The 87,324-nt window shown below is 57.9% G+C and carries 84 protein-coding genes and 5 pseudogenes (1 of these 89 cut by a window edge); 57 read left to right on the top strand and 32 right to left on the bottom strand.

What is annotated here, in order from left to right; translation table 11 throughout:
* Positions 1-144: 144 nt before the first annotated feature.
* The 4 genes from FQ185_RS24805 to plsB form a co-directional block, all read right to left on the bottom strand.
* On the bottom strand, positions 145-522 hold the full coding sequence (locus tag FQ185_RS24805; RefSeq protein ID WP_149419721.1) for a DUF6124 family protein: 378 nt from the start codon (positions 520-522) through the stop codon (positions 145-147).
* 459 nt (positions 523-981) lie between these two features.
* On the bottom strand, positions 982-1,671 hold the full coding sequence (locus FQ185_RS24800; RefSeq protein WP_149419720.1) for a DUF4197 domain-containing protein: 690 nt from the start codon (positions 1,669-1,671) through the stop codon (positions 982-984).
* Positions 1,672-1,698: 27 nt separating this feature from the next.
* Positions 1,699-2,097, bottom strand: coding sequence for a YbaY family lipoprotein (locus FQ185_RS24795; RefSeq protein WP_149419719.1), 399 nt, complete (start codon positions 2,095-2,097; stop codon positions 1,699-1,701).
* Between the two features lie 116 nt (positions 2,098-2,213).
* Entirely contained in the window at positions 2,214-4,715 is a 2,502-nt protein-coding gene (gene plsB, locus FQ185_RS24790; protein WP_149419718.1) for a glycerol-3-phosphate 1-O-acyltransferase PlsB, read from the bottom strand.
* 164 nt (positions 4,716-4,879) lie between these two features.
* Here plsB and FQ185_RS24785 point away from each other — a divergent pair, with 164 nt between their 5' ends.
* Complete coding sequence (locus FQ185_RS24785; RefSeq protein ID WP_149419717.1) at positions 4,880-5,089, top strand: cold-shock protein; 210 nt, start codon at positions 4,880-4,882, stop codon at positions 5,087-5,089.
* Between the two features lie 135 nt (positions 5,090-5,224).
* Here FQ185_RS24785 and FQ185_RS24780 read toward each other — a convergent pair whose 3' ends face one another.
* The 4 genes from FQ185_RS24780 to FQ185_RS24765 form a co-directional block, all read right to left on the bottom strand.
* Positions 5,225-5,602, bottom strand: coding sequence for a hypothetical protein (locus FQ185_RS24780; RefSeq protein WP_149419716.1), 378 nt, complete (start codon positions 5,600-5,602; stop codon positions 5,225-5,227).
* Between the two features lie 83 nt (positions 5,603-5,685).
* Entirely contained in the window at positions 5,686-6,495 is an 810-nt protein-coding gene (locus FQ185_RS24775; protein WP_149419715.1) for a putative RNA methyltransferase, read from the bottom strand.
* Positions 6,495-7,646 carry a succinyl-diaminopimelate desuccinylase gene (gene dapE, locus FQ185_RS24770; RefSeq protein ID WP_149419714.1) on the bottom strand — a complete coding sequence of 384 codons (1,152 nt, stop codon included), beginning with the start codon at positions 7,644-7,646 and terminating at the stop codon, positions 6,495-6,497. Before dapE ends, FQ185_RS24775 begins: the two co-directional genes overlap by 1 nt.
* Positions 7,647-7,869: 223 nt before the next feature.
* Entirely contained in the window at positions 7,870-10,461 is a 2,592-nt protein-coding gene (locus FQ185_RS24765; RefSeq protein ID WP_149419713.1) for a glycosyltransferase, read from the bottom strand.
* 222 nt (positions 10,462-10,683) lie between these two features.
* Here FQ185_RS24765 and tcdA point away from each other — a divergent pair, with 222 nt between their 5' ends.
* Positions 10,684-11,499 (top strand): tRNA cyclic N6-threonylcarbamoyladenosine(37) synthase TcdA, encoded by an 816-nt coding sequence (tcdA, locus tag FQ185_RS24760; protein WP_149419712.1) that lies wholly within the window; start codon positions 10,684-10,686, stop codon positions 11,497-11,499.
* 33 nt (positions 11,500-11,532) lie between these two features.
* Here tcdA and FQ185_RS24755 read toward each other — a convergent pair whose 3' ends face one another.
* The 4 genes from FQ185_RS24755 to FQ185_RS24740 form a co-directional block, all read right to left on the bottom strand.
* Complete coding sequence (locus tag FQ185_RS24755) at positions 11,533-11,937, bottom strand: SufE family protein (RefSeq protein WP_149419711.1); 405 nt, start codon at positions 11,935-11,937, stop codon at positions 11,533-11,535.
* On the bottom strand, positions 11,934-13,139 hold the full coding sequence (locus tag FQ185_RS24750; RefSeq protein WP_149419710.1) for an aminotransferase class V-fold PLP-dependent enzyme: 1,206 nt from the start codon (positions 13,137-13,139) through the stop codon (positions 11,934-11,936). Before FQ185_RS24750 ends, FQ185_RS24755 begins: the two co-directional genes overlap by 4 nt.
* Positions 13,140-13,275: 136 nt before the next feature.
* Positions 13,276-14,310: a 2,3,4,5-tetrahydropyridine-2,6-dicarboxylate N-succinyltransferase gene (gene dapD / locus FQ185_RS24745; protein WP_149419709.1), complete on the bottom strand. Its 1,035-nt coding sequence runs from the start codon at positions 14,308-14,310 to the stop codon at positions 13,276-13,278.
* Positions 14,311-14,342: 32 nt separating this feature from the next.
* Positions 14,343-14,705, bottom strand: coding sequence for an ArsC family reductase (locus tag FQ185_RS24740; RefSeq protein WP_149419708.1), 363 nt, complete (start codon positions 14,703-14,705; stop codon positions 14,343-14,345).
* A gap of 206 nt (positions 14,706-14,911) precedes the next feature.
* Here FQ185_RS24740 and FQ185_RS24735 point away from each other — a divergent pair, with 206 nt between their 5' ends.
* Entirely contained in the window at positions 14,912-16,543 is a 1,632-nt protein-coding gene (locus FQ185_RS24735; protein WP_149419707.1) for a Na+/H+ antiporter, read from the top strand.
* A 30-nt stretch (positions 16,544-16,573) separates the two neighbouring features.
* On the opposite strand, the gene FQ185_RS24730 is transcribed toward FQ185_RS24735, so the two are convergent.
* A complete protein-coding gene (locus FQ185_RS24730; protein WP_149419706.1) occupies positions 16,574-17,302 on the bottom strand; it encodes a M12 family metallopeptidase in 729 nt (242 codons plus the stop codon).
* A gap of 106 nt (positions 17,303-17,408) precedes the next feature.
* Between FQ185_RS24730 and FQ185_RS24725 the strand changes: the two are divergent.
* Positions 17,409-17,696: pseudogene (locus tag FQ185_RS24725) on the top strand (Na+/H+ antiporter); the annotation flags it as partial.
* A gap of 174 nt (positions 17,697-17,870) precedes the next feature.
* On the opposite strand, the gene FQ185_RS24720 reads toward FQ185_RS24725, so the two are convergent.
* The 4 genes from FQ185_RS24720 to map all read right to left on the bottom strand — a co-directional run bounded on the left by FQ185_RS24720 (position 17,871) and on the right by map (position 23,689).
* On the bottom strand, positions 17,871-18,626 hold the full coding sequence (locus tag FQ185_RS24720; RefSeq protein ID WP_149419705.1) for a M12 family metallopeptidase: 756 nt from the start codon (positions 18,624-18,626) through the stop codon (positions 17,871-17,873).
* 177 nt (positions 18,627-18,803) lie between these two features.
* Entirely contained in the window at positions 18,804-20,006 is a 1,203-nt protein-coding gene (gene dapC / locus FQ185_RS24715) for a succinyldiaminopimelate transaminase (protein ID WP_149419704.1), read from the bottom strand.
* 152 nt (positions 20,007-20,158) lie between these two features.
* A complete protein-coding gene (locus FQ185_RS24710; RefSeq protein WP_149419703.1) occupies positions 20,159-22,861 on the bottom strand; it encodes a [protein-PII] uridylyltransferase in 2,703 nt (900 codons plus the stop codon).
* Positions 22,862-22,906: 45 nt separating this feature from the next.
* The gene (map, locus tag FQ185_RS24705) at positions 22,907-23,689 is read right to left on the bottom strand and encodes a type I methionyl aminopeptidase (RefSeq protein WP_059407800.1); all 783 of its coding nucleotides are present in this window, start codon (positions 23,687-23,689) and stop codon (positions 22,907-22,909) included.
* A gap of 375 nt (positions 23,690-24,064) precedes the next feature.
* Between map and rpsB the strand changes: the two genes are divergently transcribed.
* From rpsB to ispD, 23 genes are all read left to right on the top strand, one after another.
* Positions 24,065-24,802 carry a 30S ribosomal protein S2 gene (rpsB, locus tag FQ185_RS24700; protein ID WP_003219330.1) on the top strand — a complete coding sequence of 246 codons (738 nt, stop codon included), beginning with the start codon at positions 24,065-24,067 and terminating at the stop codon, positions 24,800-24,802.
* A 190-nt stretch (positions 24,803-24,992) separates the two neighbouring features.
* Complete coding sequence (tsf, locus tag FQ185_RS24695) at positions 24,993-25,856, top strand: translation elongation factor Ts (RefSeq protein WP_149419702.1); 864 nt, start codon at positions 24,993-24,995, stop codon at positions 25,854-25,856.
* Between the two features lie 209 nt (positions 25,857-26,065).
* Complete coding sequence (gene pyrH, locus FQ185_RS24690) at positions 26,066-26,809, top strand: UMP kinase (protein ID WP_003189161.1); 744 nt, start codon at positions 26,066-26,068, stop codon at positions 26,807-26,809.
* Positions 26,806-27,363 (top strand): ribosome recycling factor, encoded by a 558-nt coding sequence (frr, locus tag FQ185_RS24685; protein WP_149419701.1) that lies wholly within the window; start codon positions 26,806-26,808, stop codon positions 27,361-27,363. Before pyrH ends, frr begins: the two co-directional genes overlap by 4 nt.
* Before the next feature lie 13 nt (positions 27,364-27,376).
* Complete coding sequence (gene uppS, locus FQ185_RS24680; protein ID WP_149419700.1) at positions 27,377-28,132, top strand: polyprenyl diphosphate synthase; 756 nt, start codon at positions 27,377-27,379, stop codon at positions 28,130-28,132.
* Positions 28,132-28,938, top strand: a complete 807-nt coding sequence (locus FQ185_RS24675) for a phosphatidate cytidylyltransferase (protein ID WP_149419699.1) — start codon at positions 28,132-28,134, stop codon at positions 28,936-28,938. Before uppS ends, FQ185_RS24675 begins: the two co-directional genes overlap by 1 nt.
* A complete protein-coding gene (ispC, locus tag FQ185_RS24670; protein ID WP_149419698.1) occupies positions 28,935-30,125 on the top strand; it encodes a 1-deoxy-D-xylulose-5-phosphate reductoisomerase in 1,191 nt (396 codons plus the stop codon). Before FQ185_RS24675 ends, ispC begins: the two co-directional genes overlap by 4 nt.
* A gap of 53 nt (positions 30,126-30,178) precedes the next feature.
* On the top strand, positions 30,179-31,531 hold the full coding sequence (gene rseP, locus FQ185_RS24665) for a sigma E protease regulator RseP (protein WP_149419697.1): 1,353 nt from the start codon (positions 30,179-30,181) through the stop codon (positions 31,529-31,531).
* A gap of 74 nt (positions 31,532-31,605) precedes the next feature.
* On the top strand, positions 31,606-33,981 hold the full coding sequence (gene bamA / locus FQ185_RS24660) for an outer membrane protein assembly factor BamA (protein ID WP_149419696.1): 2,376 nt from the start codon (positions 31,606-31,608) through the stop codon (positions 33,979-33,981).
* A gap of 45 nt (positions 33,982-34,026) precedes the next feature.
* Positions 34,027-34,530 carry an OmpH family outer membrane protein gene (locus tag FQ185_RS24655; RefSeq protein WP_010462812.1) on the top strand — a complete coding sequence of 168 codons (504 nt, stop codon included), beginning with the start codon at positions 34,027-34,029 and terminating at the stop codon, positions 34,528-34,530.
* 3 nt (positions 34,531-34,533) lie between these two features.
* Positions 34,534-35,589 (top strand): UDP-3-O-(3-hydroxymyristoyl)glucosamine N-acyltransferase, encoded by a 1,056-nt coding sequence (gene lpxD, locus FQ185_RS24650; RefSeq protein ID WP_149419695.1) that lies wholly within the window; start codon positions 34,534-34,536, stop codon positions 35,587-35,589.
* 108 nt (positions 35,590-35,697) lie between these two features.
* Positions 35,698-36,138 (top strand): 3-hydroxyacyl-ACP dehydratase FabZ, encoded by a 441-nt coding sequence (gene fabZ / locus FQ185_RS24645; protein WP_017336708.1) that lies wholly within the window; start codon positions 35,698-35,700, stop codon positions 36,136-36,138.
* Entirely contained in the window at positions 36,135-36,911 is a 777-nt protein-coding gene (lpxA, locus tag FQ185_RS24640) for an acyl-ACP--UDP-N-acetylglucosamine O-acyltransferase (protein ID WP_149419694.1), read from the top strand. Before fabZ ends, lpxA begins: the two co-directional genes overlap by 4 nt.
* A 2-nt stretch (positions 36,912-36,913) precedes the next feature.
* On the top strand, positions 36,914-38,044 hold the full coding sequence (lpxB, locus tag FQ185_RS24635; protein ID WP_149419693.1) for a lipid-A-disaccharide synthase: 1,131 nt from the start codon (positions 36,914-36,916) through the stop codon (positions 38,042-38,044).
* A gap of 11 nt (positions 38,045-38,055) precedes the next feature.
* On the top strand, positions 38,056-38,682 hold the full coding sequence (gene rnhB, locus FQ185_RS24630; protein ID WP_149419725.1) for a ribonuclease HII: 627 nt from the start codon (positions 38,056-38,058) through the stop codon (positions 38,680-38,682).
* Positions 38,683-38,758: 76 nt separating this feature from the next.
* Entirely contained in the window at positions 38,759-42,280 is a 3,522-nt protein-coding gene (dnaE, locus tag FQ185_RS24625; RefSeq protein ID WP_149419692.1) for a DNA polymerase III subunit alpha, read from the top strand.
* Between the two features lie 140 nt (positions 42,281-42,420).
* Positions 42,421-43,368 (top strand): acetyl-CoA carboxylase carboxyltransferase subunit alpha, encoded by a 948-nt coding sequence (locus FQ185_RS24620; protein WP_149419691.1) that lies wholly within the window; start codon positions 42,421-42,423, stop codon positions 43,366-43,368.
* A 135-nt stretch (positions 43,369-43,503) separates the two neighbouring features.
* Entirely contained in the window at positions 43,504-44,832 is a 1,329-nt protein-coding gene (gene tilS, locus FQ185_RS24615) for a tRNA lysidine(34) synthetase TilS (protein WP_149419690.1), read from the top strand.
* Between the two features lie 274 nt (positions 44,833-45,106).
* Positions 45,107-46,738 (top strand): CTP synthase, encoded by a 1,632-nt coding sequence (locus FQ185_RS24610; RefSeq protein WP_149419689.1) that lies wholly within the window; start codon positions 45,107-45,109, stop codon positions 46,736-46,738.
* Between the two features lie 5 nt (positions 46,739-46,743).
* Positions 46,744-47,589 carry a 3-deoxy-8-phosphooctulonate synthase gene (gene kdsA / locus FQ185_RS24605; RefSeq protein WP_046054578.1) on the top strand — a complete coding sequence of 282 codons (846 nt, stop codon included), beginning with the start codon at positions 46,744-46,746 and terminating at the stop codon, positions 47,587-47,589.
* Between the two features lie 156 nt (positions 47,590-47,745).
* A complete protein-coding gene (gene eno, locus FQ185_RS24600; RefSeq protein ID WP_033059918.1) occupies positions 47,746-49,035 on the top strand; it encodes a phosphopyruvate hydratase in 1,290 nt (429 codons plus the stop codon).
* Between the two features lie 171 nt (positions 49,036-49,206).
* Entirely contained in the window at positions 49,207-49,485 is a 279-nt protein-coding gene (ftsB, locus tag FQ185_RS24595; protein WP_149419688.1) for a cell division protein FtsB, read from the top strand.
* Entirely contained in the window at positions 49,482-50,189 is a 708-nt protein-coding gene (gene ispD, locus FQ185_RS24590; RefSeq protein ID WP_149419687.1) for a 2-C-methyl-D-erythritol 4-phosphate cytidylyltransferase, read from the top strand. The genes ftsB and ispD overlap by 4 nt, the downstream gene beginning before the upstream one ends.
* A 110-nt stretch (positions 50,190-50,299) precedes the next feature.
* Here ispD and FQ185_RS24585 read toward each other — a convergent pair whose 3' ends face one another.
* Positions 50,300-51,196 (bottom strand): LysR substrate-binding domain-containing protein, encoded by an 897-nt coding sequence (locus tag FQ185_RS24585; RefSeq protein WP_149419686.1) that lies wholly within the window; start codon positions 51,194-51,196, stop codon positions 50,300-50,302.
* A 107-nt stretch (positions 51,197-51,303) separates the two neighbouring features.
* Here FQ185_RS24585 and FQ185_RS24580 point away from each other — a divergent pair, with 107 nt between their 5' ends.
* The 9 genes and pseudogenes from FQ185_RS24580 to FQ185_RS24540 all read left to right on the top strand — a co-directional run bounded on the left by FQ185_RS24580 (position 51,304) and on the right by FQ185_RS24540 (position 59,755).
* Complete coding sequence (locus FQ185_RS24580) at positions 51,304-52,416, top strand: S-(hydroxymethyl)glutathione dehydrogenase/class III alcohol dehydrogenase (protein WP_149419685.1); 1,113 nt, start codon at positions 51,304-51,306, stop codon at positions 52,414-52,416.
* A gap of 8 nt (positions 52,417-52,424) precedes the next feature.
* Positions 52,425-53,270: an S-formylglutathione hydrolase gene (fghA, locus tag FQ185_RS24575; protein WP_149419684.1), complete on the top strand. Its 846-nt coding sequence runs from the start codon at positions 52,425-52,427 to the stop codon at positions 53,268-53,270.
* A 43-nt stretch (positions 53,271-53,313) separates the two neighbouring features.
* Entirely contained in the window at positions 53,314-53,787 is a 474-nt protein-coding gene (gene ispF, locus FQ185_RS24570) for a 2-C-methyl-D-erythritol 2,4-cyclodiphosphate synthase (protein ID WP_010462780.1), read from the top strand.
* A complete protein-coding gene (gene truD, locus FQ185_RS24565) occupies positions 53,784-54,842 on the top strand; it encodes a tRNA pseudouridine(13) synthase TruD (protein WP_149419683.1) in 1,059 nt (352 codons plus the stop codon). Before ispF ends, truD begins: the two co-directional genes overlap by 4 nt.
* Positions 54,830-55,579, top strand: coding sequence for a 5'/3'-nucleotidase SurE (surE, locus tag FQ185_RS24560; RefSeq protein WP_149419682.1), 750 nt, complete (start codon positions 54,830-54,832; stop codon positions 55,577-55,579). Before truD ends, surE begins: the two co-directional genes overlap by 13 nt.
* Positions 55,580-55,620: 41 nt before the next feature.
* Positions 55,621-56,256: a protein-L-isoaspartate(D-aspartate) O-methyltransferase gene (locus tag FQ185_RS24555; protein ID WP_178113594.1), complete on the top strand. Its 636-nt coding sequence runs from the start codon at positions 55,621-55,623 to the stop codon at positions 56,254-56,256.
* A gap of 212 nt (positions 56,257-56,468) precedes the next feature.
* On the top strand, positions 56,469-57,326 hold the full coding sequence (locus FQ185_RS24550; protein ID WP_149419680.1) for a peptidoglycan DD-metalloendopeptidase family protein: 858 nt from the start codon (positions 56,469-56,471) through the stop codon (positions 57,324-57,326).
* A gap of 105 nt (positions 57,327-57,431) precedes the next feature.
* A complete protein-coding gene (gene rpoS, locus FQ185_RS24545) occupies positions 57,432-58,439 on the top strand; it encodes an RNA polymerase sigma factor RpoS (protein ID WP_054047143.1) in 1,008 nt (335 codons plus the stop codon).
* 124 nt (positions 58,440-58,563) lie between these two features.
* Positions 58,564-59,755, top strand: a pseudogene (locus tag FQ185_RS24540) (IS4 family transposase).
* A 451-nt stretch (positions 59,756-60,206) separates the two neighbouring features.
* On the opposite strand, the gene fdxA reads toward FQ185_RS24540, so the two are convergent.
* Positions 60,207-60,530: a ferredoxin FdxA gene (gene fdxA / locus FQ185_RS24535; protein WP_008154011.1), complete on the bottom strand. Its 324-nt coding sequence runs from the start codon at positions 60,528-60,530 to the stop codon at positions 60,207-60,209.
* Positions 60,531-60,672: 142 nt separating this feature from the next.
* Positions 60,673-63,237 carry a DNA mismatch repair protein MutS gene (gene mutS / locus FQ185_RS24530; protein ID WP_178113593.1) on the bottom strand — a complete coding sequence of 855 codons (2,565 nt, stop codon included), beginning with the start codon at positions 63,235-63,237 and terminating at the stop codon, positions 60,673-60,675.
* Positions 63,238-63,440: 203 nt separating this feature from the next.
* On the opposite strand from mutS, the gene FQ185_RS24525 reads away from it, so the two are divergent.
* Together FQ185_RS24525 and FQ185_RS30255 are read left to right on the top strand one after the other, a co-directional pair.
* The gene (locus tag FQ185_RS24525) at positions 63,441-64,145 is read left to right on the top strand and encodes a zeta toxin family protein (protein ID WP_149419679.1); all 705 of its coding nucleotides are present in this window, start codon (positions 63,441-63,443) and stop codon (positions 64,143-64,145) included.
* Positions 64,142-64,282 (top strand): hypothetical protein, encoded by a 141-nt coding sequence (locus tag FQ185_RS30255; protein ID WP_178113591.1) that lies wholly within the window; start codon positions 64,142-64,144, stop codon positions 64,280-64,282. Before FQ185_RS24525 ends, FQ185_RS30255 begins: the two co-directional genes overlap by 4 nt.
* A 60-nt stretch (positions 64,283-64,342) precedes the next feature.
* Here FQ185_RS30255 and FQ185_RS24520 read toward each other — a convergent pair whose 3' ends face one another.
* The 7 genes and pseudogenes from FQ185_RS24520 to FQ185_RS24485 all read right to left on the bottom strand — a co-directional run.
* Entirely contained in the window at positions 64,343-65,320 is a 978-nt protein-coding gene (locus FQ185_RS24520) for a tyrosine-type recombinase/integrase (RefSeq protein ID WP_149419678.1), read from the bottom strand.
* 12 nt (positions 65,321-65,332) lie between these two features.
* On the bottom strand, positions 65,333-65,527 hold the full coding sequence (locus FQ185_RS24515; RefSeq protein ID WP_149419677.1) for a DUF4224 domain-containing protein: 195 nt from the start codon (positions 65,525-65,527) through the stop codon (positions 65,333-65,335).
* 36 nt (positions 65,528-65,563) lie between these two features.
* Positions 65,564-65,869: a hypothetical protein gene (locus tag FQ185_RS24510; RefSeq protein WP_149419676.1), complete on the bottom strand. Its 306-nt coding sequence runs from the start codon at positions 65,867-65,869 to the stop codon at positions 65,564-65,566.
* 414 nt (positions 65,870-66,283) lie between these two features.
* Positions 66,284-66,868: a hypothetical protein gene (locus FQ185_RS24505; protein WP_149419675.1), complete on the bottom strand. Its 585-nt coding sequence runs from the start codon at positions 66,866-66,868 to the stop codon at positions 66,284-66,286.
* A gap of 329 nt (positions 66,869-67,197) precedes the next feature.
* Entirely contained in the window at positions 67,198-67,485 is a 288-nt protein-coding gene (locus tag FQ185_RS24495; protein ID WP_149419673.1) for a hypothetical protein, read from the bottom strand.
* On the bottom strand, positions 67,485-67,982 hold the full coding sequence (locus tag FQ185_RS24490; RefSeq protein WP_256730490.1) for a DUF4406 domain-containing protein: 498 nt from the start codon (positions 67,980-67,982) through the stop codon (positions 67,485-67,487). The genes FQ185_RS24495 and FQ185_RS24490 overlap by 1 nt, the downstream gene beginning before the upstream one ends.
* A 41-nt stretch (positions 67,983-68,023) precedes the next feature.
* Positions 68,024-68,824, bottom strand: a pseudogene (locus FQ185_RS24485) (DNA cytosine methyltransferase); the annotation flags it as partial.
* Positions 68,825-68,850: 26 nt separating this feature from the next.
* On the opposite strand from FQ185_RS24485, the gene FQ185_RS24480 reads away from it, so the two are divergent.
* From FQ185_RS24480 to FQ185_RS24440, 9 genes are read left to right on the top strand one after another with little or no spacing between them, the layout of a single operon-like run.
* Positions 68,851-70,290, top strand: coding sequence for a phage tail tape measure protein (locus FQ185_RS24480; protein ID WP_256730489.1), 1,440 nt, complete (start codon positions 68,851-68,853; stop codon positions 70,288-70,290).
* The gene (locus FQ185_RS24475; RefSeq protein ID WP_149419671.1) at positions 70,287-71,567 is read left to right on the top strand and encodes a DNA circularization protein; all 1,281 of its coding nucleotides are present in this window, start codon (positions 70,287-70,289) and stop codon (positions 71,565-71,567) included. The genes FQ185_RS24480 and FQ185_RS24475 overlap by 4 nt, the downstream gene beginning before the upstream one ends.
* 2 nt (positions 71,568-71,569) lie before the next feature.
* Positions 71,570-72,685 carry a phage baseplate assembly protein gene (locus FQ185_RS24470; RefSeq protein ID WP_149419670.1) on the top strand — a complete coding sequence of 372 codons (1,116 nt, stop codon included), beginning with the start codon at positions 71,570-71,572 and terminating at the stop codon, positions 72,683-72,685.
* Positions 72,682-73,188, top strand: coding sequence for a phage baseplate assembly protein V (locus FQ185_RS24465; protein ID WP_149419669.1), 507 nt, complete (start codon positions 72,682-72,684; stop codon positions 73,186-73,188). Before FQ185_RS24470 ends, FQ185_RS24465 begins: the two co-directional genes overlap by 4 nt.
* Positions 73,188-73,586, top strand: coding sequence for a phage GP46 family protein (locus FQ185_RS24460; RefSeq protein ID WP_149419668.1), 399 nt, complete (start codon positions 73,188-73,190; stop codon positions 73,584-73,586). Before FQ185_RS24465 ends, FQ185_RS24460 begins: the two co-directional genes overlap by 1 nt.
* Positions 73,576-74,613 carry a baseplate J/gp47 family protein gene (locus FQ185_RS24455; protein WP_149419667.1) on the top strand — a complete coding sequence of 346 codons (1,038 nt, stop codon included), beginning with the start codon at positions 73,576-73,578 and terminating at the stop codon, positions 74,611-74,613. The genes FQ185_RS24460 and FQ185_RS24455 overlap by 11 nt, the downstream gene beginning before the upstream one ends.
* A complete protein-coding gene (locus FQ185_RS24450; RefSeq protein WP_149419666.1) occupies positions 74,604-75,203 on the top strand; it encodes a YmfQ family protein in 600 nt (199 codons plus the stop codon). The genes FQ185_RS24455 and FQ185_RS24450 overlap by 10 nt, the downstream gene beginning before the upstream one ends.
* A gap of 11 nt (positions 75,204-75,214) precedes the next feature.
* The gene (locus tag FQ185_RS24445) at positions 75,215-76,099 is read left to right on the top strand and encodes a hypothetical protein (RefSeq protein WP_149419665.1); all 885 of its coding nucleotides are present in this window, start codon (positions 75,215-75,217) and stop codon (positions 76,097-76,099) included.
* Between the two features lie 11 nt (positions 76,100-76,110).
* Entirely contained in the window at positions 76,111-76,503 is a 393-nt protein-coding gene (locus FQ185_RS24440) for a tail fiber assembly protein (protein ID WP_178113590.1), read from the top strand.
* Here FQ185_RS24440 and FQ185_RS24435 read toward each other — a convergent pair.
* Positions 76,500-78,539 (bottom strand): acyltransferase family protein, encoded by a 2,040-nt coding sequence (locus FQ185_RS24435; RefSeq protein ID WP_178113589.1) that lies wholly within the window; start codon positions 78,537-78,539, stop codon positions 76,500-76,502. The two genes, FQ185_RS24440 and FQ185_RS24435, sit on opposite strands and share 4 nt — an antisense overlap.
* Before the next feature lie 135 nt (positions 78,540-78,674).
* Here FQ185_RS24435 and FQ185_RS24430 point away from each other — a divergent pair, with 135 nt between their 5' ends.
* The 3 genes and pseudogenes from FQ185_RS24430 to FQ185_RS24420 form a co-directional block, all read left to right on the top strand.
* Positions 78,675-79,100 (top strand): cell wall hydrolase, encoded by a 426-nt coding sequence (locus tag FQ185_RS24430; RefSeq protein WP_149419662.1) that lies wholly within the window; start codon positions 78,675-78,677, stop codon positions 79,098-79,100.
* An 81-nt stretch (positions 79,101-79,181) separates the two neighbouring features.
* Entirely contained in the window at positions 79,182-79,481 is a 300-nt protein-coding gene (locus tag FQ185_RS24425) for a hypothetical protein (protein ID WP_149419661.1), read from the top strand.
* A gap of 414 nt (positions 79,482-79,895) precedes the next feature.
* A pseudogene (locus tag FQ185_RS24420) lies at positions 79,896-80,024 on the top strand (helix-turn-helix domain-containing protein); the annotation flags it as partial.
* Positions 80,025-80,274: 250 nt separating this feature from the next.
* On the opposite strand, the pseudogene FQ185_RS24415 reads toward FQ185_RS24420, so the two are convergent.
* Positions 80,275-80,424 (bottom strand): annotated as a pseudogene (locus FQ185_RS24415) (IS4 family transposase); the annotation flags it as partial.
* Between the two features lie 105 nt (positions 80,425-80,529).
* Here FQ185_RS24415 and FQ185_RS24410 point away from each other — a divergent pair.
* The 3 genes from FQ185_RS24410 (at position 80,530) to recX (ending at position 82,642) form a co-directional block, all read left to right on the top strand.
* Positions 80,530-81,030, top strand: coding sequence for a CinA family protein (locus tag FQ185_RS24410; protein ID WP_149419660.1), 501 nt, complete (start codon positions 80,530-80,532; stop codon positions 81,028-81,030).
* A gap of 83 nt (positions 81,031-81,113) precedes the next feature.
* Complete coding sequence (gene recA, locus FQ185_RS24405) at positions 81,114-82,166, top strand: recombinase RecA (RefSeq protein ID WP_149419659.1); 1,053 nt, start codon at positions 81,114-81,116, stop codon at positions 82,164-82,166.
* Between the two features lie 8 nt (positions 82,167-82,174).
* Positions 82,175-82,642, top strand: coding sequence for a recombination regulator RecX (recX, locus tag FQ185_RS24400; protein ID WP_149419658.1), 468 nt, complete (start codon positions 82,175-82,177; stop codon positions 82,640-82,642).
* A gap of 38 nt (positions 82,643-82,680) precedes the next feature.
* Here recX and FQ185_RS24395 read toward each other — a convergent pair whose 3' ends face one another.
* Positions 82,681-83,799, bottom strand: coding sequence for a TIGR00730 family Rossman fold protein (locus FQ185_RS24395; protein WP_149419657.1), 1,119 nt, complete (start codon positions 83,797-83,799; stop codon positions 82,681-82,683).
* A gap of 486 nt (positions 83,800-84,285) precedes the next feature.
* Between FQ185_RS24395 and FQ185_RS24390 the strand changes: the two genes are divergently transcribed.
* Positions 84,286-84,486 carry a hypothetical protein gene (locus FQ185_RS24390; protein WP_149419656.1) on the top strand — a complete coding sequence of 67 codons (201 nt, stop codon included), beginning with the start codon at positions 84,286-84,288 and terminating at the stop codon, positions 84,484-84,486.
* Here FQ185_RS24390 and FQ185_RS24385 read toward each other — a convergent pair whose 3' ends face one another.
* Positions 84,487-84,912 (bottom strand): PA3611 family quorum-sensing-regulated virulence factor, encoded by a 426-nt coding sequence (locus FQ185_RS24385; RefSeq protein WP_149419655.1) that lies wholly within the window; start codon positions 84,910-84,912, stop codon positions 84,487-84,489. It abuts the gene before it with no gap.
* A gap of 189 nt (positions 84,913-85,101) precedes the next feature.
* Here FQ185_RS24385 and FQ185_RS24380 point away from each other — a divergent pair, with 189 nt between their 5' ends.
* The 3 genes from FQ185_RS24380 (at position 85,102) to FQ185_RS24370 (ending at position 87,158) form a co-directional block, all read left to right on the top strand.
* Complete coding sequence (locus tag FQ185_RS24380) at positions 85,102-85,860, top strand: tRNA-uridine aminocarboxypropyltransferase (RefSeq protein WP_149419654.1); 759 nt, start codon at positions 85,102-85,104, stop codon at positions 85,858-85,860.
* A 209-nt stretch (positions 85,861-86,069) separates the two neighbouring features.
* The gene (gene erdR, locus FQ185_RS24375) at positions 86,070-86,720 is read left to right on the top strand and encodes a response regulator transcription factor ErdR (protein WP_149419653.1); all 651 of its coding nucleotides are present in this window, start codon (positions 86,070-86,072) and stop codon (positions 86,718-86,720) included.
* Positions 86,721-86,795: 75 nt separating this feature from the next.
* A complete protein-coding gene (locus FQ185_RS24370) occupies positions 86,796-87,158 on the top strand; it encodes a diacylglycerol kinase (protein ID WP_008060649.1) in 363 nt (120 codons plus the stop codon).
* Here the strand turns inward: FQ185_RS24370 and FQ185_RS24365 are convergent.
* Positions 87,155-87,324 carry the final stretch of a LysR family transcriptional regulator gene (locus FQ185_RS24365; RefSeq protein WP_149419652.1) on the bottom strand. It continues 757 nt past the right edge of the window, so only the last 170 of its 927 coding nucleotides appear in the window; its start codon lies beyond the right edge, outside the window; the stop codon is at positions 87,155-87,157. The two genes, FQ185_RS24370 and FQ185_RS24365, sit on opposite strands and share 4 nt — an antisense overlap.

Below are 87,324 nucleotides of genomic sequence, written 5' to 3'. Positions count from 1 at the left end.
TCAATCACCATGCTGGCTGCACGATGTTTGAACTCGCGGGAAAAGACTCTTCTTTCTTTCATGGAACCTCCAAATTGGCGAAATCATATCGCCCTTAAGAGGTGTCCGGAATTATTAGGCCAGTTCAAGCTCGCTCCCACAGGATCAGCGGTGTGGCGAAGGTTTTAGCACGTCGATGTTATCCAGCACCCGGTTCGCGGTGATCTCCGCCACCATGATGCTGTTTGAAATGCCCAACAGGGCATAGCGCGACCCACCCTCTAGATGATCCACCAACTGATGGACCATCACATCGACCGAGGCCAGGGTCTCGACCAAAAAAACCACCAAGGTTTCGGTAGTCGCCTCTGGGTCCACGGAAAACAGGGAGCTGGGCGTGCGCGGTGCGGCTTTGATGTCGGCAATCGACGGGAAGTGGAAGTCGAGGGCACGTTCGGCGGCTTCGTTGAGTTTTTTTGAATCGACGGATTCGTAGGGGGAAACGTCGTCGGTTTCGGGGGGATTCGGGGTTTCTTTGAACATGGTGAAGCTCCAAGTAAGTATTGGAGCCGCCACTGATCGCCGCGATGCGATGGAGGGTGGCAGCTGTACGCAGGTTCGCGGACCGAGCTACTTGGAAACCCGGCATACCCGAAGGTATCCCGCGCACAGCCACCATATGACCAAACGACAAACACTGAAGGATGGTCGGTTGAGGCGGGTGATTATGCACCAAGTAAGCTAATTCAGGCCGCGACGCCCGGTCGCTGATTTTCAGCGACACCCAAAGCCTATCCTCCCGACTTCCAACACGACAACCGATAGAACCTGTCGGAATCCTCCTCCAGAACAGCAACCACTGTAGGACGTTCACAGTATTTCTCAGACCAACCCGGCAAAATGTGGGAACTGGCTGCCCCGGGCGGCGTTCCGACGAAACGAAAAAGCCCGCTGAACCTATAAAGGTCAGCGGGCTTTTTGTGGTTTTCAGTCACTCAAAAATTACAACGTACCAAACACCTTCTTCGCCAGACTGGTCGCTGCCGCCGCAGGATTCTGGCGGATGGTTTCTTCCTGCTTGCCAATCATCTCGAACAAACCATTCAGCGCCTGCTCGGTGACGTAGCTCTCAATGCTGGCATTCTTCCCATCCACCACACCCATCGTCGCGGCTTGCCCGGCGAACGAGTTGTACTGCTTGGCCAAGCCCACCTGGTCGGTGGCTTGCTTGACGATTGGCAGGAACTTGACGCGGATCTGTTCGCGGCTGGTTTTGCTCAGGTACTGAGTGGCCGAGTCCTTGCCGCCGCTGAGAATTCCCTTGGCATCTTCCACGCTCATGTTCTTCACCGCATCAACGAGGATCGGCTGGGCCTGCGTCACAGCAGTTTCAGCCGCTTTGTTCATGCTGGTTTCCAATTGATCAACCTGGCTACCCATGCCGAAGGCTTTCATTTTGCTGGCGACTTTGCCCAGTTTGCCCGGCAGTTCGATTTTCACGTCCGGGTTATTGCTGAAGCCACCCGGCGTGCCGAGTTGTTTCACAGCCAGTTGCGCGCCTTGGGTCAGGGCATCCTTGAGCCCGCCGGTGGCGTCCTTTTGTGACAGGTCACTGAGGGACAGGGCCGTGGCGCTGGCAGAGATCATCAAGCCTGCGAACAGGCCGGCGAAGCGAAGGGTAGGGCGGAGCATGGCTGCTTCCTTGTTCGAAAGAGGAAATTAGCGGACGGCGTCGACGCGGATTTTCAGTGGCTGCGGATCGCTGCCATCCAGCCGCACGGCGTGATGTTCGGTGGTGATGAACATCAGTTCGCCATTCACTTCGATTCGTGCACTGACCGAATAACGATGGCCCGGTTTGACCTGCGTTGGATCGTAACTCAGATGAAAGGGTAGCGGCACCTGACCTTTGACCGGGCCTTTGTGTTCGTCAAGGATCACGGCGGGCGCGTCGGCGAGGGACACGTCCTGCAGGCTGACGCTCAATGTGGCGCTCGGCGGCAGGGCGATGCGTTGCAGGTAGAAGACTTCGCCGTCGAGGGAGGTTTTAGCGGCGGGTTGCATCGACTGACAGGCGCCCAGCAGGGTGGTCATGGCCAATAAAGAGAGTTTTTTCATCGCAGATCTCCAATTGATGTGGGAGTGAGCGTGCTCGCGAAAGCGGTGTGCCAGGCAACTGAAATGTTGAATGTTAAACCGCATTCGCGAGCAGGCTCACTCCCACAGGGATGTCATCAGGCCTCGGGCTGTTTGACGACCTGATCGTCCGCATCTTCACTGCGATGCAACGCCACCTGACGAATCGACAAACGAATCTCCGCCGGCAATACCCGTTTCGCCGCGCCTTCGGCCAATTCGCCAAGCAGTTCGTGGTAGCTCAGCTTGCCGGCTTCGTCGCGCTTGAGCACGTCCAGATCCAGCATGGTCTGGATGAAGTGGCGGAACAGGCTCTTGTCGAAGAATTCCGGGGCGTTCAGGCCATGCAAGATCGACAGGCGTTGGGCCATGACCGTGCAGAGGTCTTCTAGCTCTTCGGCGCTGATGCTGTTCTGGCCGCTGTTGAGCAACAGGGACACAGTCATGTAGAAGCGTTGCAGGGTCTGGGCGATGCTTTTCGACAGCAGCGTCAGCAGCACGAAATGCCGCGAGCTCGGTGCCGGACGCAGGTAAACATCGCTCTCGAAACGCAGCAGACCTTGCTCGACGAACGCTTCCAGCCACTGATCGATCACGGCATCCAGTTCGTCCATCGACCAACGAATGAACAACTCCGATTGCAAGTACGGATAGAGCGCGCGGGTGTAGCGCAGTATCTGCTCACGGCTCATGCGTGACGCGCTCTGGAAGAAACTCGCCAGCAACGCTGGCAGCGCGAAGATGTGCAGCACGTTGTTGCGGTAGTAGGTCATCAGGACGGCGTTCTGCTCGTCCAGATACAGAATCTTGCCCAAGGCGTCGCTTTGTTCGGACAGCAGGTCCATGTCCTTCACATGCTCGATCAACGCCCGCCCGTCACCTTCCGGCAGGGTGGTGTGCGGCGAATACGGGACCTTGCGCAACAGCGCCAGATACAGATCGAGCACGCGTGCCATCGCACGATCATCCAGCGCGAGACGGCTGGTGGACAGCAGTGCCAGTGCCACGAGGTTGACCGGGTTGATCGCCGCCGCTTCGTTCAGATGCTGCGCGACTTTTTCGCCGAGGCGGTTGGTGGTTTCGTTGAGCCAGGCCGGTTTGAACTGCGGGCCGAGTTCCTGTTGACGCCAGTCTGGCTGCTCGCTGTCGAGGAACTCCGCCAGTTTGATCGGCTCGCCGAAGTTCACCGCCACTTGGCCGAAGCGCTGCTTGAGGGCGCCGATGACCTTGAAAATATCGAAGATCGATTCTTTCTTCTTGGTCGCGCCACGCAGTTCGCCGAGGTAGGTCCGGCCTTCCAGCACGCGTTCATAACCGATGTAGACCGGGATGAAGACGATCGGCATCCGCGACGAGCGCAGGAAGCTGCGCAGGGTGATCGCCAGCATGCCGGTTTTCGGTTGCAGCATGCGCCCGGTGCGCGAACGGCCACCCTCGACGAAGTACTCCACCGGGAAGCCTTTGGTAAACAGGGTGTGCAGGTATTCGTTGAACACCGAGGTGTAGAGCGGGTTGCCCTTGAAGGTGCGGCGCATGAAGAACGCGCCGCCACGGCGCAGCAGGCTGCCGATGACCGGCATGTTGAGGTTGATCCCTGCGGCGATGTGCGGCGGGGTCAGGCCATTGCGAAACAGCAAATAGGACAGCAGCAGGTAGTCGATGTGGCTGCGATGGCACGGCACGTAAATCACTTCGTGACCCTGAGCGACCTTCTGCACGCCTTCGATGTGGTTGACCTTGATCCCGTCGTAGATCTTGTTCCAGAACCAGCTCAGCACCACTTCCAGAAAACGGATCGCGGTGTAGGTGTAGTCGGAGGCGATCTCGTTGCCATAGCGCAGGGCCTGGGCTTTGGCTTTCTCTGGAGAGATGTTCTCGCGCTCGGCTTCGTCGAGGATCGCTTGCTTGACCAGCGGCTGATTCAGCAGGCCTTTGACCAGGTTGCGACGGTGGGAAATGTCCGGACCGATCACCGCCGCTTTCAGGTTGCGAAAGTGCACCCGCAAAATTCGTTGGGCCATGCGCACGGTGCGCTCGTGGCCCTTGTTGTGGTCGATCAGTTCGCGCAAATGGATCGGCGCGGAGAACTGAACGCGGGTTTTGCGTCCCAGCACAATGATGCTCAGCAACCGGCGCAAGCGCCCGGTGACCGCCCAGCTGTCGGCGAAGAGCAGTTTCCACGGGCTCGATTCGCTGTCCGGTGACTGACCCCAGAACACGCTGACCGGAATGATCTGTGCGTCTTCGGCTGCGCTCTGGCTCAGGGCACTGACCAGGCGAGTCAAGGTCGGCGGTGCACCACGCTTATCCTGACGGCCGAGCCAATCGGGCTCCGGCGTCAGATAAAAGAACGCGGCGGGCTCCACCAGCGTACCTACCGATACTGGCAACACCGGGCGCGGCAGGCCAGCCTTGCTGCATTCGGTATCGACCACGGCGAGGTCGGTCAGCGAAGGATTTTGCAGGACGTAGAACACCGGACGACTGCGGTCGAGGTTGAGGGTGAACGACGACTGGTTGATCGTCTCCGAGCGAACCCAGAGGTAGAGCAGTCGGCGCAGGGTGCCAAACACAAGACGGCGGAACGGGGAACGGGTCATACGGCTTCTGCATGAGTGAACAAAACCAAGCAATCGCTTGGGCGGCCGATAGTGTGCCGTATTCGCCGAAAATCGGCAAAAAAGCAGCTAAGTAAAGTTGAGTTGAGAGTTTTGACGACTGTCATATACTCGGCCGTTCAAAATAAAAACAAGGGGGTACTGACATGGCTACGCGCGAAACCGGCAGTGTGAAGTGGTTCAACGATGCCAAGGGTTATGGCTTTATTCAGCGCGAGGACGGGATGGACGTGTTCGTGCACTACCGCGCGATTCGCGGCGAGGGGCATCGTTCCCTGGCTGAGGGGCAGCAGGTGGAATACGGCGTGGTGACCGGCGAGAAGGGTTTGCAGGCTGAAGACGTAGTCGGTTTGTAAATCCGCTCTTCAGATCACCCAAAACCACTGTGGGAGCGAGCTTGCTCGCGATAGCTGACTGACATTCAACATTCATGTTGACTGAAAGGGCCTCATCGCGAGCAAGCTCGCTCCCACAGGTTTTGTGTACAGTTTTTAGACAGTTTTCCAGGTGATTTCTTCTTCACCGTCCGCGCTGATGCGCATCCAGCGATCCGCCGTTTCTTCACCTTCTTCCTCGACCCAGCTACCCGGTGCACAACGCACTTCAACGTTCAGCGCGGTAAACGCTGCGCGGGCGCAGGCGATGTCGTCGTCCCACGGGGTCTGGTCGCTGTCCAGGAACAGGCTGTTCCATTTGCCCACGGCTTTCGGCAACCAGGTGACCGACACGTTGCCGGCCTTGCACTTGTAGGTCTGGCCTTTCTGGACCCAGTCGGTGCACGGGCCCAAAGCAGTGCCGAGCCAGGCCGCGACGGCCTTGTAGTCGACGTCGGCGTCTTTCAGGTAAATCTCGATATCGGGTTGGCGCATGGATGTCCTCACTGCGGGTCTGAAAAATCCATTCGCGGATTTAGCCGGCCTCAAGCCGTTGCTCAAGGCCAAAAATTTATAGTTTATTGAAGTACGAAGTAATCGTAGCGCATTGAAACAGTGACCCCGAACGGCTCGACCTGTTCGATGACTGCCGCCCGGCGTTCGGCACTGGCGCGCCAGCCGTGGGGTGTCATGGCCAATAGGTTCGCCCGGTCCTGACCCTTTTCCAGCGTCAGTTTGAATTCCAGGGTTTCGCTGTGCTGCAGCGTCATGCCTTCAGGCATCAAGGCCAGATGCTTGTCGTCGGTGTATTCACGCACTTCGTCGTACAGACGCTCGCGCAATTCCATCAGATGGCCGCTGGTCGGTCCGACTTTCATCAGGCCGCCACCGCGGCTGAGCAGACGTTTGGCTTCTTCCCAGTCCAGTGGACTGAAGACGCTGGCGAGAAACTGGCAGCTGCCCGAGGCCAACGGCACCCGTGCCATGCTGGCGATCAACCAGGTCAGTTGCGGGTTGCGTTTGCAGGCGCGTTTAACGGCTTCCCGGGAAATATCCAGCGCGTAACCGTCGGCGTTCGGCAAGGCCTCGGCGATTTGCGCGGTGTAGTAACCCTCGCCACAACCGATGTCCAGCCAGCGCTGCGGCGCGTATTGCGCGGCCAGTTCCGCCAGACGCTTGGCCACTGGCGCGTAATGGCCGGCGTTCAAAAAGTCGCGGCGGGCCTCGACCATCGCCAGGTTATCCCCAGGGTCGCGGCTGTTCTTGTGCTGCACCGGCAACAGGTTCAGGTAACCCTGACGCGCACGGTCGAAACGGTGCCCGGCGGGGCAGGCTACGCCGTTGTCCACTGCGTTCAGCGGTTCACTGCAGATCGGGCAGGCCAGCATCAGGCGAGCAACTTGATCAGGGTCTGGTAGTAGATTTCGGTCAGCACATCGAGGTCGCTGGCCAGCACGCGCTCGTTGACCTGATGGATCGTTGCGTTGACCGGGCCCAGTTCCACGACCTGAGTGCCCATGGTCGCGATGAAGCGCCCATCGGACGTGCCGCCGCTGGTGGATGCTTTCGTTTCGCGACCGGTGATGTCTTTGATGCTCGCAGATACCGCGTCGAGCAGAGCGCCCGGCTCGGTGAGAAACGGCAGGCCGGACAGCGCCCAGTCGATATGCCAGTCCAGGCCATGCTTGTCGAGGATATCAGCGACGCGTTTCTGCAGGCCTTCGACGGTGGATTCGGTGGAGAAGCGGAAGTTGAACACCGCCACCAAATCACCCGGGATCACGTTGGTCGCGCCGGTGCCGGAGTTCACGTTGGAGATCTGGAAACTGGTCGGCGGGAAGAAATCGTTGCCATGGTCCCAATGCTCGGCGGCCAGTTCGGCCAATGCCGGGGCGGCAAGGTGGATCGGGTTTTTAGCCAGGTGCGGATACGCCACATGACCCTGTACCCCGCGCACGGTCAGTTTGGCGCCGAGGGAGCCGCGACGGCCGTTTTTGACCACGTCGCCCACCAGAGTGGTGCTCGACGGTTCGCCGACGATGCACCAGTCCAGACGTTCCTTGCGAGCGGCGAGGCGTTCGATCACAGCCTTGGTGCCATGATGCGCCGGGCCTTCTTCGTCGCTGGTGATCAGGAAGGCTACCGAACCCTTGTGATCCGGGTAGTCGGCGACAAAACGCTCGGCTGCCACGGTCATCGCTGCCAGGCTGCCTTTCATGTCTGCCGCGCCACGGCCGCACAGCATGCCGTGTTCGTCGATCACAGCGTCGAACGGATCGATCTGCCAGGCTGTTACCGGACCGGTCGGCACCACGTCGGTGTGACCGGCAAAGCACAGCACCGGGCCTTCGTGTTTACCGTGGGTGGCCCAGAAGTTATCCACATCTTCGATGCGCATTGGCTCAAGCGCAAAACCGGCATCGCCCAGGCGCTGCATCATCTGCTTCTGGCAATCGGCGTCGACCGGGGTCACGGACGGACGACGGATCAGGTCGATGGCGAGTTGAAGGGTCGGCGAAAGGTCGGCGTGGGCCGTCATGGAATACTCCGGAAAACTTGAATATGGGCGCGGACTAACTAAATGTGGGAGCCAGCCTGCTGGCGATGGCGGTGTGGCAGTCAACATAAACTGTGATTGATACATTGCCATCGCGAGCAGGCTCGCTCCCACAGGGATGGATTCACGCCAAGCCCTGCAAAATGGCGGTTATCTTAAAGCAAAACGGCGGCCGTTGGCCGCCGTTTAGTGCATCTGGAACGTTTTAGACCGCCGGTGCCGGTTCGACCTTGACGGAAGGTTTGGGCAGCGAAGACAAGAACGCCATGATCAGCGCCGCCAGGTACGGCAGCGACTGCACCAGCAACATCGTCACCCAGAAGCGCATGTCGTTGCTCGGCATGCCGTTCACCAGGAAGATCCCCAGCGCCGCACCCCACAACAGCAGCATGATGAACACCTCTTCGCGAGCCTCCGAAATCGCCACCCAGAAGCCGTGGTTATCGGCGTTTTTCGGAGTGCGGAAGAACGGAATGCTGCTGGTGAAGAAACCGTACAGCACCGCTTTGGCGATGGTGTGCGACAACGCCAACCCGGCCAGTGCTGCGCAGAATGCATCCTTGAGGTTGACCCCGACTGCGCGACGGTAGAGGAAGATGATCTTGCCCACCTTGAACACGAACAGCGCCAATGGCGGGATCGCGAAAATCAGCAACGGCGGATCGACCCGTTGCGGCACGATGATCATCGCCGCCGACCACAACAGCGCGCCGACGGTAAAGAAGATGTTCATGCCGTCCGCGACCCACGGCAACCAGCCCGCGAGGAAGTGGTAACGCTGGCCACGGGTCAGCTCGGTGCCCTTGCCGCGCAACAGGCTGGTGGTGTGACGCTTGATGATCTGAATCGCGCCATAGGCCCAGCGGAAACGCTGTTTCTTGAAGTCGATAAAGGTATCGGGCATCAGGCCTTTGCCGTAACTCGTGTGGTAGTACGCCGCCGACAGGCCTTTTTCAAATACCCGCAGACCCAGCTCGGCGTCTTCACAGATGCACCAGTCAGCCCAGCCCAGTTCCTCGAGCACCGAGCGCCGGGTCATGGTCATGGTGCCATGCTGGATGATCGCGTCACGGTCATTGCGGGTGACCATGCCGATGTGGAAGAAGCCTTTGTATTCCGCGTAGCAGAGCTTCTTGAAGGTGCTTTCGTTCTGGTCGCGGTAATCCTGCGGTGACTGCACCACAGCGATTTTCGGGTCGGCGAAGTGCGGCACCATGTGCTTGAGCCAGTTCGGGTCGACGCAGTAGTCCGAGTCGATCACCGCAATCACTTCGGCATCTTTGGCAGTGTGCGGAATCAGATAATTCAGCGCGCCGCCCTTGAAGCCGGCCAATGGCGCGACGTGGAAGAACTTGAAGCGCGGGCCCAGGGTTTCGCAATAGGCCTGCACCGGTTCCCAAACGGCCGGGTCTTTGGTGTTGTTGTCGATGATCAGGACTTCGAAGTCCGGATAGTCGAGGTTGGCCAAGGCGTTGAGGGTCTGTTTGACCATCTCCGGTGGCTCGTTGTAGCAAGGTACGTGAATCGAGACTTTCGGTCGGTAGTCCGAATCGCCCACCACTGGCAGGAATTCGCGCCGACGCTTGTGAGTCCAGACCGCTTCGGCCAGTTCGTGGGCCTCGGTCAGCAAAACAATAAAGACGCCGAGTGCACCGAGGGCAAGCAAGAAGCCCACTGTCAGGCTGAACCAGGTGCTGTATTGCAGGCTGTAGTCGTAACCGATCCACACCAGCACCGAGCCGCAGAGGAATGCGATGAAGGTCAGGAAGGTACGACCGCGTTGACGCAGCGCCGAGCCGTCGATCATCAGCAGAGTCAGCGACAGCAGGGCCAACACTACCGAACCGACAGCCAGCACGCGCCATTGCGGAATGGCGACGACCGGCCCTTCGAAGTTGAATTTCTGCTGGCGAGCGGCGTTGAACACGCCCCAGTAAGCGCCCACGGAACCTTCGTCACTGGCCTTCCACGGCTGGTCAAACGCTTCGATCACGAAGTAGTTGAAACCCTGGCGATTGAGCTTGTTGACCAGTGTACGCAGGTAAATCGCCTGGTCTGCCGGTGACGCGTCGGCGCCACCGCGCATGCGACCGTTGCTCGGCCAGCCGACTTCCGACAGCAGCAGCGGCTTTTTCGGGAACATTTTTTTCAGGTCGCGGGCGCGGTCGAGTACGAACTGTCCGGACTGCTCCATCGGCACATGTTCCCAGTACGGCAGCACGTGAGCGGCGATCAGGTCGACGTGCTTGGCCAGGCTCGGGTTTTCTTCCCAGACGTGCCATTGCTCGGAGGTGGTCACCGGCACTTTGACGGCCGCGCGGACGCGATCAAGGATCACGCTCAATTGTTCGGCGTTGATTTCCTTGCGGAAGATCGCCTCGTTACCCACCACCACGCGAACCACACTGCGGGAGGAGTTGGCCAGGTCGATGGCGCGCAGGATTTCACGCTCGTTGCGCTCAAGGTCCGGGCTGATCCAGATACCCAGTGTCACGCGCAAACCGAACTCTTCGGCGAGCTTGGGAATATCGCCCAAGGTGCCGTCGACCGAGTAAGTACGGATGTTGTCCGTCAGCTTGCTCATGATCTCCAGATCGCGACGCATTTCATCGTCGGTCGGGTATTGCTCTTTTTGCGGGTACTGCCCTTGCTGGAACGGCGAGTACGAAAAGCCGGAGATCTGTTCAGGCCAGTTGGGGGCGGTGACCGGGCGATTGATCAGCGCCCAGAAGCCGGTAAACAAGGCTGCGATGGCGAGCACCACGACCAGGTTGAGTCCAAATTTACGCGATGACATAGCTTTTTCGGGTTCCAAAGGCTGTGGAACGAAGGAACGGTTTGCGGCTGGCTGCCAGGGGGCAGGGGCGCGCATCCTACACTGGAGGTTCTCTGACCGTACAGCGAACAGGGAAATGCCCGACATTGGGCACTCTGGTTTCACATAAGTTCTTTCACTTGTCGCTGGAAGGTTAAAAGTTCTCGCACTGTGGCCCTATAATGCGCGCCGGTTTTTGGGGTAATGGTCATGAGTACAGAAGATCCGCGGTTTGCAGGCATCGCCCGTTTGTATGGCATCGACGGCCTGGAGCGTTTGCGCGCGGCCCACGTGGTGATCGTCGGCGTCGGTGGCGTCGGTTCCTGGGCGGCAGAAGCCGTCGCCCGTTGTGGCGTGGGCGAGATTTCGCTGTTCGACCTGGACGACGTTTGCGTCAGCAACGCCAACCGTCAGTTGCACGCGCTGGACAGCACCGTCGGCAAACCCAAGGTAGACGTGATGGCCGAGCGCCTGCGCGGGATCAACCCGGACTGCACCGTGCACGCGGTGGCGGATTTCGTCACCCGCGAGACCATGGCCGAGTACATCACGCCAAATATCGACTGCGTGATTGACTGCATCGACAGCGTCAACGCGAAAGCGGCGCTGATCGCCTGGTGCAAACGCCGCAAGATCCAGATCATTACCACCGGCGGGGCGGGCGGGCAGATCGACCCGACGCTGATTCAGGTTTGCGATTTGAACCGGACCTTCAATGATCCATTAGCCTCGAAAGTGCGCTCCACATTGCGCCGCGATTACAACTTCTCCCGCACCGTGACCCGCCATTACAGCGTGCCTTGCGTGTTTTCCACCGAGCAGCTGCGTTACCCGAAACCGGATGGCAGCATTTGCTTGCAGAAGAGTTTTGTCGGTGATGGTGTGAAGCTCGACTGCGCGGGGGGATTTGGCGCGGTGATGATGGTGACGGCGACGTTTGGCATGGTCGCGGCGACCAAGGCTGTGGATAAGATTGTGGCCGGGGTACGGCGACCAGCCGACAAGATCAAGCCTGCCTGACGCTGATCGTTCCCACGCAGAGCGCGGGAACGATCAGTCAGCTAACTCACGCATCCGCTGTAACACGGCGTTGAGGCCGTTGCTGCGCGACTGGGAGAGCTGACGGCTCAGTCCAAGCTGATTGAACCACTCCGGTAAATCCACCCGTTGCAACTCAGCCGCCGACAACCCGTTAACCCGCGCCAGCAACAACGCCACCAACCCGCGAATCAACCGCGCATCGCTGCTTGCGGCAAACTGCCAGTGCCCGTCGTGCAATTCGCCCACCAGCCACACCTGGCTTTCACAGCCATGTACCCGGTTGGCGTCGAGCTTATCCACATCGCTCAACACGGGCAGACGGTCGCCCCACTGCATCAACAGACGTGCCCGTTGCTCCCAGCCAGGCGCATTCTGAAAGGCTTCCAGTGCCGTGATGGCATCCGCGGGCAAGCTCATCGCAATAACTCCAATGCCTGATCCAACGCGTCAAAGAACCGCTCCAGGTCTTCGGAATCGTTGTACAGCGCCAGCGAAACCCGAATCGCCCCGGCCAGTTCGAAGCTTTTGAGCAACGGCATGGCACAGTGATGACCGGCGCGCACCGCGATTCCCTGTTCCGTCAGCAAATGGGCCAGATCAGAGTTATGCACACCCTCGACGACAAAACTGGCCAACGCCAGTTGCGGTTTGCCCAGCAGACGGATGCCGTTACGTGCCTCCAGGCCCTTGAGCAGATAGTCATGCAGCGCCGCTTCGTGGGCAGACACGGCGTCCTGATCCAGTCCCGCAAGATAATCCAGAGTCGCCCCCAAGCCGATCACACTGGCAATCGGCGGTGTTCCCGCCTCGAAACCCAATGGAGCGGGGCGAAAGCGTGCGTCGTGGTAGTTGGCGTCCAGCACCATTTCACCGCCGAACTGCCACGGACGCAGTTGCTTGAGCGCTTCATTGCGCCCGAACAGCACGCCCAAGCCATCGGGACCGTAGAGCTTGTGGCTGGAAAATATATAAAAGTCGCAACCCAGGGCCTGCACGTCATGCCGGCCATGAACCACGCCTTGGGCGCCATCAACCACCGTCAGCGCGTTATGCGCCCTGGCCATCTCCAACAGCGCAGACACCGGTTGCCAGGCACCGAGCACGTTGGACAACTGACTGACCGCCAAAAGGCGGGTACGTGGACCGATCAGTTGCGCGGCCACTTCAAGGTCAATCAAACCGTCAGCGTCCAGCGGCAGGATCACCAGTTTCAGCTCGCGACGGTGAGCCAGTTGCTGCCATGGCAACAGGTTGGCGTGATGCTCCAGGGCGCTGATGACAATCTCATCGCCCGGATTGAAAAGATGTTCCAGGCCATAAGCCAGGAGGTTCAGCGCAGACGTTGCACCATGGGTAAAGATGATCTGCCCGCATTCGCCGGCGTTGAGCCATTGCGCGACTTTGCTGCGACTGTCCTCGAACGCCTGGGTGGCATGGGCGCCGGGCAAGTGTTGCGCCCGATGCACGTTGGCCGCGCCATTGGCGTAGTAATGCGCCAGGGCATCCAGCAGGGCTTGAGGTTTTTGTGTGGTGGCGGCGTTGTCCAGATACGTCTGGTCTTGCCGTTGCAGTGCGGCGATGGCCGGGAAGTCGGCGCGCCAGGGTGAAGGAATCATCATGTTGTTCGGCCCTGGTGACATGGGCGGGTGTACGCCTGACCTTGTAGGAGCGAGGCTTGCCCGCGAAGCTTTTGGCGGCCTCAAGAGCCCTTCGCGAGCAAGCTCTGCTCCTACAGGTGATCGTTTGACGCTCTGCTTAGTTGTGAGCGTGCAGCGCTTCGTTCAGTTCGATGGCCGATTTGTGGGTTTTGCATTCCACGGCACCGGTTTCCGAATTGCGGCGGAACAGCAGGTCTGGTTGGCCGGCCAGTTCCCGGGCCTTGACGACTTTGACCAGCTTGTTGTGCTCATCCAGCAGCGCCACTTTGGTGCCAGCGGTCACGTACAGACCCGATTCAACCGTGTTGCGGTCGCCCAACGGGATACCGATCCCGGCGTTGGCGCCGATAAGGCAGCCTTCTCCGACCTTAATCACGATGTTGCCGCCGCCCGACAGGGTGCCCATGGTCGAGCAACCGCCGCCCAGATCCGAACCCTTGCCGACGAACACGCCAGCCGACACACGACCTTCAATCATGCCCGGGCCTTCAGTGCCGGCGTTGAAGTTGACGAAACCTTCGTGCATCACGGTGGTGCCTTCGCCGACGTAAGCGCCCAGACGAATACGTGCCGCGTCAGCGATACGCACGCCGGCCGGTACCACGTAGTCGGTCATTTTCGGGAACTTGTCCACCGAGAACACTTCCAGCAGCTCGCCACGCAGACGGGCTTCGAGTTGATGCTCGGCCAGTTCGGCCAGATCGATCGCACCCTGGCTGGTCCAGGCCACGTTCGGCAGCAGTGGGAAAATCCCGGCCAGGTTCAGGCCATGCGGCTTGACCAGACGATGGGACAACAGGTGCAGCTTGAGGTAAGCCTCAGGCGTGGAGGACAGCTGAGCGTCTTCGGCGAGAATGGTCGCGACCAGCGGCTTATGGCTTTCGGCCAGACGGGTCAGCAATGCAGCCTGGGCCGCGTCGACGCTTTTCAGCGCTTCGGCCAATTGGGACGCCTGGGCAGTGGTAAACGCGATGGCCTGATTGCCGTCGGTGTAGCCCAGAACCGGAGCAAAGGCAGCGACCAGTTCGGCCGACGGGTTGAGCAAAGGCTGCGCGTAAAACACTTCCAGCCATGCGCCTTGACGATTTTGAGTGCCGACACCAAAGGCCAGGCTGAACAGGGTAGTGGACATGTTGATACCTCTAACAAATTGGAACGGGCTGCTTACTTGAGAGCTGCCGCGTAGATATCTGGCTTGAAGCCAATCAGGGTTCGGCCACCGAGATCGAGCACCGGGCGCTTGATCATCGAGGGTTGCGCGAGCATCAGTTCGATGGCTTTCGGCTGGTCGAGATCGGCTTTGCGTTCGTCGTCGAGCTTGCGAAAGGTCGTGCCTGCACGGTTCAACACCACTTGCCAGCCGTGCTCGTTGCACCATTGGGTCAGGTGTTCACGGTCGATGCCGACCGCTTTGTAATCATGAAAGTCATAGCTGACAGCGTGTTCATCGAGCCAGGTGCGCGCCTTTTTCATGGTGTCGCAGGCTTTGATGCCGAAAAGGTGCAACGTTTTGCTTGAAACGGTCAAGGAATTGCCCCCTTTGCAGGTGCTGGAAAAAAAAGGTGAAGGATTATGCCATGACCGGACGGTTTCGAGTCGGTCGTGGTTGATATGCCATCGCAAAACCTGTGGGAGCGGTGTTTGCGGTGTGCGACATTGGTGTAACGGCCAGCCGGCAGTCTAAGCGGCTAATATGGCACTTCAATGCTGTCGATTGTCTGGAAACCGCGTTTATGCAAACTGCCTACACCGTCCTGATTATGCTGATGCTGGTCGGCGTTTCACGCCTGATCGGACGAATGATCCCCTTGCCCTTGCCGCTGGTGCAAATTGGCGCCGGCGCGCTATTGGCTTGGCCGACGCTGGGGTTGCATGTGGCGCTGGACCCCGAGCTGTTCCTTTTCCTGTTTCTGCCGCCGCTGCTGTTTTCCGATGGCTGGCGCATGCCCAAGCGTGAACTGTGGCGCTTGCGCGGGCCGATCCTGACACTGGCGGTGGGGCTGGTGCTGTTCACCGTGGTGGGCGCCGGGTATTTCATTCACTGGTTGTTGCCGAGCATCCCGCTACCCGTGGCCTTTGCGCTGGCGGCGGTGTTGTCGCCGACGGATGCCGTGGCGGTGTCGGCAATTTCCCGGAACCGTTTGCCGACACCCTTGATGCACATGCTTCAGGGGGAGGCGTTGATGAACGATGCCTCAGGTCTGGTGACGTTCAAATTTGCTTTGGTCGCGGCGTTGACCGGCGTGTTCTCGCTGGCCAACGCCAGTGTGACGTTCGTGTTGGTCGCGGTTGGAGGCCTGGCCGTCGGTGTTGCGTTGAGTTGGCTGGTAGGGCGCCTGCGTTCGTGGATGATTGCTCGCGGCTGGGATGACCCGGCGACTCACGTGGTGTTCATGTTGCTGCTGCCGTTTGCCGCCTACGTACTGGCTGAGCGAGTGGGCGCCTCGGGCATTCTGTCGGCGGTGGCGGCGGGGATGATGCAGAGCTGGCTTGATCTGCTGCCGCGTCAGACCAACACTCGCTTGCTCAATCGCAGCGTCTGGTCCTTGCTGGAATTCGCCTTCAATGGCTTGATCTTCCTGCTGCTGGGCCTGCAACTGCCGGACATCATCAAAGCCGTGGCGAGCCACGAAACCTCATTGTGGCCAACGCTGCTTTATCGCTGTCTGGATGTGATTTTGATATTCCTGGTGCTGCTGGTGTTGCGGTTTGTCTGGGTGCAGAGCATCTGGCGCCTGTCCATTGTGTTACGGCGCTGGCGCGGCAAGGGTGAGATGACCCAAGTCCCGACCGCGCGTTCCTGCTGGCTACTGACCGTCGGCGGGGTGCGCGGCGCGGTAACGCTGGCGGGCGTACTGTCGGTGCCGCTGCTGATGGGCAGCGACGCATTTCCCGAACGGGATCTGCTGATCTTCATCGCCGCCGGGGTGATTCTGTTGTCGTTGATTGCCGCGTGTATTGCTTTGCCGCTGTTGCTGCGGGGCATCGAGAAAAGTCCCGATGACAAACGACGCAATGAAGTGCGCGATACCTGGCGCAAGACGGCCGAGGCGGCCATTCATGCGCTCGAAATAGAAGAGGTCAATCCCCAGGACGCCGCTCAGTCCGCGCTGGCTGCAGAACTCAAGGCGCGGATTATGTCCGAGTATCGCCAGCAACTGGAGGTATTCAATGACTCGGCGGAGGCCCAGGCACTGGCGTTTCAGATGGACCTGCTGGAGCGGCGCCTGCGCTTGAAGGCGCTGCGAGCGCAGCGCCTGGAGTTGTATAACCTGAGCCGTCATCACCAGATTGGTGATGACGTGTTGCGGGAAGTGTTGGGTGAGTTGGATTTGAGTGAGGCCAACTTGGGAGCGGTGAAGTAGCCGTTGGTCATGTCTCGCTTAACGTTGTCGTTACGCCTTGGGATAAGCTCTGCGCATTAGTCGGCGGTCATTCTTGCTAATGGTTTTGTTCTTTCCTACGGACCAGTCGCCTATAGTTAATTCATTTGGAATCGAATAATGCATGATTGATGTTGGGTCGTAAGGAGTGATTCGAGTGTTTGTCGTTTCAAGTTTTCTGAACAGGTTGTGATCGACTTCTTCTTTAGACCAGTTATAAGCCGTCAAGTAAAAGTGATATACCGCAGGCTTATTCCATGGAATGTCGGCTTTGGGATGTTGGTGTTCATGTTCCATCCCAAGTGCATGGCCGAACTCGTGCAGCACGGCACCTTCGAATCCTGGGTGGGTCAGTTCGGTGCCGATGTTCATTGTGTTCTCGCCGGGGCCGCGCAGGGTGGCATCGGTACCGATAGCCGAATAATTCAGGGGCGCCTCCATGCTGATTCGAATATCGCCTTCAGCGTTATTAGCGAATTCCAATGTCAGGTTGATGGACGACTGCCATTGCTTGATGGCTTCTAATGCGGCTTGACGATGTGCATCGGAGGGCGGATCAAGAAACGCAATTTTGAGTGTTCTATGACTCGCCCAGAATTTGGTATGAGTCGCAACGCCACGTTTTTTTCTGCCTCCTGTCGAAGTGGTAGTTCCATTGTCAGAGTTTTCGCGGATGGCAGCTTCATAAGAGGCTTGTTCATCAAAGCTATTGATAGTTTTGCACGGGTGCAAGTAAGGCATTCTGCTCTCCTTGTCGGAACTTTAAATAAAGTAGTATTCGACGTGGAGGTTAGTTGTGTGTGCGTTATGACGTAAAGCTGCTATTTATTAGTTGCTGTTGCGAGGGGAGGTCAATCCACAGGACGCTGCCCAGGCGGCACTGGCGGCAGAACTCAAGGCGCGGATCATGTCCGGGTATCGTCATCAACAGGAGGTGTTCAACGATTCGACGGAGGCTCAGGCAATGGCGTTTCAGATGGACTTGCTGGAGCGACGCCTGCGCTTAAAGGCACTGCGGGCACAGCGCCTGGAGTTATACAGCCACAGCCGTCATCACCAGATTGGTGGTGACGTGCTGCGGGAGGTGTTGGGGGAGTTGGATTTGAGTGAGGCCAACCTGAGCCAGGTCAAATAAGCGAATACATTGTCTGGCTGTACATTCGTGGCTCAAGCACTCGCTGTGTCGGGGTGTGGACAAATGCTAGCCATGAAAGTTGAAACATTAATGTCTACTGGCTTTTAACAAGGCAAGAAAATGTGTTGTTCATGAACAAGACGTCCATGTGTGTTGAGTTCATGAGTTGGGGCTTTATGGATAAGCCTTTTTCATCATCGCGATGTCACCTTCGCTAATTTGCATGCTTGCAGTTTGTTGCCAGTCGCCAATGGTGAGTTCATTGCGCACGTTATAGTGCATGACTGACTGTCTGTCGTACGGTGTGTAGGTTCGACCTGGAACACGCTCTAACGGCAGGACATTGAAATCAACTTCTTGCTTGGTAAAGCCCATTACATTCTGATAATAAAGATATGTTTTTTCTCGATCCCAAGGAATGTTGGCATCGGGATGTTGATGCTCGTGGTTCAGGCCTAGCGCGTGCCCAAATTCGTGAATGACCATCCCCTCGTAGTGGGGCGAGGAAAAGTTGGTTCCCAGTTGCATTGATGCGTCGTGAGGGCAGCCTGTCAGTGCATCTGTGCCGATACTTGAGCCTCCGCCGCTGGCGAACGACGGCTGAAAATTAACTCGAATGTCGCCCAGGAACTCCTCGGAACTATAAATGTCCTGCTCGTCCATTTCTAAAAACTCGAACTTTAGACTGATGTACGGTAGCCACTTCAAAGCGCCTTTTTTTACGATTTCAAATGTATGTTCGTCGTATTGGAAGACGAGGATTTTCAGAGTTCTTCCAGGAGTCCAGAATTTGGTGTGATCGCCGACGCTACGCTTTTTCCTGCTCCCACTGCTAATTGTGCCATTGCTTGGTCGCTCACTGATTGCAGCGTTATAAGAATCGATAGCGTTAGTGGGATGGAGGCTTTTGCAATATGTAAATGTGTTCATGGTTGCGTCAGTGTCCAATCAATTAATGGACCTTGAAATTATTTAAATAGTCTGGCGTTGTCTAGTTGCTTCGTTGTTCTAGTTGTTGCGGTAGTTCGGCGTGTTAGCGGGTTAAGTATTTAGTGTGGGTTATTTTAAGTGCCCGCACCGCATTGCACGGTGCAGGCGTGATCATTATTATTTGTTGCGCGTTATTATGAAATTACGAATTCGTTCGGCCGCCTCAACGCACTCAGCCAGCGGAGCCACAAGAGCCATACGTACGCGACCTGCACCCGGATTGAAACCATCAACTTCACGGGACAGATAAGAGCCCGGCACAACGGTCACATGTTCTTCAACAAAGAGATCGCGGCAGAACGCCTCGTCATCGCCTTCAACGTTCGGCCACAAATAGAAACCACCATCCGGGCGCTGCACATCCATGACCGGGCTTAGAATCTCCAGTACCGCGTCATACTTCTCGCGATACAACGCACGGTTAGCGCGTACATGCACTTCGTCATTCCACGCGGCAACGCTGGCCAGTTGCGTTTGAACCGGCATTGCGCAGCCGTGGTAAGTGCGATAGAGCAGGAAGCCTTTGAGAATGTCGCCATCACCGGCCACGAAGCCCGAACGCAAGCCCGGCAGATTGGAGCGCTTGGACAGGCTGTGGAACACCACGCAGCGCTTGAAGTCTTTGCGGCCCAGTTCTATGCAGGCGCTGAGCAGGCCGGCCGGTGGGGTTTGTTCGTCGAAGTACAGTTCGCTGTAGCACTCGTCCGCGGCGATCACAAAGTCGTATTCGTCGGCCAAGGCGATCAGTTTCTTCAGCGTTTCAACCGGGATCAAGGCGCCGGTCGGGTTACCTGGCGAGCACAGGAAGAGGATCTGGCAGCGTTTCCAGATGTCTGGAGATACGGCATCGAAATCCGGGTTGAAGCCGTTTTCATCCAGGCATGGCAGGTAATGCGGCTTGGCCCCGGCAAGGAACGCCGCGCCTTCGTAAATCTGATAGAACGGATTCGGGCTGACCACCAATGCGTCGTCGCCGCGGTTGACCACGGTCTGGGTGAAGGCGAACAGCGCTTCGCGGGTGCCGTTGACCGGCAGCACGTTGCGCGCCGGGTCGAGCCAGCCGTTCGGGACGCTGAAGCGGCGTTCGCACCATGCGGCAATGGCTTCACGCAGGGCCGGGATGCCGAGGGTGGTCGGATAAACGGCCATCTGATCCAGATTGCTCGCCAGGGCCTCGGCGACGAAGCTTGGCGAACGGTGTTTTGGCTCGCCGATGGACAGCGCGATGGCGCGTTTGTCCGGGTTTGGCGTGACGCTGCCGAGCAGGGCGCGGAGCTTCTCGAACGGGTAGGGCTGCAACTGGTTCAGAGCGTTATTCATGGGGGCCTCTTTTAATGTGGGGGCAAGCCTTTGTGGGAGCCGGGCTTGCCCGCGATACAGGCGCCTCGGTGAGTCAGATGCACCGAGGTGATGCTATCGCAGGCAAGCCAGCTCCCACACAAGCGTGTTCCCACAGGGGGAAATTTGTTGATTCATATACTCAGTCGCGACAACGCAATCCCGGGTTCTTGGCTGACGCTCAACTGTTCGACGATCGCATCCTGCAAACGGGTGCACAGCAACGGGTCGGACAACGGCTGGTTGTTCGCGTCGGTGATGAAGAACACGTCTTCCACGCGCTCGCCGAGGGTAGCGATCTTGGCGTTCTGCAGCGACAAGTCGAACTCCAGAAAGATCGTGCCGATGCGTGCCAGCAGGCCAGGGCGGTCGGGGGCGCTGAGCTCCAGCACCGTCACCGGACGCTGGGCGTCGTTGTGGATGGTCACCTGTGGCGCAAACGCAAAATGCTTGAGCTGGCGCGGCACCCGACGCTGAATGATCGTCGGGTAGTCGTCCGGGTTGCGCAGTGCTTCGGTCAGGCCTTCGCGAATCTGTTTGACCCGCGCCGGATTGTCACCAATCGAGTCGCCATCGGTGTCGAGCACGATGTAGGTGTCGAGGGTGAACTGGCTGCTGGACGTGATGACCCGGGCGTCGTGAATGTTCAGGTTGAGCTGGTCCATCGCCGCCACGGTCACCGCGAAGAAGTCGTGTTGGTCCGGCGCGTAGATGAAGATCTGCGTGCCGCCCTCGAATTCCCGCTGAGTGGTTTCCTTGATCAACACCAGCGGCCCGCCATCAGCCGGCTGCTGCAGGATTGCGTCACTGTGCCAGGCCACGTCGCCGGCGGTGTGACGCAGGAAGTAGTCATCGCCCAATTGCGCCCACAGCTGTTCGACGTCGTCCGGATCGGTACCGCCGCGCACCAGGATGTCCAATGCGGCGCTTTGGGTCTGGCGGATCTGTTCTTCGCGATCAACCGGGTTTTCCAGACCGCGGCGCAAGGCGCGTTTAGTCTCGGTGTAGAGCTGACGCAACAGGCTGGCGCGCCAGGAATTCCACAGCGTCGGGTTGGTGGCATTGATGTCGGCGACCGTCAGCACGTACAGATAATCGAGATGGGTTTCGTCGCCGACGATCTGCGCGAAATCGTGGATCACCTGCGGGTCGGACAAGTCCTTGCGCTGGGCGGTGGTCGACATCACCAGGTGGTTCTGCACCAGCCAGACGATCAGGCGGCTGTCCCAGATCGGTAGTTGGTGGCGCTGACAAAAAGCCTCGGCATCGACCGCGCCGATTTCCGAGTGATCGCCATGCCGGCCCTTGCCGATGTCGTGGTACAGCCCGGCCAGGTAGATCAGCTCGGGCTTGGGCAATTTGCCCATGAGCTTGCTGGCCAGCGGGAATTTTTCCGACACCTGGGTGTACTGCAACTTACGCAGGTGTTTGATCAGATTCAGGGTGTGAGCATCGACCGTATAGATGTGAAACAGGTCGTGCTGCATCTGGCCAACGATAAAGCCGAATTCCGGCAAGTAGCGCCCGAGTATGCCGTAACGATTCATCCGGCGCAGGTTGCGGTGGATGCCGATCTTGCACTTGAACAGTTCGATAAACAGGCTGGTGTTTCGAATATCGTTGCGGAAGTCGTCGTCGATCAGGTGGCGGTTTTCTCGCAGCAGGCGAATCGTATCGGCGCGCACGCCTTTGATCTCCGGCTGCTGGGCCATCAGCACGAAGATCTCGAGCATGGCGAACGGCGTGCGACGGAATACGTTGTCGTTACGTGCCTCGATATAACCGTCGTGCAGCTGGAAGCGAGAGTTGATCGGCTGCGGTGGCGCTTCGTCTTCAGGCGCAAGAATGACTTCTTCGAAGTGCTGGATGATCAGGTCGCTGAGCTGCGCAATGCTCATGACCACCCGGTAATACTGCTGCATGAAGTTTTCGATGGCCTGCTTGGCGTCATCGCCTTTGAAGCCCAGCAGCCCGGCAATGGTGCGCTGGTGATCAAACAGCAAGCGGTCTTCGGAGCGGCCGGCGAGCATGTGCAGGGCGTAGCGAACCTTCCACAGAAATTCCTGGGACGAGGCCAGCAGGGCGTTTTCGCTCTCTACCAGAAAGCCTTCGCCGGCCAGGGCCCGCAGGTTCAGGGTGCCGTACTCGCGACGGGCCACCCAGAGAATTGTCTGAATGTCCCGTAGGCCACCGGGCGAGCCTTTGACGTTGGGTTCCAGGTTGTATTCGGTGTCGTTGTACTTGTGGTGACGGGCCTTTTGCTCGGCACGTTTGGCCAGGAAAAAATCCTTGCTCGGCCACATGTGCGCAGTGCTGGTGACATCCAGCATGCGTTGGCGCAAGCGCTCGGGGCCGCAAATGGTGCGGCTTTCCATCAGGTTGGTGACGACCGTCAGGTCGGCGCGGGCCTCAACGGCGCATTCGTCCACGGAGCGAACGCTCTGACCGACTTCCAGACCGATGTCCCACAACAGCGTCAGAAAACGCTCGATGGAATCGCGGAAAATTTCGTGATCGGCGCTGTCCAGCAGGATCAGCAGATCAATGTCGGAATACGGATGCAACTCGCCGCGACCGTAGCCGCCGACCGCGACCAGCGCGATGTCGGCATCTTCACTCCAGTTGAACTGCTCCCAGGCCTTTTGCAGGATGTTATCGACGAACCAGGCGCGGTCCTCGATCAGTCGGCGAATCTCCCGGCCACTGCGAAAGCGCCCGTCGAGCACCTCGCGGGCTTGGCGAATCGCCTTCTTGAAGGCCGCGATCGGGCTTGCCTTCAGGGCCAGTTCAGCCTGGAACTGGCCGCGGTCGAAGAGTTCGGGATCCACCTGCGGCATCGATTGGCTTTCCTGTCTGTAAGGCTGAGAGCTGCGCGGGTCGGATCAGGCCGAAACGCGCGGGATAGTGTCGTCGGCGCGCAAGGTGAAGATCTCGTAACCGGTGTCGGTCACCAGCAGGGTGTGTTCCCACTGTGCCGACAGCTTGCGATCCTTGGTGATCGCGGTCCAGCCGTCGCCCAACACCTTGGTGTCGGCCTTGCCCTGGTTGATCATCGGCTCGATGGTGAAGGTCATGCCGGCCTTCAGTTCCATGCCGGTGCCGGCGCGGCCGTAGTGCAGGATTTGCGGCTCTTCGTGGAAGACCTTGCCGATGCCGTGACCGCAGAACTCGCGAACCACCGAAAAACCGTTCTTTTCAGCGTGCTTCTGGATCACTTCACCGATATCGCCCAGGCGGCAGCCGGGTTTGACAATCTCGATGGCCTTGTACATGCATTCCTGGGTGACCTGCGACAGGCGCTCGGCCCAGACCGGCACGGTGCCGACGTGAAACATGCGGCTGGTGTCGCCGTGGTAACCGTCCTTGATGACGGTGACGTCGATGTTCAGCGTGTCGCCATCCTTCAGCGCTTTCTCGTTCGGGATGCCGTGGCAGACCACGTGGTTGATCGAGGTGCAGATCGACTTCGGGAAGCCCTTGTAGTTGAGCGGGGCAGGGATGGCTTTCTGCTCATTGACGATATAGTCGTGGCAGATGCGGTCCAGCTCTTCGGTGGTAATGCCCGGCTTGACATGTTCGGCAATCATTTCCAGCACATCGGCGGCCAGTTTGCCGGCGATGCGCATTTTTGCGATGTCCTCTGGTGTTTTGAGGGTGACGGTCATACAGGCTCTCTCTGCGCTCGATGGCGCTTTCTAAAACGAAATGGGTGCTGCGCGATCGGTCTTCGCGGCCCTGAAAAGTGCGATTCTAACAGACGAGCAGCGCAAACCTGAGCCCCCGTGCATCGCTTCTCTCTATAGAATGGTGCATTCTTGGCGGATTCCAAGGGAGGGAGCAAAAGCTGCTCGCCAGGATTTCAGAATCCGGGTTTCGTTTTCTCCTGCCTTATGATATAAAATGCGCCGCTTTCCGGGGATACCCTGAAAAGCCTAAATCCACACACGTGTCGACACGATGACCTGGGTGCCTTCAGCTGATGCTGCTGGTTGGTCATTGGGATACGTGGAGGCCAAACCCGACTTAATTAAGGAACTATCATGTCCCAAGTCAACATGCGCGATATGCTGAAGGCCGGTGTGCACTTCGGTCACCAAACCCGTTACTGGAACCCGAAAATGGGTAAATACATTTTCGGCGCGCGTAACAAGATCCACATCATCAACCTTGAAAAAACCCTGCCAATGTTCAACGAAGCTCTGACTTTCGTAGAGCGTCTGGCCCAGGGCAAAAACAAGATTCTGTTCGTCGGCACCAAGCGTTCCGCTGGCAAGATCGTTGCTGAAGAAGCAGCACGTTGCGGTTCGCCGTACGTCGATCACCGCTGGTTGGGCGGCATGCTGACCAACTTCAAAACCATCCGTGCTTCCATCAAGCGTCTGCGTGACCTTGAAGTGCAAGCCGAAGACGGTACTTTCGCCAAGCTGACCAAGAAAGAAGCGCTGATGCGCACTCGCGATCTTGAGAAGCTCGATCGTTCCCTGGGTGGTATCAAGGACATGGGCGGTCTGCCAGACGCTCTGTTCGTTATCGACGTTGATCACGAGCGCATCGCGATCACCGAAGCCAACAAGCTGGGCATCCCGGTTATCGGCGTCGTCGATACCAACAGCAGCCCGGAAGGCGTTGACTACATCATCCCAGGCAACGATGACGCAATCCGCGCTATCCAGTTGTACATGGGTTCGATGGCTGACGCGGTAATCCGCGGCCGCAACCACGTTGCTGGCGGCACCGAGCAGTTCGTTGAAGAAGCTCCGGTAGCAGCAGCTGAGTAATTGACGCCTTGGCGTTGACTCAGTAAGCAAAAAGGGGGCTTGGCCCCCTTTTTGCCACCTCGAAAACCATTTGTGAGCAGCGCAGCTACAACTCGTAACGTGCAGCGGCTAACAAGGGTGTTTCGGGAAGAATTGAACGCCCGTTCGATCGGGTGGAATGGTTGATAACCTATCCAAGAGGATTTTTGAAATGGCAGAGATTACTGCAGCGTTGGTCAAAGAACTGCGCGAGCGTACTGGCGAAGGCATGATGGACTGCAAAAAGGCCTTGACCAAGGCTGGCGGCGACATCGAAAAAGCCATTGATGACATGCGCGCTTCGGGCGCCATCAAGGCAGCCAAGAAAGCTGGCAACGTTGCCGCTGAAGGCGCTATCGCTCTGAAGGAAGACGGCAAATCCGCCGTTCTGCTGGAAGTGAACTCGCAGACCGACTTCCTGGCTCTGCAGGACGACTTCAAGGCATTTGTTGCTGCAAGCGTTGAAAAAGCGTTCGCTGACAAGCTGACTGAAGTTGCTCCGTTGATTGAAGCTCAAGAAGCTGATCGCCTGGTACTGGTCGGCAAGGTTGGCGAAAACGTCAACATCCGTCGTCTGGCGCGCGTTGAAGGTGACGTTGTTGGTGGTTACCTGCACGGCAACAAGATCGGTGTGGCAGTTGTCCTGAAAGGCGGCACTGTTGAATTGGCCAAGGACATCGCTATGCACGTAGCGGCGACCAACCCTGAATTCCTGCTGCCATCGGAAGTTTCCGCTGAAGCGGTTGAGCGTGAGAAGGGCGTGTTCCTGACTCTCAACGCTGACAAGATCGCCGGCAAGCCGGAAAACATCGTTGAAAACATGGTCAAGGGCCGCATCAGCAAGTTCCTGGCCGAAGCCAGCCTGGTTGAGCAGGCGTTCGTCAAGAACCCTGAAATCAAGGTCGGCGAGCTGGCCAAGAAAGCCGGTGCTGAAATCGTTTCCTTCACCTACTTCAAAGTAGGCGACGGCATCGAGAAGCCGGTCGACAACTTCGCTGAAGAAGTTGCTGCCCAGCTGGCTGCCGCCAAGCAATAAGACAGTTTTTAACTGTCGCCCTGAAGAGGCTGCCCGCTTACGCGCGCAGCCTCTTTTCAGATGGGGCACCAATTTATTTATTGGTTTCCCTTTGGAACTGGCTTACAAAGCCATGTTCCGATGGCGCTGAAGCAGCGCCAAGCTAGAGTGAACGCCAGCTGTCAAAAGCTCGCAAAGAATTTTTAAATACGCCGCAGGAGAGATTCGCAATGGCTCAGCAGGGCAGTGGTTATCAGGCTCGCTATAAACGCATTCTACTCAAGCTTAGCGGCGAGGCCCTGATGGGCTCGGAAGAGTTCGGGATCGATCCCAAGGTGTTGGATCGCATGGCGCTGGAAGTCGGCCAACTGGTCGGCATCGGTGTTCAGGTTGGTCTGGTGATCGGCGGCGGTAACCTGTTCCGCGGTGCAGCGCTGAGCGCGGCCGGCATGGATCGGGTCACCGGCGACCACATGGGCATGCTGGCCACTGTGATGAACGCCCTGGCCATGCGCGATGCGCTGGAACGTGCCAATATCTCGGCCATCGTGATGTCGGCCATTTCCATGGTTGGCGTAACCGACCACTATGACCGCCGCAAAGCCATGCGCCACCTGAACTCCAAGGAAGTCGTGATCTTCGCGGCAGGTACCGGCAATCCGTTCTTCACCACGGATTCGGCGGCCTGCTTGCGTGCAATCGAAATCGATGCCGATGTCGTGCTCAAGGCGACCAAGGTCGATGGCGTCTACACCGCTGACCCATTCAAAGACCCGCATGCCGAGAAGTTCGATCATCTGACTTACGATGAAGTGCTGGATCGCAAGCTGGGTGTGATGGATCTGACTGCCATTTGCCTGTGCCGCGACCACAAGATGCCGTTGCGCGTATTTAACATGAACAAGCCCGGCGCTCTGCTGAACATCGTGCATGGTGGCGCTGAAGGGACCCTGATCGAGGAAGGCCAACAATGATCAACGAAATCAAGAAAGACGCTCAAGAGCGCATGAAAAAATCCGTCGAGTCGCTGGCGCACAACTTCGGGCGTATTCGTACGGGCCAAGCGCACCCAAGCATTCTGGAAGGTGTGATGGTGCCGTATTACGGTTCCGACACCCCGATCAAGCAAGTGGCGAACATCACCGTCAGAGACGCCCGTACCCTGCAAGTCGTAGCCTTTGAGCGCAACATGCTGGGTGCCGTCGACAAGGCCATCGGTAGCGCGGGTCTGAACCTCAACCCGACCAACCTCGGTGAGTTGCTGCTGATCTCCATGCCGGCCCTGACCGAAGAAACCCGCAAGGGCTTCACCAAGCAGGCTCGCGATGTCGCTGAAGATGCCCGTGTTGCAGTGCGCAACATCCGTCGTGACGCGAACAGCCAGCTCAAGGATCTGGTCAAGGAAAAGGAAATCAGCGAAGACGAAGAGCGTCGCGCTACTGGCGAAATTGATGATCTGACCAAAAAGTACGTGGCTGAAATCGACGCGAATTTGGCGCAGAAAGAAAAAGACCTGATGGCCGTATAAGGGTCACGTTTTAATGGATAAGACCAAGCAGACTGCGCCGTCCGCGGTGCCGCGCCATGTCGCGATCATCATGGATGGTAATAATCGCTGGGCGAAAAAACGCTTTATGCCGGGTGTCGCCGGGCATAAAGCGGGCGTGGATGCGGTGCGTGCGGTAATCGAGGTGTGTGCCGAGGCCAAGGTCGAAGTACTGACCTTGTTCGCCTTCTCCAGCGAGAACTGGCAGCGCCCGGCCGATGAAGTCAGTGCCTTGATGGATTTGTTCTTCAAGGCGTTGCGCCGCGAGGCCAAGCGCCTCAACGACAACAACATCAGTTTGCGTATCATTGGCGACCGTTCGCGCTTTCATCCAGAGCTTCAAGCCGCCATGCGCGAAGCCGAGGCGATGACTGCCGGTGCCAACCGCTTTGTCCTGCAGATCGCCGCCAACTACGGCGGTCAGTGGGATATTGCGCAAGCCGCGCAGCGTCTGGCCCGCGAAGTTCAGGCCGGGCACCTGCGTCCGGAAGACATTACCCCGGAATTGTTGCAAACCTGTCTGGCTACCGGTGATTTGCCGTTGCCGGACTTGTGCATCCGTACCGGTGGCGAGCATCGCATCAGTAACTTCCTTCTGTGGCAACTGGCTTACGCCGAGTTGTACTTCTCCGACCTGTTCTGGCCGGACTTCAAACACGATGCCATGCGTAACGCGCTGGCCGATTACGCATCTCGCCAACGTCGCTTCGGTAAAACGAGCGAGCAGGTCGAGGCTGGAGCCCGGGTTTAATGCTTAAACAACGAATCATCACCGCTCTGATCCTGCTACCGATCGCTTTGTGCGGGTTTTTCCTGCTCGAAGGCACAGGCTTTGCGCTGTTCATCGGGCTGGTCGTGACCCTCGGTGCGTGGGAGTGGGCTCGCCTGGCGGGTTTCACTGAACAGCCGGTCCGCGTTGCCTATGCGGCTGTGGTCGCGTTGATGCTGTTTGTCATGCATGTCGTGCCTGGGCTCGCGCCTTGGGTATTGGGCGCTTCGGTGCTTTGGTGGGGCGCGGCGACGTATCTGGTGCTGACGTATCCGCGGTCCAGCGAGCATTGGGCCAGCGCTGCATGCAAACTGGTGATCGGTCTGCTGGTGCTGTTGCCAGCCTGGCAAGGTCTGGTCCAGATCAAGCAGGAGCCCTTGGGCAACTGGCTGATCATGGCGGTGATGGTCTTGGTCTGGGGCGCTGATATCGGTGCGTACTTTTCCGGCCGGGCCTTTGGCAAGCGCAAGCTGGCACCACAGGTCAGCCCCGGCAAAAGCTGGGAAGGCGTGTATGGCGGTTTGCTGCTGAGCCTGGTGATCACCGCGATCGTCGGTTTAGTGCGCGACTGGACCTTCGCTCAGATGCTGATGGGTCTGGTTGGTGCGGCGGTGATCGTGTTCATTTCGGTGGTGGGTGACCTCACTGAAAGCATGTTCAAGCGCCAGTCCGGGATCAAGGACAGCAGTAATCTGCTACCGGGTCACGGCGGCGTGCTGGACCGTATCGATAGTTTGACCGCGGCGATTCCAGTGTTTGCCGTGCTGCTGTGGATGGCTGCACCGTGAGCCGCCCACAACAGATCACCGTCCTGGGGGCGACCGGCTCGATTGGTCTGAGCACCCTGGACGTCATTGCTCGCCATCCCGAGCGTTACCAGGTTTTTGCCTTGAGCGGTTTCACTCGTCTGAGTGAGCTGTTGGCATTGTGTGTGCGCCATACGCCGCGGTTTGCGGTCGTGCCTGAGGCGGGCACTGCCCGGGGTTTGCAGGACGACTTGCGCGCGGCCGGGCTGTCGACGCGCGTGCTGGTGGGGGAGGAGGGCCTGTGTCAGGTTGCTTCCGATCCTGAAGTCGACGCAGTCATGGCGGCCATCGTTGGCGCGGCGGGCTTGCGTCCGACCCTGGCGGCGGTTGAGGCCGGCAAGAAAATCCTCCTGGCCAACAAAGAAGCACTGGTGATGTCCGGTGCCTTATTCATGCAGGCCGTGCGCAAAAGTGGTTCGGTGCTGCTGCCGATCGACAGCGAGCACAACGCGATTTTCCAGTGTATGCCACTGGATTTCGCTCGTGGACTTGGTGCGGTAGGTGTGCGTCGGATTCTACTGACAGCCTCTGGTGGTCCGTTCCGACAGACGCCTATGGCCGAACTGGCGCATGTTTCTCCTGAGCAAGCTTGCGCTCACCCGAATTGGTCCATGGGCCGCAAGATTTCGGTCGATTCGGCCAGCATGATGAACAAAGGGTTGGAATTGATCGAAGCCTGCTGGCTGTTTGATGCCAAGCCATCCCAGGTCGAAGTGGTGATTCACCCGCAGAGCGTGATTCACTCGCTGGTCGACTATGTCGATGGTTCGGTGCTGGCCCAGTTGGGTAACCCGGACATGCGCACGCCGATCGCCAATGCTCTGGCCTGGCCTGAACGTATCGATTCGGGTGTCGCACCGCTGGACCTGTTTGCCATCGCACGCCTGGACTTCCAGGCGCCCGATGAAGAGCGATTCCCTTGCCTGCGCCTTGCGCGCCTGGCAGCGGAGGCTGGCAATAGCGCGCCAGCCATGCTGAATGCAGCGAATGAAGTGGCTGTCGCGGCGTTTCTCGACGGGCGGGTTCGCTACCCGGAAATCGCGAGTATCATCGAGGAAGTGTTGAGCCTCGAGCCTGTAGTTGCGGTGGGTGATCTCGAGGCGGTGTTTACGGCCGACGCGAAAGCGCGAGTACTGGCCGGGCAGTGGTTGAGTCGTCACGGGCGGTAAGTGCTGCAACACGTTGGCCCATGCAGCACTGGATAGGATTGCGGAGAAAGTAAATGAGCGCGCTCTATATGATTGTCGGCACCCTGATAGCGTTGGGTGTGCTGGTCACCTTCCACGAATTCGGCCATTTCTGGGTCGCACGTCGCTGTGGGGTCAAAGTGCTGCGTTTCTCCGTGGGCTTCGGTATGCCGTTGCTGCGTTGGCACGACAAGAAAGGCACTGAGTTTGTCGTCGCCGCGATCCCGCTGGGCGGCTACGTGAAGATGCTCGATGAGCGCGAAGGCGAAGTGCCGGCCGATCAGGTCGATCAATCCTTCAATCGTAAATCAGTCCGTCAGCGCATCGCTATCGTCGCTGCAGGCCCGATCGCCAACTTTTTATTGGCGATGATTTTTTTCTGGGCGCTTGCAATGCTCGGCAGCGAGCAGGTGCGTCCAGTCATCGGTGCCGTTGAGTCCGGCAGTATTGCCGCCAAGGCAGGTTTGAGCGCAGGTCAGGAAATCATTGCGATTGATGGCGAGCCGACTTCCGGCTGGGCTGCGGTGAATCTGCAGCTGGTCCGTCGTCTTGGTGAGAGTGGTTCGCTGCAGTTGCTGGTCCGTGAGCAAGGCTCTACAGCGGATTCACCGCGTGAGCTGGCGCTGGATAAATGGCTCAAAGGGGCTGATGAGCCGGATCCGATTCGCTCGCTGGGGATACGCCCTTGGCGTCCGGCACTGCCACCGATCGTAGCCGAGCTTGATCCGAAAGGCCCGGCGCAGGCTGCTGGCCTGAAAATCGGTGACCGGCTGTTGACGCTTGATGGCAAGTCGCTCGATGACTGGCAGCAGGTGGTCGACACGGTCCGTATGCACCCTGATACCAAAATCATGCTGCACGTCGAGCGTGATGGTGCTCAAATCGACGTCCCTGTCACGCTGGCGGCTCGCGGCGAGAAGAAGGCGCCCAGTGGTTATCTGGGGGCTGGGGTGAAACCAGTCGATTGGCCGCCAGAGATGATTCGCGAGGTCAGTTACGGTCCGGTGGCAGCGATTGGGGAGGGTGCTCGACGCACTTGGACCATGAGCGTACTGACCCTTGATTCGCTCAAGAAAATGTTGTTCGGCGAGCTCTCGGTAAAAAACTTGAGTGGACCGATAACCATTGCTAAAGTGGCGGGCGCTTCTGCCCAGTCGGGTGTCGCTGATTTCCTGAATTTCCTTGCTTATCTGAGTATTAGCTTGGGTGTTCTGAATTTGTTGCCCATTCCTGTACTGGATGGGGGGCATTTGTTGTTTTATCTGATCGAGTGGGCGCGTGGTCGTCCCTTGTCGGATCGGGTGCAGGGTTGGGGGATACAGATCGGCATCAGTTTGGTGGTCGGGGTGATGTTGCTTGCTCTGGTCAATGATCTGGGTCGACTGTAACGCTTCGCTGAATTGCGAATCTGCCGCATTTTGCGGCAGTTTGTTTATTGCCAGTTGGAATAAGAAAGGACTTCATGAAACGTCTGCTGCTAACTGCGGTTCTCACCGTATTGATGATCGCCGAAGTTCACGCCGAGTCCTTCACCATCTCTGATATTCGCGTCAATGGCCTACAGCGGGTCTCCGCGGGTAGTGTCTTTGGTGCCTTGCCGTTGAACGTCGGTGAACAGGCTGATGATCGGCGCCTGGTGGAATCCACTCGCGCGTTGTTCAAAACCGGCTTCTTTCAAGATATCCAGCTGGGCCGCGATGGCAACGTCCTGGTCATCACGGTAGTCGAGCGCCCGTCGGTCGCCAGTATCGAGATCGAGGGTAACAAGGCGATCTCGACTGAAGACCTGATGAAGGGTCTCAAACAATCCGGTCTGGCCGAAGGCGAGATTTTCCAGCGTGCCACCCTCGAAGGTGTACGTAACGAACTGCAGCGCCAATACGTCGCTCAGGGTCGCTACTCGGCTACCGTCGACACCGAAGTGGTGCCGCAGCCGCGTAACCGCGTTGCGTTGAAGGTCAATATCAACGAAGGCACCGTCGCGGCTATCCAGCACATCAACGTGGTGGGTAACACCGTCTTCCCCGATGAAGACCTGATCGACCTGTTTGAACTCAAGACCACCAACTGGTTGTCGTTCTTCAAGAACGACGACAAGTACGCCCGTGAAAAGCTTTCCGGTGACCTGGAGCGTCTGCGCTCCTACTACCTGGACCGTGGCTATATCAACATGGATATCGCTTCGACCCAGGTGTCCATTACCCCAGACAAGAAACACGTCTACATCACCGTCAACGTCAACGAAGGCGAAAAGTACACCGTTCGTGACGTCAAGCTGAGCGGCGATCTGAAAGTCCCTGAAGACCAGGTCAAGTCCCTGCTGCTGGTGCAGAAAGGCCAGGTGTTCTCGCGCAAGCTGATGACCACCACATCCGAACTGATCACCCGCCGTCTGGGTAACGAGGGTTACACCTTCGCCAACGTCAACGGCGTGCCTCAGCCAAACGATGAAGACCACACGGTAGATATCACCTTCGCCGTTGATCCGGGCAAGCGTGCCTACGTCAACCGCATCAACTTCCGCGGCAACACCAAATCCGAAGACGAAGTGCTGCGCCGTGAGATGCGGCAGATGGAAGGCGGCTGGGCTTCGACCTACCTGATCGACCAATCCAAGACTCGCCTTGAGCGCCTGGGCTTCTTCAAGGAAGTCAACGTCGAAACGCCGGCGGTGCCGGGCGTGGACGACCAGGTTGATGTGAACTACAGCGTTGAAGAGCAGGCTTCCGGTTCGATTACCGCCAGCGTCGGTTTCGCCCAGAGCGCCGGTCTGATCCTCGGTGGTTCGATCACCCAGAACAACTTCCTGGGTACGGGTAACAAGGTCAGCATCGGCTTGACACGCAGCGAATACCAGAGCCGCTATAACTTCGGTTATGTCGACCCGTACTGGACTGCTGATGGCGTGAGCCTGGGTTATAACGCTTTCTATCGCACCACCGACTACGATGACCTCGATGTCGACGTAGCCAGCTATGCCGTAGACAGCCTGGGTGCTGGCGTTAACGTCGGTTACCCGATCAGCGAGACGTCGCGCCTGACCTTCGGTCTGAGCGTGCAACAGGACAAGATTAAGACCGGTCAGTACACCGTTGACGAGATTTTCGACTTCGTAAACAAGGAAGGCGACAACTACCTGAACTTCAAGGCGTCGGCAGGCTGGTCCGAGTCCACCCTGAACAAAGGCGTATTGGCTACCCGTGGACGTTCCCAGAGCCTGACGCTGGAAACCACCACGCCGGGCAGCGACCTGTCGTTCTTCAAAGTTGATTACCGTGGTCAGTTGTTCCAGCCATTGTCTGAAAGCTACACCGTGCGTCTGCACACCGAACTGGGCTATGGCGACGGTTACGGTTCGACCGACGGCTTGCCGTTCTATGAAAACTACTATGCTGGTGGTTTCAACTCGGTTCGTGGCTTCAAGGACAGCACACTGGGTCCGCGCAGTACACCTAGCCGTGGTACAAACCCGGGTACATTGGCCGATCCGGACCAGGATCCACTGCCATTTGGTGGCAACGTCCTGATCCAGGCTGGTGCTGAGCTTCTGTTCCCTCTGCCGTTCGTCAAGGATCAACGCTCCCTGCGTACCTCGGTATTCTGGGATGTGGGTAACGTTTTTGACTCGCAGTGCAAAGACACCACCAACGCAAACGGTTCGGCGTCCAATACAAAGTGCAACGACATCAGCCTTAGCAACATGGCCAGTTCCGTCGGTGTCGGCGTGACCTGGGTTACCGCACTGGGTCCTTTGAGCTTCGCGTTGGCCATGCCGATCAAGAAACCGGATGACGCTGAGACTCAAGTGTTCCAATTCTCCCTCGGCCAGACGTTCTAAGCGTCTGACCCAAGATAACGACAATGGATTTTGTAGGAGTGCATCGTGCGTAAGTTGACTCAATTGGTTCTCCTGGCGACCGTACTGGTAGCAGGTCCGGCTTTTGCCGACATGAAAATCGCCGTTCTGAACTATCAGATGGCTCTGCTGGAATCCGACGCGGCCAAGAAGTACGCCGTTGATGCCGAGAAAAAGTTCGGCCCACAGCTGAGCAAACTCAAGACTCTGGAAAGCAGTGCCAAAGGCATCCAGGACCGTCTGATGGCCGGCGGCGACAAGATGCAGCAAGGCGAGCGTGAACGCCTGGAACTCGAGTTCAAGCAAAAGGCCCGTGACTTCCAGTTCCAGTCCAAGGAGCTGAACGAAGCCAAAGCCGTTGCTGACCGTGAAATGCTGAAGCAGCTCAAGCCGAAACTGGACAGCGCTGTGGAAGAAGTCATCAAGAAAGGTGCTTTTGACCTGGTCTTCGAGCGTGGCGCAGTGATTGATGTCAAGCCTCAGTACGACATCACTCGCCAGGTTATCGAGCGCATGAATCAGCTGAAGTAATCCATGACAGCGACTATTAAGCTCGGCCAATTGGCCGAGTTCCTCGGCGCCACGCTACGTGGCGACCCGGAGAAAGAAATTACTGGGCTAGCCACTTTGCAAGAGGCTGGCCCAGCTCAATTGAGCTTTCTCGCAAACCCTCAATACCGTAAATACCTGGCGGACAGCCGGGCCGCAGCCTTGTTGCTGAAGGCCGCTGACGCAGAGGGTTTTGTCGGTAATGCGTTGGTGGTGCCTGATCCGTATCTGGCCTACGCACGTATTTCCCATCTGTTCGATCCTAAGCCAAAGGCGCCAGTTGGTATTCACCCGACAGCGGTAGTGGCCGAGGACGCAATGGTTGATCCTGCGGCGAGCATCGGTGCTTTTGCAGTGATCGAAAGCAGCGCGCGTATTGCGGCCGGCGTGACCGTTGGCGCGCATTGCTTTATCGGTGCCCGCTGCGAGATTGGCGAGGGTGGTTGGCTGGCCCCGCGAGTCACGCTGTACCATGACGTGCGCATCGGCAAACGAGTGGTTATCCAGTCCGGTGCCGTACTCGGTGGTGAAGGCTTCGGTTTTGCCAACGAGAAAGGCGTTTGGCAGAAAATCGCCCAGATTGGTGGAGTGCTGGTCGGTGACGACGTCGAGATTGGCGTGAATACCGCTATCGATCGCGGGGCGCTGGCCGATACCGTTCTGGGCAACGGTGTGAAGCTCGACAATCAGATCCAGATCGCTCACAACGTGCAGATCGGTGATCACACCGCCATGGCCGCCTGCGTGGGGATCTCCGGCAGCACCAAAATCGGCAAGCATTGCATGCTCGCCGGTGGCGTCGGGCTGGTGGGGCATATCGAAATTTGCGATAACGTTTTCATCACCGGGATGACCATGGTGACCCATTCGATTACTGAAAAGGGCTCCTATTCTTCCGGTACAGCCATGCAACCGGCTGCCGAGTGGCGCAAAAGCGCGGCACGCATCCGTCAGCTCGATGACATCGCGCGGCGTTTGCGACAACTGGAAAAGCGAGTAGGGGACGTGACCCCTGACGGTAATGCTTCATCAGATGGCTGATACCATTTCCATATCAAGTGTGCACAGCCGCTAGACTGCCTCCTTGATTTGCTAGAGGGGTGCGCGTCAGTCGCGCCTCCCAATCTTTACATAGGCTTCCCCCCCGAAATGATGGACATCAACGAGATTCGCGAATACCTGCCTCACCGTTACCCTTTCCTGCTGGTGGACCGGGTCGTGGAACTGGATGTGGAAGGCAAGCGCATTCGCGCCTACAAGAATGTCAGCATCAACGAACCGTTCTTCAATGGTCACTTCCCTGCGCATCCAATCATGCCGGGTGTGTTGATCATCGAAGCGATGGCTCAGGCTGCCGGCATCCTTGGCTTCAAAATGCTCGACGTGAAGCCTGCCGACGGCACGCTCTACTACTTCGTCGGCTCCGACAAGCTGCGTTTTCGCCAGCCCGTCACCCCAGGCGATCAGTTGATCCTCGAAGCCCGCTTCATCAGCTGCAAGCGTCAAATCTGGAAGTTCGAGTGCCAGGCGTCCGTCGATGGCAAGCCAGTCTGCTCCGCTGAAATCATCTGCGCGGAACGCAAACTATGAGTTTGATTGACCCTCGCGCAATCATCGATCCGGCGGCCATTCTGGCTGACGACGTCGAGGTCGGCCCTTGGTCGATCATCGGCGCAGGTGTGGAAATCGGCGAGGGGACAGTGATCGGGCCGCATGTGATTCTCAAAGGCCCGACCCGAATCGGTAAGCACAACCGCATCTACCAGTTTTCTTCGGTAGGCGAAGACACTCCCGATCTGAAATACAAGGGCGAAGAAACCCGTCTGGTCATCGGTGACCACAATGTCATCCGTGAAGGTGTGACGATTCACCGTGGCACCGTTCAGGACCGCGCTGAAACGACCCTGGGCGATCACAACCTGATCATGGCCTATGCCCACATCGGCCACGACAGCGTCATCGGCAACCACTGCATCCTGGTTAACAACACAGCGTTGGCTGGCCATGTGCACGTTGAAGATTGGGCGATCCTGTCCGGGTTCACCCTGGTTCACCAGTACTGCCATATCGGCGCCCACAGCTTTTCCGGTATGGGCACGGCCATCGGCAAGGACGTTCCTGCGTACGTCACGGTGTTTGGCAACCCGGCCGAAGCCCGCAGCATGAACTTCGAAGGCATGCGCCGACGCGGTTTCAGCGAAGACGCGATCCATGCCCTGCGTCGTGCCTACAAGGTGGTTTACCGCCAGGGCCTGACGGTAGAGCAGGCACTCGCCGAATTGACCGAACCTTCGGTTCAGTTCCCGGAAGTCGCGGTGTTCCGTGATTCCATCCAGTCTTCGACCCGCGGCATCACTCGTTAATCATGGCTAATCTGCGTATCGCGCTGGTGGCGGGTGAGGCTTCCGGTGACATTCTGGGTGCCGGCCTCATGCGCGCGCTCAAGGCTCAGCATCCGGCGGTCGAGTTCATCGGTGTCGGCGGTCCGTTGATGCAGGCTCAAGGCCTGACCTCGTATTTCCCGATGGAGCGTCTTTCAGTCATGGGCCTGGTGGAAGTGCTGGGTCGACTGCGCGAGCTGCTGGCTCGCCGCAAGAAGCTGGTCGCTGATCTGATCGCCGAGAAGCCGGACGTGTTCATCGGTATCGATGCCCCGGACTTCAACCTCAATATCGAACTCAAGCTGCGCCAGGCCGGGATCAAGACCGTGCACTACGTCAGCCCGTCGGTCTGGGCCTGGCGGCAGAAGCGCGTGCTGAAGATTCGCGAAGGCTGCGACTTGATGCTGACCCTGTTCCCCTTCGAAGCGAAATTCTATGAAGAGAAGGGCGTACCGGTGCGGTTTGTCGGGCACTCCCTGGCCGATGCGATCCCGCTTGAAGCCGATCGCGCCGCCGCACGGGCCGAGCTCGGCTTGCCAGACGGGCCGCTGGTCGCGCTGATGCCCGGCAGTCGCGGTGGTGAGGTTGGCCGTCTCGGTGGGTTGTTCCTCGATACCGCCCAGCGCCTGCGATCCCTGCGCCCTGGCGTGAGGTTCGTCTTGCCTTGCGCCAGCCCTCAGCGTCGAGCACAGCTTGAAGAGTTGTTGGCGGGTCGCGATCTGCCGCTGACCTTGCTCGATGGCAACTCCCATCTGGCGCTGGCAGCCTGCGATGCAGTGCTGATTGCCTCCGGAACAGCGACGCTTGAGGCATTGCTGTACAAACGGCCGATGGTGGTTGCGTACCGCTTGGCGCCGCTGACGTTCTGGATTCTCAAACGCATGGTGAAAAGTCCTTACGTCTCCTTGCCGAATCTTCTGGCTCAGCGCCTGCTGGTTCCCGAGTTGCTGCAGGACGATGCGACAGTTGAAGCGCTGGCCCAGACCTTGTCGCCGCTGATCGAGGGTGGGGAGGAGCAGACCCGTGGCTTTGATGAAATTCACCGGACCCTGCGTCTGGATGCCTCTAACCAGGCTGCGGATGCAGTGCTGAATCTGATCGGCCAAGTACCATGAGAAAGACAAGCATGCAAATGGGGCTGGATTTCACCTTGGTCGCTGAAGTAGAAGAGTTGGTTGCCGGCGTTGACGAAGTCGGTCGCGGCCCGCTCTGCGGCGCCGTGGTAACAGCTGCTGTGATCCTCGATCCACGTCGTCCGATACTCGGCCTGAACGACTCGAAGAAGCTCACCGAAGCCCGCCGCGAAAAGCTCTATGACGAAATCTGCGAAAAAGCCCTGAGCTGGAGCATTGCCCGGGCCGAAGTCGAAGAAATCGATGAGCTGAACATTCTGCATGCCACCATGCTGGCCATGCAGCGCGCCATCGAGGGTCTGCACATTCAGCCGAAACTGGCGATGATCGACGGCAACCGCTGCCCAAAACTGTCCATGCGCGCTGAAGCCGTAGTACAGGGCGACGGCAAGGTGCCGGCCATTGCTGCAGCGTCGATTCTGGCCAAGGTCAGTCGCGATCGTGAAATGGCCGCATTCGAATTGATTTACCCGGGTTACGGGATCGGTGGCCACAAAGGCTACCCGACGCCCGTTCATCTGGAAGCGCTGGCCCGCTTGGGGCCGACGCCGATTCACCGCCGCTCGTTCGCCCCGGTACGCCTGGCCTACGAGGCGCGGGAAAACCTGATCGAGAGTTAGTCGCAAGGCTGATGTTTTTGCCAAGGCCCGGTACAATCCGGGCCTTGTTGTTTTCATGACATAACGCAGGATCACTATGCCGGCTTCATTCGTTCATCTACGCCTGCACACTGAATATTCCCTGGTCGACGGTCTGGTGCGGATCAAACCGCTGGTCAAGACCCTGGTCGGCATGAACATGCCTGCCGTAGCGGTCACCGATCAGAACAACATGTGCTCGCTGGTCAAATTCTATAAAGCCGCCATGGGCGCGGGTATCAAGCCAATCTGCGGTGCTGATCTGTGGCTGTCCAACAAGGATCCGGATAATGCCCTGAGCCGGATCAGCCTGTTGGCAATGAACGCCGTGGGTTATCGCAACCTTACCGAACTGATTTCCCGCGGCTTCATCGACGGCCAGCGCAATGGCTCGATCATCATCGAGCGCGAGTGGGTGGCCGAAGCCAGCGAAGGCCTGATCATGCTGTCGGCGGCTAAAGACGGTGAGATTGGCCTGGCCATGCTCAGTGGTAACCCGGCCGAAGCCGAGACCTTGGCTCGCGAATGGATGACCGTGTTCCCGGATCGTTTCTATCTGGAAATCCAGCGCACCAACCGCCCGAATGACGAAGAGCAACTGCACGGCGCCGTGGCCCTGGCCGCGAAGATCGGCGCCCCGCTGGTAGCGACCAACGACGTGCGCTTCATCAAGCAGGAAGATTTTGCAGCCCACGAAACCCGCGTCTGCATCGGTGAGGGCCGCGCCCTCGACGATCCGCGGCGTTCGAAGAATTACAGCGATCAGCAATACCTCAAAAGCGCCGAGGAAATGGCCGAACTGTTCAGCGACCTGCCCGAGGCGCTGGAAAACACCGTCGAGATCGCCAAGCGCTGCAACATTGATGTGAAGCTCGGCAAGCACTTCCTGCCCAACTTCCCGATTCCCGATGGCATGACCATCGATGAATACTTCCGCAAGGTTTCCTTCGATGGTCTGGAGGACCGTCTCACCGTTCTGTTGCCCAAGGACACCACTGAAGACTACGAAGCCAAGCGTCAGGTCTACGTCGACCGGCTGAATTTCGAGCTGGATATCATCATCCAGATGGGCTTCCCCGGTTACTTCCTGATCGTTATGGACTTTATCCAGTGGGCCAAGAGCAACGGCGTGCCAGTCGGCCCGGGCCGTGGATCGGGTGCCGGGTCGCTGGTGGCCTATGTGCAGAAGATCACCGACCTTGATCCGCTGGAATATGACCTGCTGTTCGAACGTTTCCTTAACCCGGAACGGGTCTCCATGCCCGACTTCGACGTCGACTTCTGCATGGACGGTCGTGACCGCGTTATCGAGTATGTGGCCGAGAAATACGGCCGCAATGCAGTAAGCCAGATCATCACGTTCGGTTCCATGGCCGCCAAAGCGGTGGTCCGTGACGTGGCGCGGGTGCAGGGCAAGTCCTACGGACTGGCGGATCGTCTGTCGAAGATGATTCCCTTCGAAGTCGGAATGACCCTGGAAAAGGCCTACGAACAGGAAGAGATCCTGCGTGACTTCATCAAGGTCGATGAAGAAGCCGCAGAAATCTGGGAAATGGCCCGCAAGCTTGAAGGCGTTGTGCGTAACGTCGGCAAGCACGCCGGTGGTGTGGTTATCGCGCCGACCAAGCTGACTGACTTCTCGCCGATCTATTGCGACGAAGCCGGTGATGGCCTGGTAACCCAGTTCGACAAGGACGACGTTGAGGCTGCCGGCCTGGTGAAGTTCGACTTCCTCGGTCTGCGGACCCTGACCGTTATCGACTGGGCGCTGAAAACCATCAACCGCGATCGCGCCAAGGTTGATGAGCCGCCACTGGACATTGCGTTCATCCCGCTGGATGACAAGCCGACTTACCAGTTGCTGCAAAAAGCAGAAACCACCGCGGTGTTCCAGCTTGAGTCGCGCGGCATGAAAGAGCTGATCAAAAAGCTCAAGCCCGACTGCCTGGAAGACTTGATCGCATTGGTGGCCCTGTTCCGTCCAGGGCCTTTGCAATCGGGCATGGTGGACGACTTTATCAACCGTAAGCACGGTCGCGCCGAACTCGCGTACCCGCACTCGGACTACCAGTACGAAGGCCTCAAACCGGTTTTGGCACCGACTTACGGCATCATCCTGTATCAGGAACAGGTGATGCAGATTGCCCAGGTCATGGCCGGTTACACCCTCGGCGGCGCGGACATGCTGCGTCGAGCCATGGGTAAGAAAAAGCCCGAAGAAATGGCCAAGCAGCGCGGCGGTTTCATTGAAGGTTGCAAGACCAACAATATCGACGCCGACCTGGCCGGTAACATTTTCGACCTGGTGGAAAAATTCGCCGGTTACGGCTTCAACAAATCCCACTCCGCCGCTTACGGGTTGGTGTCATACCAGACGGCATGGCTGAAAACCCACTACCCGGCACCGTTCATGGCCGCGGTACTCTCGGCGGATATGCACAACACCGACAAGGTCGTGACCTTGATCGAAGAAATTCGCACCATGAAGCTGCGTCTCGACGCGCCGGATGTGAATACTTCGGAGTTCAAGTTCACGGTGAATGACGAAGGCCGGATTATTTACGGCCTCGGCGCGATCAAAGGTGTGGGCGAAGGTCCGGTGGAAGCCATCACCGAGGCCCGTCAGGCGGGACCGTTCAAGGATCTGTTCGATTTCTGCGCCCGTGTCGACCTCAAACGGATCAACAAGCGCACCCTGGATGGTTTGATCCGCAGCGGTGCGCTGGATCGTCTGGGTCCTTACTTCCATGACGAGCAGAAAGCCTATCAGGCCAATATCGACCGCAACCGCGCGGTCTTGCTGAACGCCATGGAAGGGGCGATCAAGGCGGCCGAACAAACCGCGCGTACTCACGACAGCGGACATGTCGATCTGTTTGGCGGCTTGTTCGTCGAAGAAGATGCCGATGTCTACGTCAATCACCGTAAGGCCAAGGAGCTGACCCTCAAGGAACGCCTGAAGGGTGAGAAAGATACCTTGGGCCTGTACCTGACCGGTCACCCAATCGACGAGTACGAAGGTGAGATCCGCCGTTTCGCCCGTCAACGCATCATCGACCTGAAACCGGCGCGGGATACGCAGACCGTCGCGGGCATGATCATCGCGTTGCGGGTGATGAAGAACAAAAAGGGCGACAAGATGGGGTTCATCACCCTCGACGACCGCTCGGGCCGGATCGAAGCATCGCTGTTCGCCGAGGCGTTCCATTCGGCGCAGTCGCTGTTGCAGACCGACGCGATGGTGGTGGTCGAAGGTGAAGTCAGCAACGATGACTTCTCTGGTGGCTTGCGACTGCGGGTCAAGCGCGTGATGAGCATGGAAGATGCGCGCACCAACCTGGCTGAAAGCCTGCGCCTGAAGCTGCACACCCAGGATCTGAAAGGTGATCAGCTACGCTGGCTCGGTGAGCTGTTCAAGCGTCACCGCGGCGCGTGCCCGATCACCATGGAGTACACGAGTCCCGATGCGAAGGCCTTGCTGCAGTTCGGCGAGACCTGGCGAATAGATCCGGCGGATACGTTGATTCAAGCCCTGCGTGACCAGTTCGGGCGAGACAACGTCTTCCTCCAATACCGTTGACGGTCAGGTGGCATTCAAAGGCCCTGATCTCGACCTGAATTTTTAATCTCGACCTGAACGCGCCTCTCCCTTAAGGTAGGGCGCGAATAGACAACCGGCCGGCCCAAGCTCTCTTGGACGTCGACCCAAGACGGACGCCTATGAACCCGAATTTTCTAGATTTCGAACAGCCGATCGCCGACCTGCAAGCCAAGATCGAAGAGTTGCGCTTGGTCGGTAACGACAATTCGCTGAATATCGGCGATGAGATCTCCCGCCTGCAGGACAAAAGCAGCACGCTGACCGAAGACATCTTCGGCAAGCTGACCAGCTGGCAGATCGCGCGTCTGGCGCGTCACCCGCGTCGTCCGTACACCTTGGACTACATCGAACACATCTTCACCGAGTTCGACGAACTGCACGGCGACCGTCACTTCTCCGACGACGCCGCAATCGTCGGTGGTATTGCCCGTCTGGACGATGAGCCGGTGATGATCATTGGTCACCAGAAAGGCCGCGAAGTGCGCGAGAAGGTTCGTCGCAACTTCGGCATGCCGCGTCCGGAAGGCTACCGCAAGGCTTGCCGCCTGATGGAAATGGCCGAGCGCTTCAAAATGCCGATCCTGACCTTCATCGACACCCCGGGCGCTTACCCTGGCATCGACGCTGAAGAGCGCAACCAGAGCGAAGCGATTGCCTGGAACCTGCGCGTCATGGCCCGCCTGAAAACCCCGATCATCGCCACCGTCATCGGTGAGGGTGGTTCCGGTGGTGCGCTGGCGATCGGCGTCTGCGATCAGCTGAACATGCTGCAGTACTCGACTTATGCTGTGATTTCGCCGGAAGGTTGCGCCTCGATCCTGTGGAAAACCGCCGAGAAAGCACCGGATGCCGCTGAAGCCATGGGTATCACGGCCGAGCGCCTGAAAGGCCTGGGCATCGTGGATAAAGTGATCGGCGAGCCTTTGGGTGGCGCGCACCGCAATCCGGCCGCTGCGGCTGCCTCGATCCGTGCGGAGCTGAGTTCGCAACTGGCGATGTTGAAGAAGTTCGATAACGAGGCGCTGCTGGCTCGTCGTTATGAGCGTCTGATGAGCTACGGTCTCTGATCTGATCTCGTTTTACCCATGTGGGAGCGAGCCTGCTCGCGAAAGCGGTATAACAGCCAACAAATGTGTTGAATGTTAAGCAGCCTTCGCAAGCAGGCTCGCACCCACATTGGGTCTAGGTGAGGCGACCGACCTATGAATTCTTCGAAGATTGATCTGTCTGCCAAACTCCTGCTGAATCTTGCTCCGTGGCGCAACGCGCCAGCCTGGCGCATCGCCTTCTCCGGCGGCCTCGACTCCACCGTCCTGCTGCACCTTCTTGCACACCTCGCAAAAATCGAATCCCTGCCGGCGCTAAGCGCCATCCATGTCCATCACGGCCTTCAGGCTGTGGCTGATGCGTGGCCGGCTCATTGTCAGTCGGTCTGTGATGCTTTGGGTGTGCCGCTACAGGTGGTTTGCGTCCAGGTTCAACCCGGCGCCAGCCTTGAGCGTGCGGCCCGGGATGCACGGTATGGCGCGTTCGTTGAAGCCATTCAGCCCAATGAAGTATTGCTGACGGCCCAGCACCGCGACGATCAGGCAGAAACCCTGATGTTCCGGCTGATGCGTGGGGCAGGGGTGAGGGGGTTGTCGGGAATGCCACGCCGACGGCCGCTGGGCGAAGGGAATTTACTGCGGCCATTGCTCGATGTCACGCGGGTTGAACTTGAAGCCTATGCGGCCGAGCATCAACTGAAATGGATCGAAGACCCTTCGAACCAGGACCGACAGTTCTCGCGCAATTATCTGCGTCATCAGGTGTTCCCTGTGTTGATCGAGCGCTGGCCGCAAGCGATGGCGACGATGGCCCGAAGTGCCACGCATCTGAGCGAAGCGCAGGAACTGCTCGATGAACTGGCGCAAATCGATCTGGCCAGCGCCAGCACAGTCAGTGATTTCGATTGGCTGGGATTACCGTCCCTGGAACTGGCGGTACTGGAAACGCTTTCCGCTGCTCGCCAGCGCAATGCATTGAGCCATTGGCTCGAACCGCTGACACGACTTCCGGACAGTGACCATTGGTCGGGTTGGGAAGATTTGCGCGATGCCACGGGCGATGCCTGTCCGATCTGGCGGCTGGCGGATGGCGAACTGCATCGGGCAGGTGGGCGTATCTGGTGGTTGTCCGGCAGCTGGATGCGCACTGCGCCTGCGCCTGAAAAATGGCCGGATCCCTCGCTGGCGCTGGTGTTACCGGACAACGGGGTGCTCACGCTCGCCGGGCAAATCCCCGATGGCCCGCTGCATATCCGCTATCGTGAAGGAGGTGAGGTGATGAATCTTCCCGGTCGCGGTCATCGCGATCTGAAGCGTTTGCTTAACGAGAACGGTTTGCCGCCGTTCTCCCGTGGCAGATTGCCGCTGCTCTTCCGGGGCGAGCAATTGCTGGCGGTAGCGAACCTGCCGGGGTTGAATGGGTGCGCGATGGGTGACTGGAATTTGCATTGGCAGCCACCACACGAAGATCAAGGTTTGAGCTGAAAGGGGCTTTCCGGTAGACTACGCTCCCTTCTTGATACAACTTCTGTGGATTCGCCTGAATTGCAGGAGTTGCCGATTACCAAGCAGTCTTTGCTGGGCGATTCCAAAAAATGTGTAGCGAGCAACGTACCGGTATTTCATCTTCCGGTCTGTCCCAACGCGGCGGTTTTTTTGAAAGGTGCACTGTGATTAATGCAGGTGATCGGGGGCTTCGGCCTTCCTTCGCTCTCCCCGGCGGCTCGGACCGCTTTAACGCAGACTTCTAGGGTTTTTCATGACGCGCTACATATTCGTCACGGGCGGTGTTGTTTCTTCATTGGGGAAAGGCATTGCATCGGCTTCATTGGCGGCGATCCTGGAGGCGCGGGGACTTAAGGTCACCATGCTGAAGCTGGACCCGTACATCAACGTCGACCCGGGCACCATGAGCCCGTTCCAGCACGGTGAAGTGTTCGTCACCCACGACGGCGCCGAGACCGACCTGGACCTGGGCCACTACGAGCGGTTCATCCGCACGACCATGACCCAGAACAACAACTTCACCACCGGCCGTGTCTACGAACACGTGCTGCGCAAAGAGCGCCGTGGTGATTACCTGGGCGCCACCATCCAGGTGATCCCGCACATCACCGACGAAATCAAGCGCCGCATCATCAAGGGCGCCGGCGATGCTGACGTGGCCATGGTCGAGATCGGTGGCACCGTGGGTGACATCGAGTCCCAGCCGTTCCTCGAAGCCATTCGTCAATTGCGTTTCGAAGTCGGTGCCAAGCGCGCGATGCTGATGCACCTCACTCTGGTGCCGTACATCGCCACTGCCGGCGAAACCAAAACCAAGCCTACCCAGCACTCGGTCAAGGAACTGCGTTCCATCGGCCTGCAACCAGACGTGCTGGTCTGCCGTTCCGATCACCCGATCGACATCTCTTCGCGTCGCAAGATCGCGCAATTTACCAACGTTGAAGAACGTGCGGTGATCGCGCTGGAAGACGCCGACACCATCTACAGGATCCCGGGCATTCTGCACGCCCAGGGCCTGGATGATTTCGTTGTCGAGCGTTTCGGCCTGCAATGTGGCGGCGCCGATCTGTCCGAGTGGGAAGCCGTGGTCGACGCCAAGCTCAACCCTGAGCACGAAGTCACCATCGCCATGGTCGGCAAGTACATGGAGCTGCTGGACGCCTACAAGTCGCTGATCGAAGCGATGAGTCACGCCGGCATCAGCAACCGCACCAAGGTCAACCTGCGCTACATCGATTCCGAAGACATCGAAAATCAGGGCACCGCGTTGCTCGAAGGTGTTGACGCGATCCTCGTACCGGGCGGCTTCGGTCTGCGCGGCGTGGAAGGCAAGATCACTGCCGTTCAATTCGCTCGCGAAAACAAGGTTCCGTACCTGGGTATCTGCCTGGGCATGCAAGTGGCGGTCATCGAGTTCGCCCGTAATGTGATGGGCTGGAAAGACGCCAACTCCACCGAGTTCGATCGTGCCAGCGGTCATCCGGTCGTGGGCTTGATCACCGAATGGGAAGATGCCACCGGTGCCGTCGAAACCCGCACCGAAACGTCCGACCTGGGCGGCACCATGCGCCTCGGCGCTCAGGATTGTCTGCTTGAGCCAGGTTCCCTGGTGCACGATTGCTACGCCAAGGACGTGATCGTCGAACGTCACCGTCATCGCTACGAAGTGAACAACAACCTCCTGCCGCAAATCATGGAAGCCGGTCTGAAAATCTCCGGTCGTTCCGGTGATGGCGCGCTGGTTGAAGTGGTTGAAGCCCCGGATCATCCATGGTTCGTCGCTTGCCAGTTCCACCCTGAGTTCACTTCGACGCCACGTGACGGTCACCCGTTGTTCAGCGGTTTCGTTAAAGCAGCTTTGATTCAACACCAGAAAAAGGCATAAATCTGATGGCGCAGAAGATCATCCGCGTAGGCGATATCGAGATTGCCAACGACAAGCCAATGGTGCTGTTCGGTGGCATGAACGTGCTGGAAAGCCGCGACATGGCGATGCAGGTCTGCGAAGAATACGTAAAGGTTACCGAGAAACTCGGTATCCCTTACGTGTTCAAGGCCAGCTTCGACAAGGCCAACCGTTCCTCCGTGACCTCTTACCGTGGCCCCGGCCTGGAAGAGGGCATGCGGATTTTCCAGGACATCAAGCAAGCTTTCGGCGTGCCGATCATCACCGACGTCCACGAGCCTGATCAGGCCGCGGTCGTCGCTGAGGTCTGCGACATCATTCAGCTGCCAGCCTTCCTGTCGCGCCAGACCGACCTTGTGGTCGCGATGGCCAAGACCGGCGCGGTGATCAACATCAAGAAAGCCCAGTTCCTCGCCCCTCAGGAAATGAAACACATCCTGAGCAAGTGCGTGGAAGCGGGTAACGATCAGTTGATCCTCTGCGAACGTGGTTCGAGCTTCGGCTACAACAACCTGGTCGTCGACATGCTCGGCTTCGGCATCATGAAGCAGTTCGAATATCCGGTGTTCTTCGACGTGACTCACGCGCTGCAAATGCCTGGTGGTCGCTCCGATTCCGCCGGCGGTCGCCGCGCCCAGGTCACCGACCTGGCCAAGGCCGGCATGAGCCAGTCTTTGGCGGGGCTGTTCCTCGAAGCGCACCCGGACCCGGACAATGCCAAATGCGACGGCCCTTGCGCCTTGCGTCTCGACAAACTGGAGCCATTCCTGGCCCAGCTCAAAGCTTTGGACGAACTGGTGAAGAGTTTTCCGACGGTAGAGACCGCGTAAATCTCATTTCTCCGGTAAAGTACCGCACGAATTAATGCTCAGGCCCTCGGGCCTGAGCCTTATCGCCCGCAAGTCTGCCTGCTGCACATCACTTGCCGACGGTAAAAGATTTCCTCTAGCTGCGTCGTTTTCGTCAACTTTGGAGTGTTTACAACAATGGCAAAAATCGTCGACATCAAAGGTCGTGAAGTTCTCGACTCCCGTGGCAACCCCACCGTGGAAGCGGACGTGCTTCTCGATAACGGCATCATCGGTAGTGCTTGCGCGCCGTCCGGTGCTTCCACTGGCTCGCGTGAAGCGCTCGAGCTGCGTGATGGCGACAAGAGCCGTTACCTGGGCAAGGGCGTACTCAAAGCCGTAGCCAATATCAACGGTCCGATCCGCGACTTGTTGAAAGGTGCAGACCCAAGCGACCAGAAAGCGCTCGATCACGCGATGATCAAGCTCGACGGTACTGAAAACAAAGGTTCCCTGGGCGCTAACGCGATCCTCGCCGTTTCCCTGGCAGCAGCCAAGGCAGCAGCACAGGACCAGGACCTGCCGTTGTACGCTCACATCGCCAACCTGAACGGCACCCCGGGTGTTTACTCGATGCCGGTTCCGATGATGAACATCATCAACGGTGGCGAGCACGCCGATAACAACGTCGACATCCAAGAATTCATGGTTCAGCCGGTTGGCGCCAAGTCTTTCTCGGAAGGTCTGCGCATGGGCACCGAGATTTTCCATCACCTGAAAGCTGTTCTGAAGGCCCGTGGCCTGAGCACTGCTGTTGGTGACGAAGGTGGTTTCGCACCGAACCTGGCCTCCAACGAAGACGCTTTGAAAGTGATCTCCGAAGCCGTGGCCAATGCCGGTTACAAGCTGGGCACCGACGTGACCCTGGCGCTGGACTGCGCGGCGAGCGAGTTCTACGAAGACGGTAAATACAACCTGTCCGGCGAAGGTCAGGTGTTCACCGCTGAAGGTTTCGCTGATTACCTCAAAGGTCTGACCGAGCGTTACCCGATCATCTCGATCGAAGATGGCCTGGACGAGTCCGACTGGGCTGGCTGGAAAATCCTCACCGACAAGATCGGCGAGAAAGTCCAACTGGTAGGCGACGACCTGTTCGTAACCAACACCAAGATCCTGAAAGAAGGCATCGATAAAAAGATCGCCAACTCGATCCTGATCAAGTTCAACCAGATCGGCACCCTGACCGAAACCCTGGAAGCCATCCAGATGGCCAAGGCTGCTGGTTACACTGCCGTCATCTCGCACCGCTCCGGCGAAACCGAAGATTCGACCATTGCCGACCTGGCTGTGGGCACCTCGGCTGGCCAGATCAAGACCGGCTCCCTGTGCCGCTCCGATCGCGTTTCCAAGTACAACCAACTGCTGCGTATCGAAGAGCAGTTGAATGGCAAAGCCAAGTACAACGGTCGCAGCGAGTTCCGCGGTTAAGTAGTACGTGATAAAAAAGACACCGGATTGTGTCGGAAAAATCGCTACAGCGATGGATTTGCCACTAATCTGATGCCTTATCAGCACAAGCCTGGGTCTTCCAGGCTTCGTGCTATCAGAAGCTTCAAAGTTTGGCATGGCTGTCTTTTTTCACTGGATACCTGATATTCGATGCGCAGTCCCAATTGGTTGTTCCTCGTCTTGCTCTTGCTGCTGGCTGGCTTGCAATACCGCCTGTGGGTGGGTGATGGCAGTCTGGCGCAAGTGGCCGAACTGACTCAGCAGATCGCAGATCAGCACGCGGAGAATGAAGGTTTGCTGGAACGCAATCGGGTCATGGACGCTGAAGTCAGTGAGTTGAAAAAGGGCATGGAGACCGTTGAAGAGCGGGCTCGCCATGAGTTGGGCATGGTCAAGGACGGTGAAACCCTTTACCAGTTGGCTCAATGAATCCCTCGTTACCGGCCTTCTGGGCTGTAGTTCCTGCCGCGGGCGTCGGTGCCCGTATGGCCGCGGACCGTCCCAAGCAATACTTGCAACTGGGCGGGCGCACTATTCTCGAACACAGCCTCGGCTGTTTCCTTGATCATCCTTCCCTGAAGGGGTTGGTGGTCTGTCTTGCTGTTGATGATCCTTATTGGCCAAACCTGGCGTGTGCTGGCGATTGGCGTATTCAGCGCGTTGACGGCGACGACGAGCGTTCCGGGTCGGTGCTCAATGCGCTGCTGCATTTGCATGCGCAGGGCGCTGACGATGAGGATTGGGTGTTGGTTCACGATGCCGCGCGGCCGAACCTGAGTGGCGATGATCTGGATAAGTTGCTGAGTGAACTGGCTGACGATCCGGTTGGCGGACTGTTGGCGGTTCCGGCACGCGATACCCTCAAACGGGTCGACAAGCAGGGCCGTGTTGTCGAAACCGTGGATCGCAGTGTGATCTGGCAGGCTTACACGCCGCAGATGTTTCGCCTTGGTGCATTGCATCGGGCGTTGGCCGACAGTCTGGTGGCCGATGCGGTCATCACCGATGAAGCTTCGGCCATGGAATGGGCGGGTCTGGCGCCGCGACTGATTGAAGGACGAGCGGATAATGTGAAAGTCACTCGCCCCGAAGACCTCGAATGGTTGCAGCAGCGCTGGTCCAACCGCCGCTGAGTTGCTCGTTGACTGTTCAATCGCTATCGTCGGAACGCCGCCCGGAGCAAGCTTGCTCCCACATTTGTTTTGTGTTGCACACCTTTTCAGCGGCCCAGCTAACGCTTAAGTTAACTTCGATACTCCGACCGCTCAGCCAACCCTTCCTTCAAATAATCCACCAACTTGCGCACCTTGGGCGACAAATGCCGCTGCTGTGGGTAAAGCGCCCATACGGCTGTGTTCGGCGGTTGATGCGCGTCCAGTAGCGAAATCAATTCGCCGTTTTTCAAATGCTCCAGCACGTAATAGTCCGGCAACTGACACAGCCCGACCCCTTGCAGCGCCGCATCCAATACCGCTTGCCCACTGTTACAGCGCCAGTTTCCCTGCACCCGCTGGGAAAATTCCCGCCCGTTCTGTTCCAGTTTCCAGATATCCGAACTGCCGATGAGACAGTTATGACGGCTCAGTTCCGACAAACTGTGTGGGCGACCATACCGTTCCAGGTAGGACGGCGACGCGCACAGGTACATGCGTCGAGGTGCCAATCGCGTTGCCACCAGTCGTGAGTCCTGGAGGCGACCGAGGCGAATCGCCAGGTCCAGCCCTTCGTGCACGAGGTCGAGTTGACGATTGCTCAGTTCAATATCGATTCGAAGTTGCGGGTAAAGCCCCATGAAGCGGGTCACCAGCGGCACGATGAATCGTTCGCCGTACGCCACGGCGCAGGTCATGCGCAGCATGCCTTTGGGTTCGCTAGTCAGGTCCCCCACCGCTCGCAGTGCTTCTTCGCGACCATCCTGTAGGCGCTGGCAATGTTGCAGAAAGGTTTGCCCTGCCTCGGTCAGCGTGACCCGGCGGGTGCTGCGATAAAGCAGTCGCGTCTGAAGGCGCTCTTCGAGGCGTACTATTTGTCGACTGATGTGGGAGGACGAAACCCCGAGGCGTTCTGCGGCAGCCGTGAACTGACTGCACTCGGCCACGGCGACGAACTCGTCGATACCTTCCCAGCGGTTTTCGGACATCAAGGATTATCCCTGTATGGCAATAATGTTTTGCTTTTGTCCGGATTATTCACCGTCAGGCGGTGTATTACACTCCCTGTCTCGTTTTTATTCACTGGAGAATCCACATGATCAAGTCGCGCGCCGCCGTTGCCTTCGAGGCCAAGAAACCCCTCGAAATCGTTGAAGTCGATGTCGCCATGCCCAAGGCCGGTGAAGTTTTGCTGCGTGTGGTTGCCTCCGGTGTCTGCCATACCGACGCCTACACCCTGTCGGGCGCGGACCCGGAGGGGATCTTCCCGTCGATCCTCGGTCACGAAGGTGGCGCGGTGGTTGAGGCGATTGGTGAGGGTGTGACCTCCGTCGCAGTCGGCGATCATGTGATCCCGCTGTACACCCCGGAATGCCGCCAGTGCAAATTCTGTCTGTCGGGTAAAACCAACCTGTGTCAGGCGATTCGCGCGACTCAGGGTAAAGGCCTGATGCCTGACGGCACTTCGCGCTTTTCCTACAAGGGCCAGCCGATTTTCCACTACATGGGCACCTCGACGTTCTCCGAGTACACCGTGCTGCCGGAAATCTCCGTCGCCAAAATTCCAAAAGAAGCGCCACTGGAAAAAGTCTGCCTGCTGGGCTGCGGTGTCACCACCGGCATCGGTGCAGTTCTTAATACCGCCAAGGTAAAACCAGGTGATACCGTCGCCATTTTCGGTCTCGGCGGCATCGGTCTGTCGGCGATAATCGGCGCCGTCAAAGCCAAGGCTGGGCGGATCATCGCCATCGACATCAACCCGGCCAAATTCGAAATCGCCAAGCAGTTGGGTGCAACCGATTGTGTGAACCCGAAAGATTTCGATCGTCCGATCCAGGAAGTCATCGTCGACATGACCGATGGCGGCGTCGACTTTTCCTTCGAATGTATCGGCAATGTCCAATTGATGCGCGCCGCACTTGAGTGCTGCCACAAGGGTTGGGGTGAATCGGTGATCATCGGCGTTGCTGGCGCAGGTCAGGAAATCTCCACCCGCCCATTCCAGTTGGTCACCGGTCGCGTCTGGCGCGGTTCGGCGTTCGGCGGCGTGCGTGGCCGTACCGAGTTGCCAAGCTATGTCGAGATGGCTGAAACCGGCGAAATCCCGCTGGATACTTTCATCACCCACACCATGGGCCTGGAAGATATCAACCAGGCGTTCGACCTGATGCACGAAGGCAAGAGCATCCGTTCCGTCATCCATTTCTGAGGTCGGTCATGAGCCTGGAAAATATCTCCTGCCAGAAAAGCTTCGGCGGCTGGCACAAACGCTACCGGCATCGCTCCGACGTGCTCGGCTGCGACATGGTGTTTGCCGTGTACCTGCCGCCGCAAGCGGAGCAGGGCGGTAAGTTGCCGGTGCTGTATTGGCTGTCCGGCCTGACCTGCACCGACGAAAATTTCATGCAAAAGGCCGGCGCCATGCGTTTGGCCGCCGAACTGGGACTGATCATCGTTGCACCGGACACCAGTCCTCGCGGACCCGATGTGCCGGGTGATCCGGATGGCGCCTGGGACATCGGCCTCGGTGCCGGGTTTTATCTGAATGCCACGCAGGAACCTTGGTCGCGTCACTATCGGATGCATGACTATGTGGTGCAGGAATTGCCGGCATTGGTTGAGGCTCATTTCCCCGCATCGGACAAACGCGGCATCAGCGGTCACTCCATGGGCGGCCATGGTGCGCTGGTCTGTGCGTTGCGCAATCCGGGGCGTTATCAGTCGGTGTCAGCATTCTCGCCCATCAACAATCCGATGGATTGCCCGTGGGGTCAGAAGGCGTTCTCCCGTTACCTGGGTGAAGACCGTTCGAAGTGGCGCGAATGGGATGCCTGCGCGTTGATCGCCGAGGCAAGCGAGAAGCTGCCGCTGCTGGTCGATCAAGGTGATCGCGATGATTTCCTGGCCACTCAGCTCAAGCCTGAAGCCTTGCAACAGGCGGCCAAACTGGCGGTTCATCCGCTGACGTTGCGCTTGCAACCGGGCTACGACCACAGCTATTTCTTCATAGCCAGCTTCATCGGCGACCACTTGCAACATCACGGACGCGCCCTAGGCGTCTAATGCAGGTAGAATCACGCCCTGACAAAAATCGGGGCGTTTTTTTATGCGTATTGGCCACGGCTATGATGTGCACCGTTTCGCTGAAGGCGATTTCATTACTCTGGGCGGCGTGCGCATTGCACACGGCTTCGGGCTGCTCGCTCATTCCGACGGTGACGTCCTGCTGCACGCCTTGAGCGATGCCTTGCTCGGTGCTGCCGCACTGGGTGATATCGGCAAGCACTTCCCGGATACCGACCCAACTTTCAAGGGCGCCGACAGCCGCGTGCTGTTGCGTCACGTCGTCGCACTGATCCACGCCAAGGGCTGGAAAGTCGGCAACGTCGATAACACCATCGTCGCTCAGGCGCCGAAAATGGCCCCGCATATCGAATCGATGCGCGCGCTGATTGCCGCGGATCTTCAAGTTGAGTTGGATCAAGTGAACGTGAAAGCTACCACCACCGAAAAGCTCGGCTTTGTCGGTCGCGAAGAAGGTATTGCCGTGCATTCCGTTGCCTTGTTGCTGCGCGCATGAACGAAGCGCAACTGCTTGGCCCGCGAGCCTATGGTGAAGCCCTCGGCACCGCGATACTGAAAGCGACAGCGGAAGATTTCCAGGTCGATGAAGTTCTCAATATCCCTCTAAGTGGCGATGGCGAGCACCTGTGGATCTGGGTGGAAAAGCGCGGTTTGAATACGGAGGAAGCGGCACGGCGGATCGCCAAGGCTGCGGGCGTACCATTGCGTACCGTCAGTTACGCGGGCCTCAAGGACCGTCAGGCACTGACTCGCCAGTGGTTCAGCGTGCAGCTGCCGGGCAAGGCTGATCCTGATTTGTCCGCGGCCGAAAACGACACGCTGAAAATTCTCAAGACAGGTCGGCATAAACGCAAGCTGCAACGCGGTGCCCACTCGGCCAATGGCTTCACTTTGCGACTGACGCAATTTGCTGGCGATAAAGTGGCGATCGAAGAGCGTCTGCAATTGATCGCCAAGCAAGGTATTCCCAATTATTTCGGCGCCCAGCGTTTTGGGTTTGACGGCGGTAACGTGGTCGATGCCCGTGCCTGGGCCGCGCGTAAAGCGCTGCCGGAGCAGCGCAACGTGCGTTCGCGTCTGCTCTCTACGGCGCGCAGTTTTCTGTTCAATCAGGTGTTGGCGGCGCGTGTCGCCGATGGCACCTGGCAGCGAGCTCAGGTCGGCGATTTGCTGGCCTTCACCGATAGCCGCAGCTTTTTTCCGGCAGGTGAAGCCGAGTGCAGCGACCCGCGTCTGGCTATTCTCGACTTGCACCCGACCGGTCCGCAGTGGGGCGAAGGTGACTCGCCGGCGACTGGCGCTGTCCATGTACTGGAGCAGGAAATCGCCGCTCGCGAATCAGACTTGCGCGACTGGTTGATTAACGCCGGTATGAGCCACGAACGTCGCATCCTGCGGCTGCCCATTGGTGGGTTGACGTGGCATTATCCCGAGCCTGACATTCTGCAACTGGAATTCGTCCTCCCGGCCGGATGCTTCGCCACTGTATTGGTGCGCGAACTCGTCGATCTGGTGCCGGTGGGGCAGACGGACAGCCCATGCGTATTCTGATTTCTAACGACGATGGGGTAACCGCACCCGGTCTCGCCGCGCTTTATGCTGCGCTGGCGGATTACACCGAATGCGTGGTTATCGCCCCGGACCAGGACAAAAGCGGCGCCAGCAGTTCGCTGACGCTCGATCGTCCGTTGCACCCGCAAACTCTGGCCAACGGCTTTATCAGCCTCAATGGCACACCGACCGATTGCGTGCACCTGGGCCTCAACGGCTTGCTGGAACGCGAGCCGGACATGGTGGTTTCCGGCATCAACCTGGGCGCCAACCTGGGGGACGATGTGCTGTATTCCGGCACCGTGGCAGCGGCCCTTGAAGGTCGTTTCCTGGCGCGTCCTTCGTTTGCCTTTTCGTTGGTCTCACGGCAAGTAGAGAACCTTCCCACGGCCGCCTACTTTGCGCGCAAACTGGTAGAAGCCCATGCTGACCTTGAGCTGCCACCGCGCACGGTACTGAACGTGAACATTCCCAATTTGCCGCTGGACCATATCCGCGGTATTCAGTTGACCCGCCTCGGACATCGCGCACGCGCTGCGGCGCCGATGAAGGTTGTCGATCCGCGCGGTAAATCCGGTTACTGGATCGCCGCGGCCGGGGACGCCGAAGACGGTGGTCCGGGCACCGATTTCCATGCGGTGATGCAGGGCTATGTTTCAATCACTCCACTGCAACTGGATCGCACCTTTAATGATGCCTTCAGAAGTCTCGATGGCTGGCTGGAGGGGTTGCACTAATGGCTCGTGAACAAGACGATATTCTGCGTCGTGGCATCGGGATGACCTCTCAGCGGACCCGCGAACGACTTATTCAGCGTCTGTATGAAGAAGGCGTTTCAAACGCCAAGGTGCTGGAAGTCATTCGCCGTACACCGCGTCACCTGTTCGTCGACGAAGCACTGGCCCATCGCGCTTACGAAGACACTGCGCTGCCGATCGGGCATAACCAGACCATCTCCCAGCCTTATATGGTGGCTCGCATGAGCGAGTTGCTGCTGGAGGCCGGTCCGCTGGACAAGGTGATGGAAATCGGCACCGGTTCGGGCTACCAGACGGCGGTGCTGTCGCAACTGGTCGAGCGGGTGTTTTCGGTTGAACGCATCAAGGTTCTGCAGGACCGGGCCAAGGAACGCCTGGTCGAGTTGAACCTGCGCAACGTGGTATTCCGCTGGGGCGATGGCTGGGAGGGCTGGCCGGCACTGGCACCGTACAACGGGATTATCGTGACTGCGGTGGCGACGGATGTACCTCAAGCGCTGCTCGATCAATTGGCGCCGGGAGGACGGCTGGTGATTCCGGTGGGGGCCGGCGAGGTTCAACAATTGATGTTGATCATCCGCGAAGAACAGGGCTTTTCCAGGCGTGTTCTGGGCTCCGTGCGCTTTGTTCCTTTGCTCAATGGGCCACTGGCCTGAGCATTTGTTTCAGCGCGCTGAATTCTCATCGATTGCCCCTGTCTTACAGCGGCATCGATCAGTTAAACGGGGATTCATCTTCAGGCAGCAAACGTGTGCGCGAAGCCATTTCGCTTCATTAAAGGTAAAGGCTGCACGGCCCGTTATACTTGCGACATTTCGTGCCGAAACACGGCAATCCACATTTTCAGCCACCACAAAGGGAGCGGCGGGTGAGTCTCACAGTCATTGCGCAGCGAATGGGTATAACGAGCTTTCAGCGTCTGGTGACTGGCCTTGTCTTGAGCACCTTGCTGGTCGGTTGTTCCAGCAACAAATCGAGTGACGTGCGCGTCGTCGATCGCAACAATGCCGTCGCTCAGCGTCCGGCAGTGACCACGGGTCAGTACGTTGTTCGGCCTAAAGACACCTTGTTCTCCATCGCTTTTCGCTACGGCTGGGACTACAAAGCCCTCGCGGCACGGAACAATATTCCTACGCCTTACACGATCCATCCGGGTCAGACGATTCGCTTCGACGGTCGCACCGGTTCAACGCCGCCGGCGACGGTGAGTTCGTCCAATTCAACGTCTTCGTCGTCGAGTAAAACCACGGTATTCCGTCGTCCGGTAACAGGTGCGACCACGGGTACGGCGGTGGTTGCACCGTCCGTCGCGAACAAGCCTGCACCCGCTCCGATGCCTGCGGCAGGTCCGGCCCCGACCGGCTGGGGATGGCCATCTAGTGGCATTCTCATCGGGAAATTCTCTTCAAACGGCAGTTTGAATAAAGGAATTGATATCGCCGGAGATTTGGGACAGCCTGTTTTAGCTGCGTCTGATGGGACGGTGGTATACGCCGGGAGTGGCTTAAGGGGCTACGGCGAATTAGTCATCATCAAACACAGCGACACCTACGTCAGTGCCTACGGACATAACCGCAGGCTTTTGGTTCGGGAGGGGCAGCAGGTCAAGGTCGGACAGACAATTGCCGAAATGGGGTCAACGGGTACAGACCGGGTGAAACTGCATTTTGAGATTCGCCGACAAGGTAAGCCTGTAGATCCGCTGCAATTCCTGCCACGTCGTTGATCGCTTACCAGCCTGTTCCGTCACGTAGAGGGGACAGGCTCCAGCGTTGCCAAGGATAAAGGCGCCGCTTGAGCTTGGGGTCGAACTCACCAAAGGACTATAACAATGGCTCTCAGTAAAGAAGTGCCGGAGTTTGACATCGACGATGAGGTTCTCCTTATGGAGACCGGCATCGCTACGGATTCGATGTCGAATGATGAAGGGGCTGCACCACCTTCCGTTCGTGCCAAATCCAAACACTCCGCTTCGCTAAAACAACACAAGTACATTGACTACACGCGTGCACTCGATGCCACGCAGCTGTACCTCAATGAAATCGGCTTTTCCCCTCTGCTGTCCCCGGAAGAAGAAGTTCATTTTGCGCGCTTGTCGCAAAGTGGCGATCCGGCCGGGCGCAAACGCATGATTGAAAGCAACTTGCGACTGGTGGTGAAAATCGCCCGGCGTTATGTCAATCGCGGCTTGTCGCTGCTGGACCTGATCGAAGAGGGCAACCTGGGGTTGATCCGGGCGGTGGAAAAGTTCGACCCTGAACGAGGCTTCCGCTTTTCGACCTACGCAACCTGGTGGATTCGTCAGACCATCGAGCGCGCGATCATGAATCAGACCCGGACCATCCGGTTGCCGATCCATGTGGTCAAAGAGCTAAACGTGTACCTGCGGGCTGCACGGGAGCTGACGCAAAAACTCGATCACGAACCCTCACCCGAAGAAATCGCCAACCTGCTGGAAAAGCCAGTGGGGGAGGTCAAGCGCATGCTCGGCCTGAACGAGCGGGTTTCTTCGGTCGACGTCTCGCTGGGTCCGGATTCGGATAAAACCCTGCTGGACACCCTTACCGATGACCGCCCAACCGATCCATGCGAACTGTTGCAGGATGACGACCTGTCTCAGAGCATTGATCAATGGCTCTCGGAGCTGACCGACAAGCAACGTGAAGTGGTGATACGCCGCTTCGGCCTGCGCGGTCATGAGAGCAGCACGCTGGAAGATGTAGGCCTGGAAATTGGCCTGACCCGGGAACGGGTCAGACAGATTCAGGTTGAAGGCCTGAAGCGTCTTCGAGAGATTCTCGAGAAGAATGGCCTGTCGAGCGAGTCGCTGTTTCAATAAGTAATTCAGCAAGCAGGCAACAAAAAAGCCCCGACTGGGTTCGTAATGCTGTTCATTTAAGCATTTGAGTCAAAGCCGGGCTTATCCGAAAATCCGATTCCAGACCTCTGGTATCGGATTTTTTATGTCTGTTCAACAGGACCTGCTCGACCTCGGCGACCTTTTCAACTTCTGTGACCTGAGCACCTTTACCCAAAATATTCCCATTGAGTGGGTAGCGTCTGCGCTGGATCTTTCCAGTCAGGCCACCATTCGCCGGCGTCGCCTGCCCGCTGATCAAGTGCTTTGGCTGGTGCTCGGCATGGCGCTGTTTCGTGACGAGCCGGTTCACGAGGTGGCCAGACGTTTGAACATTTGCGCCCAAGGCCTGGCCTCCGACCACCTGTTGGCCCGTAGCGGTGTAACCGAAGCTCGCAAGCGGCTTGGCGCTGATCCCGTTGAGTGGTTGTTCCGCAAGACAGGCACCCAATGGGGCGCGGAGCGCTATGCCGATGACGCCTGGAAATGTGCGTTCGCACTTGATCCTGGATGCTCAATTGAGCCCTTACCGACGCAGTGAAATGCGCTTGGCCGACGAGTTTTTGCAGCAGATCCCCGACCACTCGGTGACGTTATTCGACAAGGGGTTCTGGGGGGCTGAACTGCTGTCGAGCCTGAGCAACGCCGGCACCAACCGTCATTGGTTGATCCCGGCCAAAAAAGGAAGGGCCTGTGAGGAAGTGGCCCGCTACAACGAGCATGATCGCCTGTTGCGCATGAAAGTCTCGCCACAGGCCAGGAAACGAAATCCCAGCCTTCCGACCCATTGGGAGGCCCGCGAAGTCAGCTATGAAGTTCAAGGCAAGCTAAAGACCGTCCTGACGTCATTACCGGCCAACACCTACAACACCAAGGCCGTTGCCAAGCTTTATCAGGAACGCTGGGAGATCGAATTGGGCTTCAGGGACATCAAGAGCTCGATGCAACAGAACGCAGTGACCTTGCGCAGCAAAAAAGTCGATCTGGTCTATCAGGAGGTATGGGGACTTTTGCTGGCTTACAACGTAATTCGTCGGGAAGCCAGTCAGGCGGCGGTGGCGTTTGGTCGAGCGCCATCGGAAATCCGTTTCAAACCGGTCTGCCAGTACATCGCCGTCCAACTGATCGTCATGGCAGCGGCTAACCCGGTTTCAGCGACAGGGAGGCGATTGGCAGAGCTAAGGGCAGGTATTGGAGGATTATTTCTGGATCACCGCCCCAGGCCTTCGAGGCCAAGGACGGTGAAGATCTCAAAGACCCGGTTTCCAGTGGACCGTAAGGCTGCTCCGCTTAAGTGAACAGCATTACGACTGGGTTCGGGGCTTTTTAGTGCCTGGAAATTGGGTGGGAATCACTCTCTGTTTTTAGTCTCGCGCTGTAAGTCTTTGCTTACTCTTTCGTAAGTGTTCGTTATTTTTACAGTGTGGCAGTTGTCCATGCTCTTGCCGTACACCGTTTATCTAGTTGATTGATAAGGTTATTTTTCTAGATTAACGGCATGTGACAAACCATGTTGGCGCTGGAGCGCGATTGCTCTTGCCCCGGAACTCTCTAGTATTTGAATTGTGTCGACGGACAGACACGCCCTTCAAGGATGAGGGGAAAGGACATCGCAGGAAGCGATTCATCAGGACGATGAAAAGGAGCGCAGGGAATAAGGAAAAATGTGGGCGGGTCAAACCGCCCCTTTTTTTGCCTGCAGAAAAACAAAAAGGCCCACAAAGGGCCTTTTCGAGAACGCGGGGGTAATCAGCGTTCGAGGTCTTTGATCTTGCCTTTGACGCCGTCCCACTCTTCGGCATCGGGCAACGATTCTTTCTTCTCGGTGATGTTGGGCCAGATTTCCGCCAACTCAACGTTCAGTTGAATGAACTGTTGCATGTCTTCCGGGACTTCATCTTCGGAGAAGATGGCCACGGCAGGGCACTCTGGTTCGCACAGTGCGCAGTCGATGCACTCATCCGGGTGAATCACCAGGAAGTTCGGGCCTTCGTAAAAGCAGTCCACCGGACAGACTTCTACGCAGTCGGTGTACTTGCACTTGATGCAGTTGTCGGTGACGACGAAGGTCATTTCTAATTTTCTCCTCAGGCGGCGGCAGCGGAGCCCCTTCAGTACGGGGTCGCCAGGTTCGGGAGCGATAGTCTGCAGGCCAGGCTATTAGCCTGCAGCATCCCGAACCGCGCGAGATTCTAACAGCTTGCAGGCAAGTGCGTTAGATCCGTGTCTTAAGTGTATAGAGCATTTCGAGCGCACGACGCGGTGTCATGTCGTCCAGATCGAGCTTGGCCAGCTCATCCAGCACCGGATGCGGCAGGCTGGCGAACATGTCGCTCTGCTGCGGCGCGGCCGGTTTGCCTTTGGTGGGCCTGGGAACTTCATGAGGCAAGGCGGTAGCTTCCAGACGGCCCAGGTGTTCGCGAGCGCGCACGATCACTTCGCTCGGCACACCGGCCAACTGGGCAACCGCAAGGCCGTAGCTCTGGCTGGCAGGCCCTGGCAGCACGTGGTGCAGGAACACGATACGTTCGTTGTGCTCGGTGGCATTGAGGTGCACGTTGGCCACCAACGGCTGGGCTTCCGGCAACACCGTCAGCTCGAAGTAGTGGGTGGCGAACAGCGTGTAAGCCCGAAGATGTGCCAGGCGTTCGGCGGCAGCCCACGCCAGGGACAGACCGTCGAAGGTGCTGGTGCCACGACCGACTTCGTCCATCAGCACCAGGCTGCGCTCGGTGGCGTTGTGCAAAATATTCGCGGTTTCGCTCATTTCGACCATGAAGGTCGAACGCCCGCCGGCCAGGTCATCGCTGGAGCCGATCCGGGTAAAGATCCGGTCCACCAGAGACAATTCGCAGCTGGCCGCCGGCACGAAGCTGCCGATGTGTGCCAGCAGCACGATCAGAGCGGTCTGGCGCATGTAGGTGGATTTACCGCCCATATTCGGACCGGTGATCACCAGCATGCGGGTGTTGTCGTCGAGGCTCAGGTCGTTGGCCACGAACGGCGTGGTCAGCACTTGCTCGACCACTGGGTGGCGACCCTGGCTGATGCGCATGCACGGCTCGCTGACGAAACGCGGGCAGTTCAGATCGAGGTTCAGCGCGCGTTCGGCTAGGTTGCTCAGCACGTCCAGTTCGGCCAGTGCCGCAGCGGTGTCCTGCAACGGCGGCAACTGGGCGATCAAATCTTCGAGCAGTGCTTCGTAGAGCATCTTCTCGCGCGCCAGGGCGCGGCTCTTCGCCGATAGGGCCTTGTCCTCGAACGCCTTCAGTTCCGGCGTAATGAAGCGCTCGGCACCTTTCAATGTCTGGCGACGGATATAGTCTGCCGGCGCCGATTCAGCCTGCTTGCTTGGCAACTCGATGAAGTAGCCATGAATGCGGTTGTAACCGACTTTCAGGTGCGACAGACCGGTACGGGCCTTCTCGCGGGCTTCGAGGTCGATCAGGAATTGCCCGGCGTTTTCACTGAGCGATTGCAGGTCGTCGAGTTCGCTGTCGTAACCTGTTTTCAGCACGCCGCCATCACGGATGACTGCGGGCGGGTTGTCGATGATGGCTTTTTCCAACAGGGCTGCCAGCTCCGGATAGGTGCTGGTGGTCGCCGCCAGTTGAATGATGTGCGGGGCTTCCAGTTCGGTCATTGCCACTTGCAGTTCAGGCAGCGCACCGAGCGCATCGCGCAGGCGAGCCAGGTCACGAGGACGGGCATTGCGCAAGCCAATTCGCGCAAGGATCCGCTCGATGTCGCCGATTTCCTTGAGCTGCGGTTGCAGCTTCTCGAAACGGTAACTGTCGAGCAGACAGGTGATCGAAGTCTGGCGTGCCAACAATACGGTCAAATCGCGCAGCGGACGATTCAGCCAACGGGTCAGCAGACGGCTGCCCATGGCTGTCTGGCAACGGTCGACCACCGATTGCAAGGTGTTGTCACGACCGCCAGCCAGGTTGGTGTCCAGTTCCAGGTTGCGACGGCTCGCGCCGTCCAGCACCACGGTGTCGTCCAGGCGTTCATGACGCAGGCTGCGCAAGTGGGGCAGGGCAGTGCGCTGGGTTTCCTTGGCGTAACTGAGCAGGCAGCCGGCGGCGCCGATGGCGAGGGTCAGGTTCTCGCAGCCGAAACCTTTCAGGTCTTGGGTAGAAAACTGCTGGCAAAGACTTTTCAGCGCCGAATCACGCTCGAAATCCCACGGCGCACGACGACGAACCCCACGCCGTTTTTCCGCCGGTAAATCTTTCGGCCAGTCATCCGGGATCATCAGCTCCACCGGATTGACCCGCTCCAATTCCGCCAGCAGGTTTTCCCAGCCCTTGATTTCCAGGACGGTGAAGTTGCCGCTCGTGATGTCCAGCACGGCCAGGCCGAACAGACGCTCGTCACCCAGCACCGCCGCGATCAGGTTGTCGCGGCGCTCATCCAGCAGCGCTTCATCACTGACCGTGCCGGGTGTGATGATCCGAACCACTTGGCGATCCACCGGGCCTTTGCTGGTGGCCGGGTCGCCGACCTGCTCACAGATCACCACCGACTCGCCGAGCTTGACCAGTTTCGCCAGGTAACCTTCCGCGGCGTGGTAAGGAATCCCACACATCGGAATCGCCTGACCCGCCGACTGCCCACGGGCGGTCAGGGTGATGTCCAGCAACTTGGCGGCCTTCTTCGCGTCTTCATAGAAGATCTCGTAGAAGTCGCCCATGCGGTAGAACATCAGCTGGTCTGGGTGCTGATTCTTCAGGCGCCAATATTGCTGCATCATCGGGGTGTGGCTGGAGAGGTCCATATTCAAAGGGCTTTGCTCTATCTGTCTATTTGACAATGGTCAAACGTCTAATACTACTTGAATTGTCTGCCAGGGTGCGACGCCAACCACCTCCGGGTCCTTCCCGACCTGTGGCCTGTTCTTTGCCTTTGTCAGCGTATAGAATGCGCTCCCGCGAAAAAGTGAGATTTCATACGGAAATGAATCACCAGGAAGCACTTCAGATGGAATCTGCGCTTTTGTTTGCCAAGGCAAACAAAAAGCGAATCGCTAAAGAATTCACCAATCCGGCCGTTTACCTTTCTGAGCAATCGCCCGTTTCTGTATTCATGTCTGGCTGCGCTGGGGCTGGTAAAACTGAAGCGGCGATCGAACTGATCGACGAGCTTGTGGCTAACACCGGGGTTCGAACGATGCGCATTGATCCAGATGATCTGCGCAATCATTTCGAAGGATACATTGGAACAAATTCTTGGATGTACCAGCGGGCGGCTTCGATACTCGTTGACAAGATTCACGATATGGCGCTAGATCAGAGTCAATCTTTCGTACTCGACGGCACTCTGTGTAACCTCGAGAAGGCTGACCTGAACATCACGCGGTCGCTGAGGAAGAGTCGGCAGTGCGTCATAATGTTTGTGTATCAGAAGCCTGAGCTGGCATGGCGGTTTGTACAAGCCAGAGAGCGCCAGGAAGGGAGGAGAATCCCTCCGGAGATTTTTGTAGAGCAGTTTTTTTTGGCGAAAGACGTCGTCAACGCTCTGAAGGACAAATTCGGCAATCGGCTTTTGGTAAACCTGCTGATAAAGAATACCGATGCTTCCTTGAAGTCTTACAAGGAAGACATACATTTAATAGAAGACGGCCTTCATGACGGTTACGATCGTCAAAGCCTTCTTAGGTACATCAAAGCTGGGGAAAGGCTATGAAAAAAGTACAAGCCGCGCGTTCGACTCCGTTTTCGGATTTCTTCCGCTGTGCATCTTCAGACAAAAAGAAGCGCGTCTACGAAGCTGTGCTGCAACGAGCCACTGAGCGTCAGCTGAAAATTCTGAAAGCAGGTTGAGCCCAAGGGTTCGAAAAAGCCGCAGAGATGCGGCTTTTTTGTGCCTAGATTTTGAACAGGTTATTGCTTTGCCTTTGGCATCATTGGCGGCTCTGCGATGTCGGTTTCACGCAGACGCAGGTAGCGTGCCGTCATCTTCGCATCGGTGTGGCCGCCGAGCTTCTGTGCGTTGTTGCCCTGCTTGTCTGTGTCGGTCAGCGACTTCGCCCTGAGGTCATGCAGCGTTGCACCGACGACCCCGGCAGCCTTGCAGTTGCGGTTGAATGCATCCTTCACCGAGCTGTAATGAACCGGCTTCCCACCGCGGGGCGAACAGAACAACGTCAGGCCGCGAATGGTTCGAGGCAATGCCTTGATCCGTGCGACCAGGGCTTCGAGGTCTGAACTCATCCGGACGATAAGTCGGGCCCCGGTCTTCTGTTGCTTGAACGCAATACCTTCCTCACTGATATCTGAAAGGTGGATGGCCAGCACATCGCTGATCCGCTGACCGGTCAGGTAGCACATCTCGTAAATAACCCGCATGTTCGGGCTCGCCTTCTCGCAGATTTTTGCGAACTCAGCATCGGATATATACCGATCGCGTCGATTCTCCGTATGTCGCCGGATCCCTGTGCAGGGGTTTGAGTCCACCATCTGACTCTCCAGCGCGTACATGAACACCATCCTCAGAAAAGAAATCACCCGGTTTGACATGTTTGGCGTGCTGGCCATGTGCATTTTCAACGCGGCCACGTGGCGCGGTAGCACGTCGCGGGGCTCGAAGTCGGCGAACGCTTCCTTGAGCCTGACTGCTGCAGCCTCGTATTGCTTGACGGTATTGGCCGCAAGCTTCGGAGCCATGTTCGCCAGGGCATCGTCGATCAGCTTGGACATGCCGCCCTGATTGCCTTTGTCGATTGCCTTGGCATATGCGACCAGTGACGCCTGGAAGTCCGTGCCCAGGCGCATCCATTTGCCTTTGCGCACCAGGTAGTAAGCCCCGTGCTTTTGGTACATGCACGCCGGCAAGTGCCGGTCTTTCTTGCGAGGGCGCATTCTCTACCTTCCTTATGCGAGCCGGAGTTCCGGGCCTTTCTTCGATTGAATACCACCGAGCCGACCAATGACAACTTGGCGCAGCACCTTGGGCTTGCCATGTCCATCGACGGCGAATCCATATTTTTCCGCCTGCAACCATTTGATCTGGGCGCCAGGCTTCGTGTAGCCGGTAAGTTCGGCCACTTCTTCAGCGGTCAGAAACATTTGATGCTCCATGCCGCGCGTGGCGGCAGAAGGTGGTTATTGAGTGGCTTTGGTTATCGCGTCATGCAGTTCGGCGATCCCATCAAAGACAGGAACCAGTGAGCCGCTGGCGCTGGCTTCATCGATTCGTGCGTTGAGGCCTGCGAGAACTTTTCGGGCCGCGCGCAACAGCTCTGGTGCTGCCGAGATCAGGCGTGCATCAGTCGGGCTCTGGCAGGCGAAATACCCGTCGACGTTTTCGAGGAAAAGGTTTTCCTCCCCGTGCTTGCCAGTGAAGGTCACGCAATCTTTCATCCGGCGATGAACAGCCCAGGGACCTGGCGTAAGTGGTTTCTCAGACATAGCGATTCCTCGCCCGCCGTTCACCGGCAGGCTGGTAGGTGGAAGAGGGGTTAGGGGTTGTTGCGATCTGGCGGGGATGGTGGGAAGCCGAAGTGATGCCGTCGTTTGCCGGTGTATCCACACTCGCTGCATCCAGCGGAAGGCCCGCATCCGCAGCCGCCTTCGCAACCACAGCTGCATCCGGAGCAATCCAGGGTGCACCAGCTTTCCTGCTCAACTTCCCCTTCGACACTGATCGAGTAGTTGACGCGACGATCCAGTCGGAAGCCGGTGATTTTCTCGGCGTCCTCATAGGTCGATGGCACCGAGCGGAAACCGTATTCGGCTGATGGATCATCTACGAATCGGCGGACACTTCTCATCGCCGCGGCCCCGTGTAGATGAGCCAGGCCATGTAGGCGAGGGCGGGGAGGATCATGGCGTCACCCTGGAAGTGGCGATCTCATCGAGAAGCGCCTGAGGGAGTTTTGCGGCAAACTTCCCCTCCGACCACGACAGTGGTTCAGACTGGCGGATCACCTCGTTCAGCAGGTCGAATGCCGCCACTACCTGCTCGTCCCGGATCTCGCCGTCCTCCGGCAAGTCATCACAGAAGACGTCTGACGGGTCGATTTCTCTCGGCATGTTCGGCTCACAGATACAAATCTGCAGGTCGGCCAGGTCAATGTCGCTCTCAATGAGGTAGTCGCGCAGACTGTCTTCGTCAAAGAAATACTCATCGCCGTCGAAGATAACCAGCGGCTCACCACCCCACTCTTTGACTGGCATTGCCGCAAACTTCGCTTGGCGGCTTTCCTGGTAGCACTGCTTGCACCAGCTGCGCACTTCGTAGATCGGGTGATCTGGGTTCTTCTCGCAATGGCGATGAGTCGAGCCGCAATACCGGGCCATGTGCTCATCATTACCCCAGAAGCGACCATCGGCGCCGACCCAGCCGGTGACGGTTTGAATGCTGGCCGCTTCCGGAGATTCGTACATCACAACCTTTGCTTCAGGCATGACTGTTCCTTTGCCGCTATAGCGGCTGACTTTTAAGGGGGAGGGAGTTACAGAGGGGTGGAGTACAGATGTACTCCTCGCGCGGTGAGCTTACCTGCGCAGCTCGACATCCGTTGTTATCGCCTTCACGACCACAGGGCCAAGGATTCGAACGCCTCGCTGGTCGTCCTTGAATGCGCGATTGATTCGGCCGATGGCCTCTTCCCTGGCCTGCCGATAAACCTGATCGATCTTACAATCCGGCCCCCAGCTTCCAATGTTTGAGAGCTCGATCGTTAGGGTCACTGTCGCGCCGGTGGTGGTTCGAACTACTGGACGATTGCTCATCGCTATTCGCCTTGGTTGGCCAGCATGTTCAGGCGCATGCCCGATGTGCCGGGGATTTCGTGGGATGGCGCGACCATATCGAGCGAGTCCTCGCTATGGTGCTGAGCGGTAAGCTCATCAATCCGCTGATCCGCTGCGTTCAGGCGCAGCTGCAGGGCGTCACGCTCGGCGGCGACCCGGTCGAAGTCGCTGGCCAGCACGTAAACCGTCATGCTCGGGTAAAGCTTCATGATCTGCGGGCAGGCTTCCACCAGGTAGCTGATGTGCCCGTAACGCTTTACTGCACTCATCATGCAATCTCCATCGATACCAGATCATGGGCATTCACAACCGTCATGCCGAGGCGGTGGGCGATTTGAACTTCGAGCTTCGCACCCTCCGATCTTTCCCATCCGGGCAGCAGGGCAATCACGCCGCACAGCCCCAGCCGCGTCAGGTCGTAGGCCATGTAGTCGGCCCAGACCGCACCCTCGACGATGCCGTGGTCTGCTGGGTTCTCGACTTCGTAGCCCTGGGCGCGGAGCTGCTCGGCGACCGCGTTGAAGGCCGGGTAGTTGAAGTCCTCGATGCCGGTCATTGGCCCGGCGACATACACCCGATTTTCACGGGTGGCTGCAAGGGTGACGCCCGGGGCAACGAATGCCCGAATGCGGTCCACGGCGCGGTCAATAGGCCCTTGGATGAATGGCGGTGGCGGCTCGTTCGCCGGCGGCGTTGTCTGCGTAACGGCTGCAATCATCCCCATAAGAGAATCGGTAACGATGGTTCGGATATTTTGTGTGGGCATGGGGCGTCCTATGCCGGGTCATGCCCGGGCGGTGGAGTGGGTTACGCCGCGAGGCGCTGATAAAGTTCGATGATGTCGGCGGCGTTGGCCGCGACCAGTGCCTCGGCTTCATCCGGACAGACACTGTTGCCGATCAGCCGGACCTGGTCCGTCTTGTTGATGTCGCGCCACTCTTCGGCGCCGGTGACAGGGTCAACAAACAGCCCCCGGTCGATGATGTATCCCTTGTCGAAGCCCTGCGCTGCCTTCAGCTCTGGCGGTTGCAGCATGCGCAAGGTGATGTCCACCAGCACATAGCCACCGACCATCACCATTTCGGCGGGGTCTTTGAAGTGCTCCGGCAAGTACTCATGCATGAAGGCGGCGCAGCGGCGGGCGCCTTCCATCTGTTCCGGCGTCAGCGTGTCCGGCACCTGCACAACCTCGACCAGTGCAACACGGTCCTTCGTGGGCAGGGTATGCATCGGCTCAGTGAGCGAAATGCCATCCTTCTCGTTGCCGTAATACTTCACCAGGTAGGCGTTGACCAGCCGCTGATTGGCGCCGGATTGGCAGATGGTGGAGATGGGGTCGTAGGCCGAACGGCCATCACCTTTGTAATACCCGCCATTCGCCTGTTCGAAGAACGCGGCAACGATGCCGTGACGCGCGGCCCCAGCCAGCACTGTCTGCGTTGGCTCCTCGGGCGAGCTGCCCGCTGCATTCTGACCAAAAGCCGTCATGTGTGCGGCGACCATGGCGAAGTGTCCACCCTTGACCTGTGCGACCTGAGTTCGCAGCGGCTCCTGCGCATCGAAGTTCCGCTGTGATGAGCCGTTGGCGCACTCGGTGAGGAATGGCGCGGCTATCCGCGGGGCAGGTTGCGGCAATGGGCGCGACGCTTGCGGGCGTTGGTGTTCCGAGTGAAGTCGCTGCGACGGGCATGAAGAACTTTATGCTGTCGCTGACCAAGGGCAGCGCAGCCACCAAGCAGCAGTCGGAGGCGTTCAAGTCGTTGCGCCTGGATGTGAAGCAAGTTTCGAAGGGCATGCAAAAGGATGCGCAGGGTACGATCGAGGACGTGCTGGAGCGTATCGCCAAGGTCGATCCGGCGAAACAGGCCGGATTGCTCACCCAGTTGTTCGGTACCGAGTCGGTCTCGGCCATCGCGCCGCTGTTGACCAACCTGGATCTTTTGAAGTCCAGCTTCACGGCTGTCGGGAAAGAGGGCAAGTTTGCCGGCTCGATGGAAAGTGAATACACCGCGCGGTCGGCCACCACGGCCAACGCCATGCAGTTGCTGACCAACAAGGTCACCCGCCTGGGGGTTGAGGTCGGCGGCGCACTCCTGCCTCCGTTCAATGCTTTTATGGATCAAATAGGGCCGGCCATCACGCAAATGTCTGAACTGGCCAAGGCGCATCCCGGGGTAATCCGGGGCGTGCTCGGCGCCGCGTTTGCCTTTGCTGTGCTGCGGGTCGCAGTGATGGGCGCCATTGTGGTGACCAAAATCATGAGCGCAGTTACGGCCATGTCACCAATCGGGATCATTGTTCGTGGCATTGCGCTTGCCGCTGGCCTGCTCATCGCGAACTGGTCAACAGTGGCGCCTTACTTCCAGGCGATCTGGGAAAAGATCCGGGCCCCGGCAATGGTCCTGTGGGGTTGGTTCAAGCAGGCATTTGCCTACACACCGATTCCAATGATCATGGAAAACTGGGGACCGTTGACTGAGTTGTTCTCTGCGTTGTGGGGGGTGTTGGTCGCCGTCTCTACCCCGGTCATGGAGTTTATGGGGAAGATGTTTGACTGGTCACCCCTTGGAATGATCATCAATAACTGGGAGCCAATCGCCGCATGGTTCAGGGGTCTTTGGGAAAAGCTGAAGCCGATCATCGAGCCGATCATGAAGTACTTCGGCGGCGGGGAGGGCGGTGAAGGGATTATCAAAACCGCGACCAACAAGGCTAGCGCGTTTGCGGAAGAGCAGCGTGTGCGCAATGCGGGACCAGGCGGTGGTGATGGTTCCTTAGTCGAGGCCGGCGCTGTCGAAGGCGCGCAGCGTTATCAGCGGATGATGCGCAACGGCATGGGCGTGCCGAGCACGGAAAAACTGTTGAGCCGGCCTAACCTGGCTGCACAATCTGGTGGACTGGTCCAGCAGGCGGCGGCGGGTCAGGCGCCGAAACTCAATGGTGAGCTCAACATCAATCTCAATGGGGCGCCTCCCGGCACGACGATTGACCCAGCCAAAACCAATCAGCCAGGACTGAGCATCAAGCCCAGTGTTGGCACCCGAACCATCGGCATTATGAGGCCCGGCCAATGACCGTGACGTGGCGAGATAAGTTATTGCCGGCGTCGTTCCGGGGGATCAGTTTCTTGATTCCCCAAGCGTCGGTGCCGGTGGGCATGAAAGGCCAGCTGCATGAGTTCCCGCAGCGGGATACCCCCTTCTTTGAGCAGCTAGGCAAACAATCCCAAGTCCACAAGATGACGGCGTGGGTTATTGGCGACGACTGCTTCGAGCGTCGAGACAAGTTGATCGAGGCGCTGAACACACCGGGCGGCGGGGAGCTGGTCCATCCCTGGCTTGGGAAAATGCAGGTCAAGGTCGGCGAGTGCGAGATGTCGCACGACCGCGTTGGCGGTGGCATGGTCAGCTTTGACCTGACGTTTTACCCGGACGCGCCGTTGAAGACGCCTGCGGCAAGGGTCAACACCCAGGCTCAGGTGGTGAAGTCATCTGAAAGCCTATTGACCTCATCGCTCAATCGCTACAAGACGACCATGGCAACGGTGAACAAAGCCCGACTAGGTCTGCTGCAGATGCGCAACAGCCTGTCGAGCGTGTTCTCCGTGATTCGGCAGCAGTTCGCGCCATTCTTGAGCGTCTTCACCGACGTCACCGGTTTCGCGCAGTCGCTGATGAATTCGCCGGGCACGCTCTCGTCGCTCTTCTCCAGCTACTTCTCCAGTTTTTCTGGCTTCGACTTCTTCGGTTCCAGTTCCAGTTCCAGTTCCAGCGATGGCTCCGGCTCGGGATATCGGGGGGCAGTGGCCGAAGCCTCGCAGCAGACTGAGTCGGTCAGTAGCATCAACACCGTCAGCCCTCTCGGCGGTACCGATACAGTGACCGCATCGCAGGCGACGGCGGACCTGGTGCAGGATTCAGTTCTGGTCCAGATCGGTTTGATTGTCAGTGAAATGCCTGTGGCCACGCAGCCTGAGTCAATTGAATCGATGCCGTCGGTTGAACACCAGGCGATCCAGCCTATTGTTCGGCCGGATGTGCCGGTTGCTGACGATGTGATTGAACTGCGCGACAACCTCAATGAGGCGATCCACGAAGCGTCGCTCAAGGCAGACCCCGAGCATTACCTGGTGCTCAACAGTTTTCGTCAGTCCGTGGTGAAACACCTGACAGCCGTGGCTCAGTCTGGGGTGCGGTTGGTTGATATCACGCCGCCTGAAACGCTGTCGGCGCTGGTGCTGGCCTATCGTCGCTTCGGCGATGCAACTCGTTCCCCCGAAGTCGTTCAGCGCAATCGAATTCGGCATCCGGGCTTTGTGCCGGCGGTGCCAATTAAAATCGCACAGAGGTAGCCATGCCTGATGATCAAAATGCAGTCAGCCTCACGGTTGATGGCCTGGATTACTTCGGCTGGAAATCGGTAGAGATCACCGCAGGGCTTGAGGATCAGGCCCGGTCTTTCAATTTATCGCTGACATGGAAGTGGCCGGGACAGATTCAAAACGTCCCGATCAGGCAGGGCGACAAGTGCCAGGTTCGGATCGGTGATGACCTGGTGTTGACCGCTTGGGTGTTTGCCACACCGGTCAGTTACGACGACAAGCAGATCACGAAGTCAGTCAGCGGCCGATCACTGACGGCGGACCTGGTGGACTGTGCGGCGGTTAACAAGCCAGGCCAGTGGAACAATCAGTCGGTGCTGTCCATCGTCAAGGCGCTGGCTTCGCCCTATGGCATCAAGGTAAACAGCGAGATCCCCGAGGGCGGCAAGCTTTCCGACCACACCATCGAGCCCGGCGAAACAGCTTTCGCATCGATTGATCGTCTGCTGACATTGTTTCGAGTGTTCTCCACCGACGACGCCCGCGGTGCGGCGGTGCTTGCCAGCCCTGGCAGCGGTGGCCGCACCTTCGACGCAATCGAGGTGGGCAAAAACGTAAAGACCGGGGATGCGTCGCTGGATTTTTCTGGCGTGTTTTCTGAATACCAGGTGCTGGGACAGAAGAGCGGGACGGACACTGAGTACGGTGCTGATGCGGCGGAGGTGTCTGCCACGTTGACTGACGATCGCACGACCCGCAAACGCGTACTGATCATTCAGGAGTCCGGCCAGGTAACCAACGAACTGGCGCAGGCACGGGCGGGCTGGGAGAGCAGCAGCCGGATGGGCAAAGCCCTTACCGTGTCTTACACGGTGCAGGGCTGGCGGCAAACCAACGGCCAGCTTTGGCGGCACAACATGATCGCCCGAGTGGTCGATCCCATCATTGGCATGGATCGAGACATGTTGATCTCGCGCATCACCTACACCCTGAGCGAGCAGGGCATGCTGACCAAGTTGGAGGTGGGGCCGCCTGAGGGTTTCGAGCCTGAGCCGAAGGATCCGCACGGCAAAAGGAAACTCAAGAAGGGCGGTAAGGGCGACAACTTCGAATATCTCATTCCCGCTGACTACGAGCCGAAAAAATGAGCCTGAAAAGCATGATGGCCCGCGGCACCGTGGTGCTGGCTGCCGCCGGGAAAATGATGCAGACGCTGCAAGTGCGCCTGACTGCCGGCGAACTGAAGGATGGCGCCGAGCATTTCGAACCTTACGGCTATACCAGCAATCCGTTGGCAGGCGCTGAGGTGCTGACTATGTTCCTCGGCGGCGACCGGTCCCACGCGGTGGTGCTGGTGGCCGCTGATCGCCGGTACCGGATCAAGGAGTTGAAGCCGGGTGAAGTGGCTATCTACACCGATGAGGGTGACAGGATCCACTTCAAGCGCGGCCGGATCATCGATATCGAAACCGGGACGCTGAACATCAAGGCGACCAACTCAGTGAACTTCGACACCCCGACTATCACCCAGACCGGGCAGATCGTGTCCCAAGGGGATCAGGTGGCTGGTGGCGTCAGCCAGATCACGCACCTGCACGACGGAGTCGAAATGGGCGACGACCAGAGTGGCCCACCTGTTTCGGAGGCTTGATGATTATCTCAAACAGTCTTGAGGCCAGCCTGATCAGGGCGGTCACGATCAGTCTCTATACCTGGCGTCGAGCGGAAACAGATGACCCTATCGACGACGAAGAGCGATACGGCTGGTGGGGTGACAGCTACCCATCTATCGCTGATGACCGTATCGGCTCCCGTCTTTACCTGCTGCGGCGGGTAAAGCTGACGCCGCAAACCCAGCGCGATGCTGAGGTATATGCCCGCGAGGCCCTGCAATGGCTGCTGGATGATGGCGAGGTTATCGCCATTGATATCGTCAGCGAGAAGGTGGATATCAATCGCCTGAACCTGATGCCGACGCTGACGATCGCCAGCGGCGCGCGGATTGAAATCAAACAACCCTCTTCATGGCAGGTGATCTATGCCGTTTGACACGCCTTCATTACCTGTCCTGATTAGCCGCACTCAAAGCGACTTGGCCAGCGACTCGCTGCGTCGGTCTGATGCGCAGGTGCTGGCCCGAACGATGGGCGGCACGGCCTATGGTCTGTATGGGTACCTCGACTGGATCGCTGAGCAAATCCTGCCCGACCGGGCGGATGAGGAAACTCTGGAGCGAGTAGCGTTGCTGCGCCTTAACCAGCCCCGCAATCCAGCGCAGCCAGCAGAAGGGCCGGTCAGTTTCACAGCCGCAGCGGGCGCTGTGCTTGACGTGGATGTGGTGTTGCAGGCCGGTGATGGACGCACCTACAAGGTGACGACCGGCGTCACTACGGTGGCTGGACTCAATACCACCACGATAGAGGCGGTCGACGCAGGTGTTCTCGGCAACGCTGATGCGGGGCTAACCTTGACGCTGGTCCAGCCGGTGGCAGGTGTCACCAATGCCTTCACCGTACTCGCTCCGGGGTTGACGGCCGGCATTGCGGCGGAAAGCGTTGAGTCGTTGCGGGCCAGGGTGGTGCGTTCTTATCGAGTGATCCCACATGGTGGCTCTGCCGCCGACTATGAGACCTGGGCGCTTGAGGTGCCAGGGATCACACGGGCCTGGTGCCGTCGCAATTACATGGGTCCCGGCACCGTCGGTTTGTTTGTGATGCGCGATGGTGATGTGGAGCCTGTGCCGAACCCCACGCAGCTCGCCGAGGTGAAAGGCTATATCGAGCCGCTGCGGCCGGTGACGGCCGAGCTGTTTGTTTTGCCGCCGGTCGAGTTGCCGGTGCTGTACAGCATTCACCCGGTGCCGGACACCACTGCGGTGCGAGCTGCCATTCAGACGCAGCTGATTGATTTGCACCAGCGTGAAGCTGGACTGGGCGAGACCCTGTTGTTGACCCATATCGCTGAAGCAATCAGCAGCTCATCAGGCGAAACCGATCACGATCTGATTGCGCCGGTGGCGGATGTTGTTCCGGCCACCAATCAACTGCTGACGTTCGGGGGTATCACATGGCTGTGATCAGAACGGCCGAAGAGTATCGGCTGCAACTCCAGGGGCTTTTGCCGTCTGGACCGGCATGGGATCCGGAACTTGTTCCAGAGGTGGCTCGGGTGCTGGGTGGGGTGGCTGTGGAGTTTTCGCGCATCGATGCCCGCGCCGTGGATCTGTTGAACGAGATGGACCCGGCAGGCGTGAGCGAGTTGGTGCCCGACTGGGAGTCGATCATGGGGCTACCGGACGATTGTCTCGGGCCGAACCCGGCTTTTGAAGATCGCCGCCTAGCGGTGCGCCGTCGACTGGTTGAAGTGGGAGGACAGAGCCGAGCCTACTTTATCGAGATAGCCGTCAGCCAGGGCTACCCGAACTCCACCATCACCGAGCACCGAGCGCCACGAATGGGGCGCTCTCGTTTTGGCTCTGCGCATTTTGGTACCTGGCACGCACAGTTCATGTGGACGCTCAACACCGGTGGCCGGCAACGACAGGGCCGGCGCTTCGGCGTCAGCTATTGGGGGGAGCGCTTTGGTGCAAACCCGGGGAACGCGCTCGAATGCCTGATCCGCCGACCAGCACCTGCGCACACCGTTGTGCACATCAATTATGACTGAGGGGTAAAAACGTGGATTTTCCAATTAGTGTGCCCAGTATCGGGCTGGTAGGTGGCAAGTTTGCAGATGAAGATCCACTGGCTGGAACGCCGGGGTCGTTGATTCCATCGGCGTGGGGTAATGCGGTAACCGAAGAAATTCTGAATGTGATCATTGGTGGCGGCCTGGCTCCCAACGAAGCCAGCAATGCCCAGCTGGTTCTCGCAATTAAGAACCTCATTCAAGGCGCTCAACACCAGATACTGAATGACACCGGTGTTGCCGGAGCCTATGCGGCAGCTAACCCAACACCGCTAACAGCCTTGCCTGCAACGGGATTTATTCAACGCGTAAAAATCGCGACCGCCAACCCGGGGGCGTCTACTTACTCGCCCGATGGTCTTGCTCCAAAGCCAGTTTACGGGCTCGGGCTTCAGGGGCTTCAGGGCGGAGAGCTGCCAGTCGGCGTCGCTGTTCTGATGTACCTCGTTCAGGCTGGCGTCAATGGCGGGAACGGTGCATGGATCATCGTGGAGTCCTTGGGCGGCGCGCAACAAATTGCAACCGGAACAAAAAGCCTTCACGCCCCAAACCTTGCCCAGTTTCCCGCCACACTGGCTACTGCGGGTGAGCTGAAGATCCCGTGCGTCGTAGCCGGAGTTCTCCGAACATTCATCCTCAAGTGGGGTCAGGCGAGCGGGGCTAGTACCTACTCGATCACGTTTCCTAGTGCATTTCCAACGGCGTGCCTTTGGGCAGGTGGATTTTCGAATGGGGGTGGCGGTTCGGCGGCGGCCTTTTGCGAAGTTGGAATTTTTTCAGCTTCTACCTTGCCGCTCTACACGCTGCAGTCAGGCGGCGTTGGGTCAAGCCAGGCGCAACTGCGCGCCGTTCTCTGGGTGGCAATTGGATGGTAAACGGTGAAAATATGACTACTTACTACTATTCGGCTGCAACTAGTGGCTTCTATAACTCTGACGACCATTCCGAGCTTCCAGGGGATGTCGTTGAAATCGGGAAGGAATTGCTTGATCAGCTCGTGCTGGGCAACTCGACTGGGCTGATTATTGTGCCAGACGGGAAAGGACTTCCAATTTGCGTCAGTCGTGAATCGTTAATGTCTGATGACGATCTGGCAGGCACAATCAGACAGCGTCGTGACTCACTTCTAGCGGAGTCCGACTGGGTTTCACTTCGCGCCAATGAAACAGGAAAGGCGGTGCCGGCGACGTGGCTTGCTTATCGTACGGCGCTCCGAGATTTACCATCGCAAGCAGGCTGGCCACGGAACATTGAGTGGCCAACCGCTCCCAGTACTTAATTAAGTGCTGACGGGTTAATGATCTCAGTCAGATGAATTTCGTGTGCCAGTTTTTGGTTTTCTTTCTCGCTCATGTTCCTTCGAATGTGATCGGTGTCACGATAGAAGAACACGCCATCGATGGATGTAGTGCACCCTTTGTCACCGCATAGGTAGTCTCCCGGTATTAGGACGTCAACTCTAGGGTTATCACTTTTTAGTGAGCGAAGGGTGCTCATCGTCTGACTTTGCCGATACTCAAATTCACTTCTAGGGATATATCTAACTCTATCAGTGCAATCCCTTCTGATCAGAGAGCTTTCGTTAGAAAGTGCGCATGCTATAGGGTCAGATGTCATGTTTGGGAAATCGCCTATAAGAACAATTCTCCGGCCTTCTTTGTCAATTTCTTCTGTAAGAGTTGAAAGCGCTTCTTTTAGAAGAGGTTGGCCGTGTGTGTTTGTTTCCGCATTGAAGACAGGTTTGGTCAAAGCCTTGGCAACTAATGATGATCCCTCTTCAGGGGTGAAGAGTCGCATAGGGTAGCCGGACCACGCAGAGGCGAGGATCACCAAGTTTAAATCAGGTATTGAATGTATCAGCGCTATAGCCTTTTCGCGTCGGTCTCGGCAGTAGTTATTGAGCGTCGGGTCTAGGGGGAAATATCCTTGAACGGATTCTGAGCCGAGGAATGGAGAGCAACCGCGATATAGGACGATGGAGACACCAGCCTTTTTTGCGACTCCGTCAAGTAGCGGGAGGAAGTGTTCTGCGTGACTGTCGCCCCAGATTACTCCGTGAGATTTCGCCGTACTCCAATCAGCACCAACTGCGCAGAGCCCTTGAGCCGGGCCATTAATTATGGGTTGCGGACATGTGTATTCCCACATCTTGTCCTTGCTCGTTAGCGCCATGGCCTCGTTTGAAATTCTTGCGGGGAAGCCGTCCAGCTTGTTGACCGAGAATCCTGCAACTCCTACGACCAAGGCGGCAATGAGGCCGTACCCAATTGTCGCTGAGTGTCTACCGCTAAGCTTGCGAAATGGCTGCTCAATGAACGCCCACGACATCCAGGCGGCGGCAAGCGAGAAGCATGCTATTCCCAGCATTTCACCAGTCCCAAGCTCGCGGGTGCCGGTGTATGTCTGCCAGAAAACGATGATTGGCCAATGCCATAGATACAGGGAATAAGAGATAAGGCCTATTTTCGGCAAGGGCTGAAGTCGCAACAGCCTGTTTGCAAATGACATGGCGCCTGACTGAAACAATACGAGCGCGGCACCAGTAGCTGGGATCAAGGCTTTGAAGCCTGGGAATGGCTCCTTTTCGTTGAACATAAACACACCATAAAAAATCATGGCGAGCCCTGCGATTGGTACTGCTTCTAGTGCCCAGCGTGGCAAGGATTCTTTGGCGCTGGACGGTAGGAAGGCTAGCAACGCACCTATTCCTAGCTCCCACACTCGATACTGAGGCAAAAAGAACGCTGCCTTTGGATCGGTTTGAATTACGTAAATGCTCCAAGCGAAGGAGCCGATCATGACAAGGGCGGTCCCAGTTACCGGTATTGAAACTCGCTTTCGTGACAAAGCAAAAAGAGTCAAAAGAAGTAGTGGCAGTCCAAAATAGAACTGTTCTTCTACAGCAAGCGACCAAGTGTGAAGAAGCGGCATTGTTTTGGCTGCCGCATCGAAATACCCGGTATTATTGAAGAAGAAAAAATTACTTATTGATGCAACTGAATATGCCGAACTAATGCCTAGCTTCTGGTACTCGCCCGGAAGAAGAACAAAATACCCAAAGACAATCGTGCACCCGATCATTGCAAGTAAAGCTGGAAATATTCTTCTGATGCGTCTGTCGTAAAACGACATGATCGAAAATGAGCCGGCTTCAATTTCTTTTTTGATAATTGACGTGATCAAAAATCCGGATATCACAAAGAAAATGTCAACGCCGACAAAGCCACCGGGAAATAAATTTGCGCCAAGATGAAAAAGAAGAACAGCAGTTACAGAAATAGCTCGGAGTCCATCGATCTCAGGTCTGTACTTCATCAGTAGTTTTCTATAGCGCAAGGTGGGCGGAGGAGGATATCTCTTCATAGCTGTTCGGTCGAGCCGAACTGCGTGCACTTTGTCACAACACCATTACCCGCCACCGAGCGGGTATTTTTTTGCCTGGAGAAAAATATGACCGTTACGGAGAAAGACCGAGACATCCTTGCCCGAACCCTGTGGGGCGAGGCGCGCGGCGAAAGCCTGGCGGGACAGATTGCCGTGGCTTGGACTATCCGCAACCGCGTGAACGACGGCAAGGCCAAGTCATGGTGGGGGGAAGGTTACGCTGGCGTGTGCCAGAAACCGTACCAGTTCAGCTGCTGGAACAAGAACGATCCGAACTTCACTTACCTGAGTGGCGTGAAGCCGATCCCGTTTCGCGAGTTTGCTCAAGCGCAGATTGCCGCTGACCAGGTGCTGGCCGGTAAAGTGCCAGATCCCACCGGCGGCGCTACCCACTATTACGCGATCGCCATGAAGACTGCTCCGGCATGGGCGACGAAATCCAAGCAGACGCTGAAGCTCGGTGGGCACGTATTCTTCAAGGACGTGCCCTGAAGTCGTGTCGCCTGTCAGCGAGACGTTGAACGCAGGTTGAGTGATTGCGATACTGTTTATTTGTCCAGTGTCGAGCAAGCCATGTACTTCCTTATTACGCGCATGAGAGAGAAAGGTGTCGCCCGGGAGTGGAAGGCGATCCGGCAAACGGTCGGCATTCGCGGTGACATCAACATCAGAAATCAGCTGTGCGAGCAGCTCAACCGAACAAGCGATATCGCCGAGATCCGCCCGGCAAGCATGCCGCTCGATCCCGTGCTGCTTCCTCCGCTGCTGGATGCTCGGCTGTCAGGGATGGCGACCAACGCTTTCACGCTGAGCGGCCTGGAAGAAGTCGACGGCTGCCTGTATGCGCAGTCGTGGTGGTGCAGGGAGGTGTGATGATTCGGCAGGACGCCGTGAGAGGGTGAAACGCTGTCTAAAACTACCTCGTGCTTACTCGGTTTCATTGGTCCGAAACGCGCTTATGTCGGCGTAGGGTTTTAGACAATCGTCAATGCATACCTTTGAAATACAAGACCTGTAGGCCAGTCCCGATGATACTGCTGCATCATCGGCGTGTGGGAGGACAGATCGGAGAGTGCTTTATTCATCGGATAATCAGGCAAATTCGTTGAAAGGTGTAGGGCAAAGGAGGGGCATCGGCCCGGCTTTTCCGCGATGGGCGCAAGGTTAACATGGGCGGTCCGCCCGACGCAGGCATGAAAGCCGCGTAATCCATTTCTGCTGTCTATGCACGACATATGCGCTACTTATGCAAATTGGCATTTGTCTTGCGCAAAAGGATCAAACACTATGCGCGTTATGCAAAAACGCAATGTGTCTACCGTCTTAAGAGCGCTGCTCGATCAGCACAGGATCTCCCCCACGGAGCTTCACCGTCGCACCGGCGTGCCTCAATCCACTCTCTCGCGGATCCTCACGTCTTCTGGTGGGGCATGTACGCCCGTTAACCCTGTCGCTTACAGATAAAACCCGCCAACGAGCGGTTTTTTTTCGCCTGCATAGCCTTTGTTCGTGGGGCGATCGTGCGTCAGTGCATTTGTTGCGCACAAATGAATGCATTTATGCATTAACTGTACATGCATTTATGCATATTCTTTGTCTCGAGCAGCTCAACAAAGCAGCTCGAAACGAAGTTCTTTAGTCCCACCAACAAAGGCAGCGATGAACCGGCTCCGCGCAACTCCTCAAACCTTCTGGGCGTGTGTGATGGCGATATTGCTCCGGCCATCACCACCAGATGGCTAGCAATATGCTGGCAGGCAAACTTGAAGCTCGCCTCGCTGGGCGCTCTCTTGTGTGCGACAGCCGCCTGCCAGGCCTACGTCAGAGCCGTCGTTCGCTAACATTTTGATCGATCCTGTGTCTTGCAAGCGAAATCCGCTCGTGTACGGTAGTGCTCATTCCGCTCGCTCAGGAGATGACCGTGAAAGAAATCACTCAACTGGCTGCTGAACTTGGCAGGCGCTTGCAGGTTCTCAATGCCCACGTCACCGCGGCCGAGTCTTGTACCGGTGGTGGGATCTCGGAGGCGATCACTCGCATTCCGGGGAGTTCGGCGTGGTTTGAGGCCGGTTATGTGACGTACTCCAACCGGCAGAAAACCGAGCAGTTGAACGTTTCTCCCGAATTGTTCCCTACGGTCGGCGCCGTTAGTCGCGAGGTGGTCGAGGCGATGGTTCGTGGCGCGCAGGAAAAAAGCCGGGCGCATTTTGCCGTGGCGGTCAGCGGCGTGGCGGGGCCGGACGGAGGTTCACCGAGCAAACCGGTGGGTACGGTTTGGTTGGCGTGGGGGGTTGGCGAACAGCTGTTCAGCGAGGTGCAGCACTTCCCCGGTAACCGCGACGAAGTCCGCCGACAAACGGTTAAGGCCGCGCTAGAGGGGCTGCTTCGGCATGCCGCTGGAGAAATCTCAAATCAGGGGTAGGCGATCCTGAAACGCTGTGGAATAATACTGGCTACTTATACAGGTGTTGGCCGTCAGGCCTTATTGATTACGTGAGGACTTTAATGGACGACAACAAGAAGAAAGCCTTGGCTGCGGCCCTGGGTCAGATCGAACGTCAATTCGGCAAGGGTGCCGTAATGCGTATGGGCGATCAGGACCGTCAGGCGATCCCGGCTATTTCCACTGGCTCTCTGGGTCTGGACATCGCGCTCGGCATTGGCGGTCTGCCAAAAGGCCGTATCGTTGAAATCTACGGTCCTGAATCGTCTGGTAAAACCACGCTGACACTGTCGGTGATCGCCCAGGCTCAAAAAGCTGGCGCGACCTGCGCATTCGTCGACGCCGAACACGCCCTCGACCCTGAATACGCCGGCAAATTGGGCGTCAATGTCGACGACCTGCTGGTTTCCCAGCCGGACACCGGTGAGCAAGCCCTGGAAATCACCGACATGCTGGTGCGTTCCAACGCGGTTGACGTGATCATCGTCGACTCCGTGGCGGCTCTGGTTCCAAAGGCTGAAATCGAAGGCGAAATGGGTGACATGCACGTGGGCCTGCAAGCCCGTCTGATGTCCCAGGCGCTGCGTAAAATCACCGGTAACATCAAGAACGCCAACTGCCTGGTTATCTTCATCAACCAGATCCGTATGAAAATCGGCGTGATGTTCGGCAGCCCGGAAACCACCACCGGTGGTAACGCGCTGAAGTTCTATGCCTCGGTTCGTCTGGACATCCGCCGTACTGGCGCGGTGAAAGAAGGTGATGAAGTCGTCGGTAGCGAAACACGCGTCAAAGTCGTGAAGAACAAAGTGGCTTCGCCGTTCCGTCAGGCCGAGTTCCAGATTCTTTACGGCAAGGGCATCTACCTCAACGGTGAGATGATCGACCTGGGTGTTCTGCATGGTTTCGTTGAGAAGTCTGGCGCCTGGTACGCCTACAACGGCACCAAGATCGGTCAGGGCAAGGCCAACTCGGCCAAGTACCTGGCGGATAACCCGGACATCGCTGCGACCCTTGAGAAGCAACTGCGCGACAAGTTGCTGACTCCAGCGCCGGATGTCAAAGCATCGCCAGTCAAAGAGACTGCTGATGCCCTGGCTGACGCTGATATCTGATTGATCCGATGACCGCCGTACTCGATACACTCGTCGCGGTGCGGCGAACCGCAATGGACCTGCTCGCGCGACGCGAGCACGGTCGAGTCGAGCTGACGCGTAAACTGCGTCAGCGCGGCGGCCTCCCTGAAATGATCGATACAGCACTCGACCGCTTGACGGAAGAGGGTCTGCTGTCCGAATCCCGTTACCTCGAAAGCTTCGTTTCCTACCGCGCCCGGTCCGGTTATGGCCCTTTGCGTATCCGCGAAGAGTTGAGCCAGCGTGGCCTGCAGCGTGCCGATGTCGAACTGGCTTTACGCGAGAGCGGTATCAACTGGCATGAGCAACTGGAAGACACCTGGCGGCGAAAATTTTCCGGGCATTTACCGATAGACGCCCGGGAGCGCGCCAAGCAAGGCCGGTTCCTGAGTTATCGGGGGTATTCGATGGAAATGATCAGCCGCCTGTTTAGTGGCCGAGGGATGGATGATTAACTGAAACGGCTCGCTCGATAGCGGGCCGTTTTTTTGCATTAAATAACCTTGGAGGGTTCCCGCGTGCGCTGTTGCGCCTGGGGTTTGGACTGCGCCCAGTTTTCCGGCAGGTTGATGTAGTCCACCAATTCCCGCAAACGTCCGTGATCACGGGCGTTGAAGGTAAAGGCCAGTCGCGCCAGATGGCTGAACTGCGGCTCGTCGTGCTCTTCGCCGCTGTAGGCATGCTGATGGAAATGATCGCTTAAACACAGGTCGGCGAATGCCTCCTGCATGTATTCGAGTGCCTGGTCGCTGAGTTTGTGATTCATGCGAATCACGAACTGATGCTTGAGCCAGCGACTGGAATGGAAATTACTGTAGAACTGGTTGATCTGCTCTACCGCTTCTTCAGCGCTATAGACCAGGCTCACGAGTTTCATGTCGGTGGGCAGGATGTAGCGATTTTCCTCCAGTTGATGGTGGATGAAATCCAGTGCGCCTTGCCAGAACCTGCCGCCCGGAGCGTCCAGCAGCACCACCGGTACCAGCGGGCTTTTGCCGGTCTGGATCAGCGTCAGCACTTCCAGCGCTTCATCCAGGGTGCCGAAACCGCCAGGGCACAGGACCAGCGCATCAGCTTCTTTGACGAAGAACAGTTTGCGGGTAAAGAAGAAGTGGAAGGGCAACAGATTGGTTGTGCCGTTAACGGTGGGATTGGCATGTTGCTCGAAGGGCAGGGTGATATTGAATCCCAGGCTGTGTGCCAGGCCAGCACCTTCGTGCGCCGCTGCCATGATGCCGCCACCGGCACCGGTGATGACCATCAGGTCGGAGCGCGCGAGCGCGGCGCCGAGTTCTCGGGCCAGACCATACAGCGGGTGTTCTATCGGTGTTCTGGCTGAACCGAAAACGGTGACTTTGCGCCGCCCCTTGAACTGCTCCAGCACACGGAAGGCGTGCTCCAGTTCACGCAGGGCTTGCAGGGTAATCTTTGCATTCCAGCGATTGTGGTCTTCCTGGGCCATGCGCAGCACGGTCAGGATCATGTCGCGGTAAATCGGGATGTTCGGGCTGTTGGGTGAAACCAGGTTGAGTTGCTCTTCGACCTTGCTGGTGAGGTCGTGGCCGCTTTCTTCAAAATGACGGCTTAGGAGGTCATTCGGTTGGTAAGGCATTCAACTTCTCCTTCTGCACAGAACCTTCGGCCCCGACAAAGCTGTCGTCGGTGCCACGACACCTCGTGTGTCGCTGTCTGCCCAAGCCCGTGCCTGGGCGCTTTACTTGACCCGGGTTGCAATCGAGTCATCCATACAGGCTCTGTTTTTCCCTTGGATGAAAGAAACGTTCGCACAACAAGACGCGCAACGGGCAGCCCCTTTTCCTGCCTCGAAAATTGAACGGGAACACTATGAATCTAGACCCTCGCAGAGATTTGCGCTGACTTGATCATTGCGCCGCAAACTCTTTCCTGGCAACCGCTTAATGATGATTTGCAAGGTGATTTCACCGCTCGTCTGAACGCCAGCCGAGTGTGCGCCACTCTGATTTACTAAGTTACAGGCGTGACACGACAACTTTGCGTCAAAGGCAGGACGCACGTACAAGCGGTTAAGGATTTTATCGCTCTTCAAGCAGGGGCGAAGTGCAGGGAGGCGGTAGCAATGACCAGAGTCATTCTGGAGCTGGAGATCGATACGCAACTGTATCGATTACTCAAGTCATCAGCCGAGACCAATCATTTGAGTCTTGAAGAGGAGTGTTGCCGGCGTTTGGAGGGGGCCGATCGACGCTCACGTTATTTGCAGGCGCTGTTGGCAGAACTGCGCGCCGAGGATGAACAACGGCGCGCCAACTCCCGGTAATTATTTCTTCTTGGTCGGGGCAGCTTTCGGGCAGTCTGATTCCTGATAGCTGGCGGAGCCGACCGAGCGGTTGGTCTTCACCTCAGTGAAGTCGTAACGCATGACGGCGCCCTTGGCCATCAGTTTGCGGAACGATGGGTTGTTGCATACAGAGGCGCCAAGCTGGAAATACACGGCTTTGGGGTCGGCACGCATCTTGTTGGCGTGGCTGCTTTGTACGCTTAGATGGTTGATCAGCGTGTTGCCTTCGACGGTGTAGCCCTGATCAAGAATGTCTTCGTTGATCGCCCGTGGAGTACCAGCACTGCTTTGTGTGGCGACGTTTCGTAGCTCTCTGTTGAGATTCTGCTCACTCAAGGAAGCAGCCTGAGCGCTGAAGGACGACGCCAGCAAAATGGCAGCGGTGGGAACGATAAGGCGCAGCATGAAACTCTCCTGGTTCAGTGACTGGTGGTTCGACCAGCCACATGACTGTGCGTTCAGTGGCGGCGAATTATAGGGGACGAGGTCTGGACGGTACAGGCTTGCACCGAACGCTCTGATAAACTGCCGGCACTTTTTGCCCTGTCGAGTGCTTTTCGTGTCGATTTTCTTTCCCCGCAGGTCTTGCCCGCGATGACCCATTCAACCACGCCCTTTGCGTTGAACGCCGTAGCCCGCTTGCGTGATGAACGAGAAGAGGAGGGCATCAAGCCGATTCAGGCCCGTGGCTGGAGGGCGCCGCGCTGCCGGGCCTGCCGTGTGATCGAGAGTCACTGCCTGTGCGCCTGGCGTCCGCAGGTTCAGACCCGCTCCGGCGTTTGCCTGATCATGACCAACAAGGAAGTGTTCAAACCGAGCAACACTGGCTGGCTGATCGCCGATGTGGTGCGTGATAACCATGCGTTCATCTGGTCGCGCACTGAAGTCGACGAGCAATTGCTGGCACTGTTGGCCGACCCGCAATGGCAGCCCTACCTGGTTTTTCCGGGGGAGTACGTCGAACCCGAGCGTGTCACCAACAGCGTCGACGCCGATAGTTCGAAGCGTCCGCTGTTCATTCTGCTGGATGCTACCTGGACAGAAGCCCGGAAGATTTTCCGCAAAAGCCCCTATTTTGATCGGCTTCCGATCCTGAGCCTGCTCCCCGAGAAACTCTCTCGGTACCGATTGCGCCGGTCTACCCGCAGCGAGCACCTGTGCACGGCCGAAGTGGCAGCGTTGTGTCTGGATCTGGCGGGCGATGTTGAGGCCGCATCGGCACTGGACGCTTATTTCGACGTGTTCAGCCAGCATTACCTCGATGCCAAGCATCAGCTTGAAATGAACGTTTCAACCCCGGCACACGCGGAGCTGATGCCTTTCGTGCAGAACGCGACCCCTGTCATGTGCTGATTGTCGCCCATACTGCAAAGAACTGTACTGACCATGCACCTTGACCACCCCGGTTTCGCTGGGCATGCTTGGCGCCGATTAGGGCGCGGCCAAAGTTTGACACGCCGAATTCTTTGCGTGAAAGCCACGTGATTGGCGTTGAACGTGCCCTGTTGGTGCAGCTCCGTGGCTGTACCTCGAGTTGTTAGAAAAACAGGATCATTTGAAAAATGACCACATACGAAATCCTGATTGCCGATGATCACCCTCTTTTTCGTAGTGCCCTGCATCAAGCGTTGACCCTGGGCCTTGGCCCGGATGTCCGTCTGGTGGAAGTGGCGAGCATTGCCGAACTCGAAACCCGACTGGACGAGAAGAACGACTGGGATCTGGTATTGCTGGACCTGAACATGCCGGGAGCCTACGGTTTCTCAGGATTGGTGCTGCTGCGTGGTCAGTACCCGCAAATTCCGGTGGTCATGGTGTCGGCCCAGGAAGAGGCTTCGATCATGGTGAAGTCCCGTGAATTCGGCGCCAGCGGCTTTATTCCCAAGTCCAGCGACCTGAGCGTCATTCAGAAAGCCGTACGTGCGGTACTCGACGGCGACGTCTTCTGGCCTCCTCAGGCGTTCGAAGCCGTCAGCGTTTCCGCTGAAGCCAAGGCCGCCAGCGAAGGCCTTGCGAGTCTGACGCCACAGCAATTTCGTGTGTTGACCATGGTCTGTGAAGGGCTGTTGAATAAGCAGATTGCCTACGAGTTGAGCGTGTCCGAAGCGACGATCAAGGCTCACGTCACGGCGATTTTCCGCAAGCTGAATGTGCGAACCCGGACTCAGGCAGCGCTGCTTCTGCAACAACTTGAGTCAATTTCTAGCCACTAAGGGTTGGCGCCTTCACGCTTTTTTGACTTTGGTTGATCTAGCTTTCCCACTCCTTTTTGGTCAGTTGCCTACTCTATGTCACCTTTCAAAGGCCAAACCGGCTTAAAACGCATCCTCAACGCCTCCGGCTATTCGCTGGACGGCCTGCGCGCAGCTTTCACCGGCGAAGCGGCTTTTCGGCAATTGGTGTTGCTCAACGTTATCCTGATCCCGCTGTCGTTCTTCCTGAACGTCAGCCGTGTCGAGCAGGCGCTGCTGATTGCAGTGTGTCTGCTGGCATTGATCGTCGAGTTGCTCAATTCGGCGGTGGAAGCGGCCATCGACCGCATTTCCCTTGAATTGCACCCGCTGTCCAAGAACGCCAAAGACATGGGCAGCGCCGCGCAGCTGGTGGCGTTGACCATGATCGCGCTGGTGTGGGCGGTGATCCTGCTTTAAGCGATGGTGGGCAGAACGATCTCGTCGCTGCGCTGAACCCCGGCGGTGAACGCGCGGCACAGGTCGAGGAATTCGCGCATTGCCGACGTCTGATATTTCTGTTTATGCCAGATGAAATAGAACTGCCGCGCCAGGTCCAGATCCGGAGTCTCCACCGGTACCAGAC

The sequence above is a fragment of the Pseudomonas sp. ANT_H12B genome, from assembly GCF_008369325.1.
In the GTDB taxonomy this organism is placed as follows: domain Bacteria; phylum Pseudomonadota; class Gammaproteobacteria; order Pseudomonadales; family Pseudomonadaceae; genus Aquipseudomonas.
This window is presented reverse-complemented; position numbering and strand designations above follow the sequence as displayed.

Excerpts from the sequence above, each read along its gene's own strand:
- FQ185_RS24390 (WP_149419656.1), top strand. The coding sequence starts at position 84,286 with ATGACCAGAGTCATTCTGGAGCTGGAGATCGATACGCAACTGTATCGA.
- FQ185_RS24395 (WP_149419657.1), bottom strand. The coding sequence starts at position 83,799 with ATGCCTTACCAACCGAATGACCTCCTAAGCCGTCATTTTGAAGAAAGC.
- uppS (WP_149419700.1), top strand. The coding sequence starts at position 27,377 with ATGGATAAGACCAAGCAGACTGCGCCGTCCGCGGTGCCGCGCCATGTC.
- FQ185_RS24730 (WP_149419706.1), bottom strand. The coding sequence starts at position 17,302 with ATGCCTTACTTGCACCCGTGCAAAACTATCAATAGCTTTGATGAACAA.
- recA (WP_149419659.1), top strand. The coding sequence starts at position 81,114 with ATGGACGACAACAAGAAGAAAGCCTTGGCTGCGGCCCTGGGTCAGATC.
- FQ185_RS24370 (WP_008060649.1), top strand. The coding sequence starts at position 86,796 with ATGTCACCTTTCAAAGGCCAAACCGGCTTAAAACGCATCCTCAACGCC.
- tsf (WP_149419702.1), top strand. The coding sequence starts at position 24,993 with ATGGCAGAGATTACTGCAGCGTTGGTCAAAGAACTGCGCGAGCGTACT.
- FQ185_RS24520 (WP_149419678.1), bottom strand. The coding sequence starts at position 65,320 with ATGCGCCCTCGCAAGAAAGACCGGCACTTGCCGGCGTGCATGTACCAA.
- FQ185_RS24800 (WP_149419720.1), bottom strand. The coding sequence starts at position 1,671 with ATGCTCCGCCCTACCCTTCGCTTCGCCGGCCTGTTCGCAGGCTTGATG.
- dapE (WP_149419714.1), bottom strand. The coding sequence starts at position 7,646 with ATGACGGCCCACGCCGACCTTTCGCCGACCCTTCAACTCGCCATCGAC.
- FQ185_RS24525 (WP_149419679.1), top strand. The coding sequence starts at position 63,441 with ATGGAATCTGCGCTTTTGTTTGCCAAGGCAAACAAAAAGCGAATCGCT.
- mutS (WP_178113593.1), bottom strand. The coding sequence starts at position 63,237 with ATGGACCTCTCCAGCCACACCCCGATGATGCAGCAATATTGGCGCCTG.
- rseP (WP_149419697.1), top strand. The coding sequence starts at position 30,179 with ATGAGCGCGCTCTATATGATTGTCGGCACCCTGATAGCGTTGGGTGTG.
- tilS (WP_149419690.1), top strand. The coding sequence starts at position 43,504 with ATGAATTCTTCGAAGATTGATCTGTCTGCCAAACTCCTGCTGAATCTT.
- eno (WP_033059918.1), top strand. The coding sequence starts at position 47,746 with ATGGCAAAAATCGTCGACATCAAAGGTCGTGAAGTTCTCGACTCCCGT.
- FQ185_RS24580 (WP_149419685.1), top strand. The coding sequence starts at position 51,304 with ATGATCAAGTCGCGCGCCGCCGTTGCCTTCGAGGCCAAGAAACCCCTC.
- FQ185_RS24470 (WP_149419670.1), top strand. The coding sequence starts at position 71,570 with ATGCCTGATGATCAAAATGCAGTCAGCCTCACGGTTGATGGCCTGGAT.
- FQ185_RS24425 (WP_149419661.1), top strand. The coding sequence starts at position 79,182 with ATGTACTTCCTTATTACGCGCATGAGAGAGAAAGGTGTCGCCCGGGAG.
- rnhB (WP_149419725.1), top strand. The coding sequence starts at position 38,056 with ATGCAAATGGGGCTGGATTTCACCTTGGTCGCTGAAGTAGAAGAGTTG.
- FQ185_RS24620 (WP_149419691.1), top strand. The coding sequence starts at position 42,421 with ATGAACCCGAATTTTCTAGATTTCGAACAGCCGATCGCCGACCTGCAA.
- lpxD (WP_149419695.1), top strand. The coding sequence starts at position 34,534 with ATGACAGCGACTATTAAGCTCGGCCAATTGGCCGAGTTCCTCGGCGCC.
- FQ185_RS24755 (WP_149419711.1), bottom strand. The coding sequence starts at position 11,937 with ATGAGCTTGCCCGCGGATGCCATCACGGCACTGGAAGCCTTTCAGAAT.
- tcdA (WP_149419712.1), top strand. The coding sequence starts at position 10,684 with ATGGTCATGAGTACAGAAGATCCGCGGTTTGCAGGCATCGCCCGTTTG.
- FQ185_RS24585 (WP_149419686.1), bottom strand. The coding sequence starts at position 51,196 with ATGTCCGAAAACCGCTGGGAAGGTATCGACGAGTTCGTCGCCGTGGCC.
- FQ185_RS24785 (WP_149419717.1), top strand. The coding sequence starts at position 4,880 with ATGGCTACGCGCGAAACCGGCAGTGTGAAGTGGTTCAACGATGCCAAG.
- FQ185_RS24480 (WP_256730489.1), top strand. The coding sequence starts at position 68,851 with ATGGGCGCGACGCTTGCGGGCGTTGGTGTTCCGAGTGAAGTCGCTGCG.
- ftsB (WP_149419688.1), top strand. The coding sequence starts at position 49,207 with ATGCGCAGTCCCAATTGGTTGTTCCTCGTCTTGCTCTTGCTGCTGGCT.
- dapD (WP_149419709.1), bottom strand. The coding sequence starts at position 14,310 with ATGTCCACTACCCTGTTCAGCCTGGCCTTTGGTGTCGGCACTCAAAAT.
- fdxA (WP_008154011.1), bottom strand. The coding sequence starts at position 60,530 with ATGACCTTCGTCGTCACCGACAACTGCATCAAGTGCAAGTACACCGAC.
- FQ185_RS24385 (WP_149419655.1), bottom strand. The coding sequence starts at position 84,912 with ATGCTGCGCCTTATCGTTCCCACCGCTGCCATTTTGCTGGCGTCGTCC.
- FQ185_RS24435 (WP_178113589.1), bottom strand. The coding sequence starts at position 78,539 with ATGAAGTACAGACCTGAGATCGATGGACTCCGAGCTATTTCTGTAACT.
- lpxA (WP_149419694.1), top strand. The coding sequence starts at position 36,135 with ATGAGTTTGATTGACCCTCGCGCAATCATCGATCCGGCGGCCATTCTG.
- FQ185_RS24490 (WP_256730490.1), bottom strand. The coding sequence starts at position 67,982 with ATGCCCACACAAAATATCCGAACCATCGTTACCGATTCTCTTATGGGG.
- ispF (WP_010462780.1), top strand. The coding sequence starts at position 53,314 with ATGCGTATTGGCCACGGCTATGATGTGCACCGTTTCGCTGAAGGCGAT.
- FQ185_RS24465 (WP_149419669.1), top strand. The coding sequence starts at position 72,682 with ATGAGCCTGAAAAGCATGATGGCCCGCGGCACCGTGGTGCTGGCTGCC.
- FQ185_RS24440 (WP_178113590.1), top strand. The coding sequence starts at position 76,111 with ATGACTACTTACTACTATTCGGCTGCAACTAGTGGCTTCTATAACTCT.
- FQ185_RS24675 (WP_149419699.1), top strand. The coding sequence starts at position 28,132 with ATGCTTAAACAACGAATCATCACCGCTCTGATCCTGCTACCGATCGCT.
- pyrH (WP_003189161.1), top strand. The coding sequence starts at position 26,066 with ATGGCTCAGCAGGGCAGTGGTTATCAGGCTCGCTATAAACGCATTCTA.
- erdR (WP_149419653.1), top strand. The coding sequence starts at position 86,070 with ATGACCACATACGAAATCCTGATTGCCGATGATCACCCTCTTTTTCGT.
- truD (WP_149419683.1), top strand. The coding sequence starts at position 53,784 with ATGAACGAAGCGCAACTGCTTGGCCCGCGAGCCTATGGTGAAGCCCTC.
- dapC (WP_149419704.1), bottom strand. The coding sequence starts at position 20,006 with ATGAATAACGCTCTGAACCAGTTGCAGCCCTACCCGTTCGAGAAGCTC.
- FQ185_RS24455 (WP_149419667.1), top strand. The coding sequence starts at position 73,576 with ATGCCGTTTGACACGCCTTCATTACCTGTCCTGATTAGCCGCACTCAA.
- FQ185_RS24750 (WP_149419710.1), bottom strand. The coding sequence starts at position 13,139 with ATGATGATTCCTTCACCCTGGCGCGCCGACTTCCCGGCCATCGCCGCA.
- FQ185_RS24735 (WP_149419707.1), top strand. The coding sequence starts at position 14,912 with ATGCAAACTGCCTACACCGTCCTGATTATGCTGATGCTGGTCGGCGTT.
- FQ185_RS24775 (WP_149419715.1), bottom strand. The coding sequence starts at position 6,495 with ATGCTGGCCTGCCCGATCTGCAGTGAACCGCTGAACGCAGTGGACAAC.
- FQ185_RS24495 (WP_149419673.1), bottom strand. The coding sequence starts at position 67,485 with ATGAGTGCAGTAAAGCGTTACGGGCACATCAGCTACCTGGTGGAAGCC.
- plsB (WP_149419718.1), bottom strand. The coding sequence starts at position 4,715 with ATGACCCGTTCCCCGTTCCGCCGTCTTGTGTTTGGCACCCTGCGCCGA.
- recX (WP_149419658.1), top strand. The coding sequence starts at position 82,175 with ATGACCGCCGTACTCGATACACTCGTCGCGGTGCGGCGAACCGCAATG.
- FQ185_RS24460 (WP_149419668.1), top strand. The coding sequence starts at position 73,188 with ATGATTATCTCAAACAGTCTTGAGGCCAGCCTGATCAGGGCGGTCACG.
- kdsA (WP_046054578.1), top strand. The coding sequence starts at position 46,744 with ATGGCGCAGAAGATCATCCGCGTAGGCGATATCGAGATTGCCAACGAC.
- fghA (WP_149419684.1), top strand. The coding sequence starts at position 52,425 with ATGAGCCTGGAAAATATCTCCTGCCAGAAAAGCTTCGGCGGCTGGCAC.
- ispD (WP_149419687.1), top strand. The coding sequence starts at position 49,482 with ATGAATCCCTCGTTACCGGCCTTCTGGGCTGTAGTTCCTGCCGCGGGC.
- FQ185_RS24555 (WP_178113594.1), top strand. The coding sequence starts at position 55,621 with ATGACCTCTCAGCGGACCCGCGAACGACTTATTCAGCGTCTGTATGAA.
- FQ185_RS24720 (WP_149419705.1), bottom strand. The coding sequence starts at position 18,626 with ATGAACACATTTACATATTGCAAAAGCCTCCATCCCACTAACGCTATC.
- surE (WP_149419682.1), top strand. The coding sequence starts at position 54,830 with ATGCGTATTCTGATTTCTAACGACGATGGGGTAACCGCACCCGGTCTC.
- FQ185_RS24710 (WP_149419703.1), bottom strand. The coding sequence starts at position 22,861 with ATGCCGCAGGTGGATCCCGAACTCTTCGACCGCGGCCAGTTCCAGGCT.
- map (WP_059407800.1), bottom strand. The coding sequence starts at position 23,689 with ATGACCGTCACCCTCAAAACACCAGAGGACATCGCAAAAATGCGCATC.
- FQ185_RS30255 (WP_178113591.1), top strand. The coding sequence starts at position 64,142 with ATGAAAAAAGTACAAGCCGCGCGTTCGACTCCGTTTTCGGATTTCTTC.
- FQ185_RS24505 (WP_149419675.1), bottom strand. The coding sequence starts at position 66,868 with ATGCCTGAAGCAAAGGTTGTGATGTACGAATCTCCGGAAGCGGCCAGC.
- FQ185_RS24510 (WP_149419676.1), bottom strand. The coding sequence starts at position 65,869 with ATGTCTGAGAAACCACTTACGCCAGGTCCCTGGGCTGTTCATCGCCGG.
- bamA (WP_149419696.1), top strand. The coding sequence starts at position 31,606 with ATGAAACGTCTGCTGCTAACTGCGGTTCTCACCGTATTGATGATCGCC.
- rpsB (WP_003219330.1), top strand. The coding sequence starts at position 24,065 with ATGTCCCAAGTCAACATGCGCGATATGCTGAAGGCCGGTGTGCACTTC.
- dnaE (WP_149419692.1), top strand. The coding sequence starts at position 38,759 with ATGCCGGCTTCATTCGTTCATCTACGCCTGCACACTGAATATTCCCTG.
- rpoS (WP_054047143.1), top strand. The coding sequence starts at position 57,432 with ATGGCTCTCAGTAAAGAAGTGCCGGAGTTTGACATCGACGATGAGGTT.
- FQ185_RS24805 (WP_149419721.1), bottom strand. The coding sequence starts at position 522 with ATGTTCAAAGAAACCCCGAATCCCCCCGAAACCGACGACGTTTCCCCC.
- FQ185_RS24795 (WP_149419719.1), bottom strand. The coding sequence starts at position 2,097 with ATGAAAAAACTCTCTTTATTGGCCATGACCACCCTGCTGGGCGCCTGT.
- FQ185_RS24780 (WP_149419716.1), bottom strand. The coding sequence starts at position 5,602 with ATGCGCCAACCCGATATCGAGATTTACCTGAAAGACGCCGACGTCGAC.
- FQ185_RS24475 (WP_149419671.1), top strand. The coding sequence starts at position 70,287 with ATGACCGTGACGTGGCGAGATAAGTTATTGCCGGCGTCGTTCCGGGGG.
- FQ185_RS24380 (WP_149419654.1), top strand. The coding sequence starts at position 85,102 with ATGACCCATTCAACCACGCCCTTTGCGTTGAACGCCGTAGCCCGCTTG.
- lpxB (WP_149419693.1), top strand. The coding sequence starts at position 36,914 with ATGGCTAATCTGCGTATCGCGCTGGTGGCGGGTGAGGCTTCCGGTGAC.
- frr (WP_149419701.1), top strand. The coding sequence starts at position 26,806 with ATGATCAACGAAATCAAGAAAGACGCTCAAGAGCGCATGAAAAAATCC.
- FQ185_RS24765 (WP_149419713.1), bottom strand. The coding sequence starts at position 10,461 with ATGTCATCGCGTAAATTTGGACTCAACCTGGTCGTGGTGCTCGCCATC.
- FQ185_RS24515 (WP_149419677.1), bottom strand. The coding sequence starts at position 65,527 with ATGTTTCTGACCGCTGAAGAAGTGGCCGAACTTACCGGCTACACGAAG.
- FQ185_RS24450 (WP_149419666.1), top strand. The coding sequence starts at position 74,604 with ATGGCTGTGATCAGAACGGCCGAAGAGTATCGGCTGCAACTCCAGGGG.
- fabZ (WP_017336708.1), top strand. The coding sequence starts at position 35,698 with ATGATGGACATCAACGAGATTCGCGAATACCTGCCTCACCGTTACCCT.
- FQ185_RS24610 (WP_149419689.1), top strand. The coding sequence starts at position 45,107 with ATGACGCGCTACATATTCGTCACGGGCGGTGTTGTTTCTTCATTGGGG.
- FQ185_RS24430 (WP_149419662.1), top strand. The coding sequence starts at position 78,675 with ATGACCGTTACGGAGAAAGACCGAGACATCCTTGCCCGAACCCTGTGG.